This is a genomic window from Gordonia sp. IEGM753 (assembly GCF_050321825.1).
Classification (GTDB): domain Bacteria; phylum Pseudomonadota; class Gammaproteobacteria; order Pseudomonadales; family Pseudomonadaceae; genus Aquipseudomonas.
Genome location: NZ_JBNQGB010000002.1, coordinates 461,953 through 575,082, shown reverse-complemented (window position 1 = coordinate 575,082; position 113,130 = coordinate 461,953). Strand labels below are relative to the sequence as shown.

Genomic DNA, 113,130 nt, shown 5'->3' with positions numbered 1-113,130 from the left:
GTAATCGCAAAGCGCTGCGCTGAGGTCGTCCTTCACTGCGACGTCACGTCAAAAAACGCCCCGGTCCTCTTCAGGAGGCCGGGGCGTTTTGCGTTTCAGGCAGTCAGTAAAAATACCGTGATGCGCGGCAAGCAGAGTTGCGACCCATGTGCGACATGTTGTCACACAGCAAGTGTCGCAAGGCGTTGCAAGAAGCCAAATCGGTGCACAGCAACACGCTGGGATTGGTCTGTTTTGGTGCTGATCGAATTAAGCGCCTGCATGCCCGAACATGCAGTTTTAACAGGCTCTGGCAAATTGCCGAAGCCCTTGTCACATGGGGCCTTGGGCAAGGTAGAGGTGCGCACTACAGCCTTCGATACTGTCTGAACTGGGTGCGGTAGACCTACTATTTTTGGTGTTTTTGTTGAGAATGGATTTCGATACCATGGCGCACTTTTGCAAAAACCGTTAATGATTGTTGCTGGAATCGATAAAAATTATTTCGGGATGAGACATGGTTTATAAAACGTTACATATCTACAATCGCCATCACTGAATTCCCGGCACTGCTCACCCCAGAGCAGAAAGGGTGTCGAGAAGCCTGATGGCTTCATACGGCTCCCCAGGTGTCGGTGCCTTCCCATTATCCGCACCAAATGGAATTGGTCTGTAACAAGGCCTTTGACCACGAATTCGAATAAGAACTCACCGCTGGCCCAGGATTTGTCGAACAGCGTCTGACGCGCGACGGGCAGCCCTTATTCAATCCAAGAAAAATGCCAACCCTTGGCAGGGTGAAGTGTTGGCGATCAAAACCCAACTGCATTGCGCAAGCTGCTTTAGAGGTCGTGAGATGAGTAAAAACAGGTACCCCAGACTACTAGGCTTATTGCCGCTGCTCGGCACGCTGTTGCTGGGAGGCTGCAACATGACCTTGCTTGATCCCACGGGCCAGGTCGGCCTGGACGAGCGAAACCTGATCATCACCGCAACGCTGCTGATGCTGTTGGTTGTTGTGCCGGTTATCGTCATGACGTTCCTGTTCGCCTGGAAATACCGCGCATCGAACACCGACGCTGTCTACACGCCGAAGTGGTCGCACTCCACCAAGATTGAAATCGCGGTGTGGGCTGTTCCGGTGCTCATCATCATTGCCCTGGGTTATGTCACCTACAAGTCGACCCACGCACTGGACCCTTACAAACCGCTGGAATCCGACGTCAAGCCGATCACCATTGAAGTGGTAGCGATGGATTGGAAGTGGCTGTTCATCTACCCGGAACAAGGCATCGCTACCGTCAACAAGATCGTGTTCCCGGCCAATACGCCGATCAACTTCAAGGTGACTTCGGACACCGTGATGAACTCGTTCTTCATCCCGGGCCTGGGCGGCCAGATCTACGCGATGGCGGGCATGCAAACCAAGCTGCACCTGATTGCCAACCGCAACGCTGAAATGGATGGCATCTCTGCCAACTACAGCGGCGCAGGTTTCACCGGCATGAAGTTCAAAGCAATTTCCACTTCCCAGGCCGATTTCGACACGTGGGTAAGTGATGTCAAGAAGGCACCTAAAAAGCTTGAAAAGGCTGAGTACGAAGCCCTTTCCAAACCAAGCCAGAACAACCCAGTAGAACTCTACTCCTCGTTCACACCAAACCTGTTCCAGATCATCGTCGACAAGTACGAAGGCATGAAACCGGGGCCGATGAAGATGGACCACGAGAAGAAAGAGCACGAAGTCGCCGCTATGGAAGGGATGGACATGAGCTCGCATTCAGCTGCCGGGGCAGAGGAGTAAACGATGTTTGGTAAATTAAGTCTGGAAGCGATTCCGTTCCACGAGCCGATCGTCATGGTGACTATTGCCATGATCGCGCTGGGTGGTCTGGCGGTCTTCGCTGCAATCACCTACTTCAAGAAGTGGACCTACTTGTGGACCGAGTGGCTAACATCGGTCGACCACAAGAAAATCGGCGTGATGTACATCATCGTGGCCATGGTCATGCTGCTGCGCGGTTTTGCCGACGCCATCATGATGCGTACCCAGTTGGCCATGGCCACCGAGGGTTCGCCTGGCTATCTGCCGCCTGAACACTATGACCAGATCTTCACCGCTCACGGTGTGATCATGATCATCTTCATGGCGATGCCATTCTTCACCGGCCTGATGAACCTTGCAGTGCCGCTGCAGATCGGCGCCCGTGACGTTGCCTACCCGTTCCTGAACTCCTTGAGCTTCTGGCTGCTGGTGTCCGGCGTGGTGCTGGTTAACGTGTCCCTGGGTGTCGGCGAATTCGCCCGTACCGGTTGGGTTGCGTATCCGCCGCTGTCGGAACTGGGCTACAGCCCTGGCGTAGGTGTGGACTATTACATCTGGGCGCTACAGCTGTCGGGACTCGGGACGACACTGACGGGGGTCAACTTCCTGGCCACCGTGCTGAAAATGCGTACCCCGGGCATGAAGTTGATGGACATGCCGATCTTCACCTGGACCTGCACCTGGGCCAACGTTCTGATCGTCGCTTCGTTCCCGATCCTGACCGCTACCCTGGCGTTGCTGACGCTTGACCGTTACATGGATTTCCACATTTTCACCAATGAACTTGGTGGCAATCCAATGATGTACGTCAACATGTTCTGGGCGTGGGGTCACCCCGAGGTTTACATCCTGATTCTGCCGGCGTTCGGGATATTCTCCGAAGTCATCTCGACCTTCTCCGGCAAGCGTCTGTTCGGCCACCACTCGATGGTCTACGCCAGTGGCGCGATCTCGATCCTGGGCTTCATGGTGTGGCTGCACCACTTCTTCACCATGGGTTCGGGTGCCAACGTCAACGCCTTCTTCGGCCTGGCGACGATGCTGATTTCGATCCCGACGGGGGTGAAGCTATTCAACTGGCTATTCACCATTTACCAAGGCCGTTTGCGCATCACCAGCCAGGTTCTGTGGACCCTGGGCTTCATGGTGACCTTCGCCATCGGCGGCATGACCGGCGTACTGCTGGCCATTCCAGGTGCGGACTTCGTACTGCACAACAGCCTGTTCGTGATCGCTCACTTCCACAACGTGATCATCGGCGGCGCGGTATTCGGTTACATCGCAGGCTTCAGCTTCTACTTCCCTAAAGCGTTCGGCTTCAAGCTGCACGAAGGTTGGGGCAAGGCAGCATTCTGGTTCTGGATCACAGGCTTCTTCGTTGCATTCATGCCGCTCTACGTACTGGGCTTCATGGGCATGACCCGTCGTCTGAACGCCACCACCAACCCTGAGTGGGTGCCTTACCTGCACGTTGCATTGTTCGGTGCGGTATTGATCGCCATCGGCATTGCCTGCCAGCTGATCCAGCTCTACGTCAGTGTGCGTGATCGCAAGCTGCCGCAGAACATGTGCGACGCCGGTGACCCGTGGAATGCTCACACGCTGGAATGGTCGACCTCGTCGCCACCACCGTTCTACAACTTTGCCGTACTGCCGAAAGCCGAAGGCATCGACCCGTTCACCGAGGCCAAGGAAAACGGTACTGCGTACCAGGCTCCAGCCAAGTACGAGCCGATCCACATGCCAAACAACACCGCGACCGGTCTGGTCATGGGTGCTCTGTTGACCGTGTTCGGCTTCGCAATGATCTGGCACATCTGGTGGATGGCCATCTTCGGTCTGGTCGGCACTGTTGTGTACTTCGTGATCCACGCTGCACGTGATGATCAGGGCTATATGGTGCCGGTCGATGTCATCGAGCGCATCGAAGCCGAGCAGCACAAGCGTCTGGTAGAGGCCAAAGCAATTCCGGCCAACGCCACCCGTGTTGAAACCTCGTTGGAACAGGCTTAAACCATGTCGAACTTAGTGACCAATGCTGGACACACCCATGTCGATGAACATGGGCACGATGACCATCACCACGACTCGGGCGAGATGACCGTATTCGGTTTCTGGCTCTACCTGATGACCGACTGCATTTTGTTTGCGTCGATCTTCGCGGTGTACGCGGTACTGGTTAACAACGTAGCGGGTGGCCCGTCGGGCCACGACATCTTCGAACTGCCTTACGTGCTGGGCGAAACCGCCTGCCTGTTGCTCAGCTCGATCACCTACGGCTTCGCCATGCTGGCGTTGTTCAAAGGTAACAAGAAAGCGGTATTGGGCTGGTTGGCCATCACCTTCCTGTTCGGTCTGGGCTTTATCGGCATGGAGATCAACGAGTTCCACATGCTGATCTCCGAAGGCTACGGTCCGAACCGCAGCGGCTTCCTGTCCGGGTTCTTCACCCTGGTCGGCACCCACGGTCTGCACGTGACCAGCGGCCTGATCTGGATGGCGATCATGATGTATCAGGTCAATAAGCACGGCCTGACGTCGACCAACAAAACCCGCTTGAGCTGCCTGAGCCTCTTCTGGCACTTCCTGGACGTTGTGTGGATCTGCGTCTTCACCGTTGTTTACCTGATGGGGACTCTGTAATGGCTAACGCACACTCCCACGATGGTCACGATAGTCATGACGCCGGCCACGGTAGCGTCAAGTCTTACGCCATCGGTTTCATCCTGTCGGTCATCCTGACGATCATTCCTTTTGGCCTGGTGATGTACCCATCGCTGCCGAAAGTGTGGACGTTGTGGATCGTACTGGCCTTCGCAGTGATCCAGGTGCTGGTGCACCTGGTGTACTTCCTCCACCTGGACCGCTCTGCTGCCCAGCGTAACAACGTGATTGCGTTTGTGTTCGCTGCGATGGTGATCGTTCTGCTGGTTGGCTTGTCGCTGTGGATCATGTTCAGCATCCATCACGTCATGATGGCGCACTGAGGAAAGTCCGGATGTCCTTTAAGCACTTTATCCAAATCACCAAACCGGGGATCATTTTCGGTAACGTGCTTTCTGTGGCAGGCGGGTTTTTCCTGGCCTCGAAAGGGCATGTCGATCTGGCCATCTTCCTGGCAGCAATGATCGGCACGTCCCTGGTAGTGGCCTCTGGTTGCGTGTTCAACAACTGCATCGACCGCGACATCGACCTGAAGATGGAACGCACCAAGAACCGGGTGCTGGTACAGGGCTTGATCTCCCTGAAACTGGCCCTGGCCTTTGCGACCGTACTGGGTGTTGCCGGCGTTGTGTTGTTGTACAAAGTGGCAAACCCGTTGGCCGCGCTGTTTGCGGTGATCGGTTTTGTCATCTACGTCGGCTTCTACAGCCTGTACCTCAAGCGCAAGTCGGTTCACGGCACGCTGGTGGGCAGCCTGTCGGGCGCCATGCCACCGGTGATCGGCTACGTTGCGGTCACCAACAGCTTCGACATGGCCGCATTGACGTTGCTGGTGATGTTCAGCCTGTGGCAGATGCCGCATTCCTACGCCATCGCGATTTTCCGCTTCAACGATTACCTGGCCGCATCGATTCCGGTGTTGCCAGTGAAGCGCGGTATCGAAGTGGCCAAGAAGCACATCCTGCTCTACATCCTGGCCTTCCTCGTGGCGACCTTGATGCTGACCTTCAGTGGTTACGCCGGCATGAGCTACCTCGCCGTCGCCGCCGCCATGGGCATGTACTGGTTGTACATGGCCTGGACCGGTTACAAAGCGGTGGATGACACGGTCTGGGCACGTAAGCTGTTCGTGTTCTCGATCTTCACCATCACCGCGTTGAGCGTCATGATGTCCCTGGACTTCAAAGTGCCGACCGAGCTGTTGCTGACGTACGCGCCTTAAGATTCAGCGCTGTCAAAAAGCCCCGCCTTCGAAAGAAGCGCGGGGCTTTTTGTTGTGGGTTTTCTGCTGGGCCGGGGTGGCGCAATCGCGAGCAGGTTAGCTCCCATACTGGATTGGCGTTGTCGCTAAGCTTGAGCACAACGCTGGCCCCTGTGGGAGCGGGCCGCGAATGGGTTGACGCGGTTTACCAGCAAAGCTCAGCGCCCCAGCAACCGGAAGAATCGCTCCCGCACCTGGCTGTTGTCGCTGTGCGCCACGTTGAAACGCAGGAACTGGCTGGCGTCCGGCGCTTTGCTGAGCAAGGTGCCAGGGGCCAATACGAGGTCGTTTTCCAGGCCTTTCAATGCCAGCGTTTCGGCATGCTGCCCTTCCGGTAACCGAGTCCAGATGAACAGCCCTTCATGCGGCAGCGACGACACTGAACACCCTGCCTCGACCAGCCAACGGGTCACGCGGCTGCTCGACTCGTAAAGTCGATCCACGGTACGCCGCGTATGTTTGGCGTAACTGCCATCACTGAGCATGGTGCACACAATCTGCTCGGCCAATTCAGAGGTCATGCCACCGCAGGCCATTTTCAGGGTGGTCATGCGTGCTGCCAATTGCGGCGACAACACCGCGAAGCTGACACGGCTATTGGCCGTCAGGGTCTTGGAAAAACCGGAGACGTAGCTGACATTGTCCAGCCCGCCCGCTGCCAGGCGTGGCGTGGTTCGTTGCTGCAAGTCGCCATACAAATCGTCTTCGATAATATGAAAACCATAGCGGTGGCTCAGCTCCAGCAGCCGGTAAACCTGCGCTGGTGAGAACGAGTGGCCAGTGGGGTTGTGCAGGGTGTTGTTGGTCATGTAGAGCACGGGGCGATGGGCGATCAGCAATTGCTCGAAGGCTTCCAGGTCCATGCCGTCAGTGCCGCGGTGGTGGGTGATGACCTTGGCCCCGTGCAAGGCCAGGTTGGTGTGCATGGTGAAGTAACACGGATCGTCGAGCAGCACCGTGTCGCCGGGTTTGATCAGCAAGCGCATCAGCATGTCGATGGCTTGAACCGTGTTGGCGGTGGTGATGACCTGGTCCACCGGTACCTCGATGCCAATGGACGCTAGCTTTACCCGCAACGCCTCGCGCAACGGCGGATAACCGGCAGCAACTCCGTACTCGCCCATGCGCAGCGAGGTGGCGCGCAACGTGCCGCGCACCGCTTTCAGCAACTCATCGGCCGGCAACCACGAAGAAGGCAGAAATCCGGCACCCGGACGTAGCGCACCATTGTCCAGCAGCACCGCACGACGTACCACGCTGAGTGTGTCCTGGGGTTGCAGGTCGGGGCCGGCATCGGTGTTGGTGGTGTTGGAACGGTGTACGTAATGCCCCGAGCCCTGGCGTGAAACCACCAGGCCTTTGGCCCGTAAGCGGTCCAGAGCGTCAACCACCGTGGATTTACCCACGTTGAGCAAATCGGAGAGTTCGCGGATCGGCGGTAACCGGGAGCCATGAGGCAAGCCACCCTGATTGATCGCCACCGACAACTGATCGACGATTTGCTGCACCAGCGGCACACCCGGCTGGAACTCGATAGCGGCGATCACTGCACGCTGCACCTGCATTTTACTGGTCTCTCTGGCAGTAAAGTTCGTTCGATTCTATACGAACTTGCCCTGATGCAAACAAGCGTCTCTCACTACCATCGCCTTAAGACTTATTTGATTGTTCGCGATTATCGCCAGAGCAATCGCTGGTTTTTGAGGTACTGCATGAGTGTTCAAACAACGGTCGCCGTCGCCAAACCGGTGATTAACATTCGCTTATTCGTCATCCGGATCATCACCGCGGTGTCGCTGTTTGCAGTGTTGGGCAAGGCGAACGTCTGGCTCGATACCGCCACCAACAGCATTCTTGCCCTGGGTTATCGGGCCTTGCTGCTGTTACTGCCACTGACCTTGCTGGTGTTGGGCCGTCGCTCCCTGAGTGTGACGCTGATGTGCGCGGCACTGGGGCTGGTGTTGCTGGCAGTTACCCGCAACGAGGGCATGGTGATGTTCGCCGCTGCCTTGTTTGCCTACGGCATTGCGATTGCCGGTTACCTGATCAAAAGCGAAGCCGCCCAGACCAAGGAAGGTGCCGCCTACAACCGCGTTGCAATGAACATGGGCAGCCTGGTCGCCGGGCTGATCCTGTTGTGGCCACTACTGACGCCCACCCTGTTTTTTCTCGGTGCTGCAGGTTTTGTCCTGTTGTGCCTGCCGTTTGCCATGGGCGCGACGTTCAGCACCCAACCGGTGGTTACGCGTGCGATTAATCAGGAGGGCAGTGGCTGGCGCAACAAACTGCCGTGGGTCATCGCCGGCCTGATCATGGGGATCAAGCTGTTCGGCGTATTTTCGATACTGCCGCAGGCAATCCTGCTCGAGACCGGCGAGTTACCCGCCTGGTATGGCTTGATGCTGATTCTCAACAGCGCCGTGGTGGTCTTGGCCCAGGTCCCGGTGATGAAGCTGATTGAACGCACCGGCCGCTTCAAGGTGTTGACCGTGATCGGGATCATCATCGGCGGTTTTGCGGTGCTCTCGTCGCCGGCCGCTTTCCACGTCGAAACCCTTATCGGCGCACTGATCTGGGTGGCATTGCTGTCGGTCGCCGAGTGCGCGTTCAGCTACCTCGATTACTTCTCCGTCAAACAAAACAACATGTTCGTCAAGGAAGTGTCGCTTGGCGTCGGTGCCGGACTGACGGTGCTGGTCATGCGCGTCGTGCCCGCACCTTACAACGCGTTGTTGCTGGCTGCCATTGGCGCGGGCGGGATGCTGGCCTGGTACTGGCTCAACCGTAAATCCAACGCGGCCCTGCACGACTGAATCATCGGATCTGCGTTTTTTACTCCACCGTTCGGAGGCTTCATGAACACCACGTCATGCGTAGTAGTGGTCGGGTACAACGGCAATCGTGTCAACGATATCCAGAAGCTGCGTGACCTTTGCAAGACGCTTTATAACGCCCGGCTGATCCTGGTGGTCGAGCGGATTCAACCCAACGATGAGCAAGTGGCCGATCACGTCTGCAGCACGTCGCTTGAGCCCATTGATGTGGCGGATTCCCTGGAATGGGTGGCCGGTTGCCTGAGCGCCGATTGCTGGAACCTGATCGGTGTGTTGCCGTTTTCCGACCGTGGCGTGCTGCTCGGCGCAGCGTTGGCAACCCACTATGGGCTGCCCGGAATCACCCCGGGCAGTGCACGCGCAGGATTGGACAAACAGATTTTCCGCAAGCTGGAAGCAAACGCCAACAGCGCTCCGGCAGATTACCGGCCGGTGTTTTCCGCTCGCATCGACAGCCTGTCGGAGCTGCGCCAGCGAGTGGTCGAACTGGGCGGCAAAGCCTTCATCAAACCGGCCAACGAAGGCGCAAGCCGAGGTTGCCGGGTCATTCATCATCCCTCCGAGTGCGAAGAAGCCTGGCAGGCACTCAAACCCTATCGCGAGGGTGGGATCGTTCTCGAAGAGTTGATTCAGAACGCCCGCGAGTACAGCTGGGATTACGTCGCCGGCAGTACATGGGTGACCGAAAAAACCACCACTGATGGAGCTTATCGCGCAGAAATCCAGCAAGTGGTGCCGGCGCCGCTCGCGGCCGATGTGCATGCCCGGCTGGCGGCTGCCGGGCGGCACATGTCGCAGTTGGTGTCGCTGGATAACGGTGCCTACCACAACGAAGTGTTCCTGCGTGACGACGGTCTGACGTCGGCGGTGGAAACCAACATGCGCCCGGGCGGCATGCATATCTGGGATTTGGCGCGCCTTGCGTTCGTCGATTTCGACCCGTGGGAACGCTGGGTCAGGTGGGCGGTTGAGGGCACGACCGACCATCACGACCCCGTCGCTCGCGGCTATTGCGGTATTCGCCTGCTGCGTGCACCGGTCGGCGGCCTGCTGCGCGACGTCGCGGACATCGAAACCCTGGCCCACGAACTGAACATCGAAGTGGTGGAGGCGGTTTACACCAAGCGTCTCGGCGACTCGGTCACGGCATTGGTGCAGGACAACACTTCATTCATCGGCCACATCGTGCTGTTCAATGTGGACTACGCACAGCTCAGCAACGACCTGCTGCGCTTGGCCGAGGCAATCGAATCGCGCGTCGAGGTGACTTGTCTGCCAGTGCCGGCCAGAGCCGTGTGCTGAGTACAGGGACAGCCGTTTTTGCATTATTGATTAAGAGGGTTAGGTAAATGATCGGGCAAAAAATGACGTGCGATGAACGCTTTATCGCCCTGGCCAAAGAGCTGGACTATGACATTTACGGCGAGAACACCGCGGGCGGGCATTATGCGCCGCTGGTGCGGCATCACGACGAGCTCTACCTCAGCGGCCTGGTGCCGCGCATGAGCGGCAAAATCCAGTACCCCGGGCGAGTCGGGCTGGAACTGAGCCTGGCAGATGCTCAAGCGGCCGCCAGTATCAGCGCCATGCGAGGGCTGGCCCTTATCGTTGATGCCATCGGTTCGCTGGACAAAATAAAATCGCTGATACGGATCAATGTTTACGTTAAGTCCACCGCGGATTTTGTCGACCTGAGCGAAGTTGCAAATGGTGCATCCGATGTTTTCAGCCATGTATTAGGTGACGCGGGAAAACACACAAGGACCACGGTCGGTGTTTATCAGTTGCCAAAAAATGCCGCGGTAGAAGTTGATATGATCGTGGCGTTGCGGCCGTCGGTATTGTGATTGTTAGTTGTTCGGCTTTACAGGCTTAAATTGTTGGCTTAGTGTCGAAGACTTAAGTAGGCAATGGATGAGTGTTCGCGGATGAATAACGTTCAAGGTGTTTTTTTTCCTTATAAAGAGTTTCGCCAAAGCCTGCATGAACCACAGCACGGTGCGCGCGTGTGGACCGAGGGTGAGCTGGTGGCCATGCGTCAAAAACTGGCAACCAGCGAGGTCGACATCGTAGCGTTGGCCCACGACGAAAGCATCGAAGGTTGCCGGTTGACGCCAGGGATGGCGGTGTCCATGCAATGGTTGATCCCGGGCTCTGCGCTGCAGGGTCATGTCCATTGCTGGTGGCACATTTTTGTCATTCAGGCGGGTACTGGGACATTAACCCTCGACGATGAAGCCCCCGTAATCATTGGTCAAGGCGATGTTTTGCTGGTGCCGGCGTGGGCTCGGCACGGTTTCGTCAACACCAGCAGCACGGAGCCGCTGGCGATGTTGAACATGAGCAATATGCCGCAAATGGCGTTGCTCTCGAGCAGCGCGGGCGCCAGGGGTTGATCGCCTCGCCCGGATAAAACAGTTTCAGTTGCGCCTTAGGGAGTCTGCTTTCGCAGCCTCCCTTTTTTTATGTCCGGTCATTCCCTCCATGCCCCGTCGGCCAGTGACCGGGTCGACTTCCTGTATCCGTAGAAACAGACATTTTCTGTATCTGTTCAGCGCTTAATCAACTAACTACGATCGTTTCCAATGCAGCGAATTGAAGTAACAGCTCAAGGGAGTGTTCTATGGATAGTACAAAGCTAACGCTGTACGTCGGTGCGGATTTTGTCAGCGCATTTGCAATGTCGGCTTTTGTTGGGTTGAAAGAAAAGCAACTTTCATTTGAGGTGGTTACGCTGGATTTAAAGTCCCGAGAAAACTATCAGGCAAGTTATCGGGATCTATCACTGGCGTGCAAAGTACCCACGCTAGTTCATGAAGGATTCGCCTTGTCGGAGTCTTCGGCGATTGCCGAATACCTGGACGAGATCGCGCCAGGCCATCAAAAACTCCTGCCGCAAGACATCAGGCACCGCGCCCGTGCCCGTCAGTTGCAGGCTTGGTTGCGCAGTGATTTGCTGGTGATACGCAAAGAACGCCCAGCCGACCTGATCTATTTCGGCAAGAAAGATAACCCGTTGTCCGACGAAGCCTTGGCTGCCGTAGACCGCTTGTTCTATGTCGCCGACCGGTTACTGGCCGGCGGCGCGGAGCATCTGTTCGGTGCCTGGAGCATCGCCGATACCGACCTGGCAATCATGCTCAATCGATTGGTGGCCAATGGTGACCACGTTCCCGCACGGCTCGCAGCGTATGTGCGCCGGCAGTGGGACCGCGACAGCGTTCGGGCGTGGATGGACATGGAGCGCACAGCGCCAGCCGTTCAGTAACCACGCCGGGAAATCACAAGGAGCGCTGTCATGCAGGGACTGTCGGAACACCCAAGATACAAACCCTATAACTCACGCAGCATTCGGGAGACGCCGTATTGGCAGAAACTCACCCCGGCGCTGCAGGAAGCCATGGATGTCGTGGCGCGGGTCATGCCGTTTCGCACCAATGAATACGTGTTGGGCACATTGATCGACTGGGACAACATCCCGGATGATCCGATTTTTCGCATGACTTTCCCGCACCGGGACATGCTGCTGCCAGACGAATATGCATCGCTCAAGCAACTGATCGATGCGCATGACACGGTCGCCATCAAGCGTCGGATCGAGGCGATCTGGCTGCGCATGAACCCGCATCCGGCCGGGCAATTGACCCACAACGGCGTCACGCTCAACGGCAAGGTGTTGCCGGGAATTCAGCACAAGTACCGCGAGACCGTGTTGTTTTTCCCCGGTGCCGGCCAAACCTGCCATGCGTATTGCACCTTCTGTTTTCGCTGGGCGCAATTTATCGGTGAGGAAGAGCTGAAGTTCAACGCGCGCGAATCCCAGGAACTGGTGGACTACTTGCGGGTGCACACCGAGGTCACGGATGTGCTGATCACGGGCGGTGATCCGATGATCATGAACACTCGCTCGCTGGCCGGATACATTGAGCCGCTGCTTGAATTGCCGCACCTGAAAAGTATTCGCATCGGCACCAAATCCGTCGCGTATTGGCCGCAACGGTTCGTCACCGACAAGGATGCCGACGAATTGCTCGCGCTATTCCGCCGGATCGTTGCGGCGGGAAAGCATCTGTCGATCATGGGTCATTACAACCACCCGGTAGAGATCCGCCAGGACATCGCTCGCCACGCCATAGAGCGTATTCGTTCGACCGGGGCAACCTTGCGCATGCAGGCGCCGGTCATTCGGCACATCAACGAGAACCCTGCCGACTGGGCCGCGCTCTGGACCGAAGGCGTGCGCCTTGGTGCGGTGCCTTATTACATGTTCGTGGAGCGCGATACCGGGCCCAGCCATTACTTTGCGATGCCGCTGGCGCGGGCATTCGAGATTTTCCAGGCTGCCTATCGCACCGTTTCCGGATTGGCGCGCACGGTTCGCGGCCCCTCCATGAGCACCTTCTACGGCAAGGTCTTGATCAACGGTATCGAGAGGGTTGCCGGAGAAAAAGTCTTCGTATTGCAGTTCCTCCAGGCTCGCAACCCGCAGTGGGTACTACGTACTTTTTACGCACGCTTCGATCCATATGCCACCTGGTTCGATGAGTTGAAGCCGGCGTTCGGCGAACACTCGTTTTTCTTCCAGGACGAGCCTGTGGCGGCACCCGAATTGATACCCGTGTTGCTCGAGATGGCGTAGGGCGATTTATAAGGAGATAACGATGCGCAGCATCCCGTTTGATCAGCGAGAAGGTTTTATCTGGCTCGACGGCGAGTTTGTCGAGTGGTCCCAGGCGCGTCTGCATGTGCTGACCCATGGCCTGCATTACGCGAGCACGGTGTACGAAGGCGAGCGGGTTTATAACGGCAAGATTTTCAAACTGCGCGAGCACACTGAACGGCTGTATCGCTCGGCGGCCATGATGGATTTTGTGATGCCCTTTGCGCTTGAAGTGTTGGAGGAGGCCAGTCATGAACTGCTGCGACGCAACAACGTGGTCGACGGATATGTGCGGCCGGTGGCGTGGCGTGGCAGTGAAATGATTTCGACGTCGGCCCGTTTCAATCGTGTGCATGTAGCCATCGCTTGTTGGCAGTGGCCGAACTACTTCGACCCGGCGGGGCACATGGCGGGTATTCGCCTGAAGACTGCAACCTGGCGTCGCCCGCCACCCGAAAGCAGTCCTTTCGAAGCCAAGGCTTCCGGGCACTACCAGATCGCCACGCTGAGCAAGCACGACGCGGAGAACAACGGCTATCACGATGCCTTGATGCTCGACTGGCGCGGCCACGTTGCCGAAGCCACCAGCGCCAATGTGTTTTTCGTCAAGGGCCGGACGCTGCACACACCAGTGCCCGATTGTTTTCTGAATGGCATCACCCGCCAAACCGTCATCGAACTGGCCGCGGTGCTGGATTACCAGGTTGTCGAGCGCACCATTCTTCCTACAGAGCTGGGTGACTTCGATGAGTGTTTTCTGACGGGCACTGCCGCGGAAATCACCCCCGTGCAAAGCATCGATCAACAGCGCTATCAGCCGGGCAGCGCTTGCCGCGAATTTATTGCCGCTTACACCTCAACCGTTAACGCCTGATAAACAGCCAGGAATTTCACCATGTCAGATCAAGGGATTGTTGCGTCTAAACCGTACGTTTCACTGCGCCATCGCCATCAAGAGTTGTCGGAGCGCGGCTGGACCGTGCTGACGCCCGACGAGTTTGCCGACGATGTGCTCGGCACATTGCTTGAGTTCGGCCCGATCATTCCGCAGTTCAACGGCCAGACCGCTTTTGCCATTACGCGTAAACCGGGTTACGAAGATTTGCCGTATTCGCAAAGCATGAACGGCATCGGTCCGCATACCGAAGCGCCGGTGTATGGGCCTCCGCCGCGTTACCTGGCGTTGCATTGTCATCAGCAAGCCACGTGCGGCGGAGGTCACACCGGTCTGGTTGACGGTATCGAGTTTCTGGCGTCTCTGGAGCACAGCGATCCCGAGTTGCGCGAGTGGATCGACGACACGCCGGTGGAGTTCGTCGCCACCGCTAAACCGGGTGAAGCGGCGCAACGTCGGGTCAAGGAGTACATCCTTACGCCTACAGAGGCCGGGGACATTTTCCGCTTCAGCTACAACCAGTTTCACTACGGCGATGTGAACCCTTCCAAGGAGGATCTGCAGCACTCCCAGGTCACGAACAGTGCTTCACCGCTTGCCAGGTTTGCAACGCTGGGCGAGGCGTATTTCGTGCAGCACAACACGCCAGTGCTGATTCCCGACGGTTGCATGCTGATATGGGACAACTGGCGAATGATCCACGCACGCAGTCGTTACACTGACCCGGCGCGTAACCTGACCCGCTATTGGCTGGCCTGATCAATCTGTCGCCCTACATTTAATCGGCGTACCCCGCGTGGGTACGCGTCTTACAGGTAATTCGTTATGCCAACTGCAATCGAGATCGCCAAGGTCGATCATCAACTGATCGTGCGACTCAATCAGGCGTGGACCAAAAGGGCCACGGTGTGCTCGCCGGACAAAATGATGGTCAGCGAAGCGTTTGATCCGGCGCGCCCGGATTATCCAGAATGCATGGTGCCGTTTTTTCATCACCCCAAATTCCAGGCCTTGAGCGATGAACTCAAAAGTACCGTCGTGACCTGGGGCTGGATCGGCTACAACCTGCGCACCGTGACCGCCGAAGAGCATGTAGTGAACCCGGCGTTAAGCGTCATTGCCAATCAGTACCTGGGCAAGGACGACTGGCATTTTCGTGAGGCCATGCAACAGACTTTGATCGATGAGCACTACCACACGCTCATGCATTTGCGGGCTATCGAGCGCACTAAGGAGGAACGTGCGCTGGATCAGGATCTGGATTTACCGCCGTCCGTGACTTACCTGCGACTGCAAGCCCTGCGTGAAGAGTTGCCCGAACAATGGCAGCGTGATCTGGCCGCAATCACCTTCGCGGTGGTGGCCGAAATCAGTGTTAACGCTTACCTGGATTTGCTGGCGGACGATCAAAGCATCCAGCCACAAAACCGCCGTGTGGCCGAACTGCATAACCGCGATGAATACGCCCACAGCAAGGTACTGGCTGAAGTGGCGAAGGTCATGTACGCCAATATGCAGCCGCTGCAGCGGGAATTTTTCGCACGCAACCTGTCGGTGGCACTGAGTGCATTTATCGCTCAGGACTACACCATGTGGGAGGCAATTCTGACGCAGTTGGGGGTCGCCGATGCGGCGTTGATCATTGCCGACACGCGTGAGAGCAACAAGAACGCCACCATCATGCGCGACTACAGCGGCCTGCATCGTCTGGCGCAGGACCTGGGGATTACCGATTCGATCGACTTCGATTTCCGGCCCACCCTCAACGCTGCCGCAATGGCCTGACCTGGAGTTGCTCATGACTGTTCCCGTGTACGAAGTATTCGCCATCCGTGTCGGCGCCAATGCCCAGCGCACCGCCCGGGAGAACTTTCTTTACGACGCCTGCTGCGGTGATCCGAACGCTGCAATGCCACTGGATTATTACTTCTGGGTGATCCGCAACGAGCAACAGGTGATTGTGGTCGACACCTGTTTTCAACCGGCCACGGCCGATCGACGCAACCGTCAGATGTATCGTTTGCCGGAAGAGTCGCTGCGCCAACTGGACATTGATCCGGCGCAGGTCGACAACCTGATCCTCACGCATTTGCACTGGGATCATGCTGGCAACCTGGGGTTGTTTCCGAAGGCGACCGTGCACCTGCAAGAAGCCGAGTTACGCTTCTGCACCGGGCCGAAAATGGCCCATCGCACGGTGAATAAAACCTATGAGGTGGATGACGTCATGTCGGCGCTGCCACCCCTGTTCGAAGGCCGGATGCGTTTGCACACCGGCACCGTCGAAGTGGTGCCTGGCGTGACTCTGCACGCGGTGGGTGGACACACACCCGGCAGCCAGGTGGTGCGAGTGGCGACAGCGCGCGGGTGGATTGTGCTGGCCTCGGACGCTGCGCATTTGTGGGTGAATATTCGCGAGCGCAGCCCGTTTCCGATTATTGATGACCTGGCGCAGACATTGGAGGCATTCAGTGTGATCGATAGCCTGGCCGACAGCGAAGACCACGTTATCCCAGGTCACGACCCACTGATCGCGGAGCGTTTCCCGCACTGGAATAACGATCCGCACATCATCTGTCTGCACCAGAACCCGGTCTGAAAATCACCTTCAATTCCTGTGACCGCTACATTCAGCATCATTTTTTCCAGGCACGCCGCCATCGCGAGCAATCTCGCTCCACACTGGATGAGTGGTTGTGCACTGTCCTTGTGGGAGCCGGGCTTGCCCGCGATGAGGCCGGCACATTCAGCATCATTGTTGCCAGGCACGCCGCTTTCGCGAGCAAGCCCGCTCCCACACTGGATGAGTGTTTGTGCACTGTTCTTGTGGGAGCCGGGTTTGCCCGCGATGAGGCCGGCACATTCAGCATCATTGTTGCCAGGCACACCGCCATCGCGAGCAATCTCGCTCCCACAGATATGCGTTAACCCTGTTTTTTCAGCAGCTGGCCCAGCGTTGCCAGGGCTTCATCGATTTTCGGCGAATACGGAGCACCGCAGCCAAGTCGCACGAAGTGCGTGAAACGCTTGGCGTTGGAAAAGATATCCCCAGGCAAAATCTGGATCCCTGCCTTCAAGGCTTCATGGAAAAACACCATGGATGCGTGTTGCGGTGGCAACTCAATCCATAACAGGGTGCCGCCGCGCGGGTTGGTCACGCGGGTGCCGGCCGGAAAGTACCGGGTGATGGCAGCACTCATCTGTTGGCGTTGGTGCGTCAACGTTTTGCGCAGACGACGCAAGTAACGTTCATAAGAGGGCGTTCTCATGAACTGGCTGACGGCCAGTTGCGACAACACCTCGCAGCCACGGGTTTGCGTGTGCTTGAGCATTTCGACGCGGTCATGCCAGCGGCCTGCGCTTATCCAGCCCAGGCGGATGCCGGGCGCCAGGGTTTTATTCAGCGATGCGCAATAAATCAGGTTATCGGTGCGGTCCCAGTGCTTGAGCGTGGACAACGGTTGCTCGGTGTCGACCAGGTCGCCGTAGGTGTCGTCCTCGATCAGCACCGTGCCGTGCTCTGCGCACAGTTGCACCAGCCGTGCCTTGTTCGCGTCGGGCATGATGCTGCCCAACGGGTTTTGCAGATTGGGAATCACGATCAGTGCTTGAATCTTTTCAGGGCCTGTCAGCAACTGTTCAAGTGCAAACAGGTTGATCCCTGAATGCGCGGTCGCCGGCACTTCCAGCACCCGCAGGTTCAGGCTCTCGAGAATTTGCAGCAGGCCATAAAACGTCGGGGATTCCACGGCTACCGTGTCGCCCGGATGCGTCACGGCGCGCAAGGCCAGGTTGATTGCTTCAGTGGCCCCGTTGGTAATCACTATCCGCTCCGCTGTCAGGTTGGATTTTGCGGCGAGTGCCCGTCTCGCAAGAATGCTGCGCAACGCACTGTTACCGCAGGTCGAGCCCGGCGTGCCGAGCAAATGCTGGTCGTGACGCAGTGCCTTGGTCATGTGATCTTGCAGCGTTTTCAGCGGATAGAGTTCCGGCGCGCAAAAAGCACTGGCGAAATTGACCTTGATTGTTGCGCGTTGGGCGGCCTTGAGCACGGATGACACTTGCTCATGAATGCCCACATACACACCGGAATCGAGTGGTGCAGGGGGGACGATCAGAGCGGGTTTGGGAGGGGTATCTGGCAAGCGGATGTAGTTGCCGGAACGCGGGCGAGCTTCCAGCACACCATAGTCTTCGAGTTCGCGGCACACCTGCACCGCCGTCGACAGGCTGACAGCGTGTTTTTCCATCATCAGCCGAATCGATGGGAAGCGCTCCCCGGTTTTCAGGGTGCCACTGCGAATGGCGTCCAGATAATGGTGGGCCAGCTGACGATAAAGGGGCGTTGTGTTCATGATGACCTCAGCAAACGCACCACTGAGGTCTTGGGCTGGAAAGTGAGTTGACGCTCCCTGCAGGCGGACCCGTGGTGCTCAAGGGTTAAGGGAAAGGTTTTCTGGCGTCGATACTGGAAGAGTAATCGCGGTTTTGCCTGAATCGCGGGCAATAAAAAGCCCCGCTCTAGGGCGGGGCTTCTGGGGCGGTGCGCTGGGCGCGCCGCTGAAAGGCAGGTTTATTGCGCAGCGATGCTGTAGCCCTCGAAGGCCGTTTGCTGTTGCAGTGCGGTGATGATGTTTTTGCGGTTGACTGCGTGTTCCGCACCGCTGTTGTCGAGGAAGGTCTCGCTTTCCAGTTCTGCTTCTTCGCCTTCACCGACGAAGGCAAAACCCAGGAACTCCAGCGCTTCACGGTCAACGTTCAGTCGCGAGCGCGGGGTGCGCAGCGGCAAGGTCACGCTGATCCCATCCTTGCTGATGGTGAACACTTCAAGGTCTTTCTTGGCGCGCGCAACCTTGCTTTTGCCACTGTTCGGGTTGCTGATGGCTTGATGGGTCTGGTTCAGCACTTTCAGCGCAAGGCCATAAACCAGCTCCTGAAACGCCGGATCATCCTTGAAGCTGGAGAGAATACGGCTGATCGGGAACTTGCTGCTCAAATCCTCAAGGGCGGCGATGTCGGCTGCCTCGGCGTCCTTGAGCTGTTTGAGTTCGCCCATCAGTTCGTAGGCTTTATCGTCATCGAAGCTGTCATGAGCCTGACGAATTGCGGCGCGCAACTCGCGGATCTGGTCGCTTTCACGAGTTGACTGGAAAGCGTCCAGGACCATCTCGCTGATGTTCTTGGCCTGCGGCGCATGCTGTGAAAGATTGATGGAGTTTTCGTATTCCGCTTTGGACGACAAGGTGACTACGGATTCGGCGGTATTGGAATCTGACATTGAAATTTCACTACTTCATTAACTTGAGTTGAGGCGAGAAAGCACAGGGCCTTTTCAGGTCGCCTAATCTATTGGACCGAGACTACGTTGTCACGGCCCAACAGGCCAACGGACAAAAGAACGCCTACGCGGGGGCAGCCATCAACGACCGCATCGCCTGATAAAACCTGACTGAGCGTCCACAGAACACACCGCTGGCAAAGCCTGAGGCACAGGCCTTGGACAGCACCATTGTCAGCGTGGCCGAATGCTGCGGGTCAACCTCGGCTTCATAGCCGAAGTAATAGTTCACCGCGAAAAACAGCCAGTAGATGACCAGGGTTTTTGCCGTACCCGGTATCACCAGGCCGGTTCGCGCCTGATCGAGTTCGAGTCCTTCGTGTGAAAAAATCACCAGTGCAACCAGGCCGCCCGCGCACACGGCAGCCAGCCAGCAACTGATTGATAGCGAGGGATTGAACGTCAGATTCAACGAGTACAGCGACCAGCCGAGCAAAATTGGCGGGGTGATCAGCAATGAGGTTTTGCTTTCGCGGGTCGGGGAGAGGGCTTTGATGCCGAAATAACAGAGCAACAAAAAAACCGCGTAAACCCACAGAGGGGTGTTTTGCAGGGTATTGAGCATTGTGCAGCGTCCGTGCCGAAAAGAGGTGGGGATAATAGCCGGTGCGGCCGTCATGCCGTCGACTATTACCCCGACCTTATCAAGGGTGCAGGAGCTTTTGAGCGCGTTTGTCCGCCAGGTGCTGAAACACCAGCCGGGCAATCAGTACCAGCAGCGTGATCGAGATCAGCAGCACCGAGATGGCGGCAACACTTGGGTCGACGTTATCGCGCAAGCCGCTCCAGATTCGCTTCGGCAGCGTATCGACGTTGACGCTGGTGATGAACAGCGTCACCGCGACTTCTTCCCACGACAAGGCGAATGCCAGCAGCGCGGTGGAAGCGATCCCCAGTTTCAGGTTCGGCAGGATGACCATGAACGTGGTTTGCATCAGGCTGGCACCCAGGTTGCGAGAGGCCAGTTCGATGCGTCGATCAATCTGGCTGAGGGCAACCAGCATCGTCACCACGCCATACGGCACCACCATGATGACGTGGGCAATCACTACGCCGGTCAAGGTGTCGTAACCGATTCCCGGTGCAAATCGCCCCAGTTTGGTTTCCATGAAGTACAGCACCAGTGCCGAAATCACCGGTGGAATGGCCATCGGCAACAACACCAGGCCGATCAGCGCGGTGGCCAGTTTAGAGCGCATGTACCAGATGCCGAGGCTGAAGCTGGCGGCCAGCAGCGTGGCGATAATGCTGGTGGCGAAGGCAATGGTCAGGCTCTGGCTGATGGCATTGAACCAGTCGGGATTGCTGACCAGCGCTTCGTAGTGACGCAGCGACCAGTTGCCTTCCGGCATCGACAGGAAGCGTTTGCTGGTGAAGGACACCGGAATGACCGTCAGCAGCGGAAACAGCATGAAGGCCATGGCGATCACGGCCAGCAGCCGGGTACTCAGGCTTGTGCGATGGGTGTTCATAAGTAACCTCAGCCGACCAGTCGGTTCACGCGGGTGATTTTCAGCAACACCCAGATCAGTGCGCTGACCAAGGCCAGCAACACCACACTGAGCGCCGCGCCCAAGCCCCAGTTACTGGTCTGGAACATTTGCAGGAACACGTATTCGGCGATCATTACTGTTTGCCCACCGCCCAACAGCACCGGGGTGATGAAGAAGCCCAGGCAGAACACGAACACCATGATGAAAGCACCCAGCATGCCCGGCAGGGTTTGCGGCAGCAGCACTTGCCAGAACGTACGCAACTTTCCGGCGCCCAGGCCGCGTGATGCCATCAGGATGCGCTGATCGAGTTGGCGCATGCTCGACAGCAACGGGAACACCGCGTACGGGATCATCACGTGGAGCATGCCGATGACCACGCCGATTTCATTGCGACTCAACTGCAAGGGTTGATCGATCAGCCCCATGCCCATCAATCCTTGGTTGAGCACGCCATTGCTGCGCAGGGCGATCAACCAGCCAAATGCCCTGACCAACACCGAAATCCAGAACGGAATGAAGATGCAAATCTCCACCACGCGTTGCCAGAACGGCGGGCTGAACACCCAGCAATAAGCCAGCAGATAACCGATCAGCAACGCAAGGACACTCACGGTCATGCACAGGCGCAAGGTGCGCCAGAGCATTTCGTGTATCGCAGGATCGGTGGCGATACGCTGGTATTGCTCGATGCCCGTTGTCGGCATGGTGAAGCTCCAGCCCACTACTCCCAAAAATGGCAGCACGTAGAAAATCAGCAGCAACACCGGCAGCGGGAACAACAGCAAACCACGCTCCAGCCCCGGCGAACTGAACCGGGGTTTGGGTGTGGCGAGGGTTGAGGTCAGGGTCATAGTCATGGTCGATGGCTCACTTGGACAGCCGTGTCAGGTACGTTTCCAAGGCCTTCGTGTAATTGTCGGCGTACCACTGTGCATTCAGCGCGATCTGTTTTTTCAGGTTGTCGACCGACCCGCAGTTGGCCTCCAGCTGTTCGGCAGACATCAGCTTTTCAGTGGCGCTGTTGGACGGGCCGTTGCCCAGCAGTTCAAAGAGCTTGAGCTGGCCTTCAGGTTGCAACGCTTGCTGGATGAACTGCATGGCCGGTTGCGTGCCAGCGGGGTTACCTTGCAGCACGGCCCAACTGCTGGAGTTGATGAAGCCGTTGTCGAAGCTCCAGCGCACACGGTTATCGGTGTCTTCGGCGAGCAGTTTGGCGCGGGTATGCCAGATAGCACCCACCGACACTTCGCCATCCACCATCAGTTGCTGGCTCTCGGCGCCTGAACTCCAGAACGACAATACGTGGGGTTTGATTTCGTCGATCTTGGCCATCGCCCGTGGCACGTCCAGTGGATACAGCTGATCGGCCGGTACGCCATCTGCCAGCAACGCGGCCTCAAGCATCCCGTTCATCCACTTGTACAACGTGCGCTTACCCGGGAATTTCTTGACGTCCCAGAAATCGGCCCAGGTTTTTGGACCGTTTTCGCCGAATTTTTTGCTGTCCCACGCCATCACGTAGCTGAACTGATAGCTGGCGATGCCGAAATCCGAGGACAGTGCCGGCGCCACCAGGTCACGCTTGATCACGTTGTAGTCCAGCGGTTGCAGGATTTTTTCGCGGCCCAGCACGAGGGCGCTGTAGCTCTCGACGTCAACCACGTCCCAGCTCGGTTGGCCGCTGGCGAGTTGCGAGCGAATAGCGCCCTCGGTCGGGCCGGCGCCGTCAATGCGAACCTGAATGCCGGTGTTTTTGGTGAAGGTTTCGGTCCACGCCGAGCGGAACGCGTTCAGCGCATCGCCGCCCCAGTTGACCACCACAAGCGGCTTGTCGGCCGACCAACTGATGCCGCTGCGCAAGGCCAGAGGCACTGCGGCCAACAGGCCCATGGCCTGCATGAAAGTGCGGCGGTTGATCTGGCCGCCACGGGCTTTTTCGATAAGCACTTCAATACAGTCGCGTTGATGATCCAGGCTCATGGGCACGTCCTCAATCGGCGGGTGTCGCACACCGGCCTTTTTTGTTGTCATTAGGAGAGAGCTTTTACTGCACGTTACTGGCGGTCTTCAGGCTTGAAGCAGGAAGCTCTGCTGCACCGGCCAACTCAACCAAACCGGCGCACCACTGGGCATCAGCGCACCAGGATGATTGCCAGGTACGGACAGGTTTATCGGCAAAGTGTCGCCACTGACCTTCAGCGCCAGATGAGTGCTGGAACCTTGGTAAACCTTGTCGGTGAGTTGCGCCGGCATCACGTTATAGCCGTCGCGTTCCGGGCATTCGCTGTGCAGTTCCATGTGCTCGGGACGCACGGCCAATACCGTTGGCTGGGCGCTCAACGGTGCGGGGGCGAGGGCATGCAACACGCTGCTGCCGCAACGCCCGCTGGCGGTCGCACCATTGCGGGAAAGGTCGGCCAGCGGGAACAGGTTCATCTTGCCGAGGAACTCGGCGACAAAACGGCTTTCCGGGCGGTTGTAGATGTTTTCCGGCGTATCAACCTGCGTCAATTTTCCACGGTTGAAAATCGCGATACGCGACGACAGCGCCAGTGCTTCACCCTGATCGTGGGTCACAAACACGAAGCTGGTGCCCACCTGGCGATGGATGCGCTGCAATTCGGTTTGCAGTTGTTCGCGCAGGTTTTTATCGAGTGCAGACAGCGGCTCATCGAGCAACAGCAGTTCCGGTTCGAACACCAGCGCGCGGGCAATCGCCACCCGCTGTTGCTGGCCGCCGGACAACTCGGAGGGCTTCTTGTGCATGTGCTCGCCAAGCCCGACCACTTCCAGAATGTGCTTGACCCGGCGTTGACGTTCTTCGGCTGCGACTTTGCGGATGCGCAACGGGTACGCCACGTTGTCGCTAACGCTCATGTGCGGGAACAACGCATAACCCTGGAACACCATGCCGTAGTTACGTTTCTCGGCGGAGCGCTTGATGATGTCGACGCCTTGCTCCATCAGCTTGCCCGAGGTCGGGCTGAGGAAACCGGCCAGAATCATCAGCAGGGTGGTTTTGCCTGAGCCGGACGGGCCCAGCAGGGTAAGGAATTCGCCTTGGCGAACGTCGAGATCGACGTTATCCAGCGCAGCGAAACGACCGTAATACTGGCTGATACCTTGTGCACTGAGCTGAATCGCTGAACCGCTGGACACTATGGAGTTCCTCTTTTTATGTGCCCCGAGGCGTGCGAGGACGGATGTAAATCCGGCAGGGGCTTTGCGCTTATTATTGTTAAAAATATCGCTACATCAATGGAATTATTTTGCAGGTATTGGTTAGTTTTATTACTCAATAACGCCTGTCCGCCTCAATACTCCCACAGCACAGTGCGCTCTGACTTTCAGAGCGTGTCTTGCCACGTTTGATGGGATGACTGCAGTTGGGTCTTCACCCAATTGCTGAAGGCCTGAACCACTGCGCGCTCGGCTTTCTGCGGGTCGGCGGCCAGGTAATAACCGCGATGCAGGTCGATGGTGATGTCGAAAGGGCGCACCAGCAGACCCTTGGACAAGGCATCGCCACTGATCAGGTTGTCGCCGATAGCGATGCCCTGGCCGGCAATGCATGCCGACTGCGCGCAATGCGCATCCGAGAACAGAATGCCGCTGACAGCGTTAACTCCCGAGGCTCCGGCGGCGGTCAACCACACGCGCCAGTCCGAGTAATCGGTCATGTGCAACAACGGAAAGCCGCTGAGCTCCTGGGGATTTTTCAAGCCGCTGAGGGCGTTGATCAGCCGCGGGCTGCACACCGGGAAGAAGCGCAATGCAACGATTTCTTCAACGATCATTTCCGGCCAGTCACCAATCCCGTACGCGATGAACAGATCGGCACTTTGGTTGTTTATGTCGTCTGGCGTGCGTGGCGAAATCAACTGCAGCTGCACTTGCGGGTACTGACGCAAGAACGCGCCGATGTGGTGGCACAACCAATACGTGGCAAACCCCGGGGCGCAACTGACGCAGAGCCGGCCGGAGATTTCCTGGTCGTCCACCAACTGACCGGCGTCCAGCAGGTTCAGCAAAATCCCATGCACCTCACGCGCATAGCGTTCTCCCTGATAGGTCAGGCCAATGCCCCGGCCGATGCGCTCGGTGAGGGCAAAGCCTACGCATTCTTCCAGTTTGCTGATCTGGTGGCTGATTGCGCTGCGGGTCAGGTTCAGTTCACGGGCGGCGACCGACACGCTACCGAGGCGAGCCACCGCGTCCAGCGCGCGAAGCGCCGTCATCGAAGGAAAACGCATAAATCATCCCGCTAAATGGGTGAAGGATTGGATTAGTCAGCACTTATGGTGACGTAAATTGAACAGTCAGGCCAAAAAAAATCGATTGTTGTATCGGTTGGTTCAACAATACTAGCCCAACTTGTCATTGGGCAGTTCACGCCCGTTATCAAAGAGGTGCTGCATGACCCGTTGTGCCCAAGCGCTCGTTCAGTTGCTTGAAGGATATGGCGTTGAAACCGTCTTCGGCATTCCCGGCGTCCACACCGTGGAGCTTTATCGGGGCTTGCATGGCAGCCGGCTGAAGCACGTCAGCCCGCGCCACGAGCAAGGCGCTGGTTTCATGGCCGATGGTTATGCCCGCGCCAGTGGCAAACCGGGGGTGTGCTTCATCATTACCGGCCCCGGCATGACCAATATTCTGACCGCCATGGGCCAGGCCTATGCCGACTCGGTGCCGATGCTGGTCATCTCCACCTGCAACCGCCGCGAACATTTGCGCCTGGGCCATGGCCACCTGCACGAAATGCCCGATCAGCGCGCAATGGTCGCTGGCGTTTGTGCGTTCAGCCACACGTTGCAGCATCCCGATCAATTGCCAGAAGTGTTGGCGCGCGCCTTCGCTGTGTTTGGCTGCACCCGACCACGACCGGTGCATATTGAAATCCCGCTGGACGTGCTGGACATGCCTGCCGAGGGCCTCGATTTGCGTCCGCGTGCATTGCCGGCCGCGCCTGCTCCAGCGTCTGCGGCCATTGATGCCGCCGTCGCCCTGATCAATAACGCACAGCGCCCATTGATTCTGGCCGGAGGCGGGGCTCGACGCGCCAGTGCTGCTTTGACATCGCTCGCTGAACGTTTGCAGGCACCGGTGGCACTCACCACCAATGCCCGCGGCTTGCTGCCGCCCGAACACCCTTTATTGCTCGATGGCGTGCAGTCGTCGGTGCACGGTCGCGAGATGTTTGCCGATGCCGATGTGGTGCTCGCAGTGGGCACCGAGCTGGGCGAAACCGACTATGACTTCTTCGGTCTGGGCCCTTTGGCGTTCAAAGCGCCGCTGATTCGACTGGACATCGACCCGATGCAAGTACTGGGCGCGCAACCGGCCACCGTCGGTTTGCTGGGCGATGCCGAGCAGGGCCTGCGTGCATTGCTCGCGCAACTGCCGCAACGCCAGCCAGATCAAACCTGGGCGAATGTGCGTGTAACGCAGGTTAATGCGCTGGAACATGCCGGCTGGAACCAGAAACAGAGTCGCCTGCAAGCAGTGCTAGACACGGTTCGTGATTGTTTGCCGCAGCCGTTGATCGTCGGTGACTCGACGCAACCGGTGTATCAGGGCGCGTTGGGCTACCGGGCGCCGACGCCCAACAGTTGGTTCAACGCCGGCACCGGTTACGGAACCCTCGGTTATGCGTTGCCAGCGGCCATCGGGGCCAAATTGGCGCAACCGCTGCGCCCGGTGGTGGCGTTGGTGGGCGACGGTGGTTTGCAGTTCTCGAGCGCCGAACTGATCGCCGCCAAAGAGGCGGGTGCCGCGATCATCCTGTTGCTGTGGAACAACACCAGCTATGCCGAGATCCGCGATTACATGAACGCTCGCGAGGTGCCGTTGCTGGGCGTCGACATTCTTACCCCGGACTTCGCAGCCCTGGCGCAAAGCTGTCACGTGCCGCATCACGCCGTGCGCAATCTGGGTGGTTTGCGCGAGTTGCTGGGGCAGTTCGCCGACATTCAGACGCCGGTGATGCTTGAGCTGGATGCGGCGGCTTTCCTGGCGACGTAAAACGCTGGCGGCCGGCGACCACAATAAAAATTTCCAGGTCTGCGCCGCGCCGAGCGCACGGCGGACCTTTCTATCGCACTGAACTCAAAAGGTGGCTTACATGGCTGAGTCCGACAACTTTTCCTCGACCCATTCCACGCAAGGGACATACGCCGATCTGATCCTCGGTAACGGTCGCATCTATACCCAGGATCCATCGAACCCGTGGGCCGAAGCCGTGGCGATCCGCGACGGCAAGTTGATCGGTGTTGCCAGCCTTGGTGAACTTGAAGCCTTCAAAGGCCCGAACACCGTGTTGCATGATCTGCAAGGCGCCTTCTGCATGCCGGGCCTGCACGACATGCACACCCATCCCGACCTGGCGCTGGCGCCACGTTACAGCGATGACCTGGACGTCGGCATCGAAGACCCGACGCCTGAGCAACTGCGTGAAAGTATCCTGGCCTATGCCGATAGCCATCCGGGTGACGGCTGGATCTACGGCCAATATTGGGTGCGCTACACCTTCCGCGAGGCCGGCCTGACGCCAGGCCGTGCATGGCTCGACAGCGTGATGCCGGACCGCCCGGTGGCGCTGCTCGACCGGATGTGGGGCACCATGATGGTCAACTCCAAGGCACTGGAACTGGCCGGTATCGATGGCACCACGTCTGACCCGCGCAACGGTTATTTCGAACGCGATGAACTGACCGGCGAACCCACCGGCCTGATGATCGATGGCGCCTACGCGATGATCCACGCCGCGATGCCGCCGACCCCGGTCAGCGTGCTGCGTCGTGCCTACCGCGATGGCGTGCATTTCCAGAGTTCGCGTGGCGTTACCGCCAGTAAATACGTGCATGTCTGCGAGCAGCGTTTGCAGGCGTTGAAAGAACTCGATGACAGCGGCGAACTGACGGTTCGAATCGAAGCCGCGATTAGTTGGCAGGACGATATTTTTCCGGTGCGTCGTCGCTGGGAACTGCTCAGCGGCGAGCGTCATTACTACCGCAGTGCGCGCCTGAGTGCGAACGCGGTGAAGTTTCACTTCGACGGCACGGTAGAGCCGAAGTCTTCCTATTTGCTGACCCCGTGGCCGCAAGAGTCGAGCTGGCGCGGCAAGCTCAACCTGACCCCGGAACACATCACCGACATGGTGGTGGACATGGACAGCAAAGGCATTCGAGTGATCGCGCACTGCACCGGTGACGGTGCCTCCGACGTGTTCCTCGATGCGGTGGCCGAAGCGCGTCGTCGCAACGGTTTCAGCGGTGTACGCCATCAATGTGCGCACAGCACGTTGCTGCACCCGGGCAACCTGCCACGCTTCAAGGAACTTAACGTTATCGCTGAGTTCTCGCCGGCCGCCTGGTATCCGACACCGTTCGCCAGCGGCGCACGTTCGGGGTATGGCCAGGAGCGGCTCAAACGCATCTACGATTTCAAAGGCGTGCTCGAGGCTGGCGGCACAGCGGTGATGGGCACCGACTGGCCGGTGGCGTCGATCGATCCGTGGCTGGCACTGGAAACCATGGTGACCCGCCAAAACCCATGGAACGATGACCCTGCGTGTTTCGGCGATCCTATCAGCCTGGAACAGGCGCTGAACGTGGTCACCCGTAACGGCTCCATTGCCATGGGCCTGGAAAAAAGTACCGGCAGCCTCGAAGTCGGCAAGTCGGCGGACTTGATTGTCATCGACCGCGACCTGTTCGCCGAGCCTGCGCGTAACTACATCCACCGCACCAACGTGCTGCTGACTTTTGTCGAGGGCCAGTTGGTATACGACCGTCATTCGACACTGGCGTCGGCAGGGTTGAAAGCGGTATGGCAGGGCGAGCCGCCCGTGCTGGAAGGTAAAGCAAAATGAACACGCCACGGATCGCAGTGACCGTTGTTTCGGGGTTTCTCGGTGCCGGCAAAACCACCTTGCTCAATCGCATGGTGCGCCGTGCGCAAGGCAGTCGGCTGGCGGTAATCGTCAACGATTTTGGCGAGCTGAATATCGATGCAGCGATTGTTTCCGAAGTGACGGATGCGGTGGTCAGCCTGCAAAACGGGTGTATCTGCTGCACGGTTCAAGAAGACCTGTTGGCGCAACTGACCGGCATGGCGCAGATGCAGCCGAGGCTGGAAAGGATCGTCATTGAATGCAGCGGCGTGTCCGATCCACAACGCATTGTGCAGACCCTGGCTTACCCGCAACTGCGCAGCCAGATGCAACTGGACATGGTCATCACCGTGGTCGACGCCACCCGCCATCTGCAACTGGAGGGCGAATACGCTCGTTTGGCCAGGGCGCAAGTGGCGGCGGCCGACTTGCTGCTGTTGAATAAAACCGATCTGGTCGACGAAGAGCAATTGCAAGGTCTGCGTGAAGCGCTGGGACTTCGCACGCGAATCCACGAAAGCGTGCAGGCGCATCTGCCGGATGCGCTTTGGCTGGACACCGAACTAGACGTTGAACCGCGTGCGGTAAAGCCGCTTACGCGGGTATCGACCGATGATCACAGTGAAATGTTCAGCAGTTGGCTATGGCAAGACACCGCTGCGCTCGACGTCGAACGTTTGCGCGGCTGGTTACAGGCACTGCCCAGCGACGTGTTTCGGGTGAAGGGGCTGGTAGTGCTTGCGCAGGGCAATTCAGCACATTGGTTGCAACACGTCGGCACCCGCAGTCAGTTCTTGCCCGCAACCGACGAGGCGCAAGCTATCACTACGCGGCTGGTGTTTATTGCGCGTCGTGGATTTGATGGCTGGGAGGCATTGGGTCAAGGCTTGCAGGCCTGCAAAGTGACCGAGGGCGCACGCACATGAACCCCACCGAACAACGGTTGCGTGAAGAGTTGGCGGCTTGCTACCGATTGATCGCGCACTTTCGCATGACCGATCTGATTTTTACCCATATCTCGGTGCGTTTGCCGGGGCCGGAACATCACTTTCTGATCAACCCTTATGGGCTGATGTTCGAGGAAATCACCGCCTCCAACCTGGTGAAAATCGGCCTGGACGGGCGCGCCGTGGAGGCGTCGCAATACCCGGTGAACCCGGCAGGTTTTGTGATTCACAGCGCCATTCACGGGGCGCGCGAAGATGCGCAATGCGTGCTGCACACGCACACCCGGTCCGGTTGCGCGGTGGCTGCATTGAAGTGTGGTTTGCTGCCGGTGAACCAGATCTCCATGGAGTTTTATGGGCGTGTTGCTTATCACGACTACGAAGGCGTGGCGCTGGACTTGAGCGAGCAACAGCGGCTGGTGCAGGACATCGGTGATAAGCCGGTGTTGATGTTGCGCAACCACGGTTTGCTGACCGTGGGCGAAACCGTGAGCCAGGCCTTTTTGCGCATGTATTACCTGGAAAAAGCTTGCGAAATCCAGTTGGCGGCGCAGGCTGCCGGCGAACTGGTATTGCCATCGGCCGAGGTGTGCGCATACACCGAACGCCAGTTCAATGACCCGGGCCGACCACTGGAAGAAGGTGAGTTGAATGACCCGGACGCAATGCAACTGGCCTGGAATGCGTTGTTGCGACTGCTGGACCGCGTAGCGCCGGGTTATCGGGATTGATCCCGATCCTTTGCTGAACGCACCGCCGCCATCGCAGGCAAGCCAGCTCCCACAGTGATCTTTGTTGCTCACAAACTCTGTGCCTTGCCCAGATCCCACAGTGGATTTTTGTTGCTCACAAACTCTGTATCTTGCTCAGATCCAATGTAGGAGCTGGCTTGCCTGCGATGGCTACACCTCGGTCTGCCAGAAATCCTTGTTGGATGGGCGGGCCTGATCGCTAGCAGGCTAGCTCCCACAATAGATCTCTGTTGCTCACAAACCCTGTGCCTTACCCAGATCCAATGTGGGAGCTGGCCTGCCAGCGATGGCCACACCTCGGTCTCTCAGGAATTCTTGTTTGATGGGCGGGCCTCATCGCTAGCAGGCTAGCTCCCACAATAGATCTCTGTTGCTCACAAACTCTGTGCCTTACCCAAATCCAATGTGGGAGCTGGCCTGCCAGCGATGGCCACACCTCGGTCTCTCAGGAATACTTGTTGAATGGGCGGGCCTGATCGCTAGCAGGCTAGCTCCCACAGTAGATCTCTGTTGCTCACAGACTCTGTGCTTGCCCAGATCCAATGTGGGAGCTGGCTTGCCTGCGATAGCCACACCTCGGTCTGCCAGAAATCCTTGTTGAATGGGCGGGCCTGATCGCTAGCAGGCTAGCTCCCACAATAGATCTCTGTTGTTCACAAACTCTGTGCCTTACCCAAATCCAATGTGGGAGCTGGCCTGCCAGCGATGGCCACACCTCGGTCTCTCAGGAATTCTTGTTGAATGGGCGGGCCTGATCGCTAGCAGGCTAGCTCCCACAATAGATCTCTGTTGTTCACGAACTCTGTGTCTTGCCCAGATCCCACAGTGGATTTTTGCTGCTCACAAAACCTGTGCCTTGCTCAGATCCAATGTAGGAGCTGGCCTGCCAGCGATGGCCACACCTCGGTCTCTCAGGAATTCTTTTTTGATGGGTGGGCCTCATCGCTAGCAGGCTAGCTCCCACAGTAGATTTCTGTTGGTTACAAACTCTGTGTCAGTCCCGATCCCACAGTAGATTTTTGCTGCTCACAAAACCTGAGCCTTACTCAGATCCAATGTGGGAGCTGGCCTGCCAGCGATGGGCGCGCTGCGGTCTGTCAGGCTTGTCCGGTCGGTGTGTTCAGGTTCATCGAGCGTTCGGCGAGGGCGGTTGCGGTGTCTTCATCCACTGGCAGTGAAAAGCTGAAGGTTGCGCCTTGCCCTGGTACATCCACCAAGCGGATTTCGCGGCCGTGCAACTGCAATATGCGGTGCACGATGCGCAGCCCCAAGCCGCCGTCACGCCGCGCGCCACCGATGTTGAATGGACGCAGGAACAAGCCTTCGCGAAGTTCGGCAGCAATGCCCGAGCCGCTGTCGCTGACGGTTATCTCGACAAACTTGCCTTGCGGCGCAAGGCTGATATCAACGCTTCCGCCTTGCGGTGTGTGCCGCAGCGCGTTGTCGAACAGGTTGGTCAGCACCCGTTCGATGAGCCCAAGGTCGGCGCATACACCGGAGACCGATGGCGCGAAATTGGCCTTGAGTTGTACTTGCCGAGCTTCAGCCGTCAGTTCGAATTTCTGGAAGATGTCCTGCACCAGGTCCGTCAGTGAGAAGCGCTCCAGCACCGGTTGTACGAAGCCGTGTTCGAGGCGCACCAGCTCCAGCAGCGACTGCGCCAGACCGCCTACTTTGCGGCTTTGATCCAGCGCGATCCCCAGGTAACGGCGACGGTCCGCAGGCGACAACGTGGCGTCCTTGAGCGACAGGGTTTCCAGATAACCATGCAATGACGCCAGCGGCGTGCGCAGGTCATGGGAAATATTCGCCACCAGTTCACGTCGCTCCTGATCCTGGCGGGTCAGCGAGCGCCATTGTTCACCGAGGCGGATTTGCATCTGCCGGAAAGCTGCATCCAGTATTGCAATCTCATCATGGCTGGAGGCTTTCTCCAGCGGGTCAGCCCGTACTGGCGCTGCGGGAACGCCGTCAATGTCGAACTGGCTGACGGTTTCAGTCAGTTGGCGCAACGGTCTGGTGATCAGCGCAAAAGCGGTGAGGCCTGCAATCAAGCACAACAATGCCACCAGCCCAATCGACAACAGTGCGGTATTGAGTGCTGCGCTGGTAGCACCGCGCTCGGCGAAGCGGTCGTGCTCTTCGCCCAGCAAAACCACGTACAGATAACCTGCCGGTTTACCGTTGACCTTCAACGGCGCGGCGCTGAAAACCTTACGCGTTTCAAGGCTGCGAGGATCGTCGCCGAGAATGGGCAGTGGATCGCCCTTGAGCAGCTTCTGGATGGGCACCAGGTCAATCTGTTCCCGGCGAATTTTGCCTTCGGGTGCGGCGCTGCCGACTATCCGGCCCTGATTGTCGAGCAAATACACTTCGACACTGGGATTGACCAGCATCAGCTGGCTGAACAGGTTGCGCACCGCGTCGGGCATCAGGCCCTTGCTGTCCATCAGCACGGTGTCGTTGGCGATGTGTTGCGCCAGGTCACGTGACAATCCTTGCACCACTTCCTGCTCATGCATCTGATTGGAGCGCACTTGCATCCACGCCGATGTACCGCAGCACACCAGCAGCAGCACCGCGAACACCAGGGACAATCGTTGCGTCAGGGTCAACCTCATGACTGTTCCTCCTTGGCCGCGAATTTATAGCCACGGCCCCAAACCGTCAGGATGCGCGCCGGTTGCGCCGGGTCGGTTTCGATCTTCGCGCGCAAGCGGTTGATGTGGGTGTTCACCGTGTGTTCGTAGCCTTCATGGCTATAGCCCCAAACGGCATTCAGCAGGTCCATGCGCGAGAACACCTTGCCCGGTTGGCGTGCGAAGAAGTACAGCAGGTCGAACTCGCGGGGTGTCAGGTCCAGTCGGCGACCCTCCAGGGCCACGTCACGGGTAATCGGGTCGATCGACAGGCCTTCCACGGTCAGGCTGCCGGCGTCCATTTTCAGGTTGCGAGCCATCGCATCGACGCGTCGCAACAGGGCTTTGACCCTGGCCACCAGTTCGAACATGGAAAAGGGCTTGGCCAGGTAATCGTCAGCGCCCAGCTCCAGCCCCAGAATCCGGTGCATTTCGCTGGACCGAGCGCTGGTAATGATGATCGGCGTGTAGCGCGCCATGGCGCGGGCGCGGCGGCAGATTTCGAGGCCGTCGACGCCGGGCAGCATCAGGTCGAGGATCAATGCATCCCAAGTGCCTTGCTGCAGCCGCCGCATGCCTTCATCGCCGTCGGCGCAATGTTCCACCTCGAACTGCTCATCGCGAAGATGCAGGCAGATAAGGTCCGCGATGTGCACATCGTCCTCGACTACGAGGATGCGTTTGGTCGGTTCCATCAAGCTCAATCCTTCAGCGCAGTGGACGCATTGTGCGGGTTTTCCTCGGGCTGAGTTATCACGAATTGTTTAACTCCCTGTGAGGATTTGGCGATCACCCCAAGCCTAGGCTGTGTTCCATGAAAGGCCCTTGGATTTTTTGGGAGAAGACCATGTTTTCACGACGGCAGTTTCTGGTAACGAGTGGCGGAGTGGGGCTTGCAGCCCTGGCGTTAGGGCTATTGCCATCATTTGCCACGCGTTCCGCACTGGTCAGCGAGGCCGACGCGGCAGAGGAGTTTGAGGTGACTCACAGCGACAGCGAATGGCGCGCCATGCTCAGCGCCGAACAGTACGACATCCTCCGTGAAGAGGGTACCGAAAGGGCTTACAGCAGTGCACTGAACAACGAACATCGCGACGGCACCTTCGCGTGTGCCGGTTGCGACCTGCCGCTGTTTTCCTCTGCCACCAAGTTCGACAGCCGCACCGGTTGGCCAAGCTTCTGGACGCCGCTGGACAAGGCTGTGGCTACCCGCCAGGACAGATCGTTTGGCGTGCTGCGCGAAGAGGTTCACTGCCGCCGCTGTGGTGGTCATTTGGGGCACGTCTTCGATGACGGTCCAAAACCGACCGGTCTACGCTATTGCATGAACGGTTTGGCGATGACTTTCGAGCCGAAAACGGCCTGATTATTTCTATCACTTTTCATGCAGGTCCCTCTTATGTGGTTACTGATTCTTGCGTACCTGGGCGGTGTGTTGACGATTGTCAGCCCATGCATTCTGCCAGTGCTGCCGTTTGTATTCGCTCGCACCGGGCAACCGTTCATGAAAAGCGGTTTGCCGCTGCTGGCGGGCATGGCGTTGACCTTCGCACTGGTCGCCACATTGGCGGCAGTGGGCGGTGGCTGGGTGGTGCAGCTGAATCAGTACGGTCGTTGGCTGGCGTTGGTGTTTGTCGCGTTGTTCGGGCTGACGTTGCTGTTGCCTCGTTTGGCCGATCGCTTGACGCGGCCACTGGTGGCGGCCGGTAGTCGTTTATCGGAAGTCGCTGGTGCCGATGCCCGGCCACGTCCCGGCGCTTCGTTTCTGATCGGCGTCGCCACGGGCTTGCTCTGGGCACCTTGCGCGGGGCCGATTCTGGGCTTGTTGCTAACCGGCGCCGCGCTGCAGGGCGCAAGTATTGCCACCACGTTGTTACTGCTGGCGTATGCCGCCGGTGCCGCGACTTCCCTCGCCGTGGCGTTGTTGCTGGGCGGTAAGGTTTTTGCTGCGATGAAGCGTTCCATCGGCGCTGGCGAGTGGGTTCGCCGGGTCCTGGGCGCCGTCATGCTGGCCGGTGTGGCGGCCATTGCGCTGGGCCTGGATACCGGCATTCTCGCGCGTTTTTCGACAGCCTCAACGGGCGGTATCGAGCAGGCACTGGTAGGACGGCTGGCCGGGAAATCACCGAACAACAGTGCGCCGATGACTGCTGAAAACTCTGCTGGTGCGATGCCAGTGGCAGACAAAGCGCCGGGCACGCTGCCGATTGAAGGCAATCTCCCACCGCTCGACGGAGCCGTGCAATGGCTCAATTCACCCCCATTGGACGCACAGGCGCTGAAAGGCAAAGTGGTGCTGGTGGATTTCTGGACCTACTCCTGCATCAACTGCCTGCGGACCTTGCCGTACGTGAAGGCGTGGGCCGAAAAGTACCGTGATCAGGGTTTGGTCGTCATCGGCGTGCACGCGCCGGAGTTTGCCTTCGAACGCAATGTCGGCAACGTCACTAAAGCCATGAAAGACCTGGGCATCAACTACCCGGTGGCAATCGATAACGACTTCAAGATCTGGCGTGCCTTCAACAACGAATACTGGCCGGCGCATTACTTTGCAGACGCTCAGGGACGCATTCGTTATCACCATTTTGGTGAAGGTGAGTACGCCGAATCAGAGCGCGTCATTCAGCAACTGCTGCGAGAAGCAGGCGCCGCGAAAGTCGCCGACGGCTTGATCAATGCCGATGCCAAAGGTGTGCAACAGGCCCCGGACATGAGTGAAGTGCAGTCACCGGAAACCTATGTGGGTTTCCAGCGCGCAGAGCATTTCGTGCCTGAAACCGGCCTGGTCCCGGACAAGGAATCGGCCTACACCCCGCCAGCGCAATTGGCACTCAATGACTGGAGCCTGGGCGGTCAATGGAAGGTGGGTTCGGAGCGAGCCATTTCGGGCACCGCCGCTAGCCGCATCGTCTATCGCTTCCATGCCCGCGACCTGCATCTGGTGCTGGGCCCTGGCGCGGATGGCAAACCGGTACGTTTCAAAGTGCTGATTGACGGTAAAGCGCCCGGTGACGCCCATGGCATGGACGTTTCCGCCGATGGCAGCGGCAGCGTCACCGAGCAGCGTTTGTATCAACTGGTGCGCCAGCCCGGCGACGTGACGGACCGTACCTTCAGCATCGAGTTTCTCGACCCGGGCGTTTCGGCCTATGCCTTTACCTTCGGTTGATCGTCATTCCCACTCTTCAGGAGTCAGCCTCATGAAATCCTTATTTACCTGGCGCCGTACCTTATTGGGACTGGCCGCTGCCAGCGTCATCGGCCAGTGCTCGGCGTTCTCTTTCGGCGCTGAAGATGCCGTGGTCATCGCGCCACCGGCCATTGATGAAATCACTCAGGCACACAGTGAAAAAGTGGTGTTCGCCGGTGGCTGTTTCTGGGGTGTGCAGGGCGTGTTCCAGCACGTCAAAGGCGTGAAAAAAGCGGTTTCGGGTTATGCCGGTGGCGCCGCGAACACCGCGCAATACGAACGTGTCAGCGAGGGCGATACCGGGCACGCCGAATCGGTTGAGGTCACGTTTGATCCGGCGCAAGTCAGCTACGGCACCTTGTTGCAGATCTACTTTTCTGTCGCGCATAACCCCACCGAACTCAACCGCCAGGGGCCGGACAGTGGCACTCAATACCGATCGACAATCTTTACTGAAAACACTGAGCAGCAGCGCGTGGCCAAGGCCTACATTGCTCAGCTGGATGCCGCGCATTCGTTCAACAAACCGATAGTGACCACATTGGAAAGCTACAACGGTTTTTACCCGGCAGAAGCGGAGCACCAGGACTTCCTGACCGAGCATCCGACCTATCCGTACATCGTCATCAATGACTTGCCAAAAGTGGCGCAGTTGAAGCAGTTGTACCCGGATCGGTATCAGGAAAAACCGGTGCTGGTGAAGGCGTCGATGTAAGCCGATGGGTGGGCGCTATGGCTTGCCCCACAGGCGCATCGCAAAGTCGACGAAGCTGCGCAATTTCGGCAAACGGTAGCGATCCTGGGTGTAAAGCAGGTGCATCGGCCGGCTCGGCAGGGTGTAGTCCTGCATCAATGCCACCAGTTTCCCATCCAGCAAGTCTTGCTCCACCAGCGCATCGGGCAGCATCACAATGCCCATCCCGGTGCGCGCGGCCTGGTGCAGCCCGGCTGAACTGTTGATCAGCATCGGGCCGCTGACCGACACCATGATCTCGCCTTGCGGCCCACTCAAGCGCCATTGTTTTTCCACCGAATGCCAGTCATCTCCCACCGGATAGGCAAAGGACAAGCAGTCGTGGTGCTGCAGGTCTTCAGGTTTATGCGGTGTGCCGCGACGCGCCAGGTAGTCCTGCGATGCGCACATTGTCAGGGTGTAGTCGATCAGGGGCCGGGCGATGATGTTCGACGCCTCGATGGCGCCCAGGCGAAACGCAACATCGAGGCCGTTTTCCAGCAGATCCGGTCGTCCGTTGGTGAGCACCACGTCCAGTTTGACGTTCGGGCAAAGCAAGGTGAACTCGCTGAGTGCCGGCGCCAGTTTTTCAGTGCCGAAGGTTAACGGCGCGGTAATACGCAAGGTGCCGCTGGGCGAATCCTGGCTCTGTTCGGCCAAGCGCTCGGAATCCGCGACCAGCCCCAACACTTCCAGACAACGCTGGTAATAAGCGGTACCGAATTCTGTCAGCCGTTGGCGTCGTGTCGTTCGGTTAAGCAGACGCACGCCCAAGCGTTGCTCTAGCGCTCGAAGGTGATTACCGACCATCGTGGTCGACATTTCGCACTGCAAAGCGGCGGCGGTCATGCTGCCGGTTTCCACCACTTTGACGTAAACGGTCATTGCCTGGAACACATCCATTATCAAGCCCAGCTTTAAAATTATTGAAGTTTTTCAGCGTTTATCCAGCTCAGGTGGCTAACCATACTGCAAAAACACCGACAATTGATGGAGCTTGATGTCATGACCGCCGCCTGCCTGATGAGCACTTACCAACCCCTGGCATTGAGTTTCAGCAAAGGCCTTGGCACACGCCTGTGGGATCAGGCCGGTCGCGAATACCTGGACGCGGTAGCGGGTGTGGCGGTGACCAATGTCGGGCATTCGCATCCGAAAATCGTTGCCGCCATCAGTGAGCAGGCTGGTTTGCTGCTGCACACCTCCAACCTCTACAGCATCGACTGGCAGCAACAGTTGGCGCAAAAACTCACCCGGTTGGCGGGCATGCAACGGGCCTTTTTCAACAACTCCGGTGCCGAGGCCAACGAAACCGCGCTGAAACTGGCGCGGCTGTACGGCTGGCGCAAGGGCATCGAGCGGCCGCTGATCGTGGTCATGCACAACGCCTTTCACGGCCGCACACTAGGCACCTTGTCCGCCAGCGACGGTCCCGCCGTACGCTTGGGTTTCAGTGAGTTGCCGGGTGATTTCGTCAAGGTGCCATTCGGCGATTTGAAGGCACTGGAAAAGGTGCAGCAAGCGCACGGTCAGCGCATCGTGGCGATCCTGATGGAGCCGATTCAGGGTGAGGGCGGCGTTCAGTTGGCACCGCCGGGTTACCTGCAAGCCGTACGTGAGTTGTGCGACCGGCGTTCATGGCTGCTGATGCTCGACGAAATCCAGACCGGTATCGGCCGCACCGGCCAGTGGTTTGCGTTTCAGCACGAAGGCATCGTGCCGGATGTGATGACCCTGGCCAAAGGCCTCGGCAATGGCATTCCCATCGGCGCGTGCCTGGCGCGGGGCAAAGCCGCCGAGCTGTTTACCCCCGGCAGTCACGGCAGCACGTTCGGCGGTAATCCACTGGCCTGTCGGGTCGGTTGCACCGTACTGCAAATCATCGAAGAGCAAGCCCTGCTGCAAAACGCCAACGTGCAAGGCGAGCGTCTGCTCGAAAGATTGCGCATCGAATTGGCCGACAACCCGAACATTCTGGCGATTCGCGGGAAAGGCCTGATGATCGGTATCGAACTCAAACAACCGATTCGTGACCTGAGCCTGATCGCCGCGCGGGATCACGGCTTGCTGATCAACGTGACACGCGGCAAAACCATACGGCTACTGCCGCCGCTAACGATTGATGAGCGGGAAGTGGAGATGATTGTCAGAGGGGTTTGTCGGGCGGTGGGGTCTGTTTGATAGAGACCGGGCCGCCATCACGCGCTTTGGCCTTGGCGCGTAAATGTCGGGCCACCGCGATCGCTGCGGCCAATACCAACACGATCAGCACAATCGGCAAGCGATACGGTTTCAGGTTGCCCAACATGCTCTCAAGCGCTTCGCCGGCCCAGTACCCGGCGCTGGCGAACAGCGTGGCCCAGACCGCCGCGCCAAGCGCATTCAACAACGTGAAACGCAGGGGCGACAGGCCGCTGGCGCCAATCACCACCGGGCCCACCAGGCGCATGCCGTACAGAAAACGCACGGCGAACACCGAAGTCGACGGGTAGCGCGCAATCAGTCCGGTGACGCGTTCGATGGCGGCTTGTTTTTTACTCAGGCGCGGCAACAGTTTTCCGCCGAAATAGCGTCCGCTCCAAAACAGCAATTGATCGCCAAGCATTCCGCCCAAACTGGCCCAGCCGATCACCGTCCACAGGTGCAAAATATGCTGGTGAGCGGCCATGCCGCCCAGAATCAGGATGGTTTCGCCCTCTATCAAGCAGCCGAAGAACACCGCCCAGTAGCCATAGGTTGCGAGCCAATAATTGAAGTCAATGTGTTCGAACAAGAGCGCTTCCCCGGATTTTCACCTGCCTGCCACCCGGTGAGACTAGTCGGCTTGCAGCACGGTGTTGATGAATGCTGTGATTTCCCCTCGTACCAATAGTTTAATTTTGATTGGCTGGCGGCTTCACGAGCGAACTGGAGTTGCGCCGGCATAAGCTTCAGAATCGTCGCCTACTCAAGGGCAGTGCGGGAGTTCTATTTCGTGTGGGTTCGACTGCTGTTTCTCATGACACTGGCTGTTGCTTCAGCGGTAAGCACCGCCACGTCGGCAACGGACCTGCCAGGGCATTATTATTTGCGCGGCCGGGAAATTGGTTCACAGATACTGCTTAAACCCGATAACACCTTTGAAGCCATGATTGTTTACGGCGGCGCCCAAGGTGCCGCGAAAGGGCGCTGGAAAAGGGATGGCCAAACCCTGACGTTAACCAGCGACGCGGTTGAGCCGCCCGCTGAAAAACTGCTGTTTGATTTAAGCCGTACGCGCAGTCTGGCAGAGCTGGCGGATGATAAAACTTCAACGCAGGCGCAGGACAACTATGTACTTGACCTCAAGTACGCACGATCGCGCCCCGTGCCGACTATCGAACCGGTGGCCGTGCAGTTCGAGTTCAATCAGGGGGCTACGCAGCAATGGCTGTGGAATAACGCGCAGGGGCGACAGTTTTACTTGCCGTTTTCCGACGCCCGCACGCTCACCAGAATTGGCTTTCCTACCGGTGATGCGGCTCAGCCACTGCAGTGGTTTGCGATCAAACCGTCGACGCGGGTTCTGTCGCTGAACTGGACAGTGGATCGCAGTAACCAGCACCTGTCGTACGATAAACCTGAAGAATTTGACCTGGTTCAATCGCAACACTACCTGCGCAATGCCCCCAGTGAACTGGCGCAGATCAGCCAGCACTACATCGTTTCAATGTACTACGGCGTTCCGGCCAAGCCGCCAGCGATCAAGCCTGTGGATATCTATTGGTCGTTCGACGATGGTTCGATACAGAAACAACTGTGGACCGATTCAAACCAACAGCAATTTTTGATGCCGCTGCTGCCCGGTAAAACATTGAAAAAACTGGGCGTGAAGTTGCGCGATAGCCATAAGGACATGGAGTGGTTCGAGGTTGCGGCGAACACCCGGACGCTCACTTTACGTTGGGAGGAGGGCCTGAATGCCGCACGTTCGACCGACCTGTCGGGGGTCTTCAACGATCTCGAACTGCAAGTAAAAGACGACTGCCTGGTCGTCGACTTGGGTAATGGCATGGCGTGTTACAGCAAGTAAGGTCAATCGCTGTGTTCGGGCGCAACCATGCGGGTTCTCGGCGAACCGTTTGAATTGTGCTGATAAATCGCCTGTGGCTGGCCTTTTTCGTTGAAGAACACTTGGCCAATTCCCGCGGAGTTCCACAACCGTTCGCCCGCTTCTGCGTGTTCGGGAATGTGCGGAATGATGCGCATGCGTCGACGTTTGGTCAGCCAGTTCAGCGGTGAGCGCGGCGAGTAGAGCCAGCGGTTGAGACGGTCGAACCATTCGAGCAGTTTCGGTGGGAATTCGTTTTTGATGCCGCTGCTGGTGATCTGCCAGATACGCGGTCCTGCCTTGCGGTGTCGGATTAATACTTCGTAGACGAAGGAATAATGCACATCGCCTGAGAGCACCACGTAGTTACCGGGTGTGCGCGAGTGTCGGAAAATGTTCAGGATCACTTGCGCCGCACCGCGATGCGCCATCCAGTTCTCGGCGTCCACCAGCAGCGGATAACCACACCAGCTGAACACTTTTTGTACAGTCTCGATCAGTTTGACGCCGAAGATCGGCGCCGGTGAAACGATGATCGCCGACGGATGATCCAGCAGTTCCTGTTGCAGTTCGCTGAGGGCTTCCCAGTCCAGCAAACCCGACGGTTGCTTGAGGTTCATCTCGCTGCGCCAACGCCGTGTACGCGTATCGATCACCACCAGCGCAGGCTGGGTCGGCAGCACGTAATGCCAGTTCTGGAACCCCAGCAGTGCGTCGATCAAGTCATCCTGAACGGCGCTGTCGAGGTATCGATCTTGTGCCGTGGCGCTTAATTGCAGGGTTTTTTCCAGCACATCGCCAAATGCATCCGGATTGTTGCCCCAGCCCTGGCACACCATATAGGCGATCAATGCGTTGCCGATGATGCGCTTGGAGAACGGATGGCCGTAGGCCGTTTCTTCCCATTGCGCGGACAAGTTCCAGTCGTCGGTGATGTCGTGGTCGTCGAAAATCATCAGGCAGGGCAAATGCGCCATCGCCCGCCCAACGCCGCCGAGCCCGGCCTTGAACGCCTCGATACGCGTTTGTTCAAGCGTATAGCGCTTAAGTCTTTCAGGCGTGAGTTCGGGTGGTTGTGCAGCGATCAGCGCCCAGGGCGTCGGCGACCACACCAATAGATACATCGCCATGACTTCGGCGAAGGTCACCAGATGATTGTCAGCACTGCTGCTAGTGAAAATCGGCTTACGCGCGCCACCGAAAAATCGCTCGCGCAGGGTTTCATTGCTTTCAAGCGCCGGTAACAAATCCGCACGGTGGTAGTAACTGGCCGGGTGCTGGTAGAGCTTTGCACTGTCGCTGACCACGGCACCTTCAAGGTGCTCCTCGAATAATTCCAGGCGCTCGATCAGGGCATGAATTGCCCGCAACATCGGCCCCGCGACATCGTCGGCGTACACCTGGTCGCCACTCATCATCAGCAATGCCGGCCGCTGCTGCGGTTCATGAGTGGTCGCGAGCAATTGATCGACGCACAGCAAACCGTCATTGGCGCGATGGTGCGGTTTGCGGCAAGAGCCGTGCAGGATCTGATCAATGCGTGACCGCAATACGAAGTTCGCCGAACGTGCGTCGCCGTACAGCAGGTGCGGCGCCCAATCGGCAATGCCTTGAGCGCCGTCAATCAGCACGTCGTAATCAATCACTGTGTCGCAGGGCAGGGCGGTATCCAGCGGCACGTCGATCAAGTGCACGAAAGCATGACGACCGACCGGGATAACCGTGCATTGCCCGGCATCAAGGCGAATATCGCCGACACCTTGCAGGCGCAATGTCAGCGCCAGCGCCCGCGTTCCTACCAGCCAAAGCACCAATCGCGCAGGCTCCAGCCGTCGCAACAGCGGTCCGACCAGAACCGGTGGCAGTGAAGTGTGATGGTCAGGCGATGGCAAAGGTACGGACATCCGGATTCAGGCTCTTGGCGCACAGCCGGCGATGATAACGCAGGTGGTTGCTGTTGCCTGTTAAGCGTTGTGAATGGTGCTGAACTGCTTCCACAGGGTTTTTGTAGTCGTCTGGCTTGCAGGCGAAGGCGCTAATGAAAGCTTCATCGCCTGCAAGTCAGCCCCCTGCAGATTTGTGGGCTTTCTGGAATATTGCCAGACCTGCCGGGCAACTTAAGCCTCCCAGCCCGCTCCACTGACTGCCTGTTGCGCCAGTGGGTGCAAATCGGCCCCGTGATGCTCCGTCTGCCAGGCCAGCAATTCCTTGCGCATGCCCGGCGTCCAGAACATCTGCAGGTGATTGCGCACCCCAAGCACAGCCTGTTGCTGATCCGGTTCGCTGGCGAAATACAGGGCGATCTGGTTGACCATTTTGATCAGGTTGTCCGTGCTCATCGGCGCACCTCCGCTTTCGCGCCGCGTGCCTGGCGACGTTCGCTGAGCAAGCGGTCCTGCTCGTCGCTGAAGGCCTGGTAGCGTTTTTGCCATTCCGAAGGATGGTAGACGCGGCTGACTTCCACGGCGGTGACTTTGTACTCGGGGCAGTTGGTGGCCCAGTCCGAGTTGTCGGTGGTGATCACGTTGGCCCCCGATTCCGGGAAGTGGAACGTGGTGTACACCACCCCCGGCGCAACCCTTTCGGTGACTCGCGCTCGCAGCACTGTCTGGCCTGCGCGGCTTCCGATGCCGACCCAATCACCTTCGTTGATGCCACGGCTTTCGGCGTCGGTCGGGTGGATTTCCAAGCGGTCTTCGTCGTGCCAGGCAACGTTTTCGGTACGTCGGGTTTGAGCGCCAACGTTGTACTGGCTGAGAATGCGCCCGGTGGTCAGCAGCAGCGGATAACGATTGTTCACCTTCTCCTCGGTGGGCACGTATCCGGTGAGCATGAAGCGGCCCTTGCCGCGCACGAATTGTTCGATGTGCATGGTCGGCGTGCCATCCGGTGCGGCGGCGTTGCACGGCCATTGCAGACTGCCGTGGCTGTCCAGTGCGGCGTAGCTGACGTTGGTGAACGTCGGCGTCAGGCTGGCGATTTCATCCATGATTTGCGACGGGTGCGTGTAGTTCATTGGATAGCCCAGCGCGTTGGCCAATGCCACGGTGCCTTCCCAGTCGGCCTTGCCGCCTAGGGGCTCCATGACCTTGCGCACCCGCGAAATACGCCGCTCGGCGTTGGTAAACGTGCCGTCCTTTTCCAGAAACGAACTGCCCGGTAAGAACACGTGGGCAAACCTGGCGGTTTCGTTGAGGAAAATATCCTGCACCACCACGCATTCCATGGCCGACAGCGCCGCGGTGACGTGCTGGGTATTCGGGTCACTCTGGGCGATGTCTTCACCCTGGCAATACAAACCCTTGAAACTGCCGGCCAGCGCCGCTTCAAACATGTTGGGAATACGCAGGCCCGGGTCCGGTTGCAGCGTGACATTCCACGCCTGTTCGAACTGCGTGCGCACCACTTCGTTGGAAATGTGGCGGTAACCCGGCAGTTCGTGAGGGAACGACCCCATGTCGCACGAACCCTGAACGTTGTTTTGCCCACGCAGCGGATTCACGCCGACGCCTTCGCGGCCGATGTTGCCAGTGGCCATGGCCAGGTTCGCGATGCCCATCACCGCCGTGCTGCCTTGGCTGTGCTCGGTGATGCCCAAGCCGTAGTAGATCGCCGCGTTGCCGGCGCCTGCATACAAACGAGCGGCGGCTCGGATGTCGGCGGCGTCGACGCCGCAAATGAGGCCAAGCACTTCCGGCGAGTTTTCCGCGCGGCTGACAAACTCACTCCAGCGGGCGAAATCGCTGCCCTCGCAACGTTCGTCGATAAAGGCCTGGTTGAGCAGCCCTTCGGTGACGATGGTGTGGGCCAACGCGTTGAGCATGGCGACGTTGGTGCCCGGGCGCAGGGCCAGGTGCAGCTCGGCGCGGGCGTGCACCGAGTCCACCAGATCAATGCGCCGTGGGTCGATCACGATCAGCCGCGCACCTTCACGCAAGCGACGTTTGAGCTGGGAAGCAAACACCGGATGCGCATCGCTCGGGTTGGCGCCCATCACCAGAATCACGTCGGCCTTCATCACCGAGTCGAAACTCTGGGTGCCGGCCGACTCGCCCAAGGTTTGTTTCAAACCATAGCCGGTCGGCGAGTGGCAAACCCGCGCACACGTGTCGACGTTGTTATTGCCGAACGCAGCGCGCACCAGTTTTTGCACCAGGTAGGTTTCTTCGTTGGTGCAGCGGCTGGAGGTGATGCCGCCAATCGAATCGCGACCGTACTTTTGCTGCAAGCGACGGAATTCGCTGGCGGCGTAAGTCACCGCCTCATCCCAGCTGACTTCCTGCCACGGGTCTTTGATGTTGTTGCGGATCATCGGTTTGGTGATGCGATCCGGGTGGGTCGCGTAGCCCCACGCAAAGCGTCCTTTGACGCAGGAATGACCGTGATTCGCCTGGCCATTCTTGTCCGGCACCATGCGTACCAACTTGTCGCCTTTCATCTCGGCGCGGAACGAGCAGCCCACGCCGCAATAGGCGCACGTGGTGATCACGCTGCGTTCCGGTTGACCGAGTTCGACCACGCTTTTTTCCATCAGCGTCGCGGTCGGGCAGGCCTGTACACAGGCGCCGCAAGACACGCATTCCGAGTCGAGGAAGTTCTCGCCACCAGCCGCCGAAACCCGGGATTCAAAGCCGCGCCCGGTGATGGTCAGGGCAAAGGTGCCTTGGGTTTCTTCGCAGGCGCGCACGCAGCGGTTGCAGACGATGCACTTGCTCGGGTCGTAATCGAAGTAAGGGTTGGAGGTGTCTTTCACATCGGCCAGATGGTTGTCACCTTCATAGCCGTAACGCACCTCGCGCAAGCCAACCTGACCGGCAACGGTTTGCAGCTCACAGTTGCCGTTGGCCGAGCAGGTCAGGCAGTCCAGCGGGTGATCGGAGATGTACAACTCCATCACGTTGCGCCGCAGGGTCGCGAGTTTCGGCGTTTGGGTGTGCACGCTCATGCCTTCGCTGACCGGCGTGGTGCAGGACGCCGGGTAGCCGCGCATGCCATCGATCTCCACCAGGCACATGCGGCAAGAGCCGAAGGCTTCCAGACTGTCGGTGGCGCACAGTTTGGGAATGGTGGTGCCCAGCAGCGCAGCGGCGCGCATTACCGAGGTGCCTTCGGGCACGCTGATGCTGCGGCCATCAATGTTCAGGGTGACTTGCACCTGGCTGTCGCGGGCGGGCGTGCCGAGATCGATATCGGTTTTCGGGTCGAAGTAAGTGATCATTGGTCGGCCTCCGAGGGCTGCAGACCGAAGTCGGCGGGGAAGTACTTGAGGGCGCTGACCACCGGAAATGGAGCCATGCCGCCCAACGCGCAGAGCGAACCGTATTGCATCGTGTCGCACAGGTCCTTGAGGATGATCGCCTGTTCATCGCGACTGCTTTGGTCCGGCGCGGCCAGCAAACGGTCAATCACCTCCACGCCCCGGGTCGAACCGATGCGGCACGGCGTGCATTTACCGCAGGATTCCTCGGCGCAGAACTGCAGGGCGAAGCGCGCCATGTGCGCCATGTCCAGACTGTCGTCCGCCACCACCACGCCGCCGTGACCGAGCATCGCGCCGATGCCGGCGAAGGCCTCGTAATCCAGCGGCGTGTCGAATTGCGAAGGTGGCACCCAGGCGCCGAGCGGGCCGCCCACTTGCGCGGCTTTCAGTGGACGGCCGCTGGCGGTACCGCCGCCGTAGCCTTCCACCAATTCGCGCAGGGTCAGGCCGAAGGCGCGTTCCACCAGGCCGCCGTAACGAATGTTGCCCGCCAATTGGAAGGGCATGGTGCCCAGGGAACGGCCCATCCCGTAATCACGATAGAACTGCGCACCCTTGGCCAGAATCAGCGGCACCGAGGCCAGCGTCAGCACGTTGTGCACCAGCGTCGGCTGCCCAAACAGGCCTTTCAACGCAGGAATCGGCGGCTTGGCGCGGACGATGCCGCGTTTGCCTTCGAGCGAGTCCAGCAGCGCGGTTTCTTCACCGCAGATGTAGGCGCCGGCGCCGACGCGCACTTCCATGTCGAAAGCCTGGCCGCTGCCGCTGACATTGTTGCCGAGGTAACCGTTGGACCGGGCGATGTCCAGCGCTGCTCGCAAGGTGGCCACGGCATCCGGATATTCCGAGCGCACGTAAATGTAGCCGTAACTGGCGCCAACGGTAATACCGGCAATGGCCATGCCTTCGACCAGCAGGAACGGGTCACCTTCCATCAACATGCGGTCGGCGAAGGTGCCGGAGTCGCCTTCGTCGGCATTGCACACAATGTACTTTTGCGCCGCTTGAGTGGCGCGTACGGTTCGCCATTTGATCCCGGCCGGAAACGCCGCGCCGCCACGCCCACGCAGGCCTGAATCGAACACTGCTGTCGCGGTCTCATCGCCGCCAATGGCGACAGCTCTTTTCAAACCCTCGAAACCGCCGTGGGCCCGGTAATCATCCAGCGACAACGGCCGGGTAATGCCGGCGCGGGCAAATAGCAGGCGTTGTTGCGTTTTCAGGTAGGGCAATTCCTCCACCAGACCCAAGGCCAGCGGATGTGCGGTGGAATCGCTTTGCAGCGCATCCAGCACGGACGGCACGTCGGCAGCCGTCAGCGGGCCGAAGCCGATACGACCTTGCGCAGTGTCGACTTCCAATAGCGGTTCCAGCCAATACAGGCCACGAGAACTGGTCCGTTGCAGGTCTTGATCGCCAAGGGCCAACGCGACCTCATCGGCACCCACGGCACGGGCCAGCGAATCAGCAGGCAAATAAAGAGGCATCACGCGTCCTCCCGGCAAGCATCAAGCAGTGCATCCAGACGCTCGGCACTCAGCCGGGCGTGCACCTGACCATCCAGTTCCAGTGCGGGCGAACAGGCGCAGGCACCGAGGCAATACACCGGACGCAAACTGATGCTGCCATCAGCGCTACTGCCGTGGTCATCGAGTTGCAGACGTTCGCGCAACTGCGCCGCAAGCTGCTCGGCGCCGCGACTCTTGCACGACTCCGCCCGGCACAGCCGCAGGATATGCCGGGCCGGTGGCGCGGTACGAAAGTCATGGTAAAAGCTGATTACCCCACGAATCTCGGCCTGACTCTGATTGAGGGCGTGGGCAATCTCGGGAATGGCAGCATCGGGGATGTAACCGATGCCCGCCTGAATCTCATGAAGAATGGGCAACAGCGCACCGGGGGAGCGTTTGTGGCGCTCCAGCAGACTGTTGACCATTGGCAGGTGCAACATCTCATCAGGCATACAGCAATCCTCACGGTCACGGACAAACCAGGCGGTTGTCGATCGTCCGAAAGTGTCGGCTGCGGCATTCACACCACGTCACGGTATCGTGGCATTTTCAGGCCGTTGGCCAGGGCACCCTTGAGAGGGCGTCTTGTTATGCCCGGCGCGGTCTTCGCCGCACCGCTATAAAGGGCAATAAAATCAGATTGCCACGCTGCCCTTGAATAACCTGCACCAAAGCGACGTGTTCGGTTCTGTCTACGACTTCCCGTTAAGTCTAGAAGAGCACAACCCAAGGCGCGCGATGTCTGAAATATTTTGTGGCACAAGCGCAGCACGCGCGCGAATCACAGTGACCGTACGATGCCGTCCGACGTGACTGCAAAAGGAGCCCACATGAACAGATTCATCCTGCCAGCGCTGGTCATCCTGATTACAGCGCAATCCCCGGCCTACGCCATCAACGACAAATACCGTCAACAACTGGAGCAGTCCGGTTGCACACAAGTCAGCGAAGCCCAAGGCTGTGACATCCACAAAACCAAGGCTGAAAACGCCAAGGCCGGCTTCACCAACCCCGCCGCCGACAACCCAGGCACTCCAACCCCCTACGTCGGGCAATGGGTGGCCAAGAGCGATGCCGGCGCAACCGTCGCCACCATCCGCGTCGACGCCAAAGAACACGTCTGGGTCAACGGCAAACGGGTAAACGCCAAACGCACTGACGGCACACTCCAATTCCACCAAGGCAAAATCACCTTCACCCTCCAGGGCGACCGACGCCTGCAAAATCAGGACTACTGGATGGACAGCGACGCCGGGACCAAGGGACCGATTCAGATCGAATAGCCACCAAGGACATAAAACAGGAGCGGCCAATGATAGATTTCAATAACAAGGGATTCTTCAAACTCAAGCAAAACGAAGAATACGCTCAACGCGTTACCGACCTTTTGCTCGAAGGCGAACACGTGATCGACGCCTACAAATCCATGCGTGATGGCGTGGTGTTCACCAACAAACGCATCATTGCCGTCAACGTACAAGGCATCACCGGCAGCAAAAAAGACTTCACCTCGCTGCCGTACAAAAACATCGTCGCGTACTCGGTGGAAACATCCGGCACGTTCGACATGGACTCAGAACTGGAGGTCTACTTCTCGTCACTGGGCAAGGTGAAGTTCGAATTCACCGGCAGGACCTCCATGGTGCAAATCTCCAAACTCATCTCCCAGCACGTGCTCTGACCCAAATACGAGAAAGCCCCGAAAAAACCGGGGCTTCACCTAGCTATATACAATTCAGTGTGGGAGCGAGCCTGCTCGCGATATCGTCAGACCAGCCCACAAAGAGCCGAATCCACCACCCTCCCAAACACTCCGCCCTCGAGCCACTAACCTTCAGATCCGACTTTGTCCGCTTAGAAGTCGTACTTGGTAGTCAACATGAAGTTGCGCGGTGCGCCGTAGGAGCCACTACGGAAGTTCTCGTCCAGTGAGCTGATGTATTTCTTGTCGAACAGGTTATTGACGGTTGCAGTGGCCGACCATTGAGAGGTCAGCTGATAACGCGTCATCAGGTTAGCGGTGGCGTAGTCACCTTGTTTTACTTTGGCTGGAGCCGGCAGTTGCCAGCTATCCACGGTCATATGGATGCCGCTCTGCCAGTTCACACCACCGCCAACGGTCACTCGGTCCAGCTCGCCAGGTAGGCGGTAAGTGGTCCAGACCTTGACCATGTCGGCCGGAATAATGGTTTTGACGCGCTCGTTTTCAGAGTCCTTGACCACGCTGTGGCTGTAGCTGGCATTCAGGTTCCAGTCCGGCAGCAGTTCGCCGCTGACTTCCATGTCGATGCCGCGGGTTTTGGTCTTTTTCGCTTTGTAGGCGGTTATGTTGCTGTTGCCGATAACCGTTCCATCAGCGATGGCGTCATTTTCCAGATCGACCTCAAACAACGCGATAGCAGTGTTCAAGCGGCCACCATAATAGTCGCTCTTGAGGCCGATTTCGTAGTTGTCGCCTTCACGCGGGTCCAGCAAGTGGCCACTGGTGTCGCGGTACGGCTGCGGCTTGAAGATGCTGGTGTAGCTGGCATAGATGGAGTGGTTGGGGGTCAGATCGTAAACGATGCCGGCATAGGGCGTGACCTTGCCGTTAACCCGTAGGGTGTCATCGGTTTCAAAGGCCTTCAGGCTGGCCACGTTGTAATGAAACATGGCGTCGTAGCGGTAATTACTAACGCGCGTACCCAGGATTACCGAGAGGTCATTGGTCGGCTTCAGGCGGGTCGCCAAGTAGACGCCGTTCTGCCATTGGTTAATGTTGTCGTCTTCACGGTTGAAGTTGTAAGACGCGTTGGGCGCATAGTTGTCCCAGCTGTAGATATTCACCGGCTTGCCGCTGACGCCGTTGTTACTGGTGCCGTTGGCCAACAGGTTACCGAAGCCGTTACGGCGGTTTTCGTAGCCCTGGTAGTTGAAACCGACCACCAGTTCATGCTCACGCCCCAGCAACTCGAAGGGGCCAGAGAGCATCACGTCCACGCCTTTTTGCTCTTGCGTGTTATCACCCTTGGTCGCGGTAAAGCCCAGCCCGGCACCGGTCTGTGAATTGACGAAACCGGTGGTGGTACCGACGATGATCGAGTCGTACTCGCGCGTGCCATACAGGGAGTTGGCGGAGACTTTCAAGGTCCAGTCGTGGTCTAGCTTTTGCTCGATCGACGCGAAGGCGTTCACCGATTCCTGGCGGTTGGAGCTGTCGCGACTGGCAGGGTTGTCACTGCGCGACAAGTTCAATTGTTTGCCCTTGTTGTCCAGCATCGGCAGGCCAGTGGTGGAGAATCCGCGCGGATCGTTGTAGAGGTATTCGGCGCCGACGGTCACCAAGGTACTGTCGCTCAGGTCAAATTCCGTTACGCCATAAAGGATGGTTTTTTCCTGCTGCAGGTGATCGGTAAAGCTGTTGGCCTGCTGGTAGGCCGCGACCGCACGCCCGCGCACATTGCCGGTAGGGGTCAGCGGGCCGGATACGTCAACTTCGGTTCGGTACAGGTCCCAGGAGCCCAGGCCAGCGCTGACGTAGCCCTGGAATTTTGAGGTTGGCTTCTTGCGCACCAGGTTGATGGTGCCGGAAGGATCGCCGGTGCCTGACAACAGGCCCGAGGCGCCGCGCAGTACTTCCACGTGGTCGTAGATCGCCATGTCAGACAGCGCCTGGGGCAAGGCTTGGCTGAACGCGAACGAGGTGGTCGGCATGCCGTCATATTGGTAATTATCAATGGCCAAACCGCGCGAGAACACGTATAGGCGGTCGCTGCCGGGGCTTTGTACGTTGATCCCTGGGGTCTGCTCCAGCACCGAGCCGATACTGTTCAGGTTCTGGTCGTCGATGCGCTGGCGGGTCATGACGCTGACGGATTGAGGGGTTTCCTTCAGGCTCAGGCTCAGTTTGGTCGCCGTGGTTGTGGAGCCTACGGTGTAGGAACCGGTGTTTTCGCTGACGCCATCCAGTGCCTGTCCGGAGATGTTTGTGGCACCTAATTGCAGAACGTCATCCTTGGGGGCAGGCACTAACACATAGGCGCCATTGGCTTGGCGTTGAGCCTGCAAACCGCTGCCCGCCAGCAGGCGCGCGAGGCCTTCGTCGACGCTATAGGTGCCTGTCAATCCTTGCGTGGTCATGCCCTGGGTCTGCGCGGTATTAAACGACAACGTGACATTCGCCGCTGTCGCAAACAAGCTCAGGGCCGCGCCGAGCGAGCCCGATCTAATCTGGTAAGCATGGGGCTGGGTTTGCGCCAGTACTTGAGTCGATGCAAGGCTCAAGGCTGAGAATACGCTGAGCGTCACAGCCAGATGAACAGTCTGCGCTAGTGGCCAGGCGGCGCTGAGGGTGAATCGTGACATTGGGGTTTCCTTCCGTTGGCAGGGCACAGAGGCAGTCGTGAATGCTGCGTTCTGTACATGGCCGAACGAAAACGTAAATCGGCAACCCTAGATGAGAGTAATTCGCAAAAAATTAAGCGGCTTCGACGCTGGCCCAATAGCGCGTCACGAAGTGAACGGTGACTGGGAGGGATTGGCTGAGGTTTTCCAGGATCGTATCGGTGTCATCGATGCGGAATGCGCCGCTGAGGCGCAGGTTTGCAATGGTAGGAGCACAGCGCAGCACGCCCGTTCGGTAGCGGCTGAGCTCAGCGATAAAGTCCGCCAGACGCCAATCGATCACCGTCAACATTCCTTGGCTCCAGGCGCCTGAACCTTGCGGGGCGGGTGTAACGTCACTGATCTCGTCTCGATTGAAGTGAGCCCGTTGACCGGCGTTCAGGCGCAGCACCCGCGAAGGGTGATTTAAGGGGCGTAGTTCTACGGCCTTTTCCAGCACGCACACGTCGGTGGACGTTGGCTCGCAACGCACTGTGAAGCGGGTGCCCAAGGCGCGTATGCTGCCTTGCGGCGCCTCAACGATAAGGGGGCGGCTGTCGCTGCCAGTTTGTAAGAGGATTTCGCCGCGGTGGAGGCGGATCAAGCGCATCTCGGCGCTAAATTTGATGTCTACCGCGCTGTCGGTATTGAGATCCAGCTGGCTACCGTCGTCCAGCCGCAAGTGGCGGCGCTGGCCGGTGGCGGTGCGCTGGTCGGCGAGCATGGCGCGGTAGGGCAGGTGCTCAGTGGCGAGCCAGCTGCTGCCGCCCACCGCCAGCAGCAGGCCAAGGGTTTTGAGCACCGCCCTGCGGTGGGCCTGTACCCCGGCCAGCGTCGACAGCGACACATCCGCTGGCAGCGCGGCCCATTGATTCTGCAATTTCTCTACCCTCGCCCAAGCCCGCGCATGCTGCGGGCTGGCAGCCAGCCAATTCCGCCATGCCTGGTGATCGGCCTCTGTGGGCGCTGTGCTGTTGAGGCGCACATACCAGGAGGCGGCGACTTCCAGGGTTTGCAGGTCGAGGGGCGTGGCCATCAGTCCTCCGTCAGTAGCAGGCAGTGGGTCATGGCGCGGATCACGTGTTTTTTTACGGTGGTCACCGACACCCCAACGCGTTCCGCGGTAGCCACATAACTCAAGCCTTCCAACTGCACGGCGAGAAAAATCTGCCGCGTACGCTCGCCCATGCCGTCTAGCATTTTATCGATTGCCACCAGGGTCTCAAGAATCATCAGCCGGGTTTCAGGCGAGATATCCAGCCGTTCCGGGCGCAGAGCCAAGGCTTCCAGATACGCCTGCTCAAGTGCACGGCGGCGGAATTTGTCGATCATGAGCGCACGGGCGATGGCGCTCAGGTAGGTACGTGGTTCGCGGATATGTTCAACATCACGAGAGGTGAGCAAGCGTACAAACGTGTCCTGAGCCAAATCTGCTGCATCACTAGCGTTACCCATGCGGGCGCGTAACCAGCTTTTGAGCCAGCCATTATGTTCGCTATACAGCACGTGCAGGGCGCAAGGATCAGGAGCTGGCATGAGCGGCAAAACCAACCTATCAAGTGATAATGAGTCCTATTATCTTTATTGCGCCAGATTTTCGCAATATGGCTGTTGGCTGAGGTGCAGTTGCCCCTCGGGCATTCGATTATGTTGCTTGGCTTGCTTAAATCTATCCGGCGTCTATCGGGTGAATCACCCGCGCCACGATGAGAGTCGCGCCTGACGATGGTGAGCAACTCGGTCGATCGGAATTACCTGGCTGTCGTGCTGGATTTTTGCACGCGCCGGGTATGGGCTGGGCGTTGTCGGAAAAGCCGGACGCCGAGCTGGTTATCAAGGCGCTGGATATGGCGTACGAGCAAGGAGGAAGGCCTCAGGGCCGCTGTTTCGGGGGCAGGCGCGGTTCGTGGATCATATGTTCCCCCTTCGCGCCGCCTCATACTCACTGGATATCTTTCAGGTAATTCTTGAGTGCAATGAGTGGAGCATTGAGTTGCTCCAATGTACGTGCACTGCTGGAATCAGCTGACAGCCGCAGCAACTCACGTCCCAGTGGCGTATCAGCACCGCCTATCGCCTCTAATGCCAAATTTACGCAGTGCGCCACTCTGAGCTGAATGCCCTCGACATCCCCCCGCCGCACCAGCAACCCAAAAACCTCCCGCTCGTAATCGCTCATGATCGGATCATCGCGCAGAATCGGACTCGAATCCTCCGTCTCATAAGCAAGCTTGAGGCAAAAAAGAGCGACGGTTTCCAGCAGCAATTCCATGGGGTGAATCCTTGAGAGGGGTCTTACCGACCGAGGATTTGAAAAATCAAAAAGCATCGCCGGCAAGGCAGCTCGCACAGAGCGGCAGTGGCGCTGCCACTTTATCGCAGGCGAAAAAAAAGGCCTTGCAAAGCAAGACCTTTCTTAATTTTGGTGCCCCGAGGGAGACTCGAACTCCCACTCCTTTCGAAAACGGATTTTGAATCCGCCGCGTCTACCAATTCCGCCATCAGGGCTCAATGGCGGCGAAGTATAGAGACGAGATAACCGTTGGTCAATCAGTAACATGGAGAAATTTTGATATTTCCGCTAGACTTCCCGGCCCTGCTAGACGAACCCCATCATGCGCGTTGCTGACTTTACCTTCGAGCTCCCTGATTCGCTGATTGCTCGCCATCCTTTGGCCGAGCGTCGCAACAGTCGCCTGTTGACCCTTGATGGGGTCAGCGGCGCCCTGGCACACCGTCAATTCACTGATTTGCTGGAGCATTTGCGCCCCGGCGATTTGATGGTGTTCAACAATACCCGGGTGATTCCGGCGCGGCTTTTTGGCCAGAAGGCTTCCGGCGGCAAGCTGGAAATTCTGGTAGAGCGCGTGCTCGACAGCCATCGCGTGCTGGCGCATGTGCGCTCCAGCAAGTCGCCGAAGCCGGGTTCCAAGATTCTTATCGACGGTGGTGGCGAAGCTGAAATGCTGGCGCGTCACGATGCGCTGTTCGAGCTTGGTTTCGCCGAAGAGGTGTTGCCGTTGCTCGAACGGGTCGGGCACATGCCGTTGCCTCCTTATATAGATCGCCCGGATGAAGGCTCGGACCGCGAGCGTTATCAGACGGTGTACGCCGAGCGCTTGGGCGCGGTGGCGGCGCCGACGGCGGGGCTGCATTTCGATCAGCCGCTGATGGAGGCGATTGCCGCCAAGGGCGTCGAGACTGCGTTCGTGACCTTGCACGTCGGTGCGGGCACGTTCCAGCCAGTGCGCGTCGAGAAGCTTGAAGATCACCACATGCACAGCGAATGGCTGGAAGTCGGCCAGGACGTGGTGGATGCGGTTGCGGCTTGCCGCGCTCGCGGTGGTCGCGTGGTGGCGGTGGGCACCACCAGTGTGCGTTCGCTGGAAAGTGCTGCGCGCGATGGCGTGCTCAAGCCGTTCAGTGGCGATACCGATATTTTTATTTTTCCGGGTCGGCCGTTTCACGTGGTCGATGCCTTGGTCACCAACTTCCATTTGCCTGAATCCACGCTGTTGATGCTGGTTTCGGCCTTCGCCGGTTATCCCGAAGCCATGGCCGCTTATAAAGCCGCCGTGGAGCATGAATACCGATTTTTCAGCTACGGTGATGCGATGTTTATCACCCGTAACCCTGCACCACGTGGCCCTGAGGAAACAGAATGAGTCGCCAAAGTCGTATGTCGTTTGAGCTGCTTGCCACCGATGGCAAGGCTCGTCGCGGTCGTTTGACCTTCCCGCGCGGTACTGTCGAGACTCCGGCATTCATGCCGGTTGGCACGTACGGCACCGTGAAAGGCATGCTGCCGCGGGATATCACCGCGACCGGCGCGGAAATCATTCTGGGCAACACTTTTCACTTGTGGCTGCGCCCTGGCACTGAAGTGATCAAGAAGCACGGCGACCTGCATGATTTCATGCAGTGGAAAGGCCCGATCTTGACCGACTCCGGTGGTTTTCAGGTGTTCAGCCTGGGCGCGATGCGCAAGATCAAGGAGGAGGGCGTGACGTTCGCTTCTCCGGTTGATGGCGCCAAAGTATTCATGGGCCCGGAAGAGTCGATGCAGGTTCAGCGTGACCTGGGCTCGGACATCGTGATGATTTTCGACGAATGCACGCCGTACCCGGCTGATGAAGATGTGGCGCGCATTTCCATGGAGCTGTCGTTGCGTTGGGCCAAGCGTTCGAAAGAAGCGCATGGCGACAACACGGCGGCCCTGTTTGGCATCGTTCAGGGCGGCATGCACCAGGATTTGCGCATGCGTTCGCTGGAAGGTCTCGACAACATCGGTTTCGATGGCCTGGCCATCGGTGGCCTGTCGGTGGGCGAGCCCAAGCACGAAATGATCAAGGTGCTGGATTACCTGCCGGGTCAGATGCCGGCTGACAAACCTCGTTACCTTATGGGCGTTGGCAAACCTGAAGATCTCGTGGAGGGTGTGCGCCGCGGTGTGGACATGTTCGATTGCGTGATGCCAACCCGTAATGCCCGCAATGGGCATCTGTTCATTGATACAGGCGTGCTGAAGATCCGTAACGCGTTCCATCGCCATGATGATTCGCCGCTGGATCCGACCTGCGATTGCTACACCTGCCAGAACTTCTCCCGTGCTTATCTGCACCATCTGGACAAGTGTGGCGAAATGTTGGGTAGCATGTTGAATACCATCCACAATTTGCGCCATTACCAGGTGCTTATGGCTGGTTTGCGCGAGGCTATTCAACAGGGTACATTGGCCGCCTTTGTCGATGCCTTCTACGCCAAACGCGGGCTACCCGTTCCGCCTTTGGACTGAGTTTTCTGACCCCAAGATTCAACATTTGCAACTGGAGTGCTAAATGAGCTTTTTTATCTCTAATGCCATGGCTGACGCTGCTGCACCTGCTGCAGGCCCAATGGGCGGCGGCTTTGAGTGGATTTTCCTGGTCGGTTTCCTGGTCATCTTCTACCTGATGATCTGGCGTCCACAGGCCAAGCGCGCCAAAGAGCAGAAGAACCTGCTGGGCAGCCTGCAAAAAGGTGACGAAGTTGTGACCACCGGTGGTATCGCCGGCAAGATCACTAAAGTAGCCGACGATTTCGTTGTTCTGGAAGTTTCCGACACCGTCGAAATGAAGTTCCAGAAAGGCGCCATCGCCGCCACGCTGCCAAAAGGCACGCTGAAAGCGATCTAAGTTTCAACTTCTACTCAATCGACGGGGCGCGCAAGGCGCCCCGCGTCATAAGCGGGCGGCGTGATGCTGAACAAATACCCTCTGTGGAAATACATTCTGATCCTGGCGGTGCTGGCGGTCGGTCTGATTTATTCCGCTCCCAATCTTTATCCTGATGACCCGGCCATTCAGGTCAGCGGTGCAAGCACTGCGCTGTTGGTCAATCAGGCTGATCTGGATCGTGTGAGCACTGCGCTCAAGGAATCCGGGATCAACGTCAAGGCTGCCACACTGGCGGCTAACGGTAAGGGTGGTCTGATTCGTCTGACCAAGGCTGAAGATCAGCTGCCTGCCAAGGACGTCGTGCGCAAGGCATTGGGTGATGACTACGTCGTTGCACTGAACCTGGCACAAACCACCCCGCAGTGGCTGCGCAGCCTTGGCGCGCACCCGATGAAGCTGGGTCTGGACTTGTCCGGTGGTGTGCACTTCCTGCTCGAAGTGGACATGGACAAAGCCCTCGACGCACGTTTGAAAGTGTACGAAGGCGACGTCAAAAGCCTGTTGCGTAAAGAGAAACTGCGCTATCGCAGCCTGCCGCAACTCAACGGTGCCATTCAGCTGGGTTTCAGTGATGAAGCTTCCCGCGAACAGGCCCGTGCTCTGATCCGCAAAAACTTCAATGATTTCGACATTGTTCCGGCCGACCTCAATGGTCAGGCGGTACTGCGTCTGGCGATGACCCCGGCGAAGCTGGCGGAAATCCGCGAATACTCCATCAAGCAGAACTTGACCACGGTTCGTAACCGCGTCAACGAACTGGGTGTTGCCGAGCCAATCGTTCAGCGCCAGGGTGCCAACCGCATCGTGGTTGAACTGCCGGGCGTGCAAGACACCGCAGAAGCCAAGCGTATTCTGGGCAAGACAGCCAACCTTGAGTTCCGTCTGGCTGCCGAGCCTGGTGCTTCGAAAGCCACTTCCGAAACTTTCGAGTTCCGTGAAGGCAATCGTCCGCCAGCACAGATCGAGCGTGGCCTGATCATCACGGGTGACCAGGTGACGGACGCCAAGGCTGGCTTCGGCGAGCACGGTACGCCAGAAGTGAACATTCGTCTGGATGGTCATGGTGGCGAACTGATGAGTCGTGCGACTCGCAGCAACGTCGGTCGCAGCATGGCGGTTATCTTCATCGAGCAGCGCCCTGTCACCACCTACACCAAGCAAGTGGTCGACGGCGTCGAGAAAGATGTACCGGTTCAAACGTTCAAAGAAGAGAAGAGAATCATCAGCCTGGCGACTATCCAGTCGCCGCTCGGTGCTCAATTCCGCATTACCGGCCTGAATGGCCAGGGCGAATCGTCCGAACTGGCGCTGCTGTTGCGTGCCGGTGGTCTGGCCGCACCGATGTACTTCGCTGAAGAGCGCACCATTGGTCCAAGCCTGGGTGCTGACAACATCACCAAGGGTATCGATGCATCGCTGTGGGGCATGCTGTTTGTGTCGCTGTTCATCATCGCCATCTACCGCTTCTTCGGCATCATCGCCACGGTCGCGCTGGCCGTGAACATGGTGCTGCTGTTGGCTTTGATGTCGCTGCTGGGTGCAACACTGACCCTGCCAGGTATTGCCGGTATCGTCTTGACCATGGGTATGGCGGTCGATGCCAACGTGCTGATCTTCTCGCGGATTCGCGAAGAGATCGCCGCCGGCATGACCGTGCAGCGTGCAATCAACGAAGGCTTCGGCCGGGCATTCACCGCGATTCTCGACGCCAACCTGACAACACTGTTGGTAGGCGGGATTCTCTTTGCGATGGGCACCGGCCCGGTCAAAGGCTTCGCAGTGACCATGTCCCTCGGGATCTTTACCTCGATGTTCACGGCCATCATGGTGACCCGCGCGATGGTCAACCTGATCTTCGGCGGTCGTGACTTCAAGAAGTTGTGGATTTAAGGGGCTGCCATGTTACGTACAATCAACTTCATGGGCGTTCGCAACGTTGCGTTCGGCATCACATTGCTGCTTACGGTGCTGGCCATATTCAGCGTCTTGCACAAGGGTATGAACTGGGGCCTGGACTTTACCGGAGGTACGCTCATCGAGCTGACCTACGAGCGTCCGGCTGACGTCACCAAGGTGCGTGAGCAGCTGGTTTCGTCGGGTTATCACGAAGCCATTGTGCAGAGTTTCGGTGCGACTACCGATTTGCTGGTGCGTATGCCAGGTGAAGACCCGCAACTGGGCCACCAGGTGGCTGAAGCCTTGAAAAAGGTCGGCGGCGACAACCCGGCTGAGGTCAAGCGTGTCGAATTCGTTGGCCCACAGGTAGGTGAAGAACTGCGCGACCAGGGCGGCCTCGGCATGCTGATGGCGCTGGGCGGCATCCTGATTTACCTGGCTTTCCGCTTTCAGTGGAAGTTTGCGGTCGGCGCGATCGTATCGTTGATTCACGACGTGATCGTGACGGTGGGCATCCTGTCGTTCTTCCAGATCACCTTCGACCTGACGGTTCTGGCGGCGGTACTGGCGATCATCGGTTACTCGCTCAACGACACCATCGTGGTATTCGACCGGGTTCGTGAGAACTTCCGTGTGCTGCGCAAGGCAAGCCTGATCGAGAACATCAACATCTCGACTACGCAAACCCTGTTGCGGACCATGGCGACGTCGATCTCCACGTTGCTGGCGATCTCGGCATTGTTGTTCTTCGGTGGTGACAACCTGTTCGGCTTCTCCATTGCGCTGTTTATCGGTGTTCTGGCGGGTACGTACTCGTCTATCTACATCGCTAACGTGGTGCTGATCTGGCTGAACCTGAACAGCGAGGATCTGATTCCTCCTGCAGCCACCGAGAAGGAAATCGACGACCGTCCATAACGGTAATCGCTTTTCCAGCTGTCGGCCGAAAAGGCGCGAGTATTGAACTCGCGCCTTTTTTTATGCTCCAAGGCTGGGAGAAGCGCGGGCATTGACCCGCATGTGATGGTCAGGAGGTTCATGTGAACAAGTCGTTGCTGGTTGGTGCGGTATTGGGTGCTGTCGGTGTTACTGCCGGGGGTGCTGTTGCCACCTACAGCCTGGTTAAAAGCGGCCCTGAGTATGCGCAAGTACTAGCCGTTGAACCGGTCAAAACACAGATCAAGACGCCACGTGAAGTTTGCAAGGATGTTGCTGTAACCCGTCAGGCGCCGGTCAAGGATCAGCATCAGATCCTCGGTACGGTTCTGGGGGCGGTGGGCGGTGGTCTGCTCGGCAATCAGATTGGCGGCGGTACAGGCAAGAAGATTGCTACTGTCGCGGGTGCGGTTGGCGGTGGATACGCGGGCAACAAGGTGCAAGAAGGTATGCAGAATCGCGATACCTACACCACGACTCAAACTCGCTGTAACACCGTAAATGACATCAGCGATAAGGTTGTTGGTTACGACGTTCGTTATTCGCTGGATGGTAAAGAAGGCAAAGTGCGGATGGATCGCGATCCGGGTAACCAGATTCCGGTCGATAAGGAAGGTAAGCTGATTCTGTCGCAGAATCAGCCGGGCCAGTAATTAGCCTGGATTCAAAAACAAGCACCCTGCGGGGTGCTTTTTTTGTACCTGGAATACATATCCCACCACCAATCCCCTGTGGGGGCGAGCCTGCTCGCGAAGCGTCATCACATCCAGCAGTGATGGTGGCTGGTACACCGCATCCGCGAGCAAGCTTGCTACAAAATTTGGTTTTTGGTGTTCTTGGGGGCTAATTACAGGCATAAAAAAAGCACCCGCAAAGGGTGCTTTTTGGGGGGGGGGCTCGCTTAGCGTTTCAGCGAAGCCGGCAGGTGCGGCTGGATGGCCGTCAGTACTGCTTTGAAGCACTTGGTGTTGCCGGCAACGATGTGGCCTTTCTCAAGGAAATCGTGACCGCCGGTGAAGTCGCTCACCAAGCCGCCAGCTTCCTGAATCAGCAGGGCGCCTGCAGCCATGTCCCACTCGGACAGGCCCGATTCCCAGAATGCATCGAAACGACCGGCAGCCACGTAGGCCAGGTCCAGGCTTGCCGAGCCCGCACGGCGGATGCCGGCGGTTTGGCCAACCAGAGCGCGGAACATGCCCAGGTAGTTGTCGAGGTTGTCCATTTGGTCGTCACGGAACGGGAAGCCAGTACCCAACAGGGCGCCGTCCAGGCTGGTGCGGCCGCTAACGCGCAGACGACGACCATTCAATTGAGCTCCGCGACCACGGCTGGCGGTGAATTCTTCCTGGCGAACCGGGTCCAGCACAACGGCATGTTCCAGGCGGCCACGGTATTTGCAGGCAATGCTGACCGCAAAGTGAGGGATGCCGCGCAGGAAGTTGGTGGTGCCATCCAGTGGGTCGATGATCCACAGGTACTCTTCGCCTTCGATACCGCTACCGGCGTGCATGCCGGTTTCTTCACCCATGATCGAGTGATTCGGGTAGGCCTTGCGCAGTGCGTCGATGATTTTCTGTTCGGCGGCGCGATCAACCTCGGAGACGTAATCCTTGGCGTCTTTTTCGTCGACCTTGATGGTATCCAGGCGCTCGATGGAGCGGAAGATCAATTCACTGGCGCTGCGGGCGGCGCGCAGCGCGATATTCAGCATGGGCTGCATGGATGTGTCACCTAAGGTTGTTAAAGAAAGCCGGGCATTCTATCAGAAAGTTTCTGCAGGTGAAGGTCGGTGTTCGCTTTCATAGCTTAACGGTAGTAGGAACTGTAAGATTCGGCTCCCCAATTCTGTGTTCGAGATCGCCTCCCGTGCTGCAAAACATTCGTGTCGTCCTGGTCAATACCAGTCACCCCGGAAATATCGGCGGGGCTGCGCGTGCCATGAAGAACATGGGCCTGTCGCGGCTGGTGCTGGTCGAACCGCGGTTGTTTCCGCACCACGAGGCTGATGCCCGTGCGTCTGGCGCCGGGGATGTCCTTGAAAACGCCCAAGTCGTCGCCACGTTGGAAGATGCCCTGGTCGGCTGCAATCTGGTGCTCGGCACCAGTGCCCGCGACCGGCGTATTCCCTGGCCACTGCTCGATCCCCGCGAATGCGGTGTGAAAGTGGTCGAGGAAGCCGCACAAGGTGCTGAGATAGCTTTGGTCTTTGGTCGTGAAGATTCCGGCCTGACCAATGAAGAGCTGCAGCGATGTCATTATCACGTGCATATACCATCAGACCCGGAGTTCAGTTCGCTGAATCTTGGGGCTGCGGTGCAGGTGCTGGGCTATGAAGTGCGGATGTCTTGGCTGGCTGCCCAAGGCCAGCCTAGCAAGGTCGAAAAGGATGAAGTGGCGTCCACCAAAAGCGGTGAGCTGGCGACCATGGATGAGCTGGAGCGATTCTATGAGCACCTGGAGCAAACGCTGGTGGCCATCGAGTTCCTCGACCCTGAAAAGCCAAGGCACTTGATGGCTCGCCTGCGCCGGTTGTACGGACGCAGCTCGGTTAGCCGGGCAGAAATGAATATATTGCGTGGCATCCTCACGGAAACCCAAAAAGCGGCCCGTGGCGAGCTTCTTAAGCGGAAGGATTAATGATGTTCGAGCGTTTGCGTGAAGATATCCAGAGCGTATTCCACCGAGACCCGGCGGCGCGTAACGCTTTTGAAGTACTGACTTGCTATCCGGGCATGCACGCCATCTGGATCCATCGTCTGTCCTCGATGCTGTGGCGAGCAGACCTGAAATGGCTGGCGCGCCTGGTGTCGAACTTTGGGCGCTGGCTGACCGGGATAGAGATTCACCCGGGGGCAAAGGTCGGTCGTCGGTTCTTTATCGACCACGGCATGGGCATCGTCATCGGTGAAACTGCAGAGATCGGCAACGACGTCACCCTTTATCAAGGTGTAACACTGGGCGGCACCAGTTGGAACAAGGGCAAGCGTCATCCGACGCTCGAAGATGGCGTAGTGGTCGGTGCGGGCGCCAAGGTGCTTGGGCCGTTCACGGTCGGTGCGGGTGCAAAAGTGGGCTCCAACGCGGTCGTCACCAAAGCTGTGCCGCCAGGTGCAACGGTGGTGGGGATTCCAGGGCGAATCATCGTCAAGTCCGATGATCAGCAAGATGCCAAACGCAAGGCGATGGCCGAGAAAATTGGCTTCGATGCCTACGGCGTCGGCGAAGACATGCCTGATCCGGTTGCGAGAGCTATCGGCCAATTGCTTGATCATCTGCAAGCGGTTGATGGTCGGCTTGAAGGCATGTGTGGGGCGCTGAAGGATTTGGGCAGCAGTTATTGCGCCAAAGATCTGCCAGAGCTGCGCGAAGAGGATTTTGCCTGTGTGAAGGACAAGGACGAGACCAGGGCTGGCTGAATCGGCACACTCGGTAAGGGTGATGGCGTGCAATTGCTGGTGGTAAGCCGCCAGCATTTGTTATGATGCGCGCGCTCTTTTGCGGGTAAACCTGACTAAAGTACTAGGTCTTATAGTTGACTTAAATACTCGGGAATTGCATACTCGCTCCATTCTGAACTCCGTGGTAATTGTCCATGCGACTGACTACAAAAGGCCGATACGCAGTGACCGCCATGCTTGATCTGGCGTTGCACGCGCAGCACGGGCCGGTGTCCCTGGCCGATATCTCCGAGCGCCAAGGCATCTCCCTGTCCTACCTCGAACAGCTCTTCGCCAAATTGCGTCGCAGTAATCTGGTCTCCAGTGTCCGTGGTCCGGGCGGCGGCTACCAGTTGTCGCGCGAGATGCAGGGCATACAGGTTGCTCAGGTGATCGATGCGGTCAATGAATCGGTCGATGCCACCAAGTGCCAGGGCCAGGGTGATTGCCATTCTGGTGACACCTGCCTGACGCACCACTTGTGGTGCGATCTGAGCCTGCAGATTCACGAGTTTCTCAGCGGTATCAGCTTGGCTGATCTTGTTACTCGCCGTGAGGTACAAGAAGTAGCCCAGCGTCAGGACCAGCGCCGTTGCAATAGCAAGGCGCCGCGCCTGGACAAGATTGAAGCGTCCGCCGTCGAATGACAGCCAAAGAGCTAGCGGCACGCCAGCCAGCCTGATTTAGGAGATAGTCCATGAAATTGCCGATTTACCTTGATTACTCTGCGACCACCCCGGTTGATCCGCGTGTTGCGCAAAAAATGAGTGAATGCCTGCTGGTTGACGGAAACTTCGGTAACCCGGCGTCCCGTTCCCACGTGTTCGGCTGGAAGGCTGAAGAGTCTGTCGAAAACGCTCGCCGTCAGGTCGCTGATCTGGTCAACGCCGATCCGCGTGAAATCGTCTGGACCTCGGGCGCCACAGAATCCGACAACCTGGCAATCAAGGGCGCGGCGCATTTCTACGCGACCAAAGGCAAGCACCTGATTACCTCCAAGATTGAGCACAAGGCTGTCCTGGACACCATGCGCCAACTGGAGCGTGAAGGGTTCGAAGTCACTTACATCGAACCTACGGAAGATGGCCTGGTAACGCCTGCGATGGTCGAGTCCGCATTGCGCGACGACACCATCCTGGTCTCGCTGATGCACGTTAACAACGAAATCGGCACCATCAATGACATCGCCGCCATCGGTGAACTGACCCGTTCCAAGGGCATTCTGTTCCACGTTGACGCTGCTCAGTCCACTGGCAAGGTCGACATCGACCTGTCGAAGCTGAAAGTCGACATGATGTCGTTCTCTGCACACAAAACCTACGGCCCTAAAGGCATCGGCGCGCTGTACGTCAGCCGCAAGCCGCGTGTGCGCATTGAAGCGACCATGCATGGCGGCGGTCACGAACGTGGCATGCGTTCGGGTACTTTGGCGACTCACCAGATCGTCGGTATGGGCGAAGCGTTCCGTGTGGCCAAGGAAGACATGGCTGCCGAGAATGTTCGGATCAAAGCGCTGAGCGACCGTTTCTTCAAGCAGGTCGAAGGCCTGGAAGAGCTGTATATCAACGGCAGCATGACTGCTCGCGTTCCGCACAACCTGAACCTCAGTTTCAACTACGTTGAAGGCGAGTCGCTGATCATGGCGCTCAAGGACCTGGCGGTTTCGTCCGGTTCGGCATGCACTTCGGCATCGCTTGAGCCTTCGTATGTACTGCGCGCCCTGGGCCGCAACGACGAGCTGGCACACAGCTCGATTCGCTTCACCTTCGGCCGTTTCACTACCGAAGAAGAAATCGACTACGCCGCGCAGAAAGTTTGCGAGGCCGTTACCAAGCTGCGCACTTTGTCGCCGCTGTGGGACATGTACAAAGACGGTGTCGACATTTCGAAAATCGAGTGGGCGGCACACTGATTTCAAGTCGCCGCAAACCAGCCCTGTCATCTCTGGTTTCAGGGCTCAAGAGCGACTCTCTGATGAGTGAGGATTAAGAATCATGGCTTACAGCGAAAAGGTCATCGACCACTACGAGAACCCGCGCAACGTCGGCAAGATGGACGCGGAAGACCCAGATGTCGGCACCGGCATGGTCGGCGCTCCGGCGTGCGGCGACGTGATGCGTCTGCAGATCAAGGTCAACGAGCAAGGCATCATCGAAGACGCCAAGTTCAAGACCTACGGTTGCGGTTCGGCTATCGCCTCCAGCTCTCTGGCTACCGAGTGGATGAAAGGCAAAACTCTGGATGAAGCAGAGACCATCAAGAACACTCAACTGGCTGAAGAACTGGCATTGCCGCCGGTAAAAATTCACTGCTCCGTACTTGCTGAAGACGCTATCAAAGCGGCCGTTCGCGATTACAAGCAGAAGAAAGGCTTGATCTGAATTTCAAGTTTTGGCGACGAGTAAGGAGTCACCGATGGCTATCAGCATGACAGAAGCGGCTGCTCAACACGTGCGACGCTCCCTCAACGGGCGCGGCAAAGGTGAAGGGATTCGTCTGGGTGTTCGCACCACAGGCTGTTCCGGCCTTGCCTACGTGCTGGAGTTTGTCGACGAGGTGGTTGCAGAAGACCAGGTGTTCGAGAGTCACGGCGAAAAAGTGATCATCGACCCGAAAAGTCTCTCTTACCTTGACGGTACCGAGCTCGATTTCGTCAAGGAAGGGTTGAACGAAGGCTTCAAGTTCAACAACCCCAACGTACGCGGTGAATGTGGCTGCGGCGAAAGCTTCAACATCTGAGGCTTGTCGTGGGTACTCCTTGTCATTTCGCTTTATTTGAACTGCAGCCGAGCTTCAATCTGGATCTCGATCAGTTGGCCACGCGCTATCGAGAGTTGGCGCGCGGTGTTCATCCGGACCGCTTTGCTGACGCCTCCGTGCGCGAGCAGCGGCTGGCGCTAGAGCAATCCGCGAGCCTCAACGAGGCCTACCAGACGCTCAAAAATCCCCCGAAGCGCGCGCGATATCTGCTCGCCATGGGTGGTCGCGAGTTGCCACTGGAGGTCACGGTGCATGATCCGGAGTTTCTTCTGCAGCAGATGGAATTGCGTGAAGAGCTCGAAGACCTGCAAGACAGCGCCGACCTGGCGGGCGTCGCAGTGTTCAAGCGCCGCCTCAAGAAGGCGCAGGATGAACTGAACGAAAGCTTCGCAGCCTGCTGGGATGATGCCGCGCAACGCGAACAGGCCGAGCGCCTGATGCGGCGCATGCAGTTCCTCGACAAGCTCACCTACGAAGTGCGCCAGTTAGAAGAGCGCCTCGACGATTAACCCAGTGCCGCTCCGGTCGCACGCCTGATATACAGATAAGACCTGATTACGATGGCCCTACTGCAGATCGCCGAACCCGGCCAAAGTCCTCAACCGCACCAGCGTCGTCTGGCTGTGGGGATTGACTTGGGTACTACCAATTCGCTGGTCGCTGCGTTGCGCAGCGGTCTTTGTGAGCCTATAGCCGATGCTGATGGGCAGGTTATTCTGCCGTCGGCTGTGCGTTATCACGCCGATCGCGTCGAAGTTGGCGAATCGGCCAAACTGGCTGCCGCTACCGACCCTTTGAACACTGTGCTGTCAGTCAAGCGCTTGATGGGTCGTGGTCTGTCCGACGTCAAGCAACTGGGTGATCAGTTACCGTATCGCTTTGTCGGCGGCGAATCACACATGCCGTTCATCGGCACCATTCAAGGCCCGAAAAGCCCGGTTGAAGTTTCTGCCGATATCCTGAAGGTGCTGCGTCAGCGTGCTGAAGACGCGTTGGGTGGCGAACTGGTGGGCGCGGTGATCACCGTGCCGGCCTACTTCGATGACGCTCAACGTCAAGCGACCAAGGACGCCGCCAAGCTTGCTGGCCTGAATGTGCTTCGTTTGCTCAATGAGCCGACTGCGGCCGCCGTAGCGTATGGGCTGGATCAGCATGCGGAAGGTCTTGTCGCCATTTACGATCTGGGCGGCGGTACGTTCGATATTTCGATATTGCGCCTGACTGGCGGTGTATTTGAGGTGCTTGCGACCGGTGGCGACAGTGCATTGGGTGGCGATGACTTTGACCATGCAATCGCTGGCTGGATCATTGAGAGCGCCGGCCTGTCGGCAGATCTGGATCCGGGTACGCAGCGCCATCTGCTGCAAACTGCGTGTGCTGCAAAAGAAGCCCTGACCAATGCTGCGTCCGTCGAAGTTGCTTATGGCGACTGGAAGGCTGAGCTGACCCGCGAGGCCTTTAATGCGCTGATCGAACCTATGGTTGCTCGCAGCCTCAAGGCTTGCCGGCGTGCCGTGCGTGATTCCGGCGTCGAACTGGAAGAAGTGCATGCGGTGGTCATGGTCGGCGGCTCGACTCGGGTGCCTCGCGTTCGCCAGGCAGTTGCAGAAGCCTTTGGTCGTGAGCCATTGACTGAAATCGACCCGGATCAAGTGGTGGCCATCGGTGCTGCGATCCAGGCTGATACGCTGGCTGGCAACAAGCGCGATGGTGGCGAATTGCTGTTGCTTGACGTGATTCCGTTGTCCTTGGGGCTGGAAACCATGGGCGGCCTGATGGAGAAGGTGATTCCGCGTAACACAACCATCCCCGTTGCCCGCGCCCAGGATTTCACCACTTACAAAGATGGCCAGTCGGCCATGGCTATTCATGTATTGCAAGGCGAGCGTGAGCTGATCAGTGATTGCCGCTCGCTGGCGCGTTTTGAATTGCGCGGCATACCTGCAATGGTGGCTGGCGCGGCGAAGATTCGAGTGACCTTCCAGGTCGATGCCGATGGTCTGCTTAGTGTTTCCGCTCGTGAGCTGGGTTCGGGCGTTGAGGCCAGCATCCAGGTCAAGCCATCTTATGGTCTGACTGATGGCGAGATCGCCAAGATGCTCAAGGAATCGTTCCAGCACGCCAACGACGACAAGGTTGCCCGCGTTTTGCGTGAGCAGCAGGTCGATGCCCAGCGCCTGATCGAAGCGGTGCAGGGCGCTCTGGAGGCTGATGGCGAGCGTCTGCTCGACGCCGAAGAGCGCATGGTCATCGACCTGCAAGTGCAGGAACTCACCGAACTGATGAAAGGCACTGATGGTTATGCCATCGAGCAGCAGACCAAGCGTCTGTCGCAAGTGACCGACGCTTTTGCTGCCCGCCGAATGGATCTGACGGTGAAAGCCGCTCTGTCGGGGCGCAATCTGAATGAAATCGAGGATATCTGATGCCGCAGGTCATTTTTCTGCCCCACGAGAAGTTCTGCCCTGATGGCATGGTGGTCGAGGCTGCGCCCGGCACATCGATTCTCGAACTGGCCCACGAACACCACATCGAGATGGAAAGCGCTTGCGGCGGCGTCTGCGCCTGCACCACTTGTCACTGCATCATCCGTGAAGGTTTCGACTCGATGGAAGAGGCTGACGAGTTGGAGGAAGACTTCCTTGATCGTGCCTGGGGCCTGGAAGCGCAATCGCGCCTGGCGTGTCAGGCTATCGTTGGTGAAGAAGACATTACCGTTGAAATTCCGAAATACTCGCTCAACCATGCAGCCGAAGCGCCGCACTGATTCAGGAATTGTCATGATTCTCAAGTGGACTGATGTGCTGGAAATCGCCATTCAGCTGGCTGAAAAACACCCGGAGATGAATCCCTATTCGGTGAACTTCGTCAAATTGCGACAGTTGGTCATGGAATTGCCTGAATTCGATGATATTCCTGATCGAGGCGGCGAAAAGGTGCTGGAAGCTATCCAGGCAGCCTGGAATGACGAGCAGGACTAGGTCTACCTTACGCAGTTAGGCAATACCCAAGAACCCGCGTATAATTCGCGGGTTTAATTTTTCACAAATTACCGTTTCTGGAGTTACACCATGGCTGTTCAACGTACTTTCTCCATCATCAAGCCTGACGCTGTTGCAAAAAACGTCATCGGCGAGATCACTACTCGTTTCGAAAAAGCAGGCCTGCGCGTTGTAGCTTCGAAACTGAAGCAACTGTCCAAGGCTGAAGCTGAAGGCTTCTACGCTGAGCACAGCGCTCGTGGTTTCTTCGGCGACCTGGTTGCTTTCATGATCTCCGGTCCGGTTGTCGTTCAGGTTCTGGAAGGCGAAAACGCTATCGCTCTGAACCGTGAGCTGATGGGCGCTACCAACCCTAAAGAAGCTGCTGCCGGCACCATCCGTGCTGACTTCGCTGACTCCATCGACGCCAACGCTGTACACGGTTCGGACTCCGAAGCCGCTGCTGCTCGCGAAATCTCGTACTTCTTCGCAGCTACTGAAGTAACCACTCGCTAAGCATTGGCTTATGAGTGAAGGTGAATCCATGACTACATCGACTGTAAAAACTAACCTGCTGGGTTTGACTCAGCTGGAAATGGAAAAATTCTTCGACTCAATCGGGGAGAAGCGTTTCCGTGCCGGTCAGGTAATGAAATGGATTCACCACCTTGGCGTCGATGATTTCGACGCCATGACGAACGTCAGCAAGGCCTTGCGTGACAAACTCAAGGTTATTGCCGAAGTTCGCGGTCCTGAAGTCGTCAGCGAGGACATTTCCACCGACGGCACCCGTAAATGGGTGGTGCGCGTGGCGTCCGGCAGCTGCGTCGAGACTGTTTACATCCCCCAGGGCAAACGCGGCACTCTGTGCGTTTCGTCCCAGGCAGGCTGTGCCCTGGATTGCAGTTTCTGCTCCACCGGCAAGCAAGGTTTCAACAGCAACCTCACCGCTGCCGAAGTGATCGGTCAGGTGTGGATTGCTAATAAGTCGTTCGGCAGCATCCCGGCGACCGCCGACCGTGCAATCACCAACGTGGTGATGATGGGCATGGGTGAGCCGCTGCTGAACTTCGACAACGTCGTGGCTGCCATGCATCTGATGATGGATGACCTGGGCTACGGGATTTCCAAGCGCCGCGTGACCCTGTCCACTTCGGGCGTGGTGCCGATGATCGATGAGCTGTCCAAGCACATCGATGTGTCCCTGGCGTTGTCACTGCATGCGCCGAATGACGCATTGCGTAATCAATTGGTGCCGATCAACAAAAAATATCCGCTTAAGATGCTGCTCGAGTCGTGCCAGCGCTACATGTCGTCCCTGGGCGAAAAGCGCGTGCTGACTATCGAGTACACGTTACTTAAGGATATCAACGACAAGGTTGAGCACGCGGTCGAAATGATCGAGTTGCTGAAGAATATTCCGTGCAAGATCAACCTGATCCCGTTTAACCCGTTCCCGCATTCCGGTTACGAACGCCCGAGCAACAATGCGATTCGCCGGTTCCAGGATCAGCTTCATCATGCAGGTTTCAATGTCACCGTTCGCACCACCCGCGGTGAAGATATCGACGCCGCGTGTGGCCAATTGGTAGGACAGGTGCTGGATCGCACCCGTCGCAGCGAACGTTATATCGCCGTGCGCGAGTTGAGCGCCGAAAACGATATGACGCAAAACGCAGCGAAATAATTCAAGAGAGGATCTCTATGTCCCTGCGCTTTGCGCTGCTGTTGCTGTTGGCCAGCCTGTGTGCTGGTTGTGTTCTGTCGGGCGATTTCAACCCGATGAAAACCAGCAAGGGCCGCGATGAAGCGCGTGCCGCCTACGTACAGTTGGGTTTGGGGTATTTGCAGCAGGGCATGACTGAACGGGCTAAAGTGCCGCTGAAAAAGGCTTTGGACCTGGACAGTTCGGATCCGGATGCCAACGCCGCGCTGGGGTTGGTGTTTCAGGCCGAGATGGAACCGGAACTGGCAGACCAGCATTTTCGAAAGGCACTGTCTTCACGTCCCGGCGATGCGCGAATCCTGAATAACTACGGCAGCTTTCTTTACGAAGAAAAACGTTATAAAGAGGCTTACGAGCGCTTCGAACAAGCCGCTGCCGATACTCTGTATCCTGAGCGTTCACGCGTGTTCGAGAGTTTGGGAATGACTGCCTCGAAGCTCGGCGACCGTGATCTGGCGCAGCAGCAATTGGAAAAAGCCTTGCGGTTGAATCGTCAGCAACCACGTGCATTGCTGGAAATGGCTGAGTTGTCGTTCGAAGACAGGCATTATGTGCCCGCGCGTGACTACTACGATCGTTTTAGCCTGCTCACCGAGCAAAATGCACGTAGTCTATTGCTCGGCGTGCGGCTGGCAAAAGTGTTTGAAGATCGCGACAAGGCCGCCAGTTTTGGCCTGCAACTAAAACGACTCTATCCCGGTACGCCGGAATATCAGCAATACCTGTCGGAGCAATGATGAAAGCGGCGCATCCCGAAGTTGTAGCAGCGAATCGCGTTAATCCCGGTGAGACTTTGCGCCAGGCCCGCGAGAGCAATGGCTGGTCGCTGGCCGAAGTGGCCCTTAAGCTCAACCTCACCGTTAATTCCTTGGGCAATCTGGAAGCCGGCGCTTTTGACAAGCTGCCTGGGCATACTTTTGCTCGTGGCTATATCCGCGCGTACGCCAAGTTGCTAGGTATGGACCAAACGCTTCTGGTTCAGCAGTTCGATCAATCCACCGGCACCGACTCCCAAGGCAGCAACGTCCACAGCCTGGGTCGAATCGAAGAGCCGGTTCGGGTTTCTCACACTATTTTGCGCATTGTCAGCCTGTTGTTGCTGCTGGCAGTCATTGGCGGTGGTTTTGTATGGTGGCAAGATCAAACTTCGCAACGCGCCAAGGATTTGACCAGCCTCAGCCCGGAACACGTTGAAGTAGAAGGCGCTGACGGTACTACCCGCATTCATCCGCTGGACGAGCCGGAAGACCAGGCCGTTACCGAAGGTCAGGCTGAGGGCCAAACCGCGCTCGCCTTGCCGCCAGCGGAAACCTCGGCTGAAACGCCAGCGGCAGTGCCTGCTCCAACGGTCCCGGCACAAAGCAATGCCCCAGTGGTTGCAACTCCAGCGACCCCTGCACCGGCTCCTGCTGTTCCTGCGGTACCGGCTCCAGTTGTCACCGCTCCGGTCGCCTCGACTGCACCTGCAACAACGGCTGAGCCCGTTGCACCGGTTGCCGGCCAAGGTCAGGTACAACTGTTGTTCACCGCCGATTGCTGGACGCAAGTGACCGATGGAACCGGCAAGGTTTTGTTGAGTGGTCTCAAGCGCAAAGGCGAAAACGTTTCCGTCAGCGGCAAGCCGCCGTTTGCTGTACGCCTGGGTTTTGCTCGTGGCGCACAGGTCAGTTACAACGGGCAGGTGGTTGATGTCGCTCCGTTCACCAGTGGCGAGACTGCTCGCCTGAAGTTGGGTCAATAAGTCATGCACGGCGAATCTCCAATCAAACGTCGCGAATCCCGCAAGATTTGGGTCGGTAACGTGCCTGTTGGCGGCGATGCGCCTATCGCTGTGCAGAGCATGACCAACAGCGACACCAACGACGTGGCTGCCACCGTGGCCCAGATCAATCGTCTGGAAGCTGCCGGTGTCGACATCGTGCGTATTTCGGTGCCAGACATGGATGCCGCCGAAGCGTTTGGCAAGATCAAGCAACTGGTCAAGGTGCCATTGGTTGCCGACATCCATTTCGACTACAAGATCGCTTTGCGAGTAGCCGAGCTGGGCGTTGACTGCCTGCGCATCAACCCGGGCAATATCGGCCGTGAAGACCGTGTGCGGGCCGTTGTCGATGCGGCGCGTGACCGCGGTATTCCTATCCGTATTGGCGTTAACGCCGGCTCCCTGGAAAAAGACCTGCAAAAGAAATACGGCGAGCCCACCCCGGCCGCATTGGTCGAGTCTGCGTTGCGTCATGTCGAGCACCTTGAACGTCTGAATTTCAAGGATTTCAAGGTCAGCGTGAAAGCCTCGGACGTGTTCATGGCAGTCGCTGCCTACCGTCTGCTGGCAAAGGAAATTGTCCAGCCGCTTCACCTTGGGATCACCGAAGCAGGTGGTTTGCGCTCAGGCACAGTGAAATCCGCCGTGGGCCTCGGTATGCTGCTCGCCGAAGGGATTGGCGATACTATCCGCATCTCGTTGGCGGCTGACCCGGTCGAGGAAGTGAAAGTCGGCTACGACATTCTCAAATCCCTGCATTTGCGTTCCCGTGGCATCAACTTCATTGCCTGCCCGAGCTGCTCGCGGCAGAACTTCGATGTGGTCAAAACCATGAACGAGCTGGAAGGGCGCCTTGAAGATTTGCTGGTGCCGCTGGATGTTGCGGTGATCGGCTGCGTGGTCAACGGTCCGGGCGAAGCCAAGGAAGCCCATATAGGGTTGACTGGCGGCACGCCAAACCTGATTTACATCGACGGCAAGCCGTCGCAGAAACTGACGAATGAAAATCTGGTGGATGAGCTGGAACGCTTGATCCGCCAGAAAGCGGCCGAAAAGGTCGAAGCTGACGCAGCCGTTATCGCGCGTGGCTAGAGCCGAACGAATTTAAGGATTTAAAGTGAGCAAGTCTCTGCAAGCCATCCGTGGCATGAACGATATCCTGCCCGAACAGACCCCTGTGTGGCGTTATTTCGAAGGCACCGTTGCGCGTTTGCTGGATAACTACGGTTATAAGCAGATCCGCATGCCGATTGTCGAATTCACTGAGCTGTTCAAGCGGTCTATCGGTGAAGTGACCGATATCGTCGAAAAAGAGATGTACACCTTCGAGGACCGTAACGGCGACTCCCTGACATTGCGTCCGGAAGGCACCGCCGCGTGCGTGCGTGCGGTACTTGAGCACGGCATCACCGGTGGCGGCCAGGTACAGAAACTCTGGTACATCGGCCCGATGTTTCGCCACGAACGTCCACAGAAGGGCCGTTATCGCCAATTCCACCAGATCGGTCTCGAGGTCTTTAACCTCGACGGTCCGGACATTGACGCCGAGCTGATCGTGCTCACCTGGCGCCTGTGGGGCGAGCTGGGAATCCGTGATGCGGTCAAGCTAGAGCTCAACAGCCTGGGCACCAGCGAGTCTCGCGGACGGTATCGCGAAGCGCTGGTCGAGTACCTCAGTGCGCACTTGGACAAGCTGGACGAAGACAGTCAGCGTCGTTTGAAGACGAACCCACTGCGTGTTCTGGACACCAAAAACGCTGATACTCAAGCCGTGCTGGTCGATGCGCCGAAAATGGCCGATTACCTGGACGACGAGTCTCGTACGCACTTCGAGGGCCTCAAGGCTCGCCTCGATGCGGTGGGCATTCCTTATGTGATCAACCCGAAGCTGGTTCGCGGGCTGGATTACTACAGCAAGACTGTTTTCGAATGGGTCACTGACAAGTTGGGCGCTCAGGGCACGGTATGTGCGGGCGGTCGTTACGACGGTCTGGTGGAGCAGATGGGTGGCAAGCCGACTTCTGGCGTAGGTTTCGCCATGGGTATCGAGCGCTTGGTGCTGATGCTTGAAACACTTGAGCAAATCCCGGAAGAGCTCTCTCGTCAGGTCGACGTCTACCTGTGCGCCTTCGGCGAAGCTGCCGAATTGGCCGCGCTGTCGCTAAGCGAGCGGGTTCGTGATCAATTGCCAAACCTGCGCTTGCAGATCAATGCCGGCGCTGGCAGCTTCAAAAGCCAATTCAAGAAAGCCGACAAGAGCGGTGCGTTGTACGCGCTGATCCTTGGTGACGACGAAATGGCCCAGCAAGTGGTAGGTTTCAAACCCCTGCGTGGCCAGGGCGAACAACAAAGTATTGCCTGGGATGCGCTTGCTGCACACCTGGCCACCTGCGTCGTGCAGGGTTGAAGCTGTCAAACAGCCGATTTAGCGATTGAGGAGTATTGGGGTGTCGAGTACCGAAGACGAACAGTTGGCAGATTTGAAGGACTGGTGGACACGTAACGGCAAGCCCCTGGTCACTGGCGGCCTGTTGGCGCTGGTCATCGTGTTCGGCTGGCAGGCTTTTCACAAGTATCAGAGCAATCAGTCGCAAGGCGCCTCGATTCTCTATCAGCAACTGCTCGAAACCACGCTGACGCCTGACGGCAAGCCTGATGCGGGTCGTGTTGCAGAGCTGGCCGGCAAGCTCAACAGCGAGTTCGGTGGTAGCGCTTACGCCCAATACGGCAGCCTTTTCGTAGCGAAAGTTGCAGTCGACAGCGGCAAGCTGGACGACGCAGCCAGCGAGTTGAAAGCCATTAGCGACAAACCGGCCAACCCGGCGCTGGGCGAAATTGCCCGTCAGCGTCTGGCGCAGGTATTGGCTGCGCAGAACAAGGCCGATGAAGCCCTGAAACTGCTAGAAGGCGATGCCGATAAAGCATTCCTGGCCACTCGCGAAGAACTCAAAGGCGACCTGTTGGTGCAATTGGGTCGTACCGATGAGGCGAATACCGCGTATCAAAAAGCCAAGGCAGCACTGTCGGATGAAGCGGCAGTCGGTGGCCTACAAATCAAGCTGGACGACCTGGCCAAAGGGGATGCGTGACGTGATCCGTTGGAAACATGCAGCATTGCTGGCTCTGGCCATTTTGGCCGCGGGTTGCAGCAGCAACAGCAAAAAAGAATTGCCGCCTGCCGAGTTGGTCGACTTCAAAGAAGAAGTTGTCCTGCAAAAGCAGTGGAGTCGTTCGGTTGGTGACGGTCAGGGCGAAACCTACAACATGCTGGTGCCGGCGATCGATGGGGACACCATCTACGCAGCCGACGTTACTGGTGTGCTGATGGCGTTGGATCGCAGCAATGGCGACGTCAAATGGAAGAAAGATCTGGAACTGCCTGTTTCCGGCGCCGTTGGCGTGGGTTACGGTCTGGTCATGATCGGTACGCTGAAGGGTGAAATCGTCGCCCTCGACGCTACCAATGGTGAAGAGAAATGGCGCGCTCGCGTGTCCAGCGAAGTGCTTGCACCGCCGGCCAACAACGGTGATGTGGTTGTAGTTCAGACTCAGGACGACCGTCTGATCGGCCTGGATGCCGCTACCGGCACCCAGCGCTGGTTGTATGACAGCACGCCTGCAGTCTTGACCCTGCGCGGCACCAGCGCACCGATCGTTACCAACCGCCTCGCGGTGGCTGGTCTGTCGACCGGTAAAGTGGTTGCTCTCGACATTTCCAACGGCGTGCCGGTTTGGGAACAACGTGTAGCGATTCCACAGGGTCGTTCGGAACTGGAACGCGTAGTGGATATCGACGGTGGCCTGTTGCTGTCCGGCGGTACTTTGTACGTTGCCAGTTATCAGGGCCGCGTTGCGGCGCTGGACCTGGAAAGCGGTCGTCAGCTCTGGCAGCGTGATGCTTCCAGCTATGCCGGCGTTGCTCAGGGCTTTGGTAGCGTCTATGTAAGCTTGTCTTCGGGCACTGTTGAAGGCGTCGACGAACGTTCAACCACTGCGTTGTGGACCAACGATTCGCTGGCCCGCCGTCAATTGTCGGCTCCGGAAGTGTTCTCCAGCTATGTAGCAGTCGGTGATATGGAAGGTTACCTGCACCTGCTGAGTCAGGTTGACGGTCGTTTCGTCGGCCGCGAGCGCATCGACAGCGACGGCCTGCGTGCCCGTCCGCTGGTGGTGGGAGACACGATTTATGTATTTGGTAACAGCGGCAAACTGGAAGCCCTGACCATTAAGTAGTGGATTGACTATGCTTGGGGTTAATCCCTCAAGCGGCTTCACCATTGGTAGGACTGTAGGGTCGAGTTCGCCCGCTGCAGGCGTCAACGATCACGTTGGCGGCCTGAATAAACGCAGCTCCCAGGCGTTTTTTGCGAACAACTCGCTCCAGCAAAAACACACATGGTGATTGCCCCGAGCACCAGCCGCTGCCTAGCAGCGGCTTTTGTATTTTCTGAAATAACGAAGTGGAGAGCCGCATGGTTCCCGTAATCGCCCTGGTGGGCCGACCGAACGTCGGCAAGTCCACCTTGTTCAACCGCCTGACCAGGACTCGCGACGCCATTGTCGGCGACTTGTCCGGTCTGACCCGTGATCGCCAATACGGTGAGGCCAAGTGGCAAGGGCGTTCCTACATTCTGGTCGACACCGGTGGTATCTCTGGTGACGAGCACGGTATGGACGAAAAAATGGCCGAGCAGTCGCTGCTGGCCATTGAAGAAGCAGATGTTGTTCTGTTCCTGGTAGATGCCAAGGCTGGTTTCACCGCCGCCGACCAGATGATCGCCGAGCATTTGCGCAAACGTAACAAGCGTTCTTACGTAGTTGCCAACAAGGTCGACAACATCGACCCTGAAATGGCACGCGCCGAATTCGCCCCGTTGGGCATGGGCCACGCGATCCCGATCGCCGGTGCTCATGGCCGTGGCATCACCCAGATGCTGGAAATCGCACTGAGCGAATTCCCGAAAGACGAAGAAGAGCCGGAAGACGGCGAAGAAGAGATCGTTGCTGAAGGTGAGGAAGCCAAGCGCATTCCTGGCCCAAGTGAAAAAGACGGTATCAAGATCGCGATCATCGGCCGCCCGAACGTTGGCAAATCGACGCTGGTCAACCGCATGCTCGGTGAAGACCGGGTAATCGTCTATGACGAACCCGGCACCACCCGCGACAGTATTTACATTCCGTTCGAGCGTAACGACGAAAAGTACACGCTGATCGACACCGCCGGTGTGCGCAAGCGCGGCAAGATTCACGAAGAAGTTGAAAAATTCTCCGTGGTTAAAACCTTGCAAGCGATCAAAGACGCCAACGTGGTGATCTTCGTGATGGACGCCCGCGAAGGCGTGGTGGATCACGACCTCAACCTGCTGGGCTTCGCCATTGAGGCGGGTCGTGCGCTGGTGATCGCGATCAACAAGTGGGACGGCATGACGCCGGGCGAGCGCGACTTCGTGAAGGTCGAGCTGCAACGTCGACTGTTCTTCGTTGACTACGCCGACATCCACTTCATCTCGGCCCTGCACGGCACGGGCGTGGGCAACCTCTACGCATCCGTACAGAACTCGTTCAAGTCTGCGGTCACCCGCTGGCCAACCAACCGTCTGACCACGATTCTGGAAGATGCGGTTGGCGAACACGCGCCACCGATGGTCAACAACCGCCGGATCAAGCTGCGTTACGCCCACTTGGGTGGCGCGAATCCGCCGATCATCGTGATCCACGGTAACCAGATCGAGAAGGTGCCGAAGTCTTACGTACGGTATCTGGAAAACACTTACCGTCGTGTCTTGAAGCTGGTCGGTACACCGATCCGCATCGAGTTCAAGGGCGGCGAGAACCCGTACGAAGGCAACAAGAACTCGCTTACAGACCGTCAGGTCAACAAGAAGCGTCGCATGATGTCGCACCACAAGAAAGCCGACAAGAAGCGCCGCGACAAGCGCTGATTGCCGACAGCCCACTGCATGAGGTGGGCTTTTGTGGCGAGGGGACTCATCCACGTTGGGCGGTGCAGCCGCCCCAAAACCATCAGCAGCAGCCTGTTAGATGAGCCGCTGTGCAGGGTTTACGACTACTTCGTAGGCGAGCGGGGATAAATCTCTCGCCACAGGGCTTATGTGGTGAATGTATAAGAAGAAGGGTACCGGCTGGTGCCCTTTTTTTATGGGCGCTATTTGGGCTATTCTCGGGCTCTCCCGCGCCGCCGTTAGAGCCGGGTGCAGAGCAGGGAATCACCGATGATCACCAGTAAGCTGCCGAATGTCGGCATCACTATCTTTACTCAGATGTCGCAGCTCGCGGCGCAAACCGGCGCGCTGAATCTGTCACAGGGTTTTCCCGATTTTGATGCCCCCAAGGCGCTGTGCGATGCGGTAGGGCGGCACGTTGCAAACGGTCACAACCAGTACTCGCCAATGACCGGGCTGCCCGCGCTGCGCCAGCAAGTGGCGGCGAAGATCGCCCGCAGCTATGGCGTTACTGTCGATGCCGACAATGAAGTGACCATCACGCCCGGCGCCACTCAAGCGATTTTCTGTGCGATTCAGGCCGTTATCCACAGTGGCGATGAAGTGATCGTGTTTGACCCTTGCTACGACAGCTATGAGCCAGCGACGGAGCTGGCCGGCGGTCGTTGCGTGCATGTGCAGTTGGGCCTGAACGATTTCTCCATCGACTTCCAGAAGTTGGCCGACGCGATTACACCGCGCACGCGAATGATTGTCCTGAACTCACCGCACAACCCGAGCGGCGCGCTGATTAGCCGTGCCGAGCTGGACCAGTTGGCGGATTTGATCCGTGATCGCGACATCTACATCGTCAGTGATGAGGTTTACGAGCACTTGGTATTCGATGGTGTGCCTCACGTCAGCGTGCTGAATCACGAAGAGCTTTATCAGCGTGCCTTCGTCATCAGTTCGTTCGGCAAGACCTATCACGTCACAGGCTGGAAAACCGGCTACGTTGTCGCCCCGCCGGACCTGACGGCGGAGCTGCGCAAGGTCCACCAGTACGTCAGTTTCTGCGGCGTTACACCGCTGCAATTCGCCTTGGCTGATTTTATGGCCGAGCATCCGGAGCATGTCGAAGAGCTGCCAGATTTCTATCAGACCAAGCGTGACCTGTTCTGTGATTTGCTGGCGCCGTCACGTTTCAGCTTCACCCGGGTGACCGGCACCTATTTCCAATTGGTCGATTACTCGAAGATTCGTCCGGACCTCAATGACGTCGAGATGGCGCTGTGGATGACCCGTGAACATGGCGTGGCAAGCATCCCGATTTCGGTGTTTTACCAAACGCCACCCGAAGGCCAGCGCCTGGTGCGTCTGTGCTTTGCCAAACGCGAGGAGACCCTGCGCGAAGCAGCGGCAAAACTATGCGTGATCTGAGTGCACTTCCTAATCTGAACATTGCGTTGATCCAGACGACGTTGGCCTGGCATGACCGTCAGGCCAACCTCGAGCACTTCGAGCAGTTGCTGGAACAAGCCCGCGGTGCTGACCTGATCATCCTGCCGGAGATGTTCACCACCGGTTTTTCGATGGAGTCCGAGACCCTGGCCGAGTCCGAAAACGGTCCCACCAGCAAATGGTTGCGGGTTCAGGCTGCGAAACTGGACGCGGTGATTACTGGCAGTGTCATTGTTCAGGCAGCCGATGGCAGTCATCGCAACCGGTTGTTATGGGCGCGACCCGACGGTGAAGTCTGGCACTACGATAAACGCCACCTCTTTCGTATGGCCGGTGAGCACAATCACTACACGCCGGGTGAGCGTCAGGTGCAGTTTGAGCTCAAGGGCTGGCGAGTGCGGCCGCTGATTTGCTATGACCTGCGTTTTCCGGTGTGGAGTCGCGATGCGCAGGACACCGAATTGTTGCTATACACCGCCAACTGGCCGGGCGCGCGTCGCCTGCACTGGAATCGGTTGTTGCCGGCACGGGCCATTGAAAACCTCTGCTATGTGGCGGCCGTGAATCGGATTGGCACGGACGGGAAAGGCTTTGCCTATACCGGCGACAGTCAGGTACTGGACTTTCAGGGTGAGTCCCTGCTGAGCGCAGGTGAGGCGGATGGCGTGTTCCAGGTGGTGCTGAATGCGGCGGAACTGGCGGCTTATCGGCAGCGCTTCCCGGCGAATCTGGATGCGGATACCTTCCAGTTCACCTGAGAGCTCGGTCGACTGAGTCGGACCCTTCGCGAGCAGGCTCGCTCCCACATTTGATCGGTGTGAACACACGTTATCGGTTCACCCAAATCCCCTGTGGGAGCGAGCCTGCTCGCGATGGGGCCTTAACAGACCACACAAAAATCCCAGGCAAACAAAAAGGCCCCAAGGTTCTCACCCTGGGGCCCTTTGCATGTCAGCGAACGCTTATGCCGCTTATGCCGCTTCTTTAGCTTCCGGCTGACTCAGCGAGCGGTTCAGCGCACTGAACAGAGCCTTGAAGCTGGCAGTGGTGATGTTTTCATCGATACCCACGCCGTGTACCGCACGCTCGCCGTTCACCCGCAGTTCAATGTAGGCCGCAGCCTTGGCATTGGTGCCCGCGCCGATGGCGTGTTCGTTGTAGTCCATGATCTCCACCGGGATTGGCAGACCGGCAACCAGTGCTTCCAGCGCACCGTTACCCTTGCCACGCCAGTGCAGATTGGTTTCGCCCTGGCCTTTGCCCGAGACTTCCACTTCCACCGAACTGTTACCGTTTTCTTCCTGCAGGCGATGGCTGACCAGCGCGTACGGAGTATTGGCTTGCAGGTACTCGCTGTGCAGCAATGCGTGAATCTGCTGTGCGCTCATCTCGAGGCCCAAGCGGTCGGTTTCACGCTGAACAACCTGGCTGAACTCGATCTGCATGCGGCGCGGCAAGCTGATGCCGTATTCCTGTTCCAGCAAGTAAGCGATACCACCCTTGCCCGACTGGCTGTTGACGCGAATGACCGCCTCGTAGCTGCGGCCAATGTCGGCCGGATCGATCGGCAAGTAAGGCACTTCCCACAGTGTGTCCGGTTTCTGCTGCGCGAAGCCTTTGCGGATAGCGTCCTGGTGCGAGCCAGAGAATGCGGTATGCACCAGGTCGCCAACGTATGGGTGACGCGGATGTACCGGGATCTGGTTGCACTCTTCAACGACTTTACGCACGCCGTCGATGTCCGAGAAATCCAGCTCAGGGTTTACACCCTGGGTGTAGAGGTTAAGTGCCACGGTCACCAGGTCGACGTTACCGGTGCGCTCGCCGTTGCCGAACAGGCAGCCTTCGACGCGGTCAGCGCCTGCCATCAGGCCCAGTTCGGTGGCGGCAACGCCAGTGCCACGGTCGTTGTGGGTGTGCAGGCTGATGATGACGCTGTCACGACGGTTGATGTGACGGCCAAACCATTCGATCTGGTCGGCGTAGATGTTAGGTGTGGCGCATTCGACGGTGGCCGGCAAGTTGAGAATCATCTTGTGCTCAGGCGTCGGGTTCCACACTTCAATCACCGCGTCGCAGACTTCCTTGGCGAACTCCAGTTCGGTGGCGCTGAAGGTCTCCGGTGAGTACTCGAAAGTCCACTCGGTTTCCGGTTGCTGGGCGGCGTATTTGACGAACAGCTTGGCCGCGCTTACAGCGATTTCCTTGATTCCGTCCTTGTCTTGATTGAAGACGATGCGGCGGAAGGAAGGGGAGGTCGCGTTGTACAGGTGCACGATGGCTTTCTTGGCGCCGCGAAGCGATTCAAAGGTGCGAGCAATCAGGTCTTCACGGCCCTGGGTCAGCACCTGGATGGTGGTGTCGTCCGGGATGTGGCCTTCTTCGATCAAGGTGCGCACGAAATCGAAGTCGGTTTGCGAAGCGGCCGGGAAAGAGGCTTCAATTTCTTTAACGCCCACCGAGACCAGGGTTTTCCAGAAGCGCAGTTTTTTGACTGCGTCCATCGGCTCGATCAGCGACTGGTTCCCGTCACGCAGGTCAGAGCTGCACCAGATCGGTGCCGTGGTGATGGTCTTCGACGGCCAGGTACGGTCCGGGATGTCGATGGTCGGGAACGCGCGATATTTCGAAGACGGGTCTTTGAGCATGCTCATCGGGAAATCCTTATTGTGTGGGCCGAAAAAAGGCGGCCTGCCGGTGGTTCAGTGTTAGAGGGATAAAGCGCAAGGACGAGGCACCGCGATTCAGCCTGGCAGTCGTGCACTGACTAGGCACAGGCTGCGGTGCTGGCGGAGCTGAATGAGGGTGTGAGAGGTTTTCATGCCTTCAACCCTAACCGCGAGGATCGACGATGGCAAGCAGTCGAAAAAAATTGAGAGGAATACTCGAAAAGGTGATTTTAGCGAGATTTTATTGTTGCTTGTTGCAGGTATCGTGTCGATGTTTGCGCGAGGCTGGAACGATGCGCAATTGGATATTGCGCGGGGTGATCACTCGTAGCCTGCGGCGGTTGTCGCCGCAGACGGCAATGGAAAGGCTGGTTTAAGGACGAATCTCGATCATCGTCCCATCGGGCACCAATCCCCACACTTCACGCATGTCCATGTTGCGCATGGCGATGCAGCCATCGGTCCAGTCCAGGGTATGAAACAGGTTCTCCGGGTAATCATAAGTGTCCGGAGTACCGTGAATCATGATCATCCCGCCTGGGTCTACACCTTCGCGGCGGGAGCGGGCGGCATCGGTCACATTGGGGTAGGAAATGTGCATCGCCAGGTTGAAGCGGTCGCTGACCTTGCGCCAGTCCACCCAATAAAAGCCTTCGGGCGTGCGCTTGTCGCCTTCCATCAATTTTGTGCCTTTAGGTTGTTTGCCCAACGAAATGCGGTACGTGCGCAGCGGCTTGCCGTCGGCAATCAATTGCAGTTGATGCGCGGATTTAAGCACCAGGATTTTTTCGATAGGCTTGCCATCCAGAGTGACCACGGTGGAAGCCTGGGACACAGCAACGAACATCAAGCAAAACAGGGCAAGCAACCAGCGCATTGAAACGATATCCCTAGAGGTGTCGCGACTATTTATTTATAGGTGTTTTTTAACGAACTATCACCTCAGGTGATGGCAGGTTGCGCGAGGGGCGGAATTGATTCGGATCGCACGGGATACTCCTCGGTCCGCCGGTCAGCGTAGAAGCATTCTAGGGTACGGCCCACCGTGCGAAAAGCCAGCTCGGACCAAGGGATGTCGGCTTCTTCGAAAAGCGCGACTTCGAGGCTCTCTGGGCCGGCGGCGAAATCCAGGTCGGCAAGCTCTGCGCGAAAGAATACGTGCACCTGGCTGATATGCGGCACGTCGATCAATGTATAGATGCTGAGATTTCGCACGCGGGCGCAGGCTTCTTCTGCTGTTTCGCGAATGGCGGCTTGTTCGATGGTTTCACCGTTCTCCATGAAGCCTGCCGGCAAGGTCCAATAACCGAGGCGAGGCTCTATCGCGCGGCGGCACAGCAACACTTTGGAACCCCAGGTCGCCACGCATCCGGCGACAATGTTGGGGTTCTGATAATGAATGGTCTGACAGCTGTCGCAGACAAAACGCAGGCGCGAGTCGCCGTCTGGAATGCGTTGTTTCACCGGGTTGCCGCACTGGCTGCAAAATTTCATGCTTGGGTTCCTGAATGCTGCGCCTATCTTGGCGTGCAGCGGTGTCTGTCGGCAAGTTGTCGTTTAGCGACACATGGCAGTTCGGGGCTTGGGCGGTCGGTGTGATTGGTGCATGATGCAGGGTAAGGCACAGATCGAGAACACTCATGCTGGACGAGCTACTGCATCGGGTAAGCAACCACACGCCACGCACACTGGAAACCGACAGGCGTTTCCCCGAAGCCGCCGTGTTGGTGCCCATCACTCGCAGTGATGAACCGGAACTGGTCCTGACCTTGCGCGCCAGTGGACTCTCCACACATGGTGGCGAAGTTGCCTTTCCCGGTGGGCGACGTGACCCGGAAGACCCCGACCTTATATTCACTGCGTTGCGCGAAGCGGAAGAAGAAATCGGCCTGCCACCCGGGCTGGTTGAAGTGATTGGCCCGCTGAGCCCGCTGATTTCGCTGCATGGCATCAAAGTTACGCCGTATGTCGGCGTTATCCCGGACTTCGTCGAGTACCGGGCCAACGACGCCGAGATTGCGGCGGTGTTCAGCGTTCCGCTCGAGTTCTTCCGAAAGGATCCGCGCGAACACACGCATCGTATCGATTACCAGGGCCGCAGTTGGTACGTGCCGAGTTATCGCTATGGCGAGTACAAGATATGGGGCCTGACCGCGATCATGATCGTCGAGTTGATCAACCTGTTGTATGACGCGAAAATAAGCCTGCACCAGCCCCCCAAAAGTTTTATCAATACCTGAAGCCATCATTCGTATGGTGTAAACCTGGCTTTTTTCACGTGAGCCTGCCTGAGCCGTGAGGACAACAAAATGAAATACCGTCTGGGCGACGCCCGCGTCGAAACCCATCCGCAGAGTTGGGTCGCACCAAATGCGGTGCTGGTGGGTAAGGTCAAGCTGGAAGAGGGCGCCAATGTCTGGTTCAACGCGGTGCTGCGTGGCGACAATGAGTTGATCCTGATCGGCAAGAACAGCAACGTCCAGGACGGCACGGTGATGCACACCGACATGGGCTACCCGCTGACTATCGGTACCGGCGTGACCATCGGCCATAACGCCATGCTCCATGGCTGCACTGTCGGTGATTACAGCCTGATTGGTATTAATGCGGTGATTCTAAACGGCGCTAAAATCGGCAAAAACTGCATCATCGGCGCCAACTCACTGATTGGCGAAGGCAAGGAAATCCCGGACGGGTCGCTGGTCATGGGATCGCCAGGCAAAGTGGTGCGCGAACTCACCGAGCAGCAGAAGAAAATGCTCGAAGCCAGTGCCGCGCACTACGTGCACAACGCCCAGCGCTACGCTCGCGATCTGGTCGAGCAAGAACAATGAGCACACCTGAGCGCCCGGTTCGTTCCCCGTGCGTGAGCATTTGTGCGCTCGACAACGACGACATCTGCACCGGGTGCCAGCGCACCGTGGAAGAAATTACCCGTTGGAGCCGCATGGACAACGAGGAGCGTCGCCACGTGTTGGGGCTGTGCCATGAGCGGGCCAAGTCGAGTGGGTTGTTGTGGATGATGGGTACAAAATCCGATAATTAAAAAGCGCTTTCCTGCAGGAGCGAGCGTGCTCGCGAAAACGCAAGGGCGGCGCAGATCATCTGGTTTTATGCATTTTCGTTGTCGACAATCGCGAGCTCGCTCCTACCTCTATTACTCATTCATCCAGGCCTTGCCAATCGCCATGCTCTTTCTGATCGCCTATATCAGCAGCGTCGTGCTGATCAATTACGCGTTTTCCAGCGCACCGCATCTGGACATCATCTGGTCGGCATGGGGTGGCTTGGTGTTCGTCCTGCGCGATATGGTGCAAACCCGTTTTGGCCATGGCGCCATTGTCGCGATGCTGGCGGCGCTAGTGTTGTCCTACGTGACCTCCGATCCCTCCATTGCAATGGCAAGTGCCACCGCTTTTGCGGTGTCCGAGTGCATAGACTGGTTGGTGTTCAGTATTACCAAGCGCCCACTGCATGATCGCTTGTGGATAAGTTCGGCGCTCAGCATTCCCCTCGATACATTCATCTTCTTTGGCATGATCGACGCGTTCACGCCGGCGGTGATCCTTACCGCAATGGGTTCCAAGTTCGCTGGTGTTACAGCGGTTTGGTTGATCATGGCCTGGCGTATACGCAAACAGGCCGTCGCCAGCTGAAGCCAAACGCTGTGGTTCATGTAAAATGCCGCGCTTTCTCCCCATGGGAAGCGCGCCTGGCGTTGCATCCCTCGATGATCCGCTTCTTGAGGACCTGAGATGACCCGTATCGGAACTCCGTTGTCGCCGACCGCGACCCGCGTATTGCTGTGTGGCTGTGGCGAGTTGGGCAAGGAGGTGGTGATCGAGCTGCAGCGTCTGGGCGTTGAAGTGATTGCCGTTGATCGCTACGCCAATGCCCCGGCCATGCAAGTTGCGCATCGCAGCCACGTGATCAACATGCTCGATGGTGCTGCCCTGCGCGCCGTGATCGAAGCCGAGAAGCCGCACTTCATCGTGCCGGAAATCGAGGCCATTGCCACGGCGACGCTTGTGGAACTGGAAGCTGAAGGCTTCACGGTGATCCCGACCGCTCGCGCCACGCAGTTGACCATGAACCGCGAAGGCATCCGTCGCCTGGCCGCAGAAGAGCTGGACCTGCCGACCTCGCCGTACCACTTCGCCGATACCTTCGAGGACTACAGCAAGGCCATCGAAGACCTCGGTTTTCCGTGCGTGGTGAAACCGGTGATGAGTTCGTCGGGTAAAGGTCAGAGCTTGCTGCGCAGCACCGATGACGTGAAAGCGGCGTGGGATTACGCTCAGGAAGGTGGTCGCGCCGGTAAAGGTCGGGTGATCATTGAAGGCTTCATCGATTTTGATTATGAAATTACCCTGCTGACCGTACGTCATGTGGGTGGTACCACGTTCTGTGCGCCGGTCGGTCACCGTCAGGAAAAAGGCGACTACCAGGAATCCTGGCAACCACAAGCGATGAGCCCGATCGCCTTGGCCGAATCCGAGCGCGTCGCCAAAGCGGTCACTGAGGCCTTGGGCGGTCGGGGTCTGTTTGGTGTTGAGCTGTTCATAAAAGGTGATCAGGTGTGGTTCAGCGAAGTGTCGCCGCGCCCGCATGACACTGGTCTTGTGACCCTTATTTCTCAGGATCTGTCGCAGTTCGCGCTGCACGCCCGGGCGATTCTGGGCCTGCCGATTCCACTGATCCGCCAGTTCGGGCCATCGGCTTCGGCGGTGATCCTGGTGGAAGGGCAGTCGACCCAAACCGCATTCTCGAACCTGGGTGCCGCATTGAGCGAGCCGGACACGGCATTGCGTCTGTTTGGCAAGCCAGAAGTGAATGGTCAGCGCCGGATGGGCGTGGCATTGGCGCGGGATGAGTCGATTGAAGCGGCTCGCGCCAAAGCGACCCGTGCTTCAAAGGCTGTTGTTGTAGAGCTGTAAATCGAGGCGCGGCATTCGCTAGCAGGCCAGCGCCCACAGGTTTATTGGTTGGTCACACATTTTGTGTACATCCAATTTCCATGTGGGGGCCAGCCTGCTGGGGATGTCTTCGATTCAGGTAACCCGATTCAAATCGTTATTGCGCGTTTCCTTCAGGCACAGCACAGCAATCAAGCTGAGCACCGCAGCCCCCGATACATACCCGCCGACATAACTCAAACCGCCCATTGCTACCAGTTTCTGCGCGAAGAACGGCGCCGCCGAGGCTCCGACGATTCCGCCCAGATTGTAAGCGGCAGACGCGCCGGTGTAGCGCACGTGAGTGGGGAACAGTTCTGGCAACATGGCGCCCATCGGTGCGAATGTCACGCCCATCAGGAACAGTTCGATACACAAGAACAGTGCTACGCCCCAGGTCGAGCCTTGGGTAAGTAACGGCTCCATCAGGAACCCGGACAAAATCGCCAGTACGCCACCGATGATTAACACGGGTTTGCGCCCATAGCGGTCGCTGGCCCATGCCGACAGCGGTGTAGCGGCTGCCATGAACAGCACCGCAAAGCACAGCAGGCCGAGAAAGGTCTCGCGGGTGTAGCCCAGCGTCGAGACGCCGTAGCTCAGGGAAAATACGGTCGAAATGTAGAACAGCGCATAGCACACCACCATCGAGCCCGCTCCCAACAGCATCGGTGCCCAATATTGGCTGAACAGCTCGACCAGCGGGATCTTGACTCGCTCCTGGCGCGCCATTGCGTTGGCAAACACCGGTGTTTCGTGGAGTTTGAGGCGCACATACAAGCCGACCATCACCAAGACTGCGCTGAGCAAGAACGGAATCCGCCAGCCCCATGCGCGAAATTGTTCGTCGTTCAACGTCATGGCCAGCGTCAGGAACAAGCCGTTGGCAGCCAGGAATCCAATGGAAGGCCCGAGTTGCGGGAACATACCGAACCAGGCGCGTTTGCCCTTCGGCGCATTCTCTGTTGCCAACAATGCTGCGCCACCCCATTCGCCGCCTAAACCCAAGCCTTGGCCGAAGCGCAGCACGCACAGCAAAATCGGCGCCCAGGCTCCGATGCTGTCGTAACCCGGCAGCACGCCGATCAGCGTAGTGCACACACCCATCAGCAGTAACGAGGCAACGAGTGTCGATTTGCGCCCGATGCGGTCACCGAAGTGTCCAAACAATGCCGAACCGAGCGGCCGGGCAAGAAACGCAATGCCGAAGGTCAGGAAGGCTGACAGCATCTGCGCGGTGCCAGAGGTCTGGGGAAAAAATACCGGGCCAATCACCAGCGCAGCGGCAGTGGCATAAACGTAGAAATCGTAGAATTCGATGGCGGTGCCGATGAAGCTTGCGGTCGCCACGCGGGTGGCCGAATTCGTCGGTTGCGCAGGCGTGGTATCGCTATAAGTCGTGCTGGTCATGCGGTTATCCCTGACAGTCTTGTGCTCCAGTGGAGCGAATTATTATGGTCGAGCACCCAGGGATGTGGGTTTAACGCGGCGTGCGGGTAGCGCTGGGGTGTGGCGGGGCTTGGGTAAGCGCTTCGATTATAGGAAGGTGGCTATCGATTCAACAAGAGGTGCCGCGATCTGGCGCTGGCAACCAGTGGCTTGGGGCTGGTGATGCCCTCGTGGCAAGGGGATTTATTCCCTTAGTGGCGAAGCCGGCCCAAAGGTTTGCCGGATATTGTTTGTCATTCGAGATTTTTCGCGCCGCTTCGCAACGCAGCGGGGATAAATCCCCTCGCCACAGAGGATGGGCTTAATGTTCAGAGGGGGGTTGGGATGGTGGCGGTATGCCAGACCATGACCCGCGTGACGCGGTTGTCTTCGGTTTCGAGAATCTCCAGCCGATAACGGCCAATCTTCAGGCACACCGCGCTGTCGGGGATTGTCTCCAGTGCCTCGGTCACCAGACCGTTGAGCGTTTTCGGGCCGTCGCTAGGCAGATGCCAGCCCAGTGTCTTGTTCAACTCGCGAATTGATGCTGCGCCATCTATCACTAGCCGACCATCGGCCTGCGGGTGAATGTGCGGGTTATCGAGGCTGTGCTGGCTTTCGAATTCACCGACGATTTCTTCCAGGATATCTTCCAGGGTCACGATGCCAAGGACTTCTCCGTATTCATCGACCACCATACCCAGCCGTCGTTGCTGCTTGTGAAAGTTCAGCAATTGCAATTGCAGCGGGGTGCTTTCCGGCACGAAGTAAGGTTCGTGACTGGCCGCCAGCAAGGCTTCGCGTGTCAGGCTGCCGTCGGGCAGCAAATGACGGATCTGGCGGGTGTTGAGTACGGCTTCCACCTGATTGATATCGCTGTGAAACACCGGCAATCGCGTGCGTCTGTTATTGCGTAGTTGTTCGATGATTTCAGGCAGGGGGTCATCGAGGTTGATCCCGTCGACCTCACTGCGCGGTACCAGAATGTCGTTGACCGTAATGTTGTCCAGCGCATGAATGCCCGACAGCAGGTGTGGGCGACAGGCAGCGTGCTCCTGGTCGTCACGCCGATCGGCGGGCGCTTCATCTTCGCTTTGCTGAACCACTTTGGCTTTGCGGGCAAAGGGGCGCGTCAGGAGCACGCTGATGCCATTGAGCAGCCAGGCCGCTGGATAGATGATCTTCAGTGGCACACCGAGCAGCGTGTTGCCCAGCGACAGGATGGCATCGGGATAGCGAGCGGCGAGGGCGCGTGGAAGGTAATCGGCGAACACCAGCAGAATCACGCCAGCGCCGAGGCACGCTGCCCAAGGGCCGTTTTCGGCCCAAGTGAAAATCGCCAGCAAGGTGCTGATGACCACCACCAGTGCGCGGCACAAGGTGTTGCACAAAATCAGGCTGTACAGGGAGAAACTCAAGCCCGCCACGGGTTTGTCGCCGGAGCGCGATGCGGTGCGCAGGGTCAGCAAATGCTGGTGCGCCGCTTCGATGGCGGTAAACAAACCAGACCATAAAATCAGCAGAGCCACTACCGCGAGCATCGGCCCTATGGGCAAGTCGTCCATTAATGTCGCCCGTCAGATATGCAGAATGTATTCACGGACCAACTTGCTGCCAAAGTACGCCAGCATCAGCAGGCAGAAACCGGCGAGGGTCCAGCGGATGGCCTTGTGTCCGCGCCAGCCGAGGTGATTGCGACCCCAGAGCAGCACGCTGAAGACAATCCATGCCAGGCAGGCCAGCAGGGTTTTGTGCACCAGGTGTTGGGCAAAAAGATTGTCGACGAACAGCCAGCCGGAAATCAGCGACAGCGACAACAAGGTCCAGCCGGCCCAGAGAAAACCGAATAACAGGCTTTCCATTGTTTGCAGCGGCGGGAAGTTCTTGATCAGCCCGGACGGATGCTTGTGTTTGAGTTGATGGTCCTGGACCAGCAACAGCAAGGCCTGGAACACCGCGATGGTGAACATGCCATAGGCCAGAATTGACAGCAGGATGTGGGCAAGAATGCCCGGTTCTTCGTCAATGATCTGCACGGTGCCCGCGGGCGCGAACTGCGCGAGCAACACGGTCGCCAGGCCCAGCGGGAACAACAATACCAGCAGGTTTTCCACCGGTATCCGCGAGCAGGCAATCAGGGTCAGGGCAATCACTGCTGCGGCAATCAGGCTGGCAGCGCTGAAAAAATCCAGGCCCAGGCCGATTGGCGTCAATAAGTGAGTCAGCAGGCTGGCGCTGTGGGCCAGCACGGCAAGCGCGCCGAGCGTTACCAGCAGGCGCTTGTTAGCCTTGGCGGCTTTGGCCAGACGAGTGCCTTGATAAATAGTCGCAGCGGCATATAAGCAGGCGGCGGCGAGGGTGGTCAGCAAACTGGGTGACAAGGGGAGCATAAATCCTGTTAGGCAAGCCCGAAAGGCGCTGAGTTTGGCATAGAACCCTCATCACACGAAAGTGCGAGGTGTCCGCCAGACGCAGTCTTCGCTATAATCCGCGACCTGCCCACGCTGCAGGCTCGCCGAGCTCATGTTTATGACGGTCTGGGCCGCCATTATCCCGGTCTGAACACAGGGCCTGAAAGGATCGCGCAATGTTTGAAAACTTAACCGACCGTCTCTCGCAAACGCTACGCCATGTTACCGGCAAGGCCAAGCTGACCGAAGACAACATCAAAGACACCCTGCGTGAAGTGCGCATGGCGTTGCTCGAAGCCGACGTCGCATTGCCGGTCGTCAAGGACTTCGTCAATTCGGTCAAGGAACGCGCTGTTGGCACCGAAGTGTCGCGCAGCCTGACGCCGGGCCAGGCCTTCGTGAAGATCGTCCAGGCCGAACTCGAAAGCCTGATGGGCGCCGCGAACGAAGACCTGAACCTGAGCGCCGTTCCGCCCGCCGTTGTCTTGATGGCCGGTTTGCAGGGTGCGGGTAAAACCACCACCGCCGGCAAACTCGCGCGCTTCCTTAAAGAGCGCAAGAAAAAATCGGTCATGGTGGTGTCAGCCGACGTTTATCGTCCGGCCGCGATCAAACAGCTGGAAATGCTCGCCGGTGAAGTGGGCGTAACCTTCTTCCCGTCCGACCTGAGCCAAAAACCGGTCGACATCGCGCAAGCGGCTATTAAAGAAGCAAAACTGAAGTTCATCGACGTGGTTATCGTCGATACCGCCGGTCGTCTGCACATCGACGAAGAGATGATGAGCGAGATCAAGGCGCTGCACGCCGCGATCAACCCGGTCGAAACGCTGTTCGTGGTCGATGCCATGACTGGCCAGGACGCCGCCAACACGGCCAAGGCTTTTGGTGATGCACTGCCGCTGACCGGCGTTATCCTGACCAAGGTCGACGGTGATGCTCGCGGTGGTGCTGCCCTTTCGGTGCGCGCCATCACCGGCAAGCCGATCAAGTTCATTGGTATGGGCGAGAAGAGCGAAGCGCTCGAGCCGTTCCACCCAGAGCGTATTGCCTCGCGCATTCTGGGTATGGGCGACGTGCTCAGCCTGATCGAACAGGCGGAAGCGACCCTCGACAAAGATAAAGCCGACAAGCTTGCGAAGAAATTAAAGAAGGGCAAGGGCTTCGACCTCGAAGACTTCCGTGATCAGTTGCAACAGATGAAGAACATGGGCGGCCTCGGCGGCCTCATGGACAAGCTGCCGAACATCGGCGGTGTAAACCTGGCGCAAATGGGCAATGCCCAAGGCGCGGCAGAGAAACAATTCAAGCAGATGGAAGCCATCATCAATTCCATGACCCCGGCCGAGCGCCGCGACCCTGAGCTGATCAGCGGTTCGCGCAAACGTCGGATCGCCATGGGTTCCGGCACTCAGGTGCAGGACATCGGTCGCTTGATCAAGCAGCACAAGCAGATGCAGAAGATGATGAAGAAATTCTCCGCGAAAGGCGGAATGGCCAAAATGATGCGCGGCATGGGCGGTATGTTGCCCGGCGGCGGCATGCCAAAAATGTAAAGAATTCACGCGAGGGCTTGCCCTGGCGCCTCCCACACGGAAGTGGGATACACAGCAAACCCGCATTGGCGGGAGCTGACTGGCCGTTTTCAACGACGGCTCTATAGCAAATCTGGATGACGACCGAAAGGCCGTCGGAAAAAGACATTTGCAAAAGTCCGGATATTCCTTAGAATATGCGGCCTTTCGGGCACCTATGCCCGCTGTGCCTTTAGATTTGCAGCACCGACTACAGGAACGATGTTCACATGCTAACAATCCGTCTTGCCCTTGGCGGCTCCAAAAAGCGCCCGTTTTACCACTTGACCGTAACCGACAGCCGCAACCCGCGCGACGGTTCGCACAAGGAACAGGTTGGTTTCTTCAACCCTGTTGCTCGTGGTCAAGAAGTCCGTCTGTCCGTGAACCAAGAGCGCGTAGCCTACTGGCTGAGCGTTGGTGCACAACCTTCTGAGCGTGTTGCTCAGTTGTTGAAGGATTCGGCTAAGGCTGCGGCCTGAGCAATATGAACGCGACGCCTGCTGTTGCTGATGATTTGATCGTTATCGGCAAGATCTACTCTGTTCATGGCGTTCGCGGCGAAGTGAAGGTGTATTCCTTTACTGATCCGACTGAAAACCTGTTGCAGTACAAAACCTGGACGCTCAAGCGCGAAGGCAATGTGAAACAGGTTGAGCTGGTCAGCGGACGAGGGAACGACAAGTTCCTGGTCGCAAAGCTCAAAGGTCTTGATGATCGTGAAGAAGCTCGTCTTCTGGCCGGTTATGAGATCTGCGTGCCGCGTAACCTGTTCCCTGAATTGACCGACGGCGAGTACTACTGGTACCAGCTGGAAGGTCTGAAGGTCATTGACCAACTCGGGCAATTGCTCGGGAAGATCGATCATCTTCTGGAAACCGGCGCCAACGATGTAATGGTGGTCAAGCCTTGCGCAGGCAGCCTGGATGATCGCGAACGCTTGTTGCCCTATACAGAGCAATGTGTGTTGGCTGTCGACCTTGCCGCAGGCGAGATGAAGGTGGAATGGGATGCGGACTTCTAAGCGTGGCTAACTTGCGCGTAGAAGTGATCAGTTTGTTTCCCGAGATGTTCTCCGCCATCAGCGAGTACGGCATCACCAGTCGTGCGGTGAAACAGGGGCTGTTACAGCTCACCTGTTGGAATCCGCGAGACTACACGACGGATCGACATCACACTGTGGACGATCGCCCATTTGGCGGTGGCCCGGGCATGGTGATGAAGATCAAGCCCCTGGAAGATGCATTGGTTCAGGCCAAGGCAGCAGCAGGGGAGGCGGCGAAGGTCATTTACCTGTCCCCCCAAGGCCGTCAACTGACTCAGTCGGCGGTACGCGAGTTGGCGAATCTGGATGCATTGATCCTGATTGCCGGCCGTTATGAAGGCATTGACGAGCGCTTTATTGAGGCTCATGTCGATGAAGAGTGGTCGATTGGCGACTATGTACTGTCTGGCGGCGAGCTGCCGGCGATGGTCCTGATCGATGCGGTTACACGGCTGCTGCCTGGAGCTTTAGGGCATGCGGACTCCGCCGAGGAAGATTCCTTTACGGATGGTCTGCTGGATTGCCCGCACTACACCCGACCGGAGGTGTATGCGGATCAGCGTGTTCCCGACGTGTTGCTAAGTGGCAATCACGCGCATATCCGGCGTTGGCGTTTACAGCAGTCCCTTGGTAGGACCTTTGAACGACGCGCCGATCTTCTGGAAAGCCGCTCGCTTTCTGGAGAAGAGAAGAAGCTGCTCGAGGAATACATCCGCGAGCGGGACGATAGTTAACAACGTATCGATGGTAGATCCGACGATTTACCTTAGGAGCACAGCATGACTAACAAAATCATCCTTGCACTCGAAGCAGAGCAGATGACCAAAGAGATCCCTACCTTTGCCCCGGGCGACACCATTGTCGTTCAGGTGAAAGTGAAGGAAGGCGACCGTTCGCGTCTGCAAGCGTTCGAAGGTGTTGTTATCGCCAAGCGTAACCGCGGCGTAAACAGTGCTTTCACCGTGCGTAAAATCTCCAACGGTGTTGGCGTAGAGCGTACTTTCCAGACCTACAGCCCGCAAATCGACAGCATGGCCGTTAAACGTCGCGGTGACGTACGTAAAGCCAAGCTGTACTACCTGCGTGACCTGTCTGGTAAAGCAGCTCGCATCAAGGAAAAACTGTCTTAAGACAGCCTCCCGATGCAAAAAAAGCAGCCTAAGGGCTGCTTTTTTGTTGCCTGCGATTTGACCCGCCGATCACGGCAATAACATCCGGCTCTATAAAGCCTCGACAGGCTATGAAAGACTTGCCGTCAGATTCCTGATGCCTGAGCCTTTATGTCCGCAATTGATCATCCCCTCATAGACCAATTCCTCGATGCCTTGTGGCTGGAAAAGGGGCTCTCCGACAACACTCGCGATGCCTATCGCAGTGATCTGGCACTGTTCAACGGCTGGATGCAGGAGAAGGGGTTGGAGTTGATCAACGCCGGACGCGAATTGATCCTCGATCATCTGGCTTGGCGTCTGGAGCAAAATTACAAACCTCGCTCCACTGCCAGATTTCTCTCGGGTGTGCGTGGCTTCTATCGCTATCTGCTGCGCGAAAAACTGATTGCCGTCGACCCGACATTGCGTGTCGATATGCCACAACTCGGTAGGCCATTGCCTAAATCCTTGTCGGAAGCAGATGTGGAAGCGCTGCTGAAGGCCCCGGACCTGAGTGAGGCCATCGGCCAGCGCGACCGTGCCATGCTTGAAGTGCTGTATGCCTGCGGTTTGCGGGTAACAGAGTTGATCAGCCTGACGCTGGAACAAGTCAATTTGCGTCAAGGTGTGTTGCGCGTCATGGGCAAGGGCAGTAAGGAGCGCCTGGTGCCGATGGGTGAGGAGGCGATCGTCTGGGTCGAGCGTTACATGCGCGATGGACGCAATGAGTTGCTTGGCGGTCGCCCCAGTGATGTCATGTTCCCCAGTCAGCGCGGTGAGCAAATGACCCGACAGACCTTCTGGCACCGCATCAAGCACCAGGCTAAGGTTGCCGGGATCGGTAAATCGCTGTCGCCGCATACCTTGCGCCATGCGTTTGCCACGCATCTGCTCAACCATGGTGCCGATCTGAGAGTGGTGCAAATGCTCCTTGGGCACAGCGACCTGTCTACCACCCAGATCTACACGCACGTCGCCCGCGCACGCTTGCAGGATTTACACGCCAAACACCACCCGCGCGGTTGACGGTTTCCTTGATGGATTCGGTGGCGAGGGAACTTGCTGTCGCTTGAGTGCGCAGCGCTCACAAGATCTGCGCCATCCGTACAATTGTGGGGCCGCGCCGCAGCCCCGCGTGAGCAAGCTCCCTCGCCACAAATGTCTTGTGTCAGCTCCATTCGGCCACAGTGGCCTTATGTGGTAGGCTTTGCCGGTTTGCACGATGGGCGGTTATGACCCGGTGTTCCGGCACGGGCGTTCTGATCGTTCCATTTGTCCGCCTTCAGGAGTTCTCATGCGTTTGATCCAGATTTTCGCCGCCGCCGCCATCGCGTTGGTCAGCACCTTTGCCATCGCCGATGATGCGGCGGACAAAGCCATTCGTAAAAGCCTGGAAAACCTCGAGCTTGAGGTGCCGGTAGAAAGCATCAGTGCCAGCCCGTTGCCGGGTATGTACGAAGTCAAACTCAAAGGCAGTCGGGTGCTTTATGCCAGTGCCGATGGCCAGTACATTGTTCAGGGCTACCTGTTCCAGCTCAAGGACGGTAAACCGGTGAACCTCACCGAGAAAACCGAACGCCTGGGCGTCTCCAAACTGATCAATGACATTCCTGTAGCAGAAACCGTGGTTTACCCTGCGATTGGCGAAACCAAGTCGCACATCACCGTGTTCACCGACACTACCTGCCCTTATTGCCACAAGCTGCACGCTGAAGTACCAGAGCTGAACAAGCGTGGCATTGAAGTACGTTACGTCGCATTCCCGCGCCAGGGCCTGGGCTCGCCGGGTGACGAGCAGTTGCAAGCCGTCTGGTGCTCCAAAGACAAGAAAGCGGCGATGGATAAAATGGTCGACGGTAAGGAAATCAAGGCCGCCAAGTGCGATAACCCGGTTTCCAAGCAATTTGCCCTCGGCCAGTCGATTGGCGTGAACGGCACACCGGCCATCGTTTTGGCAGATGGCCAGGTTATTCCGGGCTACCAGCCCGCGCCACAAGTCGCCAAACTGGCGCTCGGCGCGAAATAAATTCGCATCGCCACGGTCAGCCTGTGGCGATCATGGTTCGGCGGCAACGTTTGCCGGACCATTAATAGAGAACCGCGAGCATGCGGTTGTTTTCACGGCCGGCCTTGAGTCGGCCGTTTTATGGGGAGTTCACAGTGAAACCGGTCAAAGTAGGCATCTGTGGGTTAGGGACCGTCGGTGGCGGTACCTTCAACGTACTTCAGCGCAACGCCGAGGAAATTGCTCGTCGTGCCGGGCGTGGGATCGAAGTGGCACAAATTGCCACGCGCACGCCAAAGCCTCAGTTCCAGACGACCGGTATTGCGATTACCAACGATGTCTTCGAAGTGGCCACGAACCCTGAGATCGACATCGTCATAGAGCTGGTGGGCGGCTACACCGTTGCCCGTGAGCTGGTACTCAAAGCGATCGAGAACGGAAAACATGTCGTTACCGCGAACAAGGCGTTGATCGCCGTTCACGGCAACGAAATCTTCGCCAAGGCTCGCGAGAAAGGCGTGATCGTTGCGTTCGAAGCGGCTGTGGCGGGTGGCATTCCAGTGATCAAGGCGATCCGTGAAGGCCTGTCTGCCAACCGCATCAACTGGGTTGCCGGCATCATCAACGGCACCGGCAACTTCATCCTTACCGAAATGCGCGAAAAGGGTCGTACCTTCGAAGACGTATTGGCCGAGGCGCAAGCATTGGGTTATGCCGAAGCCGATCCGACCTTCGACGTTGAGGGGATCGACGCGGCTCACAAGCTGACGATCCTGGCGTCCATTGCATTCGGCATTCCGCTGCAATTCGACAAAGCGTACACCGAGGGCATCACCAAGCTCACCACCGCTGACGTGAACTATGCCGAAGCACTGGGCTATCGCATCAAGCACCTGGGCGTGGCGCGCAGCACCGCTGCCGGTATCGAGTTGCGTGTACACCCGACGCTGATCCCGGCCGATCGCCTGATCGCCAACGTCAACGGCGTGATGAACGCGGTAATGGTCAACGGTGACGCTGCCGGTTCAACGCTGTTCTACGGCGCTGGCGCTGGCATGGAGCCGACCGCATCGTCGGTCATCGCGGACCTGGTGGACGTGGTTCGCGCCATGACCAGCGACCCGGAGAATCGTGTGCCGCACCTGGCCTTCCAGCCAGATTCGCTGTCGGCTCACCCGATCCTGCCGATCGAAGCCTGCGAAAGCGCTTACTACCTGCGCATTCAGGCCAAGGATCATCCGGGCGTGCTGGCTCAAGTGGCGAGCATCCTGTCGGAGCGCGGTATCAACATCGAATCGATCATGCAGAAAGAAGTCGAAGAGCATGACGGTCTGGTGCCGATGATCCTGCTGACCCATCGCGTGCTGGAGCAGCACATGAACGACGCAATCGCCGCCCTGGAAGCGTTGGCTGGCGTTGTTGGTCCGGTTGTACGGATCCGTGTCGAACATTTGAATTAACACAGCGGCAAGCTTTCAGCGACGAGTCGCAAGCCCAAAGCCACGGTGCTTTTGAACTTGCAGCTTGTCGCTTGAGGCTCGAAGCTCAAACCAAAGGTTTGCCCTTATGCGTTATATCAGTACCCGCGGCCAGGCACCGGCCCTGAATTTCGAAGACGTTCTGCTGGCCGGTCTGGCCACCGACGGCGGCCTGTATGTGCCGGAATGCCTGCCACGTTTTACCCAGGAAGAAATCGCTTCCTGGGCTGGCCTGCCTTATCACGAGTTGGCGTTCCGGGTGATGCGCCCGTTCGTGGCCGGTAGTATTCCTGATGCCGATTTCAAAAAGATTCTTGAAGAAACCTACGGCGTGTTCTCGCACAGCGCTGTAGCACCTCTGCGTCAGTTGAATGGCAACGAATGGGTGTTGGAGCTGTTCCACGGCCCGACCCTGGCGTTCAAGGATTTCGCGCTGCAACTGCTCGGTCGTCTGCTCGATTACGTGCTGGAAAAACGTGGTGAGCGCGTAGTCATCGTTGGCGCGACTTCCGGTGATACCGGTTCGGCCGCCATCGAGGGCTGCAAGCACTGCGAAAACGTCGACATCTTCATCCTGCACCCGCACAACCGTGTGTCCGAAGTGCAGCGTCGCCAGATGACCACGATCTTCGGCGAGAACATTCACAACATCGCCATCGAAGGCAACTTCGATGACTGCCAGGAAATGGTCAAGGCCAGCTTCGCTGACCAAAGCTTTCTCAAGGGCACTCGCCTGGTCGCCGTGAACTCGATCAACTGGGCGCGGATCATGGCCCAGATCGTTTACTACTTCCACGCAGCCCTGCAATTGGGCGGCCCGGCGCGTTCTGTTTCGTTCTCGGTGCCAACCGGCAACTTCGGCGACATCTTCGCCGGCTACCTGGCGCGCAACATGGGGCTGCCGATCAACCAGTTGATCGTCGCTACCAACCGCAATGACATCCTGCACCGCTTCATGAGCGGCAATCAGTACGTCAAGGAAACCCTGCACGCCACGTTGTCGCCGTCGATGGACATCATGGTGTCGTCCAACTTCGAACGCCTGCTGTTCGACTTGCACGGTCGCAATGGCGCTGCGATAGCCGGTTTGATGGACAGCTTCAAACAGGGTGGCGGTTTCAGCGTTGATCAGGAGCGTTGGACCGAAGCCCGCAAACTGTTCGATTCGCTGGCCGTAGATGATGCTCAAACCTGCGAAACCATTGCCGAAGTCTATGCCCAGACGGGCGAGTTGCTGGACCCGCACACCGCCATCGGCGTCAAGGCTGCGCGCGAGTGCCGTCGTAGCCTGGATACCCCAATGGTGATCCTCGGTACCGCTCATCCGGTCAAATTCCCGGACGCGGTGGAAAAAGCAGGCGTAGGGAAAGCGCTCGAACTGCCGGTGCATCTTGCTGATTTGTTTGAGCGAGATGAGCGCTGCACGGTTCTGCCAAATGACTTGAAAGCCGTACAGGCCTTTGTGAGTCAGCATGGCAATCGCGGTAAGCCGTTGTAAGGACAAAAGGTGTCACATTTGAAGCCCGTCTCCTGACGGGCTTTCTCATTTCTGCATGCCACACTCACTCGGTATCGCTCATCAAGGACGAGCACCTCGATCACCAAGGAAGTGGTAATGCCGTTTTTCAAAGTCTTCAAGTCAACCGTAATGTGGGCAAGTTGGGTCTGCGCGCTGGGTGTTGCTCAATGGGCGACAGCCATGCCGCGCCCGATACCCGAAAAACCTGCGACCAGCGCCGTTATCGCGCTGGATACGGTTGAGTTGAAATGGATTGCTGAACACCCGCAGGTTATCGTCGCCTCCGCGCAGTTGCCTCGGTACCTGTTCAGAGATGAACAGGGTCAGTGGGTGGGTTTGAACAATGACCTGCTAAACCGCATAAGCGCCATGACGGGATTGAAGTTTGTTCACGAGGAATCGTTTTCCACTGACCATTTGCTGTCGCGTCTGGAAAGCGCAACGGCGGACATGAGCACCACGCTGTCATTCAGTGAAGAGCGTAAGGTGTCTCTGGATTTTAGCCACTCGTATGGCGGGGCAGGCTGGGTGTTCGTGGGCCAGTCGGGGGCGCCACCGGTACAATCGCTGGAACAATTGTCGAACCGGGTTCTGGTACTGCCGATCCGACATGCGCTGGACGCCACTATTCGCCGCGATCATCCGGACATCGTGTTGCGCTCGGTCAGAACCTACGCAGAGGCCCGTGCCCTGGTAGAAAGTGGTGAAGCCTGCGCCACCATTGAAAACGAAATTGGTGCTCACTTGTACCCCTCTGGCCGTCTACAAGCCGGAAGTACCCTGGAAGGGAAGTGGGACCCGGACCACCTGACCGTGCGCAAAGGACAGCCCCAGTTATTGAGCATCCTCAATAAGGCGCTCGAAGCGTTTCCTCCTGCGCAGCTGCGTGCAATTCGCGTGAAGTGGCTGAGCGATGTCGCCCCGAAGCAAACGTCTGTGACATCGCAACCATTGATCCTTTGGTTTTGGGTGGGCGTGCTCATACTCGGTTTGTTTGGGGGGCTGTCCTTGCTCTGGAATCGACGGCTTGCGGTATTGGTTCAGCAGCACCGGGATGCCAAAAAAAACCTCACTGATCAGTTGGTTTTTCAGCATGCATTGATGGACGCCATGCCCGATCCGCTGTTCGTGCAGGATCTGGAAGGGCGTTTGATCATGTGCAACAAAAGTTTCGAAGAGAGGCTGTCGACTCGTTTTGACCAGGTCCGGGGGCGGCCATTGATCGAGCTAGATGTGATGCCCTCAGCCACTGCCAAACTGCTGCACGCCGAGTTTATGGCGCAGTTGAAAACCCGCAAACCCCATTTCAACGAGCGTCAATTGCTGCTTCATAGCGGCGTCGTAACGGTCTACCAGTGGACAGTACCGTTCTATGGCGAGGATGGCCGATTGGGCGGACTGGTGGGCGGTTGGTCTGATTTCGGTGAGCGCGGGCGACCGTTCTGACACAGGTGTTTTTTCCCTGTCATGTTCGCCGTGCATGCTCTATCGACCGTCAGCGCAGACGCGCCTGTAATCGCAATCCAGAACTTTCTTCTCGGGCCGGTGGTCATTTACTTTAGACATGCCCCAGGCACTTTGTTTTCGGACTAATGAGTGGTGATCGAGATGGAAAGTATCAGTCTATTGCTCGGTGAGGCTCTGAGCCCGTATCAGGTTACGTTGACCCCTTCGGGCGCCCATGGCGAATGCCTGGTGACGCTGAAGAGTTCGACCGGCGCTATCGTGGTCGAACGGTCGTTCAACCAGGCGCAGTTGAGGGACAAACGCTTGCTGACCGATGTGGTCGACGGGTTGCATCGCGATGTCATGATTGCCGAAGGGCGCATTGAGCCTTGCGTGATTGCTGCCTTGCGCAACGCTGCTCAGGACAAAATCCTGGCCGGCCGTAATTGATTGTTTATTTGTGGGAACCTTCCTGCGCCTGAGTCGTCAGAAGTTGTAACAGCAGGGTCAAGCATTGTGCTCCGGTGCTTGTAGCTTGCTGCTACTGGTCTAAAGTAGGCCACGTTTAACCCCGAGTCGTCTCCCCACTTCTCGGGGTTTCTTTTTGCCCGGGATTTGTCATTGCTGTGCCTGATGCTCGAAAAACGCGTTGGTGTCTTGCAGGTAATCGCGACGGCTATCGGGGTCGAGCCAGTCGGCGTACAACCGGTCAACGCTATCGCGTTGCAGCGAGCGCAAGATTTGATTGATTTCGTTGATCGCCTGACGCCCTTGAACCGTGTTCGAGCAGCCAATGTAGGCAGATATGTATTTGCCCGTACCCTTGACCGAGAAAAACGCCAGATCGTCATCGTGCATGTGTTCTTGGCTGGCTTGATAGCGGATTTCCGGCCAATACCCCATCACTAGCTGCAGACGGCCCAGGCGCTGCATTTGCAGCAAACTGCCGAGTGCATCGTTACCATAGTGAAAGGTCAGTACGCCGGGTGGCGCCTGTTGCAGCAAGTTATCCAGGTAAGGGCCATAGCTGCGCTCGGCAATCACCCCGACTTTCCTGTCGCCGCTGGCCAGCAACGCTGATAAATCTACTTCACCGCCCACCAGGAAGGGCTCCAGCAACGGCCGATCCTCCTTGCGAATCACCAGCCCGTTGCTGACGGCGCGGAAGGCCGGGATGGAGAACACGATCCATTTTTCCCGCTCTTTGGTCCACACCAGCGAGGGATCGCACGTAAACGATTCCTCATGCAGCATCTGCATGCCTCGGGCCCGGTTGACCCGCATCAGCGTGTGATCGTATTGCGGCATGGCGGCGATGATTCGCGGCATGAGTTGATCGATAACGCCCAGGCCTTTTTTTGGCCCTTCAAATATCGTCATGGGCGGCAGATCGCGCAGCAGCCAGACCAGGTTGTCCCTGGGTTGCGCCCAGACAGGGGAGGCCTGGCCCGCCAATAGCAACAAAAACGCCACTGTGCGCCAGTTGCATGACGTGTCAATTGCTAATGAAAGCAGGCGTTTCAGCTTATATGGCTCCGTCTTCGCGCAGGCGTGCGATCTGGGCCTGATCATAGCCAAGATCGTGAAGTACCTGCGTATTGTGTTCACCCAATTGCGGTCCGACCCATTCCGATGTACCCGGTGTCTCAGAGAGTTTCGGCACGATCCCCGGCATCTTGAAATCTTTGCCGTCCGGCAACTTGGCTTTAAGGAACATCTCCCGGGCCAGGTACTGTGGATCGGTGAACATGTCTTCGGCGCTGAAAATTCTACTGGCCGGTACTTCTGCTTGGTTCAGTTGCTCGATGATGGCGTCCAGCGGCAACGAATTGACCCAGCGATCAATCACCCCGTAAATCTCGTCACGTCGGCTGTCGCGTCCATCGTTACTGGCAAGTTGTGGGTCGTTGGCCAGGTCCTCGCGACCTATGATCAGCATGAATCGCTTGAAGATTGCGTCGCCATTGGCACCGACTTGCACGTGTTTGCCGTCAGCGCTGGTGTGGATCGAGGAGGGCGTGATGCCTGGCATGATGTTGCCGGTGCGCTCGCGGATGAAACCGAATACGTCGAACTCCGGCACCATGCTCTCCATCATCGCGAAGATCGCCTCATACAACGCCACGTCCACCACTTGCCCCTGACCGCCGTTGACCTCGCGGTGCCGCAAAGCCATCAGCGCGCCGATCACGCCCCATAAGGCGGCGATTGAATCACCGATGGAGATCCCGGTGCGCACCGGTGGCCGATCCTCGAAACCGGTGATATAGCGCAGGCCACCCATGGACTCGCCGACGGCGCCAAACCCGGGCTGGTCTTTCATCGGCCCCGTCTGGCCGAAACCTGACAGGCGCACCATTACCAGTTTTGGGTTCAGCGCGTGCAGGACTTCCCAGCTCAGGCCGAGTTTTTCCAACACCCCGGGGCGGAAATTCTCGATCAGGATGTCTGCTTCGCTCAGCAGTTTCTTCAGGATCGCCAAGCCGTCGGGGTGCTTCAAATTAAGTGTCAGGGACTTTTTATTGCGCGCCTGTACGAACCACCACAGTGAGGTGCCTTCATACAATTTGCGCCATTTGCGTAAAGGGTCGCCGCCGTCCGGGGACTCGATCTTGATGACTTCTGCACCGAACTCTCCGCAAATGCGCGAGGCAAAGGGGCCGGCGATCAAAGTCCCCAATTCAATGACTTTCAGACCTGAGAGTGGTTTTCCGGTGAACGGCATGGTGAATCCTGTCGGGCAGAGGCTTGGCTGGTAGAGCGTTTTAGCACAGCAGGGTGTCAGTCGTGCAAGGTTGATTACCTTCAGTTCGATGAATGCGTGCCGCATCGGTTAGACTTGCCGCCTTTCCCCGTATCAAGAAGCCCGTTCATGGCACAGCCGTCCACGACCTACAAGTTTGAACTGAACCTTACCGACCTCGATCGCAGTGTTTACGAGAGCGTGAAGCAGACGATCGCCCGTCACCCTTCGGAAACCGAAGAACGCATGACCGTGCGGCTGTTGGCCTACGCCTTCTGGTACAACGAACAGCTGTCGTTCGGTCGCGGTCTGTCAGACGTGGATGAACCGGCCCTGTGGGAAAAGAGCCTGGATGACCGTGTTCTGCACTGGATCGAAGTCGGGCAGCCAGATGCCGATCGTCTGACCTGGTGCTCGCGCCGCACTGAACGTACCAGCCTGTTGGCGTATGGCAGCCTGCGCGTCTGGGAAACAAAAGTGATCCCGGCCATCAAGAACCTGAAAAACGTGCACATCGCTGCCGTGCCTCAGGAAGTGCTGGAAACCTTGGCCAAAGACATGCCTCGGGTAATCAAGTGGGATGTGATGATCAGCGAAGGCACCATTTTCGTGACCGACGACCGTGGTCAACACGAAGTCCAGCTGCAGTGGCTGAGTGGCGAACGCGGCTGATCAGTCGCCAAATCGCTCTCCAGTTTTTTCCTACGTATAAAAGAGAAGCACCTGTCACCCCATGCGCATCGAACCTCGCCTGTTGCCCGACACCCTGCCTTTCCTCGGCGATCTGCCGCCGCTGCTGACCCGTCTGTACGCGGCGCGCGGCGTTCAGTCCGAAGCCGAGCTGGACAAGAGCCTGGCGCGGCTGATTCCGTTCCAGCAACTCAAGGGGATCGATGCCGCGGTGGATTTGCTGGTGACGGCACTGGAGCAGCGTCAGCGAATTCTGATCGTCGGTGACTTCGACGCCGATGGCGCCACCGCCAGCACTGTAGGTGTATTGGGTTTGCGCCTGCTGGGCGCAGCTCACGTCGATTACCTGGTGCCGAATCGCTTCGAGTACGGCTACGGTTTGACGCCGGAAATCGTCGAAGTCGCGTTGACGCGCACCCCTCAGCTGCTGATTACCGTGGATAACGGTATCTCCAGCGTTGAAGGTGTGGCGGCGGCGAAAAAAGCAGGCCTCAGCGTACTGGTTACCGACCACCACTTGCCCGGCGATGAGCTGCCGTTAGCCGATGCGATTGTTAATCCGAACCAGCCGGGTTGCGAGTTCCCGAGCAAGGCGCTGGCCGGGGTCGGGGTGATTTTTTATGTATTGATGGCGCTTCGGGCGCGATTGCGCAGCCTGGGCTGGTACCAGAGCACGCCGCAACCGAACATCGGCGAGCTGCTGGACCTGGTGGCGTTGGGCAGTGTTGCCGACGTAGTGCCGCTGGATGCCAATAACCGGATTTTGGTGCACCAGGGCCTGGAGCGAATTCGCGCCGGGCGCGCACGGCCGGGCATCAAAGCCATTCTCGACGTTGCCAAACGTGAACCGGCGCGCATCACGTCAACCGATCTTGGGTTTATTGTCGGGCCGCGTTTGAATGCTGCGGGACGGCTGGATGACATGAGCCTGGGCATCGAATGCCTGCTCACGGATGACACGGCCATGGCGCGCGAAATGGCGGTGCAACTGGACGGCATGAACCAGGACCGCAAATCCATTGAGCAGGGCATGCAGCGTGAAGCGCTGGCTCAACTCAAGGATTTGCCAGTGGAGTCAATGCCGTTCGGCCTGTGCCTGTTCGATCCCGAATGGCACCAGGGTGTCATCGGAATCCTCGCTTCGCGTATGAAAGAACGCTATTTCCGCCCGACGATTGCCTTCGCCGATGCGGGCGATGGTCTGCTCAAGGGCTCGGGGCGTTCGGTTCAGGGGTTTCACATTCGCGACGCCTTGAGCGTGGTGGCGGCGCAACATCCGACGTTGATCAGCAAGTACGGTGGCCACGCCATGGCGGCCGGCCTGACGCTGCCGGAGGCTAACTTTGCAGTGTTCGCCGAGGCGTTCGACGCTGAGGTGCGCAGGCAATTGCGCGAAGAAGACCTGACCGGTCGACTGCTGTCGGACGGTACTCTGGCGGTTGAAGAGTTTCACCTGGAACTGGCACGCGCCCTGCGCCATGCCGGCCCGTGGGGGCAGCACTTCCCGGAACCGTTGTTTCACGGCGTGTTTCAGTTGGTTGAGCAACGCGTCGTCGGCGAACGCCATCTGAAAGTGGTGCTTAAAAGCGAATGTGGGTCGGTGAAACTGGATGGCATCGCTTTCGGCATCGACCGTGAAATCTGGCCGAACCCGACCATCAAATGGGTGGAGCTGGCTTATAAACTCGACCTCAACGAGTTTCGCGGAAACGAGACTGTGCAACTGATGATTGCTCACATCGAACCGCGTTAAGCCTTTCGCGAGCACGTCCGTTACGACATTGTTCTTGTGAACGCTAAAGATCCAGTGTGGGAGCCGCGGTGCGGCGATCCGACATGCTGGCGAAAGCGATCTTCCAAACACTCAATCTATCTGAACGCTCCCTCATTCGCCGTTGTCGACTAGGCTCTAAGCACTGCTTGATTGGCCTTGTGACGTCTTATCGAATTTTTTGCCCGCGGGGGCGGGTGCTGCACCCTTTTTCTGTCACTCGTCGACTTTTCAAACAGAACCCTGGAGCCTGCCCACTGATTCGAGAGGTGCCCCATGAGTCTGCTGCTTGAACCTTATACCCTTCGTCAATTGATCCTTCCCAACCGCATCGCAGTCTCGCCGATGTGCCAGTACTCCAGCGTCGACGGCTTGGCCAACGACTGGCACCTGGTGCACCTCGGCAGCCGTGCCGTTGGCGGTGCAGGTCTGATTTTCACTGAAGCCACGGCGGTCACCGCCGATGGTCGCATCACTGCCGAAGACCTCGGGTTGTGGAGCGATGAACAGATTGAACCGCTGCAACGCATCACCCGTTTCATTGCAGCGCAAGGCGCGATTGCCGGCATTCAACTGGCTCACGCCGGGCGCAAGGCCAGCACTCATCGGCCCTGGCTGGGCAAACATGGCAGCGTCAAACCGGAGGATGGTGGCTGGTTGCCAGTGGGTCCGTCACCGATTGCGTTCGACCCACAGCACACCCAACCCAAAGCACTGGATGAGGCTGAAATCGCCGACGTCATTCAGGCTTTTGTAACGTCGGCCAAACGCGCGTTAACGGCCGGTTTCAAAGTGGCTGAAATTCACGCTGCCCATGGTTATTTGCTGCATCAATTCCTGTCGCCGCTGAGTAATCAGCGCCGTGATGAGTACGGCGGTTCGTTCGACAATCGGATTCGGCTGGTGCTGCAAGTCACCGAAGCGGTGCGAGCGGTGTGGCCGGAAGAATTGCCACTGTTCGTTCGGGTGTCGGCCACTGACTGGGTAGAAGATGGCTGGAATCCCGACGAAACCGTTGAGCTGGCGCGACGCCTCAAGGCCCTGGGCGTCGATTTGATTGATGTGTCGTCGGGCGGTACCGCCGCCAACGCAGAAATTCCGACAGGCCCGGGCTACCAGACGCGCTTCGCCGAACGCGTGCGCAAGGAGTCAGGCATTGCCACCGGCACGGTCGGCATGATCACCGAACCTGCGCAGGCCGAGCACATACTGCGCACCTGTCAGGCCGACATCATTTTCCTCGCCCGTGAACTGCTGCGTGATCCGTATTGGCCATTGCATGCCGATGATGACCTGGGGGGGCGAAAAGCGGTCTGGCCGGCGCAATATCAGCGGGCAACCCATCGTGATCAGCCGATCCATGAGTCTGATTTGCGCGACTGAATAACGCTGTAAAAATAAAAAGCCCCGGTCGGAGTGACCGGGGCTTTTGCGTTTTTGTTACAAGGATCTTTGTTGTCTGTAAGGCCATCTTCGCGATCCGACTAGCTCGCGAAGGGGCCCTCTCAGCCGCCAACTTCCTGTCAGGTGTACTTGCGCTTATCCGGTGCCGGCGGGAAGTACTGATACAACCACGTTTCACTCAACGTGCGGTCATGGGTGCGAATGAACAACCGCAGCTCCACCGGCGCGACGCTGTCATTGGTCGGGTACCAGTCGAAGGTGATCCGGTAACCCTTGATGTCATCCAGCACCAGCACGTTGAAGTCCTTGACCTCGCCATTGGAGCACGTGACCACCGGCTCGATGCCTGCGCCTTCCGGCAAACGGTCCAGGCCGCCACCGGTGAAGTCCACCGCAAACCGGCGCGCCCAGACTTGCGGGTAGTGTTCACCCGGCGCCCAGCCTTCAGTGAAGCCGCCCATGCCCGAGCGAGTCGCATTGACCCGCGCCAGCGGCGTGCTGACAGGAGGCAACGCGCTCCAGTAAAGCTTGTAGCCGTAGTTCAAGGAGTCGCCGGCAGCGACTGGTTTTTTCGGGGTCCAGAACGCGACGATGTTATCCAGGGTTTCGCCGGTTGTAGGAATTTCCAGCAGGTCAATCGAGCCTTCGCCCCACGCGGTCGTAGGTTCTACCCACAGGCTTGGACGCTTGCTGTACCAATCGACCGTGTCTTGATAACTGGCGAACTCATGATCGGTTTGTACCAGGCCAAAACCTTTCGGGTCGGTGTCGGCGAAGGCATTGAATTGAAGAGTGGCCGGGTTGTTCAGCGGACGGCAGATCCACTCGCCATTGCCACGCCACATCGCCAGTCGATCAGAGTCGTGGATTTGCGGGTGAATGGTGTCGCACATCCGGCGTTCATGGGTGCCGCAACTGAACATGCTGGTCATCGGCGCGATGCCCAATTGTTCGATGGTCGTGCGGGCATTGATGTGGGCATCGATGGCCATGACCACCTGGCTGGCCTGGCAGTCGATGTCAAAACGATAAGCGCCGGTCGCGCTCGGCGAGTCCAGCAGGGCGTAGACCACGAAACGGGTGCTGTCCTTGTCCGGCGTCTCGAACCAGAACTTGGTGAAGTCCGGGAATTCTTCGCGTTTCTTGGCGTACGTGTCTATCGCCAACCCGCGTGCCGACAGGCCGTACTGGCCCGTCGCATCGACTGCGCGGAAATAGCTGGCGCCGAGGAACGACAATACGTCGTGCTTATCCAGTTCGGGTGCCTTGAACAGCTTGAACCCGGAAAACCCCAGGTCGCCGGTCAGCTGTTTGGTGTCGACCGTGGTTTTTTCATAGTTGAACAGCGACGGACGGAAATGCACCTCGCGTGCCTGGCGGGTTTTCGGGTCGACGCTGTACATGCGCACCGGCTGTTTGAAGCCCATGCCGACGTGGAAGAATTGCACGTCCAATTGGCCGTTCAACTCGTTCCACAACGAATGATTGCCATCGTACTGGATCGCATTGAAGTTTTGCGGGGTCATGGTCGCCAGCGTCGGCGGCAGCACTTGTTTGGTGTCTTGGTAACGATTGCCAGCGAGTTGTTTGGCCTGGATCTTCAGCGCTTCAAAGTCGAACGCCTGAGCCTCGCCATCCGCCGCGCCGTTACCGGCCCACGCCCGCGCAGCCAGCAGGCCTGAGGCCGAAAGACCGGTGTAAGCCGCAATGGCCATGGATGCTTTGAGCAAATTCCTGCGGTGCATAAATACAACCTGTCGTGAACAATCCCGCGCCTTTCCTGGCACGTGCTGGATCAGAAATATCGGTTCGGACATGCCTTCGGCCAAACGCAACGGACTTTAAACAGATGCCAAATAGCTTAAACCGTTCGGTTGCAGAGAAAAAATGATTGCTGGCATAGCGACAATTCGGCAATGAAACAAAACGTGTCGGTTAACTTTTCTGACAGTGGTTTCTGAATTTGAGGGCAATTCGGGAGTATTTGACTAATTACTCTAAAAACCGCTTCACAGTGCACGGATTGTTTCTATCCTGTGTGCATGACCGAGCGGATTTTGCCGTTTTCTGCCTTATAGAAGGACATCGACCATGACCAAGATGCGAGGTATCAGCGAATTGTTGGGAATATTTCCCTGCTGGGTCACGGGGCGTCGACAACGTCGTCTCAACACGGAGGAATTAACGTTGGTAGAGCGCTATCGCGAGTTGTCTGAGAGTGATCGGATTGCGATGCGCTATCTGGTGGATGCGATGCGCAGCGTGTCGAGATTCTAAAACGTCAGACAAAATGCCCGCCTGTTCGGCGGGCATTGTGCTCAATCAGCTGACTTCCCCTACGGCCCTGTATGCCTCGTCAATTGCAGCATGCGCGTAGGCACTCCACGCCGCGTCCGAGTTGGCGATGCTCACCCGACCTACTGGCTTGCGCGCCAGGTTCATCAGCTTCTCGCTGTCGTCAGCATCGTCGTACAAGCTGTTGGAAAAGTACGCGTAGCCGTGTGACCAGCGGTTCACCGTGATCGCCAGGATGTCGGTTTCATGGTTGAAGCCACCCGCCCCCAGCATGCGTTGCAACTGATCGCGCAGTTGCGCCTCAAGCTGTTCGAACGATTGCCCATACAAACGGCCACGGCCGGCGCGCGCCTGATCGCGGGCATTCATGCCGCTATTGGGGCTGGTCGGCACGTAAACCATGTGCAGGCCAATCGGTTGTTTCGGGTCGGCAGGATGGTCGTAGCCGCCCATGCTCACCGGGTAGTCGAGTTTGATACGGCTGTAAGGCTGAGTCGCCGCGTAGATTTCGTGAACGCCCAATTTCTGGAATGACTCCCAGTTGCGGATCACCACTTTGGTGTACACCAGCGGGAATTTCACGTTCTGGCTCAGGGCGTGAGACTGCTCGGCAGAGAGGTCGCGCAGCAAGTACGGGATGATCATGTTGTAGCACGCCATGATGCAGTGCTTGCCACGCACCTGGCTGAGCTGACCGCCACGGCTGTAACCCACGTTCACGCCGCTGCCAACATTGCGCACGCTGACTGCGGTGCTATTGAGGCGGATGCGTACCGGTGTTTTCGGTTGATCCAGTTTGGCGTAATCGAACGAGGCCAGAACGATATCGTCCATGGTGTGCCCTGGCGCCACGGATGGAATCAGGCTGCGCACCAGTAAACGGGCCAGCGAAGCGTTACCGTCGGGGAAGTGGTAGATGTAGGGCTCTTCCATTTCTGCCTTGGCTTCTTCGCCGATCGGCTCCAGATTCATCGCGCTGAAGCCCGGGAAACCCACCGAATAGGCGTCGGACGCCGCCACGGCGTCAATGCTCAGGGCCATGAAATCGTTGGTGCGGCTCTGGAAGTACTTCACCGCTTGTGCCGACAATCCTACGTCTTTGAGCAGGAAATCCTGATAACTGGTGGCTTCCAGGTGTGCGGTTTTCTCTTCGGTGGTCTTGCCGGCCAGGTAATCCTTGGGCGACATGTGCAGGGCGATCAGCGCTTGGCGATCGGCTTCCGGCAGGGGGAAGTCATTGATGAAATCCGGGATGGAGCGAGCGTGCAGTTGGTCTGGGGCGATGTCGTCGGCCACCATCGGCGTTGGGTCGCCGCTGACCAGTTTGTCTTCGCCGAAGTTTTCCTTGTCGAAGAACACCGCTCGCGACAGGCCCAGGTTCGGGTAGAACTGGCGGTCGAAGGCGGTTTCGAAGCGCTTGGTGTCGACGCCGAGCTTCTTCAGCAAGCCGTTCACAGTTTTGCTGTAGAGGTGGTTCGGCGATTGGAAGGCTTCGCTGCCACCATAGCCGAGGATCATGCGGCCCCCGGCAGAGAATTCGTTTCGCTTGGCGTGACCGCCGAAGTCGTCGTGGTTTTCCAGAATCAGGATGCGTGCTTTCGGATGTTTCTCACGGTAAAACCAGGCTGCCGACAAACCGCTGAGGCCGCCTCCTACCACCACCAGGTCATATTCCTCATTGATCGGCAACTTGTCGGTGTCGAAGACTTTTTTTTCCCAGCCCATCTGGTGGGCAATCTCAAACGAGCCGACATGGCTGCCGCGCATGCCGGTCAGGGCGGGCGGGTAGTATTTGCCGTCGGGGGCGGCTTGAAGAAGTTGCAGCGGGGTCATGCCGGCGGCAATGGTGACAGCGACGCCGTTGAGAAAGTCGCGGCGGGTGATATCCATGATAAATCCTTGTTTGTTTTTTTGAGTCCCGGCGCGCTCATCGGCGCCGGGACGATTGCCGTTACCGGCTGACTTTCCAGGCATCGCCCGCAGGTGCGGTGCCATGGTCGTACGGTTTGGCGAGCCACATGTAGAGCAACCCGAGGCCGATGACGATGGCAGTGCTCAGCACCATGGCGTAGTTGATGTACCACGCGGCATCCGGGGTGCGTGGCCAGGCCATGTTGATGATCGCG

General features: G+C 58.0%; 107 protein-coding genes, 1 tRNA gene and 2 pseudogenes (2 of these 110 cut by a window edge). 75 read left to right on the top strand and 35 right to left on the bottom strand.

The window, feature by feature from the left end:
- From ACQR3R_RS15600 to cyoE, 6 genes are all read left to right on the top strand, one after another.
- Positions 1-23, top strand: partial view of a disulfide bond formation protein B gene (locus ACQR3R_RS15600; protein ID WP_428273174.1) — the 3' portion only. 487 nt of this gene lie to the left of the window's left edge; 23 of the gene's 510 nt are visible here — the last part of the coding sequence; its start codon lies beyond the left edge, outside the window; it ends in the stop codon at positions 21-23.
- A gap of 812 nt (positions 24-835) precedes the next feature.
- Positions 836-1,783, top strand: a complete 948-nt coding sequence (gene cyoA, locus ACQR3R_RS15595) for a ubiquinol oxidase subunit II (RefSeq protein WP_428273173.1) — start codon at positions 836-838, stop codon at positions 1,781-1,783.
- A gap of 3 nt (positions 1,784-1,786) precedes the next feature.
- Positions 1,787-3,817 (top strand): cytochrome o ubiquinol oxidase subunit I, encoded by a 2,031-nt coding sequence (gene cyoB / locus ACQR3R_RS15590; protein ID WP_428273172.1) that lies wholly within the window; start codon positions 1,787-1,789, stop codon positions 3,815-3,817.
- Positions 3,818-3,820: 3 nt separating this feature from the next.
- Entirely contained in the window at positions 3,821-4,447 is a 627-nt protein-coding gene (locus tag ACQR3R_RS15585) for a cytochrome o ubiquinol oxidase subunit III (protein ID WP_054045508.1), read from the top strand.
- Positions 4,447-4,791, top strand: coding sequence for a cytochrome o ubiquinol oxidase subunit IV (gene cyoD / locus ACQR3R_RS15580; protein WP_428273171.1), 345 nt, complete (start codon positions 4,447-4,449; stop codon positions 4,789-4,791). The genes ACQR3R_RS15585 and cyoD overlap by 1 nt, the downstream gene beginning before the upstream one ends.
- 11 nt (positions 4,792-4,802) lie before the next feature.
- Positions 4,803-5,690, top strand: coding sequence for a heme o synthase (gene cyoE, locus ACQR3R_RS15575; RefSeq protein ID WP_428273170.1), 888 nt, complete (start codon positions 4,803-4,805; stop codon positions 5,688-5,690).
- A 197-nt stretch (positions 5,691-5,887) separates the two neighbouring features.
- Here cyoE and ACQR3R_RS15570 read toward each other — a convergent pair whose 3' ends face one another.
- The gene (locus ACQR3R_RS15570; protein ID WP_428273169.1) at positions 5,888-7,294 is read right to left on the bottom strand and encodes an aminotransferase class I/II-fold pyridoxal phosphate-dependent enzyme; all 1,407 of its coding nucleotides are present in this window, start codon (positions 7,292-7,294) and stop codon (positions 5,888-5,890) included.
- A gap of 147 nt (positions 7,295-7,441) precedes the next feature.
- Here ACQR3R_RS15570 and ACQR3R_RS15565 point away from each other — a divergent pair, with 147 nt between their 5' ends.
- From ACQR3R_RS15565 to ACQR3R_RS15520, 10 genes are all read left to right on the top strand, one after another.
- Positions 7,442-8,542: a hypothetical protein gene (locus ACQR3R_RS15565; protein ID WP_428273168.1), complete on the top strand. Its 1,101-nt coding sequence runs from the start codon at positions 7,442-7,444 to the stop codon at positions 8,540-8,542.
- Positions 8,543-8,584: 42 nt separating this feature from the next.
- Positions 8,585-9,865, top strand: a complete 1,281-nt coding sequence (locus ACQR3R_RS15560) for a hypothetical protein (RefSeq protein ID WP_428273167.1) — start codon at positions 8,585-8,587, stop codon at positions 9,863-9,865.
- Between the two features lie 47 nt (positions 9,866-9,912).
- A complete protein-coding gene (locus tag ACQR3R_RS15555) occupies positions 9,913-10,410 on the top strand; it encodes an Atu1372/SO_1960 family protein (protein ID WP_428273166.1) in 498 nt (165 codons plus the stop codon).
- Positions 10,411-10,491: 81 nt separating this feature from the next.
- Positions 10,492-10,959 (top strand): cupin domain-containing protein, encoded by a 468-nt coding sequence (locus tag ACQR3R_RS15550; RefSeq protein WP_428273165.1) that lies wholly within the window; start codon positions 10,492-10,494, stop codon positions 10,957-10,959.
- Between the two features lie 227 nt (positions 10,960-11,186).
- On the top strand, positions 11,187-11,831 hold the full coding sequence (gene yfcF / locus ACQR3R_RS15545; protein ID WP_428273164.1) for a glutathione transferase: 645 nt from the start codon (positions 11,187-11,189) through the stop codon (positions 11,829-11,831).
- Between the two features lie 30 nt (positions 11,832-11,861).
- Positions 11,862-13,202 carry a KamA family radical SAM protein gene (locus ACQR3R_RS15540; protein WP_428273163.1) on the top strand — a complete coding sequence of 447 codons (1,341 nt, stop codon included), beginning with the start codon at positions 11,862-11,864 and terminating at the stop codon, positions 13,200-13,202.
- Positions 13,203-13,224: 22 nt separating this feature from the next.
- Entirely contained in the window at positions 13,225-14,097 is an 873-nt protein-coding gene (locus tag ACQR3R_RS15535; RefSeq protein ID WP_428273162.1) for a branched-chain amino acid aminotransferase, read from the top strand.
- A gap of 21 nt (positions 14,098-14,118) precedes the next feature.
- The gene (locus ACQR3R_RS15530) at positions 14,119-14,877 is read left to right on the top strand and encodes a TauD/TfdA family dioxygenase (RefSeq protein ID WP_428273161.1); all 759 of its coding nucleotides are present in this window, start codon (positions 14,119-14,121) and stop codon (positions 14,875-14,877) included.
- 66 nt (positions 14,878-14,943) lie between these two features.
- Positions 14,944-15,903 carry a diiron oxygenase gene (locus ACQR3R_RS15525; RefSeq protein ID WP_428273160.1) on the top strand — a complete coding sequence of 320 codons (960 nt, stop codon included), beginning with the start codon at positions 14,944-14,946 and terminating at the stop codon, positions 15,901-15,903.
- A gap of 13 nt (positions 15,904-15,916) precedes the next feature.
- Complete coding sequence (locus ACQR3R_RS15520; RefSeq protein ID WP_428273159.1) at positions 15,917-16,717, top strand: MBL fold metallo-hydrolase; 801 nt, start codon at positions 15,917-15,919, stop codon at positions 16,715-16,717.
- A gap of 325 nt (positions 16,718-17,042) precedes the next feature.
- On the opposite strand, the gene ACQR3R_RS15515 is transcribed toward ACQR3R_RS15520, so the two are convergent.
- From ACQR3R_RS15515 to ACQR3R_RS15480, 8 genes are all read right to left on the bottom strand, one after another.
- The gene (locus tag ACQR3R_RS15515) at positions 17,043-18,473 is read right to left on the bottom strand and encodes an aminotransferase class I/II-fold pyridoxal phosphate-dependent enzyme (RefSeq protein WP_428273158.1); all 1,431 of its coding nucleotides are present in this window, start codon (positions 18,471-18,473) and stop codon (positions 17,043-17,045) included.
- Positions 18,474-18,691: 218 nt separating this feature from the next.
- The gene (locus ACQR3R_RS15510; protein WP_428273157.1) at positions 18,692-19,396 is read right to left on the bottom strand and encodes a hypothetical protein; all 705 of its coding nucleotides are present in this window, start codon (positions 19,394-19,396) and stop codon (positions 18,692-18,694) included.
- 124 nt (positions 19,397-19,520) lie between these two features.
- On the bottom strand, positions 19,521-20,021 hold the full coding sequence (locus ACQR3R_RS15505; protein ID WP_428273156.1) for a DUF6622 family protein: 501 nt from the start codon (positions 20,019-20,021) through the stop codon (positions 19,521-19,523).
- Between the two features lie 79 nt (positions 20,022-20,100).
- The gene (locus ACQR3R_RS15500) at positions 20,101-20,928 is read right to left on the bottom strand and encodes an ABC transporter permease subunit (RefSeq protein WP_428273155.1); all 828 of its coding nucleotides are present in this window, start codon (positions 20,926-20,928) and stop codon (positions 20,101-20,103) included.
- Positions 20,929-20,936: 8 nt separating this feature from the next.
- On the bottom strand, positions 20,937-21,809 hold the full coding sequence (locus ACQR3R_RS15495; protein WP_428273154.1) for an ABC transporter permease subunit: 873 nt from the start codon (positions 21,807-21,809) through the stop codon (positions 20,937-20,939).
- A 10-nt stretch (positions 21,810-21,819) separates the two neighbouring features.
- Positions 21,820-22,932 carry an extracellular solute-binding protein gene (locus tag ACQR3R_RS15490; RefSeq protein WP_428273153.1) on the bottom strand — a complete coding sequence of 371 codons (1,113 nt, stop codon included), beginning with the start codon at positions 22,930-22,932 and terminating at the stop codon, positions 21,820-21,822.
- 87 nt (positions 22,933-23,019) lie between these two features.
- Entirely contained in the window at positions 23,020-24,111 is a 1,092-nt protein-coding gene (locus ACQR3R_RS15485) for a polyamine ABC transporter ATP-binding protein (protein ID WP_428273152.1), read from the bottom strand.
- A gap of 188 nt (positions 24,112-24,299) precedes the next feature.
- Positions 24,300-25,205: a LysR substrate-binding domain-containing protein gene (locus ACQR3R_RS15480; RefSeq protein WP_428273151.1), complete on the bottom strand. Its 906-nt coding sequence runs from the start codon at positions 25,203-25,205 to the stop codon at positions 24,300-24,302.
- A gap of 163 nt (positions 25,206-25,368) precedes the next feature.
- Here ACQR3R_RS15480 and ACQR3R_RS15475 point away from each other — a divergent pair, with 163 nt between their 5' ends.
- The 4 genes from ACQR3R_RS15475 (at position 25,369) to ACQR3R_RS15460 (ending at position 30,521) form a co-directional block, all read left to right on the top strand.
- Positions 25,369-26,973 (top strand): 5-guanidino-2-oxopentanoate decarboxylase, encoded by a 1,605-nt coding sequence (locus ACQR3R_RS15475; RefSeq protein ID WP_428273150.1) that lies wholly within the window; start codon positions 25,369-25,371, stop codon positions 26,971-26,973.
- Between the two features lie 100 nt (positions 26,974-27,073).
- Positions 27,074-28,822: an amidohydrolase family protein gene (locus tag ACQR3R_RS15470; RefSeq protein ID WP_428273149.1), complete on the top strand. Its 1,749-nt coding sequence runs from the start codon at positions 27,074-27,076 to the stop codon at positions 28,820-28,822.
- Entirely contained in the window at positions 28,819-29,769 is a 951-nt protein-coding gene (locus ACQR3R_RS15465; protein ID WP_428273148.1) for a GTP-binding protein, read from the top strand. Before ACQR3R_RS15470 ends, ACQR3R_RS15465 begins: the two co-directional genes overlap by 4 nt.
- Complete coding sequence (locus ACQR3R_RS15460; RefSeq protein ID WP_428273147.1) at positions 29,766-30,521, top strand: class II aldolase/adducin family protein; 756 nt, start codon at positions 29,766-29,768, stop codon at positions 30,519-30,521. The genes ACQR3R_RS15465 and ACQR3R_RS15460 overlap by 4 nt, the downstream gene beginning before the upstream one ends.
- Before the next feature lie 1,118 nt (positions 30,522-31,639).
- Here ACQR3R_RS15460 and ACQR3R_RS15455 read toward each other — a convergent pair.
- Both ACQR3R_RS15455 and ACQR3R_RS15450 read right to left on the bottom strand, forming a co-directional pair.
- The gene (locus ACQR3R_RS15455) at positions 31,640-33,163 is read right to left on the bottom strand and encodes an ATP-binding protein (RefSeq protein ID WP_428273146.1); all 1,524 of its coding nucleotides are present in this window, start codon (positions 33,161-33,163) and stop codon (positions 31,640-31,642) included.
- Entirely contained in the window at positions 33,160-33,876 is a 717-nt protein-coding gene (locus ACQR3R_RS15450) for a winged helix-turn-helix domain-containing protein (protein WP_428273145.1), read from the bottom strand. Before ACQR3R_RS15450 ends, ACQR3R_RS15455 begins: the two co-directional genes overlap by 4 nt.
- 152 nt (positions 33,877-34,028) lie before the next feature.
- On the opposite strand from ACQR3R_RS15450, the gene msrB reads away from it, so the two are divergent.
- Genes msrB through msrA form a run of 3 tightly spaced genes read left to right on the top strand, consistent with a single transcriptional unit; the run spans position 34,029 to position 37,086 of the window.
- Positions 34,029-34,547, top strand: coding sequence for a peptide-methionine (R)-S-oxide reductase MsrB (msrB, locus tag ACQR3R_RS15445; RefSeq protein WP_428273144.1), 519 nt, complete (start codon positions 34,029-34,031; stop codon positions 34,545-34,547).
- A gap of 33 nt (positions 34,548-34,580) precedes the next feature.
- Positions 34,581-36,350, top strand: coding sequence for a redoxin family protein (locus ACQR3R_RS15440; protein ID WP_428273143.1), 1,770 nt, complete (start codon positions 34,581-34,583; stop codon positions 36,348-36,350).
- A 31-nt stretch (positions 36,351-36,381) separates the two neighbouring features.
- Positions 36,382-37,086 carry a peptide-methionine (S)-S-oxide reductase MsrA gene (gene msrA, locus ACQR3R_RS15435; RefSeq protein WP_428273142.1) on the top strand — a complete coding sequence of 235 codons (705 nt, stop codon included), beginning with the start codon at positions 36,382-36,384 and terminating at the stop codon, positions 37,084-37,086.
- A 15-nt stretch (positions 37,087-37,101) separates the two neighbouring features.
- On the opposite strand, the gene ACQR3R_RS15430 is transcribed toward msrA, so the two are convergent.
- Entirely contained in the window at positions 37,102-37,989 is an 888-nt protein-coding gene (locus ACQR3R_RS15430; protein ID WP_428273141.1) for a LysR substrate-binding domain-containing protein, read from the bottom strand.
- Between the two features lie 120 nt (positions 37,990-38,109).
- Here ACQR3R_RS15430 and ACQR3R_RS15425 point away from each other — a divergent pair, with 120 nt between their 5' ends.
- On the top strand, positions 38,110-39,285 hold the full coding sequence (locus tag ACQR3R_RS15425) for an acetylornithine/succinylornithine family transaminase (RefSeq protein WP_428273140.1): 1,176 nt from the start codon (positions 38,110-38,112) through the stop codon (positions 39,283-39,285).
- Here the strand turns inward: ACQR3R_RS15425 and ACQR3R_RS15420 are convergent.
- Positions 39,251-39,877 carry a VTT domain-containing protein gene (locus ACQR3R_RS15420; RefSeq protein ID WP_428273139.1) on the bottom strand — a complete coding sequence of 209 codons (627 nt, stop codon included), beginning with the start codon at positions 39,875-39,877 and terminating at the stop codon, positions 39,251-39,253. The two genes, ACQR3R_RS15425 and ACQR3R_RS15420, sit on opposite strands and share 35 nt — an antisense overlap.
- A gap of 201 nt (positions 39,878-40,078) precedes the next feature.
- Here ACQR3R_RS15420 and ACQR3R_RS15415 point away from each other — a divergent pair, with 201 nt between their 5' ends.
- Positions 40,079-41,155 carry a hypothetical protein gene (locus tag ACQR3R_RS15415; RefSeq protein ID WP_428273138.1) on the top strand — a complete coding sequence of 359 codons (1,077 nt, stop codon included), beginning with the start codon at positions 40,079-40,081 and terminating at the stop codon, positions 41,153-41,155.
- Positions 41,156-41,157: 2 nt separating this feature from the next.
- Here ACQR3R_RS15415 and ACQR3R_RS15410 read toward each other — a convergent pair whose 3' ends face one another.
- From ACQR3R_RS15410 to ACQR3R_RS15390, 5 genes are all read right to left on the bottom strand, one after another.
- Positions 41,158-43,077, bottom strand: coding sequence for a hypothetical protein (locus ACQR3R_RS15410; protein ID WP_428273137.1), 1,920 nt, complete (start codon positions 43,075-43,077; stop codon positions 41,158-41,160).
- A 213-nt stretch (positions 43,078-43,290) separates the two neighbouring features.
- Positions 43,291-43,512, bottom strand: coding sequence for a formate dehydrogenase subunit delta (locus ACQR3R_RS15405; RefSeq protein WP_428273136.1), 222 nt, complete (start codon positions 43,510-43,512; stop codon positions 43,291-43,293).
- Positions 43,509-46,391: a formate dehydrogenase subunit alpha gene (gene fdhF / locus ACQR3R_RS15400; RefSeq protein ID WP_428273135.1), complete on the bottom strand. Its 2,883-nt coding sequence runs from the start codon at positions 46,389-46,391 to the stop codon at positions 43,509-43,511. Before fdhF ends, ACQR3R_RS15405 begins: the two co-directional genes overlap by 4 nt.
- Positions 46,388-47,920, bottom strand: coding sequence for an NADH-ubiquinone oxidoreductase-F iron-sulfur binding region domain-containing protein (locus ACQR3R_RS15395; RefSeq protein WP_428273134.1), 1,533 nt, complete (start codon positions 47,918-47,920; stop codon positions 46,388-46,390). The genes fdhF and ACQR3R_RS15395 overlap by 4 nt, the downstream gene beginning before the upstream one ends.
- Complete coding sequence (locus ACQR3R_RS15390; RefSeq protein ID WP_428273133.1) at positions 47,920-48,396, bottom strand: formate dehydrogenase subunit gamma; 477 nt, start codon at positions 48,394-48,396, stop codon at positions 47,920-47,922. Before ACQR3R_RS15390 ends, ACQR3R_RS15395 begins: the two co-directional genes overlap by 1 nt.
- A 378-nt stretch (positions 48,397-48,774) precedes the next feature.
- Between ACQR3R_RS15390 and ACQR3R_RS15385 the strand changes: the two genes are divergently transcribed.
- Positions 48,775-49,227, top strand: a complete 453-nt coding sequence (locus ACQR3R_RS15385; protein WP_428273132.1) for a hypothetical protein — start codon at positions 48,775-48,777, stop codon at positions 49,225-49,227.
- A 29-nt stretch (positions 49,228-49,256) separates the two neighbouring features.
- Positions 49,257-49,625 (top strand): PH domain-containing protein, encoded by a 369-nt coding sequence (locus ACQR3R_RS15380; protein WP_428273131.1) that lies wholly within the window; start codon positions 49,257-49,259, stop codon positions 49,623-49,625.
- Positions 49,626-49,798: 173 nt separating this feature from the next.
- Here the strand turns inward: ACQR3R_RS15380 and ACQR3R_RS15375 are convergent, their stop codons facing one another.
- From ACQR3R_RS15375 to ACQR3R_RS15365, 3 genes are all read right to left on the bottom strand, one after another.
- Positions 49,799-52,288, bottom strand: a complete 2,490-nt coding sequence (locus ACQR3R_RS15375) for a TonB-dependent siderophore receptor (protein WP_428273130.1) — start codon at positions 52,286-52,288, stop codon at positions 49,799-49,801.
- 112 nt (positions 52,289-52,400) lie between these two features.
- A complete protein-coding gene (locus ACQR3R_RS15370; protein WP_428273129.1) occupies positions 52,401-53,342 on the bottom strand; it encodes a FecR domain-containing protein in 942 nt (313 codons plus the stop codon).
- On the bottom strand, positions 53,342-53,842 hold the full coding sequence (locus ACQR3R_RS15365) for a sigma-70 family RNA polymerase sigma factor (protein WP_428273128.1): 501 nt from the start codon (positions 53,840-53,842) through the stop codon (positions 53,342-53,344). Before ACQR3R_RS15365 ends, ACQR3R_RS15370 begins: the two co-directional genes overlap by 1 nt.
- A gap of 213 nt (positions 53,843-54,055) precedes the next feature.
- On the opposite strand from ACQR3R_RS15365, the pseudogene ACQR3R_RS15360 reads away from it, so the two are divergent.
- Positions 54,056-54,213 (top strand): annotated as a pseudogene (locus ACQR3R_RS15360) (IS3 family transposase); the annotation flags it as partial.
- Between the two features lie 35 nt (positions 54,214-54,248).
- Here ACQR3R_RS15360 and ACQR3R_RS15355 read toward each other — a convergent pair.
- The gene (locus tag ACQR3R_RS15355) at positions 54,249-54,578 is read right to left on the bottom strand and encodes a hypothetical protein (protein WP_428273127.1); all 330 of its coding nucleotides are present in this window, start codon (positions 54,576-54,578) and stop codon (positions 54,249-54,251) included.
- Between the two features lie 151 nt (positions 54,579-54,729).
- Positions 54,730-54,814, bottom strand: a tRNA-Leu gene (locus tag ACQR3R_RS15350).
- A 107-nt stretch (positions 54,815-54,921) separates the two neighbouring features.
- On the opposite strand from ACQR3R_RS15350, the gene queA reads away from it, so the two are divergent.
- The 6 genes from queA (at position 54,922) to ACQR3R_RS15320 (ending at position 61,007) form a co-directional block, all read left to right on the top strand.
- The gene (queA, locus tag ACQR3R_RS15345) at positions 54,922-55,971 is read left to right on the top strand and encodes a tRNA preQ1(34) S-adenosylmethionine ribosyltransferase-isomerase QueA (RefSeq protein WP_428273126.1); all 1,050 of its coding nucleotides are present in this window, start codon (positions 54,922-54,924) and stop codon (positions 55,969-55,971) included.
- A complete protein-coding gene (gene tgt, locus ACQR3R_RS15340) occupies positions 55,968-57,101 on the top strand; it encodes a tRNA guanosine(34) transglycosylase Tgt (protein ID WP_428273125.1) in 1,134 nt (377 codons plus the stop codon). Before queA ends, tgt begins: the two co-directional genes overlap by 4 nt.
- Positions 57,102-57,144: 43 nt before the next feature.
- Positions 57,145-57,480: a preprotein translocase subunit YajC gene (yajC, locus tag ACQR3R_RS15335; protein WP_053214538.1), complete on the top strand. Its 336-nt coding sequence runs from the start codon at positions 57,145-57,147 to the stop codon at positions 57,478-57,480.
- Between the two features lie 63 nt (positions 57,481-57,543).
- Positions 57,544-59,412: a protein translocase subunit SecD gene (gene secD, locus ACQR3R_RS15330; protein ID WP_428273124.1), complete on the top strand. Its 1,869-nt coding sequence runs from the start codon at positions 57,544-57,546 to the stop codon at positions 59,410-59,412.
- Positions 59,413-59,421: 9 nt separating this feature from the next.
- Positions 59,422-60,336, top strand: coding sequence for a protein translocase subunit SecF (gene secF, locus ACQR3R_RS15325; RefSeq protein WP_428273123.1), 915 nt, complete (start codon positions 59,422-59,424; stop codon positions 60,334-60,336).
- A 122-nt stretch (positions 60,337-60,458) separates the two neighbouring features.
- Positions 60,459-61,007, top strand: a complete 549-nt coding sequence (locus ACQR3R_RS15320; protein WP_428273122.1) for a glycine zipper 2TM domain-containing protein — start codon at positions 60,459-60,461, stop codon at positions 61,005-61,007.
- Positions 61,008-61,255: 248 nt separating this feature from the next.
- Here ACQR3R_RS15320 and suhB read toward each other — a convergent pair whose 3' ends face one another.
- The gene (gene suhB, locus ACQR3R_RS15315) at positions 61,256-62,074 is read right to left on the bottom strand and encodes a type III secretion system regulator SuhB (protein ID WP_008070994.1); all 819 of its coding nucleotides are present in this window, start codon (positions 62,072-62,074) and stop codon (positions 61,256-61,258) included.
- Between the two features lie 146 nt (positions 62,075-62,220).
- On the opposite strand from suhB, the gene trmJ reads away from it, so the two are divergent.
- From trmJ to ACQR3R_RS15210, 21 genes and pseudogenes are all read left to right on the top strand, one after another.
- Complete coding sequence (gene trmJ / locus ACQR3R_RS15310) at positions 62,221-62,991, top strand: tRNA (cytosine(32)/uridine(32)-2'-O)-methyltransferase TrmJ (protein ID WP_428273121.1); 771 nt, start codon at positions 62,221-62,223, stop codon at positions 62,989-62,991.
- Positions 62,991-63,515 (top strand): annotated as a pseudogene (gene cysE / locus ACQR3R_RS15305) (serine O-acetyltransferase); the annotation flags it as partial. The gene trmJ and the pseudogene cysE, both read left to right, overlap by 1 nt.
- 431 nt (positions 63,516-63,946) lie before the next feature.
- Complete coding sequence (iscR, locus tag ACQR3R_RS15300) at positions 63,947-64,438, top strand: Fe-S cluster assembly transcriptional regulator IscR (protein WP_038362955.1); 492 nt, start codon at positions 63,947-63,949, stop codon at positions 64,436-64,438.
- A 50-nt stretch (positions 64,439-64,488) separates the two neighbouring features.
- Positions 64,489-65,703, top strand: coding sequence for an IscS subfamily cysteine desulfurase (locus ACQR3R_RS15295; RefSeq protein ID WP_428273120.1), 1,215 nt, complete (start codon positions 64,489-64,491; stop codon positions 65,701-65,703).
- A gap of 82 nt (positions 65,704-65,785) precedes the next feature.
- Positions 65,786-66,172, top strand: coding sequence for a Fe-S cluster assembly scaffold IscU (gene iscU / locus ACQR3R_RS15290; protein WP_003443374.1), 387 nt, complete (start codon positions 65,786-65,788; stop codon positions 66,170-66,172).
- 34 nt (positions 66,173-66,206) lie between these two features.
- The gene (iscA, locus tag ACQR3R_RS15285; RefSeq protein ID WP_054045385.1) at positions 66,207-66,530 is read left to right on the top strand and encodes an iron-sulfur cluster assembly protein IscA; all 324 of its coding nucleotides are present in this window, start codon (positions 66,207-66,209) and stop codon (positions 66,528-66,530) included.
- Positions 66,500-67,060 (top strand): co-chaperone HscB, encoded by a 561-nt coding sequence (gene hscB, locus ACQR3R_RS15280; protein ID WP_428273119.1) that lies wholly within the window; start codon positions 66,500-66,502, stop codon positions 67,058-67,060. Before iscA ends, hscB begins: the two co-directional genes overlap by 31 nt.
- 51 nt (positions 67,061-67,111) lie before the next feature.
- Positions 67,112-68,977, top strand: a complete 1,866-nt coding sequence (gene hscA, locus ACQR3R_RS15275; RefSeq protein WP_428273118.1) for a Fe-S protein assembly chaperone HscA — start codon at positions 67,112-67,114, stop codon at positions 68,975-68,977.
- Entirely contained in the window at positions 68,977-69,318 is a 342-nt protein-coding gene (fdx, locus tag ACQR3R_RS15270) for an ISC system 2Fe-2S type ferredoxin (RefSeq protein ID WP_428273117.1), read from the top strand. Before hscA ends, fdx begins: the two co-directional genes overlap by 1 nt.
- Before the next feature lie 13 nt (positions 69,319-69,331).
- Positions 69,332-69,532, top strand: coding sequence for a Fe-S cluster assembly protein IscX (gene iscX, locus ACQR3R_RS15265; RefSeq protein ID WP_428273116.1), 201 nt, complete (start codon positions 69,332-69,334; stop codon positions 69,530-69,532).
- Positions 69,533-69,622: 90 nt separating this feature from the next.
- Positions 69,623-70,048 (top strand): nucleoside-diphosphate kinase, encoded by a 426-nt coding sequence (gene ndk, locus ACQR3R_RS15260; protein WP_007916882.1) that lies wholly within the window; start codon positions 69,623-69,625, stop codon positions 70,046-70,048.
- A 28-nt stretch (positions 70,049-70,076) separates the two neighbouring features.
- Positions 70,077-71,219 carry a dual-specificity RNA methyltransferase RlmN gene (rlmN, locus tag ACQR3R_RS15255; protein WP_428273115.1) on the top strand — a complete coding sequence of 381 codons (1,143 nt, stop codon included), beginning with the start codon at positions 70,077-70,079 and terminating at the stop codon, positions 71,217-71,219.
- 17 nt (positions 71,220-71,236) lie between these two features.
- Positions 71,237-71,995 (top strand): type IV pilus biogenesis/stability protein PilW, encoded by a 759-nt coding sequence (pilW, locus tag ACQR3R_RS15250; RefSeq protein ID WP_428273114.1) that lies wholly within the window; start codon positions 71,237-71,239, stop codon positions 71,993-71,995.
- Entirely contained in the window at positions 71,995-72,999 is a 1,005-nt protein-coding gene (locus tag ACQR3R_RS15245) for a RodZ domain-containing protein (RefSeq protein WP_428273113.1), read from the top strand. The genes pilW and ACQR3R_RS15245 overlap by 1 nt, the downstream gene beginning before the upstream one ends.
- A gap of 3 nt (positions 73,000-73,002) precedes the next feature.
- Positions 73,003-74,112, top strand: a complete 1,110-nt coding sequence (ispG, locus tag ACQR3R_RS15240; protein ID WP_054045372.1) for a flavodoxin-dependent (E)-4-hydroxy-3-methylbut-2-enyl-diphosphate synthase — start codon at positions 73,003-73,005, stop codon at positions 74,110-74,112.
- Positions 74,113-74,137: 25 nt separating this feature from the next.
- Positions 74,138-75,427: a histidine--tRNA ligase gene (hisS, locus tag ACQR3R_RS15235; RefSeq protein WP_428273112.1), complete on the top strand. Its 1,290-nt coding sequence runs from the start codon at positions 74,138-74,140 to the stop codon at positions 75,425-75,427.
- 40 nt (positions 75,428-75,467) lie between these two features.
- The gene (locus ACQR3R_RS15230; protein WP_428273111.1) at positions 75,468-76,109 is read left to right on the top strand and encodes a tetratricopeptide repeat protein; all 642 of its coding nucleotides are present in this window, start codon (positions 75,468-75,470) and stop codon (positions 76,107-76,109) included.
- Position 76,110: 1 nt separating this feature from the next.
- The gene (bamB, locus tag ACQR3R_RS15225) at positions 76,111-77,253 is read left to right on the top strand and encodes an outer membrane protein assembly factor BamB (RefSeq protein ID WP_428273110.1); all 1,143 of its coding nucleotides are present in this window, start codon (positions 76,111-76,113) and stop codon (positions 77,251-77,253) included.
- Between the two features lie 239 nt (positions 77,254-77,492).
- On the top strand, positions 77,493-78,962 hold the full coding sequence (gene der / locus ACQR3R_RS15220; protein WP_428273109.1) for a ribosome biogenesis GTPase Der: 1,470 nt from the start codon (positions 77,493-77,495) through the stop codon (positions 78,960-78,962).
- A 291-nt stretch (positions 78,963-79,253) separates the two neighbouring features.
- Entirely contained in the window at positions 79,254-80,402 is a 1,149-nt protein-coding gene (locus ACQR3R_RS15215; protein ID WP_428273108.1) for a methionine aminotransferase, read from the top strand.
- Positions 80,390-81,181: an amidohydrolase gene (locus ACQR3R_RS15210; protein WP_428273107.1), complete on the top strand. Its 792-nt coding sequence runs from the start codon at positions 80,390-80,392 to the stop codon at positions 81,179-81,181. Before ACQR3R_RS15215 ends, ACQR3R_RS15210 begins: the two co-directional genes overlap by 13 nt.
- A gap of 213 nt (positions 81,182-81,394) precedes the next feature.
- Here ACQR3R_RS15210 and leuA read toward each other — a convergent pair whose 3' ends face one another.
- The 3 genes from leuA to ACQR3R_RS15195 form a co-directional block, all read right to left on the bottom strand.
- The gene (gene leuA, locus ACQR3R_RS15205) at positions 81,395-83,077 is read right to left on the bottom strand and encodes a 2-isopropylmalate synthase (protein WP_428273106.1); all 1,683 of its coding nucleotides are present in this window, start codon (positions 83,075-83,077) and stop codon (positions 81,395-81,397) included.
- Positions 83,078-83,465: 388 nt separating this feature from the next.
- Positions 83,466-83,969, bottom strand: coding sequence for a L,D-transpeptidase family protein (locus tag ACQR3R_RS15200; protein ID WP_428273105.1), 504 nt, complete (start codon positions 83,967-83,969; stop codon positions 83,466-83,468).
- A gap of 65 nt (positions 83,970-84,034) precedes the next feature.
- Complete coding sequence (locus ACQR3R_RS15195) at positions 84,035-84,586, bottom strand: zinc ribbon domain-containing protein (protein ID WP_428273104.1); 552 nt, start codon at positions 84,584-84,586, stop codon at positions 84,035-84,037.
- Between the two features lie 146 nt (positions 84,587-84,732).
- On the opposite strand from ACQR3R_RS15195, the gene ACQR3R_RS15190 reads away from it, so the two are divergent.
- From ACQR3R_RS15190 to purT, 5 genes are all read left to right on the top strand, one after another.
- The gene (locus ACQR3R_RS15190; RefSeq protein WP_428273103.1) at positions 84,733-85,332 is read left to right on the top strand and encodes a CoA pyrophosphatase; all 600 of its coding nucleotides are present in this window, start codon (positions 84,733-84,735) and stop codon (positions 85,330-85,332) included.
- A 69-nt stretch (positions 85,333-85,401) separates the two neighbouring features.
- On the top strand, positions 85,402-85,926 hold the full coding sequence (locus ACQR3R_RS15185; RefSeq protein ID WP_077049363.1) for a gamma carbonic anhydrase family protein: 525 nt from the start codon (positions 85,402-85,404) through the stop codon (positions 85,924-85,926).
- A complete protein-coding gene (locus ACQR3R_RS15180; RefSeq protein WP_428273102.1) occupies positions 85,923-86,138 on the top strand; it encodes a DUF1289 domain-containing protein in 216 nt (71 codons plus the stop codon). The genes ACQR3R_RS15185 and ACQR3R_RS15180 overlap by 4 nt, the downstream gene beginning before the upstream one ends.
- 142 nt (positions 86,139-86,280) lie before the next feature.
- Entirely contained in the window at positions 86,281-86,748 is a 468-nt protein-coding gene (locus ACQR3R_RS15175) for a hypothetical protein (protein ID WP_428273101.1), read from the top strand.
- Between the two features lie 99 nt (positions 86,749-86,847).
- Positions 86,848-88,029 (top strand): formate-dependent phosphoribosylglycinamide formyltransferase, encoded by a 1,182-nt coding sequence (gene purT, locus ACQR3R_RS15170; protein WP_428273100.1) that lies wholly within the window; start codon positions 86,848-86,850, stop codon positions 88,027-88,029.
- Between the two features lie 114 nt (positions 88,030-88,143).
- Here purT and ACQR3R_RS15165 read toward each other — a convergent pair whose 3' ends face one another.
- The 3 genes from ACQR3R_RS15165 to ACQR3R_RS15155 form a co-directional block, all read right to left on the bottom strand.
- Entirely contained in the window at positions 88,144-89,457 is a 1,314-nt protein-coding gene (locus ACQR3R_RS15165) for a metabolite/H+ symporter (RefSeq protein ID WP_428273099.1), read from the bottom strand.
- Between the two features lie 347 nt (positions 89,458-89,804).
- Positions 89,805-91,040: a transporter associated domain-containing protein gene (locus ACQR3R_RS15160; protein ID WP_428273098.1), complete on the bottom strand. Its 1,236-nt coding sequence runs from the start codon at positions 91,038-91,040 to the stop codon at positions 89,805-89,807.
- Positions 91,041-91,052: 12 nt separating this feature from the next.
- On the bottom strand, positions 91,053-91,856 hold the full coding sequence (locus ACQR3R_RS15155; RefSeq protein ID WP_428273097.1) for a cytochrome c biogenesis protein CcsA: 804 nt from the start codon (positions 91,854-91,856) through the stop codon (positions 91,053-91,055).
- Positions 91,857-92,062: 206 nt separating this feature from the next.
- Between ACQR3R_RS15155 and ffh the strand changes: the two genes are divergently transcribed.
- From ffh to ACQR3R_RS15100, 11 genes are all read left to right on the top strand, one after another.
- Positions 92,063-93,439 (top strand): signal recognition particle protein, encoded by a 1,377-nt coding sequence (gene ffh / locus ACQR3R_RS15150; RefSeq protein ID WP_428273096.1) that lies wholly within the window; start codon positions 92,063-92,065, stop codon positions 93,437-93,439.
- A 248-nt stretch (positions 93,440-93,687) separates the two neighbouring features.
- Positions 93,688-93,939: a 30S ribosomal protein S16 gene (rpsP, locus tag ACQR3R_RS15145; RefSeq protein ID WP_045059142.1), complete on the top strand. Its 252-nt coding sequence runs from the start codon at positions 93,688-93,690 to the stop codon at positions 93,937-93,939.
- A 5-nt stretch (positions 93,940-93,944) separates the two neighbouring features.
- Positions 93,945-94,481, top strand: a complete 537-nt coding sequence (gene rimM / locus ACQR3R_RS15140) for a ribosome maturation factor RimM (protein WP_008014731.1) — start codon at positions 93,945-93,947, stop codon at positions 94,479-94,481.
- 2 nt (positions 94,482-94,483) lie between these two features.
- Entirely contained in the window at positions 94,484-95,236 is a 753-nt protein-coding gene (trmD, locus tag ACQR3R_RS15135) for a tRNA (guanosine(37)-N1)-methyltransferase TrmD (RefSeq protein ID WP_010463006.1), read from the top strand.
- A gap of 45 nt (positions 95,237-95,281) precedes the next feature.
- Positions 95,282-95,632 (top strand): 50S ribosomal protein L19, encoded by a 351-nt coding sequence (rplS, locus tag ACQR3R_RS15130; protein WP_055103485.1) that lies wholly within the window; start codon positions 95,282-95,284, stop codon positions 95,630-95,632.
- A 150-nt stretch (positions 95,633-95,782) separates the two neighbouring features.
- Positions 95,783-96,679 carry a site-specific tyrosine recombinase XerD gene (gene xerD, locus ACQR3R_RS15125; RefSeq protein ID WP_428273095.1) on the top strand — a complete coding sequence of 299 codons (897 nt, stop codon included), beginning with the start codon at positions 95,783-95,785 and terminating at the stop codon, positions 96,677-96,679.
- Positions 96,680-96,947: 268 nt separating this feature from the next.
- Positions 96,948-97,679, top strand: a complete 732-nt coding sequence (gene dsbC, locus ACQR3R_RS15120) for a bifunctional protein-disulfide isomerase/oxidoreductase DsbC (protein WP_428273094.1) — start codon at positions 96,948-96,950, stop codon at positions 97,677-97,679.
- 134 nt (positions 97,680-97,813) lie between these two features.
- Complete coding sequence (locus tag ACQR3R_RS15115) at positions 97,814-99,118, top strand: homoserine dehydrogenase (RefSeq protein ID WP_150709873.1); 1,305 nt, start codon at positions 97,814-97,816, stop codon at positions 99,116-99,118.
- Between the two features lie 106 nt (positions 99,119-99,224).
- Positions 99,225-100,634 (top strand): threonine synthase, encoded by a 1,410-nt coding sequence (gene thrC / locus ACQR3R_RS15110; protein WP_428273093.1) that lies wholly within the window; start codon positions 99,225-99,227, stop codon positions 100,632-100,634.
- A gap of 117 nt (positions 100,635-100,751) precedes the next feature.
- On the top strand, positions 100,752-102,101 hold the full coding sequence (locus ACQR3R_RS15105; RefSeq protein WP_428273092.1) for a transporter substrate-binding domain-containing protein: 1,350 nt from the start codon (positions 100,752-100,754) through the stop codon (positions 102,099-102,101).
- Between the two features lie 162 nt (positions 102,102-102,263).
- A complete protein-coding gene (locus tag ACQR3R_RS15100) occupies positions 102,264-102,551 on the top strand; it encodes a DUF3509 domain-containing protein (RefSeq protein WP_428273091.1) in 288 nt (95 codons plus the stop codon).
- Positions 102,552-102,719: 168 nt separating this feature from the next.
- Here the strand turns inward: ACQR3R_RS15100 and ACQR3R_RS15095 are convergent, their stop codons facing one another.
- Together ACQR3R_RS15095 and ACQR3R_RS15090 are read right to left on the bottom strand one after the other, a co-directional pair.
- Entirely contained in the window at positions 102,720-103,574 is an 855-nt protein-coding gene (locus ACQR3R_RS15095) for a TIGR02285 family protein (RefSeq protein WP_428273090.1), read from the bottom strand.
- 52 nt (positions 103,575-103,626) lie between these two features.
- Positions 103,627-104,826 carry a CoA transferase gene (locus tag ACQR3R_RS15090; protein WP_428273089.1) on the bottom strand — a complete coding sequence of 400 codons (1,200 nt, stop codon included), beginning with the start codon at positions 104,824-104,826 and terminating at the stop codon, positions 103,627-103,629.
- A 147-nt stretch (positions 104,827-104,973) separates the two neighbouring features.
- Here ACQR3R_RS15090 and ACQR3R_RS15085 point away from each other — a divergent pair, with 147 nt between their 5' ends.
- The 3 genes from ACQR3R_RS15085 (at position 104,974) to ACQR3R_RS15075 (ending at position 108,688) form a co-directional block, all read left to right on the top strand.
- Entirely contained in the window at positions 104,974-105,516 is a 543-nt protein-coding gene (locus ACQR3R_RS15085; RefSeq protein WP_007897614.1) for a YaeQ family protein, read from the top strand.
- Positions 105,517-105,577: 61 nt separating this feature from the next.
- Complete coding sequence (gene recJ / locus ACQR3R_RS15080) at positions 105,578-107,287, top strand: single-stranded-DNA-specific exonuclease RecJ (RefSeq protein WP_428273088.1); 1,710 nt, start codon at positions 105,578-105,580, stop codon at positions 107,285-107,287.
- A 294-nt stretch (positions 107,288-107,581) separates the two neighbouring features.
- Positions 107,582-108,688: an oxidoreductase gene (locus ACQR3R_RS15075; protein WP_428273087.1), complete on the top strand. Its 1,107-nt coding sequence runs from the start codon at positions 107,582-107,584 to the stop codon at positions 108,686-108,688.
- A gap of 140 nt (positions 108,689-108,828) precedes the next feature.
- Here the strand turns inward: ACQR3R_RS15075 and ACQR3R_RS15070 are convergent, their stop codons facing one another.
- Positions 108,829-110,454 (bottom strand): glucan biosynthesis protein, encoded by a 1,626-nt coding sequence (locus tag ACQR3R_RS15070; RefSeq protein ID WP_428273086.1) that lies wholly within the window; start codon positions 110,452-110,454, stop codon positions 108,829-108,831.
- 346 nt (positions 110,455-110,800) lie between these two features.
- Between ACQR3R_RS15070 and ACQR3R_RS15065 the strand changes: the two genes are divergently transcribed.
- On the top strand, positions 110,801-110,986 hold the full coding sequence (locus ACQR3R_RS15065; protein ID WP_428273085.1) for a hypothetical protein: 186 nt from the start codon (positions 110,801-110,803) through the stop codon (positions 110,984-110,986).
- Positions 110,987-111,031: 45 nt separating this feature from the next.
- On the opposite strand, the gene ACQR3R_RS15060 is transcribed toward ACQR3R_RS15065, so the two are convergent.
- Together ACQR3R_RS15060 and ACQR3R_RS15055 are read right to left on the bottom strand one after the other, a co-directional pair.
- The gene (locus ACQR3R_RS15060; protein WP_428273084.1) at positions 111,032-112,894 is read right to left on the bottom strand and encodes an NAD(P)-binding protein; all 1,863 of its coding nucleotides are present in this window, start codon (positions 112,892-112,894) and stop codon (positions 111,032-111,034) included.
- Positions 112,895-112,955: 61 nt separating this feature from the next.
- Positions 112,956-113,130: the 3' portion of an amino acid permease gene (locus ACQR3R_RS15055; RefSeq protein ID WP_428273083.1), read on the bottom strand. Its footprint extends 1,310 nt past the window's final position; 175 of the gene's 1,485 nt are visible here — the last part of the coding sequence; its start codon lies off the right edge, out of view; the stop codon is at positions 112,956-112,958.

Excerpts from the sequence above, each read along its gene's own strand:
- cyoA (WP_428273173.1), top strand. The coding sequence starts at position 836 with ATGAGTAAAAACAGGTACCCCAGACTACTAGGCTTATTGCCGCTGCTC.
- cyoB (WP_428273172.1), top strand. The coding sequence starts at position 1,787 with ATGTTTGGTAAATTAAGTCTGGAAGCGATTCCGTTCCACGAGCCGATC.
- ACQR3R_RS15585 (WP_054045508.1), top strand. The coding sequence starts at position 3,821 with ATGTCGAACTTAGTGACCAATGCTGGACACACCCATGTCGATGAACAT.
- cyoD (WP_428273171.1), top strand. The coding sequence starts at position 4,447 with ATGGCTAACGCACACTCCCACGATGGTCACGATAGTCATGACGCCGGC.
- cyoE (WP_428273170.1), top strand. The coding sequence starts at position 4,803 with ATGTCCTTTAAGCACTTTATCCAAATCACCAAACCGGGGATCATTTTC.
- ACQR3R_RS15570 (WP_428273169.1), bottom strand. The coding sequence starts at position 7,294 with ATGCAGGTGCAGCGTGCAGTGATCGCCGCTATCGAGTTCCAGCCGGGT.
- ACQR3R_RS15565 (WP_428273168.1), top strand. The coding sequence starts at position 7,442 with ATGAGTGTTCAAACAACGGTCGCCGTCGCCAAACCGGTGATTAACATT.
- ACQR3R_RS15560 (WP_428273167.1), top strand. The coding sequence starts at position 8,585 with ATGAACACCACGTCATGCGTAGTAGTGGTCGGGTACAACGGCAATCGT.
- ACQR3R_RS15555 (WP_428273166.1), top strand. The coding sequence starts at position 9,913 with ATGATCGGGCAAAAAATGACGTGCGATGAACGCTTTATCGCCCTGGCC.
- ACQR3R_RS15550 (WP_428273165.1), top strand. The coding sequence starts at position 10,492 with ATGAATAACGTTCAAGGTGTTTTTTTTCCTTATAAAGAGTTTCGCCAA.
- yfcF (WP_428273164.1), top strand. The coding sequence starts at position 11,187 with ATGGATAGTACAAAGCTAACGCTGTACGTCGGTGCGGATTTTGTCAGC.
- ACQR3R_RS15540 (WP_428273163.1), top strand. The coding sequence starts at position 11,862 with ATGCAGGGACTGTCGGAACACCCAAGATACAAACCCTATAACTCACGC.
- ACQR3R_RS15535 (WP_428273162.1), top strand. The coding sequence starts at position 13,225 with ATGCGCAGCATCCCGTTTGATCAGCGAGAAGGTTTTATCTGGCTCGAC.
- ACQR3R_RS15530 (WP_428273161.1), top strand. The coding sequence starts at position 14,119 with ATGTCAGATCAAGGGATTGTTGCGTCTAAACCGTACGTTTCACTGCGC.
- ACQR3R_RS15525 (WP_428273160.1), top strand. The coding sequence starts at position 14,944 with ATGCCAACTGCAATCGAGATCGCCAAGGTCGATCATCAACTGATCGTG.
- ACQR3R_RS15520 (WP_428273159.1), top strand. The coding sequence starts at position 15,917 with ATGACTGTTCCCGTGTACGAAGTATTCGCCATCCGTGTCGGCGCCAAT.
- ACQR3R_RS15515 (WP_428273158.1), bottom strand. The coding sequence starts at position 18,473 with ATGAACACAACGCCCCTTTATCGTCAGCTGGCCCACCATTATCTGGAC.
- ACQR3R_RS15510 (WP_428273157.1), bottom strand. The coding sequence starts at position 19,396 with ATGTCAGATTCCAATACCGCCGAATCCGTAGTCACCTTGTCGTCCAAA.
- ACQR3R_RS15505 (WP_428273156.1), bottom strand. The coding sequence starts at position 20,021 with ATGCTCAATACCCTGCAAAACACCCCTCTGTGGGTTTACGCGGTTTTT.
- ACQR3R_RS15500 (WP_428273155.1), bottom strand. The coding sequence starts at position 20,928 with ATGAACACCCATCGCACAAGCCTGAGTACCCGGCTGCTGGCCGTGATC.
- ACQR3R_RS15495 (WP_428273154.1), bottom strand. The coding sequence starts at position 21,809 with ATGACTATGACCCTGACCTCAACCCTCGCCACACCCAAACCCCGGTTC.
- ACQR3R_RS15490 (WP_428273153.1), bottom strand. The coding sequence starts at position 22,932 with ATGAGCCTGGATCATCAACGCGACTGTATTGAAGTGCTTATCGAAAAA.
- ACQR3R_RS15480 (WP_428273151.1), bottom strand. The coding sequence starts at position 25,205 with ATGCGTTTTCCTTCGATGACGGCGCTTCGCGCGCTGGACGCGGTGGCT.
- ACQR3R_RS15475 (WP_428273150.1), top strand. The coding sequence starts at position 25,369 with ATGACCCGTTGTGCCCAAGCGCTCGTTCAGTTGCTTGAAGGATATGGC.
- ACQR3R_RS15470 (WP_428273149.1), top strand. The coding sequence starts at position 27,074 with ATGGCTGAGTCCGACAACTTTTCCTCGACCCATTCCACGCAAGGGACA.
- ACQR3R_RS15465 (WP_428273148.1), top strand. The coding sequence starts at position 28,819 with ATGAACACGCCACGGATCGCAGTGACCGTTGTTTCGGGGTTTCTCGGT.
- ACQR3R_RS15460 (WP_428273147.1), top strand. The coding sequence starts at position 29,766 with ATGAACCCCACCGAACAACGGTTGCGTGAAGAGTTGGCGGCTTGCTAC.
- ACQR3R_RS15455 (WP_428273146.1), bottom strand. The coding sequence starts at position 33,163 with ATGAGGTTGACCCTGACGCAACGATTGTCCCTGGTGTTCGCGGTGCTG.
- ACQR3R_RS15450 (WP_428273145.1), bottom strand. The coding sequence starts at position 33,876 with ATGGAACCGACCAAACGCATCCTCGTAGTCGAGGACGATGTGCACATC.
- msrB (WP_428273144.1), top strand. The coding sequence starts at position 34,029 with ATGTTTTCACGACGGCAGTTTCTGGTAACGAGTGGCGGAGTGGGGCTT.
- ACQR3R_RS15440 (WP_428273143.1), top strand. The coding sequence starts at position 34,581 with ATGTGGTTACTGATTCTTGCGTACCTGGGCGGTGTGTTGACGATTGTC.
- msrA (WP_428273142.1), top strand. The coding sequence starts at position 36,382 with ATGAAATCCTTATTTACCTGGCGCCGTACCTTATTGGGACTGGCCGCT.
- ACQR3R_RS15430 (WP_428273141.1), bottom strand. The coding sequence starts at position 37,989 with ATGACCGTTTACGTCAAAGTGGTGGAAACCGGCAGCATGACCGCCGCC.
- ACQR3R_RS15425 (WP_428273140.1), top strand. The coding sequence starts at position 38,110 with ATGACCGCCGCCTGCCTGATGAGCACTTACCAACCCCTGGCATTGAGT.
- ACQR3R_RS15410 (WP_428273137.1), bottom strand. The coding sequence starts at position 43,077 with ATGTCCGTACCTTTGCCATCGCCTGACCATCACACTTCACTGCCACCG.
- ACQR3R_RS15405 (WP_428273136.1), bottom strand. The coding sequence starts at position 43,512 with ATGAGCACGGACAACCTGATCAAAATGGTCAACCAGATCGCCCTGTAT.
- fdhF (WP_428273135.1), bottom strand. The coding sequence starts at position 46,391 with ATGATCACTTACTTCGACCCGAAAACCGATATCGATCTCGGCACGCCC.
- ACQR3R_RS15395 (WP_428273134.1), bottom strand. The coding sequence starts at position 47,920 with ATGCCTCTTTATTTGCCTGCTGATTCGCTGGCCCGTGCCGTGGGTGCC.
- ACQR3R_RS15390 (WP_428273133.1), bottom strand. The coding sequence starts at position 48,396 with ATGCCTGATGAGATGTTGCACCTGCCAATGGTCAACAGTCTGCTGGAG.
- ACQR3R_RS15385 (WP_428273132.1), top strand. The coding sequence starts at position 48,775 with ATGAACAGATTCATCCTGCCAGCGCTGGTCATCCTGATTACAGCGCAA.
- ACQR3R_RS15380 (WP_428273131.1), top strand. The coding sequence starts at position 49,257 with ATGATAGATTTCAATAACAAGGGATTCTTCAAACTCAAGCAAAACGAA.
- ACQR3R_RS15375 (WP_428273130.1), bottom strand. The coding sequence starts at position 52,288 with ATGTCACGATTCACCCTCAGCGCCGCCTGGCCACTAGCGCAGACTGTT.
- ACQR3R_RS15370 (WP_428273129.1), bottom strand. The coding sequence starts at position 53,342 with ATGGCCACGCCCCTCGACCTGCAAACCCTGGAAGTCGCCGCCTCCTGG.
- ACQR3R_RS15365 (WP_428273128.1), bottom strand. The coding sequence starts at position 53,842 with ATGCCAGCTCCTGATCCTTGCGCCCTGCACGTGCTGTATAGCGAACAT.
- ACQR3R_RS15355 (WP_428273127.1), bottom strand. The coding sequence starts at position 54,578 with ATGGAATTGCTGCTGGAAACCGTCGCTCTTTTTTGCCTCAAGCTTGCT.
- queA (WP_428273126.1), top strand. The coding sequence starts at position 54,922 with ATGCGCGTTGCTGACTTTACCTTCGAGCTCCCTGATTCGCTGATTGCT.
- tgt (WP_428273125.1), top strand. The coding sequence starts at position 55,968 with ATGAGTCGCCAAAGTCGTATGTCGTTTGAGCTGCTTGCCACCGATGGC.
- yajC (WP_053214538.1), top strand. The coding sequence starts at position 57,145 with ATGAGCTTTTTTATCTCTAATGCCATGGCTGACGCTGCTGCACCTGCT.
- secD (WP_428273124.1), top strand. The coding sequence starts at position 57,544 with ATGCTGAACAAATACCCTCTGTGGAAATACATTCTGATCCTGGCGGTG.
- secF (WP_428273123.1), top strand. The coding sequence starts at position 59,422 with ATGTTACGTACAATCAACTTCATGGGCGTTCGCAACGTTGCGTTCGGC.
- suhB (WP_008070994.1), bottom strand. The coding sequence starts at position 62,074 with ATGCAGCCCATGCTGAATATCGCGCTGCGCGCCGCCCGCAGCGCCAGT.
- iscR (WP_038362955.1), top strand. The coding sequence starts at position 63,947 with ATGCGACTGACTACAAAAGGCCGATACGCAGTGACCGCCATGCTTGAT.
- ACQR3R_RS15295 (WP_428273120.1), top strand. The coding sequence starts at position 64,489 with ATGAAATTGCCGATTTACCTTGATTACTCTGCGACCACCCCGGTTGAT.
- iscU (WP_003443374.1), top strand. The coding sequence starts at position 65,786 with ATGGCTTACAGCGAAAAGGTCATCGACCACTACGAGAACCCGCGCAAC.
- iscA (WP_054045385.1), top strand. The coding sequence starts at position 66,207 with ATGGCTATCAGCATGACAGAAGCGGCTGCTCAACACGTGCGACGCTCC.
- hscB (WP_428273119.1), top strand. The coding sequence starts at position 66,500 with ATGTGGCTGCGGCGAAAGCTTCAACATCTGAGGCTTGTCGTGGGTACT.
- hscA (WP_428273118.1), top strand. The coding sequence starts at position 67,112 with ATGGCCCTACTGCAGATCGCCGAACCCGGCCAAAGTCCTCAACCGCAC.
- fdx (WP_428273117.1), top strand. The coding sequence starts at position 68,977 with ATGCCGCAGGTCATTTTTCTGCCCCACGAGAAGTTCTGCCCTGATGGC.
- iscX (WP_428273116.1), top strand. The coding sequence starts at position 69,332 with ATGATTCTCAAGTGGACTGATGTGCTGGAAATCGCCATTCAGCTGGCT.
- ndk (WP_007916882.1), top strand. The coding sequence starts at position 69,623 with ATGGCTGTTCAACGTACTTTCTCCATCATCAAGCCTGACGCTGTTGCA.
- rlmN (WP_428273115.1), top strand. The coding sequence starts at position 70,077 with ATGACTACATCGACTGTAAAAACTAACCTGCTGGGTTTGACTCAGCTG.
- pilW (WP_428273114.1), top strand. The coding sequence starts at position 71,237 with ATGTCCCTGCGCTTTGCGCTGCTGTTGCTGTTGGCCAGCCTGTGTGCT.
- ACQR3R_RS15245 (WP_428273113.1), top strand. The coding sequence starts at position 71,995 with ATGAAAGCGGCGCATCCCGAAGTTGTAGCAGCGAATCGCGTTAATCCC.
- ispG (WP_054045372.1), top strand. The coding sequence starts at position 73,003 with ATGCACGGCGAATCTCCAATCAAACGTCGCGAATCCCGCAAGATTTGG.
- der (WP_428273109.1), top strand. The coding sequence starts at position 77,493 with ATGGTTCCCGTAATCGCCCTGGTGGGCCGACCGAACGTCGGCAAGTCC.
- ACQR3R_RS15215 (WP_428273108.1), top strand. The coding sequence starts at position 79,254 with ATGATCACCAGTAAGCTGCCGAATGTCGGCATCACTATCTTTACTCAG.
- ACQR3R_RS15210 (WP_428273107.1), top strand. The coding sequence starts at position 80,390 with ATGCGTGATCTGAGTGCACTTCCTAATCTGAACATTGCGTTGATCCAG.
- leuA (WP_428273106.1), bottom strand. The coding sequence starts at position 83,077 with ATGAGCATGCTCAAAGACCCGTCTTCGAAATATCGCGCGTTCCCGACC.
- ACQR3R_RS15200 (WP_428273105.1), bottom strand. The coding sequence starts at position 83,969 with ATGCGCTGGTTGCTTGCCCTGTTTTGCTTGATGTTCGTTGCTGTGTCC.
- ACQR3R_RS15195 (WP_428273104.1), bottom strand. The coding sequence starts at position 84,586 with ATGAAATTTTGCAGCCAGTGCGGCAACCCGGTGAAACAACGCATTCCA.
- ACQR3R_RS15190 (WP_428273103.1), top strand. The coding sequence starts at position 84,733 with ATGCTGGACGAGCTACTGCATCGGGTAAGCAACCACACGCCACGCACA.
- ACQR3R_RS15185 (WP_077049363.1), top strand. The coding sequence starts at position 85,402 with ATGAAATACCGTCTGGGCGACGCCCGCGTCGAAACCCATCCGCAGAGT.
- ACQR3R_RS15180 (WP_428273102.1), top strand. The coding sequence starts at position 85,923 with ATGAGCACACCTGAGCGCCCGGTTCGTTCCCCGTGCGTGAGCATTTGT.
- ACQR3R_RS15175 (WP_428273101.1), top strand. The coding sequence starts at position 86,281 with ATGCTCTTTCTGATCGCCTATATCAGCAGCGTCGTGCTGATCAATTAC.
- purT (WP_428273100.1), top strand. The coding sequence starts at position 86,848 with ATGACCCGTATCGGAACTCCGTTGTCGCCGACCGCGACCCGCGTATTG.
- ACQR3R_RS15165 (WP_428273099.1), bottom strand. The coding sequence starts at position 89,457 with ATGACCAGCACGACTTATAGCGATACCACGCCTGCGCAACCGACGAAT.
- ACQR3R_RS15160 (WP_428273098.1), bottom strand. The coding sequence starts at position 91,040 with ATGGACGACTTGCCCATAGGGCCGATGCTCGCGGTAGTGGCTCTGCTG.
- ffh (WP_428273096.1), top strand. The coding sequence starts at position 92,063 with ATGTTTGAAAACTTAACCGACCGTCTCTCGCAAACGCTACGCCATGTT.
- rpsP (WP_045059142.1), top strand. The coding sequence starts at position 93,688 with ATGCTAACAATCCGTCTTGCCCTTGGCGGCTCCAAAAAGCGCCCGTTT.
- rimM (WP_008014731.1), top strand. The coding sequence starts at position 93,945 with ATGAACGCGACGCCTGCTGTTGCTGATGATTTGATCGTTATCGGCAAG.
- rplS (WP_055103485.1), top strand. The coding sequence starts at position 95,282 with ATGACTAACAAAATCATCCTTGCACTCGAAGCAGAGCAGATGACCAAA.
- xerD (WP_428273095.1), top strand. The coding sequence starts at position 95,783 with ATGTCCGCAATTGATCATCCCCTCATAGACCAATTCCTCGATGCCTTG.
- dsbC (WP_428273094.1), top strand. The coding sequence starts at position 96,948 with ATGCGTTTGATCCAGATTTTCGCCGCCGCCGCCATCGCGTTGGTCAGC.
- thrC (WP_428273093.1), top strand. The coding sequence starts at position 99,225 with ATGCGTTATATCAGTACCCGCGGCCAGGCACCGGCCCTGAATTTCGAA.
- ACQR3R_RS15105 (WP_428273092.1), top strand. The coding sequence starts at position 100,752 with ATGCCGTTTTTCAAAGTCTTCAAGTCAACCGTAATGTGGGCAAGTTGG.
- ACQR3R_RS15100 (WP_428273091.1), top strand. The coding sequence starts at position 102,264 with ATGGAAAGTATCAGTCTATTGCTCGGTGAGGCTCTGAGCCCGTATCAG.
- ACQR3R_RS15090 (WP_428273089.1), bottom strand. The coding sequence starts at position 104,826 with ATGCCGTTCACCGGAAAACCACTCTCAGGTCTGAAAGTCATTGAATTG.
- ACQR3R_RS15085 (WP_007897614.1), top strand. The coding sequence starts at position 104,974 with ATGGCACAGCCGTCCACGACCTACAAGTTTGAACTGAACCTTACCGAC.
- recJ (WP_428273088.1), top strand. The coding sequence starts at position 105,578 with ATGCGCATCGAACCTCGCCTGTTGCCCGACACCCTGCCTTTCCTCGGC.
- ACQR3R_RS15075 (WP_428273087.1), top strand. The coding sequence starts at position 107,582 with ATGAGTCTGCTGCTTGAACCTTATACCCTTCGTCAATTGATCCTTCCC.
- ACQR3R_RS15070 (WP_428273086.1), bottom strand. The coding sequence starts at position 110,454 with ATGCACCGCAGGAATTTGCTCAAAGCATCCATGGCCATTGCGGCTTAC.
- ACQR3R_RS15065 (WP_428273085.1), top strand. The coding sequence starts at position 110,801 with ATGACCAAGATGCGAGGTATCAGCGAATTGTTGGGAATATTTCCCTGC.
- ACQR3R_RS15060 (WP_428273084.1), bottom strand. The coding sequence starts at position 112,894 with ATGGATATCACCCGCCGCGACTTTCTCAACGGCGTCGCTGTCACCATT.